Here is a 113,128-nt window from a genome sequence, read left to right on the forward strand (position 1 = left end):
CGTCCAGTGCCGATCGCCTGGGCGAAGTCGGCGACGTCCGTCCGTGTCACGGCGGCGAGGTCGTCCCGCTCACGCGTCTCGAGGAATCGCACGTAGCGGGTGAGGTCGCGGCGGTAGGCCGCGAGCGTGTTGGTGCTGAGCCCCCGCTCGACGGACACGTGCGCGAGGTAGGCCTCGCGTTCGCCGTCGAGCCCGGTCACGACGCCCAGACGGTCAGGGTCTCCGGGAGGAAGGGGTCCACCATGACGGCCGCGAAGACGATCGTGAGGTAGGTGATCGAGTCGTGGAACAGGCGCATCTCGCGCAGCTTCGCCTCGTCGCGCTGGGCGCGCAGGTACAGGCGGACGCAGCCGGTGAGGAACCAGGCGCCGGCGGCCGCAGCGACCCCCGCGTACACCCAGGTCATGCCGGCGACGGGAACCAGGACGAGGGTGGTGACCACCATCGCGGCGGCGTAGCCGATCATCTCGATGGCCACGCGGCGGCTGGAGGCCAGCACGGGAAGCATCGGTACCTCGGCGCGCGCGTAGTCGCGCTTGAACTTCATCGACAGCGGCCAGTAGTGCGGCGGCGTCCAGAAGAAGATGATGAGGAACAGCAGGACGGGAGTCCACGACAGTGACTGCGTGACCGCCGCCCAGCCGATCAGCACCGGCATGCAGCCGGCGGCGCCGCCCCAGACGATGTTCTGGGCAGTGCGGCGCTTGAGGATCATCGTGTAGAGCACCACGTAGCCCACGATGGCCGCCACGGACAGGACCGAGGCAAGCGGCGAGCCGACGACGAACCAGAACCAGGCGGTCGACACGACGGCGAGCACGGACGCGAAGGTGAGGGCCTCGGACGGCGTCACCTTGCCGGTGACGAGCGGGCGCCCCTTGGTGCGGTTCATCACCGCGTCGATGTCGCGGTCGAGGTACATGTTGTACGCGTTCGCGGCGCCCGCGGACAGGTAGCCGCCGACGACGGTGGTGAGCAACAGGTCCCAGCGCGGGAAGCCATCGGCGGCGAGGATCATCGCCGGGACGGTGGTGACGAGAAGCAGTTCGATGATGCGCGGCTTCGTGAGGGCGACGTACGCCTTCACCTTGTCACCGAGAGGAATCCGCGACGCCGCCGCTGCAGGCGTGGTCGTGGGCGCGGTGGGGACCTGGGACATGGCGTCCATGGTACCTGCGCGGTGAGCCCGCATCGGCCCCGGCGCGCGTACGGCGTGAGCGTCGCCGGGAAGGCTCCCGGGAGGCCGGACGTTACAACCTTGTACACACCCCCTCACCGCCGCATTTTCCTGTGCGTGAACTTGTGCCCGATGCGTGTCGGCACCCCTCACGCGCCGCTAGGCTGGCGGGGAACCATCTCACGATTCATGGGAGAAATCTGTGACCGTCACCTGGACCGATGCCGATCGCCGCGCCGTAGACACTCTGCGCGTGCTTGCCGCCGATGCTGTGGAGAAGGTGGGCAACGGCCACCCCGGTACCGCCATCTCGCTCGCCCCCGCGGCCTACCTGCTGTTCCAGAACGTCATGCGCCACGACCCGTCGGACTCGTCGTGGCTCGGCCGCGACCGCTTCGTGCTCTCCGCGGGCCACTCGTCGCTGACGCTCTACCTGCAGCTCTTTGCCTCCGGCTACGACCTCGACCTTGACGACCTGAAGGCGCTGCGCACCGAGGGGTCGCGCACCCCGGGTCACCCCGAGTACGGCCACACCGACGGCGTCGAGATCACGACCGGCCCGCTGGGCACCGGCATCGCCTCCTCCGTGGGCATGGCGATGGCCGCCCGCAAGGAGCGCGGCCTGCTCGACCCCGAGGCCGCCCCCGGCACCTCGCCGTTCGACCACCACATCTACGTGATCGCGGGCGACGGCTGCCTCCAGGAGGGAGTCTCCTCCGAGGCCTCGTCGCTCGCCGGCACGCAGGAGCTGGGCAACCTCATCGTCATCTGGGATGACAACCGCATCTCCATCGAGCACGAGACGGACATCTCGTTCACCGAGGACGTCATGGCGCGCTACGAGGCCTACGGCTGGCACACCCAGCACGTCTCGTGGATCAAGGACGGCGGCTACGAGGAGGACCCCTCGGCCCTTCACGACGCCCTCGAGGCGGCCAAGGCCGAGACCGGCAAGCCCTCGATCATCCGCCTGTCGACCATTATCGGCTGGCCCTCGCCCACCAAGCAGAACACCGGCGGCGTGCACGGCTCCGCACTCGGCGCCGACGAGGTTGCCGGCCTCAAGAAGGTCCTCGACTTCGACCCCGAGCAGTCGTTCGTGGTGGAGCCCGAGATCCTCGCGCACATGCAGCAGGTGAAGGAGCGCGGCCAGGCCGCGCACTCCGAGTGGAACGCCGACCTCGCCCGCTGGGAGGCCGAGAACCCCGAGCGCGCCGCGCTGCTGGCTCGCCTGTCGGCACGCGAGCTTCCCGAGGGCTGGGAGGACGCGCTTCCCACGTTCGAGGTTGGCAGCAAGATCGCCACCCGTGCGGCGTCCGGCAAGGTGCTGAGCGCCCTCGCCCCCGTGCTTCCCGAGCTGTGGGGCGGCTCCGCCGACCTCGCCGGCTCGAACAACACGACGATGGACGGCGAGCCGTCGTTCCTTCCGCCGCGTCGCGCCACCCACTCGTGGCCGAACGCCGACTGGTACGGCCGCACCATGCACTTCGGCATCCGCGAGTTCGGCATGGGCGCGATCCTCAACGGCATCACGCTGCACGGCCTCACCCGCACCTACGGCGGCACGTTCCTCGTGTTCTCCGACTACATGCGCGCCTCGGTCCGCCTCGCGGCCCTCATGCGCATCCCCACCACGTTCGTGTGGACGCACGACTCGGTGGGCCTCGGTGAGGACGGCCCCACGCACCAGCCGATCGAGCACCTCGCGACGCTGCGCGCCATCCCCGGCCTCGACGTCGTCCGCCCCGCGGACGCCAACGAGACCACCGCCGCGTGGAAGACCATCCTCGAGACCACCGACCGCCCCTCCGCGATCATCCTGTCGCGCCAGGGCCTGCCGGTGCTCGAGGGAACCTCGGCCGAGGGCGTCGCCAAGGGCGCCTACGTGCTCGCCGGTGCCGACGAGGAGGCCGACGTGCTCCTCATCGCCACGGGCTCCGAGGTCTCGGTCGCCCTGGGTGCGCGCGACGTGCTGGCCGCCGAGGGTGTGAAGGCGCGCGTCATCTCGATGCCGTCGCGTGAGCGCTTCGAGCGTCAGGACGCCGAGTACCGCGAGTCGGTCATCCCCGCCGCCCTCATGGCGCGCGTCACGGTCGAGGCTGGCTCGCGCCTGGGCTGGACCGAGATCGCCGGCGACGCGGGTCGCACCGTGTCGATCGACCACTTCGGTGAGTCGGCCGACGGCGGGCTGCTGCTGAAGAAGTACGGCTTCACCGCCGAGAACGTCGCCGCCCAGGCGCGCGAGTCGCTGGCCGCCGCCAAGTGATCCGCGGGCGGGCCGGGGAGGGCACCCACGTGGTGTCCTCCCCGGCCGCGCCTGGTCCCCACCCCTCCCCTGACCGCGACGGGTGCGCCCCGTCGCGAGTGAAGGACTGACATGGTCAACCCGCTGCGCGATCCGCGCGACCGACGACTCCCCCGCATCGCAGGCTCCTGTGGCCTCGTGATGTTCGGCGTGACCGGCGACCTGGCACGCAAGAAGCTGATGCCCGCCGTGTACGACCTGGCCAACCGTGGCCTCCTTCCCCCCGCGTTCGCGCTGACGGGATTCGCCCGCCGCGAGTGGGACCGCGAAGACTTCGAGAAGGTTGTCTACGACGCCGTCAAGGCGCACGCGCGAACGCCCTTCCGCGAGGAGACCTGGAAGCAGCTTGCCGAGGGCATCCGCTTCGTGCAGGGCACGTTCGACGACCCCGACGCCTTCCAGCGACTCAAGGAGACCGTGGAGGAGCTCGACGAGCGCCGCGGTACGGGAGGCAACCACGCCTTCTACCTCTCCATCCCCCCGTCGGCCTTCCCCCAGGTCCTCACGCAGCTGCGTGACTCCGGGCTGTCGGACGCCAAGGACGGCACGTGGCGCCGCGTCGTCATCGAAAAGCCCTTCGGCCAGGACCTCACCACGGCCAACGAGCTCGACGCCGTCGTGTCGGACGTCTTCCCGCCCGACTCGGTGTTCCGCATCGACCACTACCTGGGCAAGGAGACGGTGCAGAACCTGCTGGCGCTGCGCTTCGCCAACCAGCTGTTCGAGCCCATCTGGAACAACCAGTACGTGGACCACGTGCAGATCACGATGGCCGAGGACATTGGCATCGGATCCCGCGCCGGGTACTACGACGGCATCGGCCAGGCGCGCGACGTCATCCAGAACCACCTGCTGCAGCTCTTCGCGCTCACCGCGATGGAGGAGCCCGCCACCTTCGACGCCGACGACCTGCGCGGCGAGAAGGAGAAGGTGCTGCGCGCCGCCAAGCTCCCCACCGACCTCGACACCAACACCGCTCGCGGCCAGTACGCCGCCGGCTGGCGTGGCGGCGAGCAGGTGGGCGGCTACCTCGATGAGGACGACATCCCGTCGGACTCCATCACCGAGACCTTCGCCGCGATCCGCCTCGACGTGCCGAACCGCCGGTGGGCGGGTACGCCGTTCTACCTTCGCGCGGGCAAGCGCCTTGGCCGCCGCGTGACCGAGATTGCGCTCGTGTTCAAGAAGGCCCCGAGCCCCTACTTCCAGGACGTGGAGGGCACCGAGGCCGGCAACAACGCCCTGGTCATCCGCGTCCAGCCCGACGAGGGCGTCACCCTGCGTTTCGGCTCCAAGGTGCCCGGCACCCAGATGGAGGTCCGCGACGTCACCATGGACTTCGGCTACGGCAACGCCTTCACCGAGTCCTCCCCCGAGGCCTACGAGCGCCTCATCCTCGACGTCCTGCTGGGCGACCCGCCGCTGTTCCCGCGGCACGAGGAGGTGGCGCTCTCGTGGAAGCTGCTTGACCCCGTCATCGCGCACTGGGAGGGCTCGGGCGAGCAGCCCGAGCAGTACCGCTCCGGGACCTGGGGTCCCGCCAGCGCCGACGCGATGATGGCCAAGGACGGACGCGTCTGGAGGCGCCCATGATCATCGACCTGCCCCGCACCACGATCTCGCAGATCAACAAGCGACTCGTGCAGTCCCGCAAGGACTTCGGCGTCATCACGCTCGGTCGCGTCCTCACGCTCGTGATCGACGCCACCGATGCCGACGTCGAGGACGCCATCGAGACGGCCAACGTCGCCTCGCGCGAGCACCCCTGCCGCATCATCGTCATCGCTCCCCACGAGGGTGACGAGGACGAGCTTCACGCGGAGCTACGCGTGGGCGGCGACGCTGGCGCGTCCGAGGTGGTCGTCCTGCGTCCCTCGCGCGTCCAGGCCGACCACGGCGACACGCTCGTCATGCCGCTGCTGCTCCCCGACGTCCCGATCGTCGCCTGGTGGCCCGCCACCGTGCCGGCCGACCCGGGCGGCTCGAGCATCGGCCGGATGGCGGCGCGCCGCATCACCGACTCGAAGGGCGAGGGCGACCCTGCCGCGGTGCTGCGGTCGCTCGCCGAGCACTACCAGGCCGGCGACACCGACCTCGCGTGGACCCGCGTCACCCGGTGGCGTGCGCTACTCGCCGCTGCGCTCGAGCAGGTGAGCGACCAGCAGGTCACGAAGGCACGCCTCCACGGCGACACCGGCAGCCCCTCGATCCTGCTGTTGGGCGCGTGGCTCCAGGGCACGCTCGGCTGCGAGTTCGAGGCCACCTACGCCGACGACGTGCGCGGCCTGCAGTCCATCGTCCTCGAGACCGCCTCGGGCGAGATCGGCATCGCGCGCCCCGACGGGCAGAACGCGACGCTGACCCAGCCGGGCCAGCCCGAGCACACGATCGCGCTGCCGGCGCGCTCGCTGGGCGATTGCCTCGCCGAGGAGCTGCGTCGCCTCGACGACGACCCTGTCTACGGCAACGCGCTGCGTCGCTGGGCGGGCGCCGCCTCGGAGGCGACGGCATGAGGCAGGTCATCGTCCACGCCGACGCGGACGCCGTGGCCCAGGCCACCGGCGCCCGCCTGCTGATCGCGCTCGGCGACGCCGTCGCCCTGCGTGGAAGGGCCGACGCGGTCCTCACCGGCGGCACCGTCGGCATCGCGCTGCTCGAGGCCGCCGCCGCGTCGCCCCTCGCCGCCACCGTCGACTGGACAAGCGTTCACGTCTGGTGGGGCGACGAGCGATTCGTCCCCGCAGGCGACGCCGACCGCAACGAGGGGCAGGCGCAGGCCGCGCTCCTCGCCCACCTGCCGCTTCCCGAGGACAATATCCACCGGATGGGCTCCTCGGACGTCTTCGCCACGGCAGAGGACGCCGCCGCGGACTACGCGACGCAGATCGCCGCGGCGGGCACTCCCGCGTGGGACGTGCTGCTGCTGGGCCTCGGCCCCGACGCGCACGTCGCGTCGCTGTTCCCCGGCCACCCCGTCTTCACGGGGCCCGACGCGGAGACGCACGCCGTCCACGACTCCCCCAAGCCGCCGCCCACGCGCGTCTCCCTTGGCCTGGGCTCGATCCACCGCGCACGCGAGGTGTGGGTCGTCGCAGCCGGCGAGGGCAAGGCCGATGCCGTGCGCGACTCCCTGCGCCGCACCGGGGTCCCCGGCGGTGCCGTCGACGGCACCGAGCGCACGCTGTGGCTGCTGGACGCGGCCGCCGCGACCAAGGTCTAGGCAACCGACGCATCGGCCACACCACAGCCGAGACACGACGACGAAGGGGCGGGGCCATACGGCCCCGCCCCTTCGTCGTACCGGTCGGGCTACGCGGTGAGGCGAGCCTTGACGGACTCGACGATCTGCGTGATGTCGAACTCGTCGGGCTTCGAGTAGATGGTGTCCGCGTCCGCGCGGAACGTGAACACTCCCTTCTCCCCCGTCACGAGCGCGACGGACTCGAGCTGGCCGCCGAAGGTGCTCAGCAGCGTGCGCTGGGCGTCGAGCGCCCGGTCGAGGTAGCCGCACGGCACGCAGTACTCGATCTCGATCTTCACAGGTCCTCCAGTGTCGATGGGGTCGTACCCCGCCATCCTTCCATTCCCCGCCCACCCACCGTCAAATGGATCCACTTGGTTCTTTTACACGCGTAGACGCACCAAAGGGATCCATTTGACCGGTCAGGAGGGGGGGGAACGCCGAGGGGCCCGGCGCCGCTCCCCTGGCGGGGAGGGCGACGGGCCCCTCGGTGAAACAGCGACTAGTCGGCGACGACCGGCGTGCCGCGGCGGGCGCGCAGGGTGCCGAGAGCCTCGTCGAGCAGGGCCTCGCCCTCCTCGTCAGTGCGACGCTCCTTCACATATGCGAGGTGCGTCTTGTACGGCTCGTTGCGCAGTGGCTCCGGCGGGTTCTCGGGATCGAGGCCACCGGGAAGGCCGCAGCGGGGGCAGTCCCACTCGACCGGAACCTCGGGGGCGTCGTTCTCATCCCCGATCGCGAAGCTGGGCGACGTGACGTGGCCCTTCGCGCAGTAGTAGTTGACGACCTGACGCGGCGCGGACTCGCCGCGCTCGTCCTCGCCCATGGGTCCCGCGCCGACGCGCGACCCTCGAATGGCGTTACCGCCTGCCATGATTCTTTCCCCTCAGGTGCTGCTAGAGCGAGAACCGCGAGATCAGCCCGAGCAGCACGATGATCGCGCCCCACAGGGTGGCCGTGATCCACGTGATACGGGTCAGGTTGCGCTCACCGACGGCGGACGACTGCACGCCGGAGGCGAAGCCACCGCCAAACATGTCGGTGATGCCGCCGCCACGGCCGCGGTGGATGAGCACCAGGCCGATGATCACGAACGACGTGATCACGAGCAGCACCCACAGGCTGATCTCCAGAATGTGCACAGTTCTCCTCAGACGTGTTCGGATCGCCTACCAGGATACGCGACGATTCGCGCATCCTGGTAGGCGCCACGCACGGTGGGGTCAGCCGATCTGGTGCGAACGGAAACGCGCGATCTTGGCGAACTCCTCGGGGTCGAGGCTGGCGCCTCCCACGAGTCCACCGTCCACGTCGGGCTCCGCCATGAGCTGGGCGATCGAGCCCGACTTCACGGAGCCGCCGTAGAGCACGCGCACGCCGTCGGCGAGCTCGGCGTCGTACAGCTCGGCGAGGCGGCCGCGGATCGCACCGCAGACCTCCTGAGCGTCGGCGGGCGTCGCGACCTCACCGGTGCCGATGGCCCACACGGGCTCGTAGGCGATGACGACGTCCTTCGCCTTGTCAGCGGGCAGGTCCTTCAGCGCGCCGTCGACCTGGGCGAGCGTGTACTCCACCTGGTTGCCGGCCTTGCGCACGTCGAGGCCCTCGCCCACGCACACGATGGGGACGATGCCGTTCTCGAACGCCGCCTTGGTCTTGGCGGCGACGACCTCGTCGGACTCGCCGTGGTACTCGCGACGCTCCGAGTGGCCCACCGCGACGTACGAGACGCCGAGCTTGGCCAGCTGCGTGCCAGACACCTCACCGGTGTAGGCGCCGGAGGTGTGCTGCGAGATGTCCTGGGCGCCGTACTTCAGCTCCAGCTTGTCGGCGTCCACGAGGGTCTGCACGGAACGGATCGAGGTGAAGGACGCGAGCACCGCGACCTCCACGTCCTCGAAGTCGTGCTTCGCGTCGCGCAGGAGCCACGCGAGCTTCTGCACGGTGTGGGTGGCCTCGAGGTGGTCGAGGTTCAGCTTCCAGTTACCCGCGATCAGGGGGGTACGTGCCATGGGTATCAGTCCTCCAGTACGGCGAGGCCCGGCAGGACCTTGCCCTCAAGCAGCTCGAGCGACGCGCCGCCGCCCGTCGAGATGTGCGAAAAGCCGGCCTCGTCGTAGCCGAGGCGGCGCACGGCCGCGGCCGAGTCGCCGCCGCCCACGACGGAGAAGCCGTCGGCGTCGATCATCGCCTGCGCGACGGCACGGGTGCCGCCCTCGAAGGCCTCGAACTCGAACACGCCCATGGGGCCGTTCCACACGATGGTCTTGGCGTCCGCGATCTTGAAGGCGAACAGCGCTGCCGACTCGGGGCCGATGTCGAGGCCCATCCATCCCTCGGGGATCACGTCGGCGGCGACGGTCTTGTGCTCGGCGTCCGCGGCGAAGGCGGCGGCGACCTCAATGTCGGTCGGGAGCACGATCTCGACGCCGTTGGCCTCGGCGGTCTCGAGGTAGCCCTTGACCGTGTCGATCTGGTCCTCCTCGAGCAGCGACGAGCCGACGTCGTAGCCCTTGGCCTTCAGGAAGGTGAAGACCATGCCGCCGCCGATGAGCAGACGGTCGGCCTTGGTCAGCAGGTTGCCGATGACGCCGAGCTTGTCGGAGACCTTCGAGCCGCCGAGCACGACAGCGTAGGGGCGCTCGGGGTCGGTGGTCGCGCGCGACAGCGAGACGACCTCCTTCTCGACGAGCGTGCCGGCGGCCGCGGGAAGCAGCTGCGCGACGTCGTAGACCGACGCCTGCTTGCGGTGGACGACGCCGAAGCCGTCGGAGACGAACGCGTCGGCGAACGCGGCGAGCTCCTTGGCGAGCTCCTGCCGCTCCTCGTCAACCTTGGAGGTCTCGCGCTTGTCGTAGCGGACGTTCTCGAGCATGGCGACCTGGCCGGACTCGAGCGCGGCGACGGTGGCCTTGGCCGAGTCGCCTACGAGGTCCTCGGCGAGCGTCACGGGGCGGCCCAGCAGCTCCGCGAGGCGGGCGGCCGCGGGCGCGAGCGAGTACTCGGGCTTGGGCTCGCCGCCGGGGCGGCCGAGGTGGGCGGTGACGATGACCGCGGCGCCCGCGTCGAGCAGCGCCTGAATGGTGGGCACGGAGGCGCGCACGCGGCCGTCGTCCGTGATGGTGGTGCCGTCGAGGGGCACGTTGAGGTCGGAGCGAACCAGCACCTTCTTGCCGGTCAGGTCTCCCAGTCCTGCGATGGTCTTCATTTCAGTCCTCACATTCCTGACATAGCAACGCCCGCACACGCGGCGCGTGCGCGGGCGTTGCCACGATCAGATCCGGATGGGGTGGATCAGAGCTTGTCGCCGACGTAGGTGGTCAGCTTGACGAGGGAGGTCGAGTAGCCCCACTCGTTGTCGTACCAGGCCACGATCTTGACCATGTTGCCCGACACCTTGGTGAGCTTGGCGTCGAAGATCGACTGGTGCGGGTCACCGACGATGTCCGAGGAGACGATGTCGTCCTCGACGTAGGACAGCGTGCCGGCCATGGCACCCTCGGCGGCGGCCTTGACGGCGGCGTTGACCTCGTCAACGGTCACCTCACGGCCGGCCTCGAAGGTGAGGTCGGTGGCGGAACCGGTGATGGTGGGAACGCGCATCGCGAAGCCGTCCAGCTTGCCCTTGAGCTCGGGCAGCACGAGCGCGACGGCCTTGGCGGCGCCGGTCGAGGTGGGAACGATGTTCTGCGCGGCGGCGCGGGCGCGGCGGAGGTCCTTGTGGGGGCCGTCCTGCAGGTTCTGGTCGCCGGTGTAGGCGTGAACCGTGGTCATGAGGCCCTTCTCGATGCCGATGGCGTCGTTGAGGGCCTTCGCGACGGGCGCGAGGCAGTTGGTGGTGCACGACGCGTTCGAGATCACGTGGTGGTTGGCCGGGTCGTAGTCCGTGTGGTTCACGTTGACGACGAACGTGGCGTCCTCGTTCTTGGCGGGCGCGGAGATGATGACCTTCTTGGCACCGGCGTCGATGTGCGCCTTGGCCTTGGTCGCGTCCGTGAAGAAGCCGGTCGACTCGATGACGATGTCGGCGCCGAGCTCGGCCCAGGGGAGGTTCGCGGGGTCGCGCTCAGCAAGGGCGCGGATCGCGACGCCGTCGACGTAGATGTTGTCGTCGTCGTACGTGACCTCCTTGGGGAACTTGCCCAGGACGGTGTCGTACTTGAGCAGGTGCGCAAGGGTGTGGTTGTCGGTGAGGTCGTTCACACCGACGATCTCGAAGTCAGCGCCCTCGGCGAGCGCTGCGCGGAAGAAGTTACGTCCGATACGGCCGAAGCCGTTGATGCCGACCTTGATGGTCACAGTAAATCTCCTCGGCTTGCGCCGACCATCGCCGGCGCGGTTGTGTGTGGATTCTTCGCGCACCTCGACGTGCGCTGTGCGTCCCCGGAACCCCGGGGCTCTTCCGTCAGCCTACACCGATGCGTGGATCGACGAGACGCGACGAAAGTCCTGGTGCGCGGTCAGTCGAGATCCAGGATCTCCTGGCTGATGCCGGCCTCGGTGTCGGGAATCCCGAGCTCCTCCGCGCGCTTGTCGGCGGTGGCGAGCAGGCGCCTGATGCGGCCCGCGACGGCGTCCTTGGTCAGCGGCGGCGTGGCAAGTTTGCCGAGCTCCTCGAGCGACGCGTCGCGGTTGGCAAGGCGCAGCTCGCCGGCCTCGCGCAGGTGCTCGGGGACGTCCTCGCCGAGGATGTCGAAGGCCCGCGCCACGCGTGCCCCCGCTGCCACGGCTGCCTGGGCGGAGCGGCGCAGGTTCGCGTCGTCGAAGTTGGCGAGGCGGTTGGCGGTGCCGCGCACCTCGCGCCTGGTGCGCTTGTCCTCCCACTCGAGCACCGAGTCGTGGGCGCCAAGACGGGTGAGCAGCTGGGCGATGGCCTCGCCGTCGCGGATGACGACGCGGTCCACTCCCCTGACCTCGCGGGACTTCGCGGAGATGCCGAGGCGGCGCGCGGCGCCGACGAGGGCCAGCGCGGCCTCGGGGCCGGGCGACGTCACCTCGAGCGCCGACGAGCGGCCCGGCTCCGTGAGCGAGCCGTGCGCGAGGAAGGCGCCGCGCCAGGCGGCGACGGTGTCGTCCAGCGAGCCGCCGACGACCTGCGGCGGCAGCCCGCGCACGGGTCGTCCGCGCTGGTCAAGCAGGCCAGTCTGGCGGGCGAGCGACTCGCCCTCCTTGACGACCCTCACCACGTAACGGTTGCCCTTCTTGAGGGCGCCGCCGGAGACGACGATGATCTCGCCGACGAGACCGTAGACCTCGTGGATGAACGCGCGCAGTCGGCGCGCGCCCGCGGCGGTGTCCAGCTCCGCCTCGATTACGATCCTGCCGCTGACGATGTGAAGGCCCCCCGCGAAGCGGAGCATCGTCGCGACCTCCGCCTTGCGCGCCGAGGTCTTATCGACCGCGACCCGAGCCAGTTCGTCCTTCACCTGTGCCGTCAGAGCCATGCGCCGATTCTGCCATTCATCGGGACGCCGCGAGTCCGCCGAGGTCCCGGTCGGTCAGCAGGTCGGCGAGCGCCGCGCGCAGCGCGACAGGGTCATGAGCGTGCGCGTGGTCGACGGCGCGCACCGGGGCGACGACCATCCGCGCTCCCCACGCGGCGATCTCCTCCCGCAGGCCGGGCTCGTCGGCGTGGCCGGCATCGACGAGCACCGCGCGCGGCACGAAGCCGGGAGCGGCGGAGCGGAGCGCACGGACGTCGTCGAGGCGTGACATGCCGGCCGTCTCGACGTCGGCGTCACCGACATTGAGGATCACGGTCGCACGCGGACCGGCCTCGACGAGCGCCGCCGCCACGGGCGCCACCGCGAAGTGGGTGAGCACGGAGGTGTACCAGCTTCCCGGGCCGAGCACCACGGCATCGGCGCCGCGCAGCGCGTCGAGCGTCTGCTCGGGCACGTGAGGCGACGGCGGGTCGAGGGCAAGGTCGAGCACGCGACCCGACGCGAGCGCGACGGCCACCTGACCGCGGACCTCGCTCACGCCATCGGCCGTCTCCACTGTCGCCCGCACCGTGAGCGGCTCGTCGGACAGCGGCAGCACCCTGCCGTGCGCCTGCAGCAGTCGGCCCACCCACTCGAGCCCCTCGACAACGTCGCCGCAGCGGTCCCACAGCGCGGCGATGAGCAGGTTGCCCAGCGCGTGGCCGTCGAGCGCGCCGTCGGTGCTGAAGCGCCACTGGAGCACGTCGCGCCACGTGGTGCCCCACTCGGAGTCGCCGCACAGTGCCGACAGGGCCATGCGCAGGTCCCCTGGCGGGACGATGCCCATCTCCTCGCGCAGGCGGCCGGAGGATCCGCCGTCGTCGGCGACGGTGACGACGGCGGCGAGGTCCTCGGCAAGGCCGCGCAGCGCGGTCAGCGAGTGATAGAGACCGTGCCCTCCCCCGAGGGCGACGACGCTCGTCGTCATCCGAGCGTCCGGTCCCGGTGCGACACGCGCACGGCGTAGCCGCGCTCCTGGAGGCGACGCCCCAGCTCCTCGGCGATGGCGACGGACCGGTGCTTGCCGCCCGTGCAGCCGACGCCCACCGTCACGGAGGGCTTGTCGTGCGCGCGGTAGCGTTGCAGGACCCCGTCGAGGACCTCGGTGTAGCCGTCGATGAACTCCTGCGCGCCGAGCCCCGTGAGGACGTGTTCGCGCACCGGCGCGTCGAGCCCCGTGAGCGGCCGCAGCGCGGGGTCCCAGTGAGGGTTGGCGAGGAAGCGCACGTCGGCGACGAAGTCGGCGTCGACGGGCAGGCCGTTCTTGAACCCGAACGACTGCACGTTGACGTGCAGCTGCGGCACCTGCGACGCGATCTCGGCCGTGATGACCTCACGCAGCTGGTGAACGTTGAGGCGCGACGTGTCGATGACGTGGTCGGCGCCGCGCCGAATCGCGGAGACCAGCTCGCGCTCGCGCCGAATCCCCTCGAGGAGGGTGCCGTCGGCCTGCAGCGGGTGCGGCCGGCGCGCCTCCTCGAAGCGCCTCACGAGGGTGTCGTCCGACGCGTCGAGGAACGCCGTCCGCACTGCCACGCCACGCAACTGAAGGTCCTCGACCACCGGGCCGAGGTCCTCGAGGAACGCGCCGCCGCGCGCGTCCACGACGACGGCGAGCTTGCGCGTCGAGCCGCGCCCGAGCAGCGAGTCGACGAGGTCACCCATGAGATGGGGCGGCAGGTTGTCGACGACATACCAGCCGAGGTCCGCAAGGACGGCGGCGGCGCGGGTGCGGCCGGCTCCCGACATTCCGGTGAGAACGAGCACCTCGGCACCGTCGCCTCTCAGCAGCGACGTGGGGCGCGGGATACCCGACGGGTACGTGGGCGGATGGGGGTCGTCCGTCATGACTCCAGCATGCCATCGTCGCCGTGCAGGGCGGAGTAGACCGACCGCGCGAGCCCGTCTCCGATGCCGGGGACCAGGGCGATCTGCTCGGCCGAGGCCTCCTTGAGGCGCGCTGGCGAGCCGAAGTGCCTGATCAGCGCCTTGGCGCGCGACGGGCCGATGCCGGGGAGGCTGTCGAGGGCCGATGCGGTGACAGTCTTGCCGCGCTTGGCACGGTGATGGCGGATCGCGAAGCGGTGCGCCTCGTCGCGCACGCGCTGCATGAGGTACAGCGCCTCGGAGCCGCGCGGAAGAATCACGGGGAACGGCTCCCCCGGGATCCAGATCTCCTCGAGGCGCTTCGCGAGCCCGCACAGGAACACGTCGGTGATCCCGAGCCTGTCGAGCACCTCCCGCGCCGCGTTCACCTGGGGAAGGCCGCCATCGACCACCACGAGCTGGGGCGGGTAGGCGAACTTGGCGCTCTCGCGCTGGTCGGGCGGCAGCTGCGACTCCTCGAGGTAGCGAGAGAAGCGCCGCGTCAGCACCTCGTCCATCGCCGCCGTGTCATCCACCGCATCGGCGATCGAGAACTGCCGGTACTCCTTCTTACGCGGCAACGCGTCCTCGAACACCACCATCGAGCCCACCTGGTTGGTGCCCTGCGTATGCGAGATGTCGTAGCACTCGATCCGCAGCGGGGCGTCGGTCATGCCGAGCGCCTCCTGCAGTTCCTGGAGCGCCGCCGACCGGGTGGTGAGGTCGCTCGCGCGCTTGAGCCGATGCTGGTCGAGCACCTGCCGCGCGTTCTGGTGGCCGGTCTGTGCGAGTTCGGCCTTCTTGCCTCGCTGGGGCACGCGGATGGCGACCTTCGCTCCGCGCAGGCCTCCGAGAACCTCGGCGAGCGGGGCGGCGTCCTCGGGCAGCGCCGGCACGAGCACCTCCGGCGGGATCTCCTCCGGTTCGGCTGCGCCGTACGCCTCCTGCACCAGCTCGAGCACCATGGCCTCGGGGCCCAGCGGCTCGGGCTTGTCGACGACCCAGCCGCGCTCGCCGGTGATGCGGCCGTCGCGCACGTGGAAGACGTGCGCCGCCGCCTCCATCTCGTCGTCGACGAGGCTGAAGATGTCGACGTCCACCCCCGCGTCGAGCACCACGGCGTTGCGGTCGAGCACCGCAGTGAGCGCCTGCAGTCGGTCGCGAGCCCGGGCCGCCGCCTCAAAGTCCTCCCGCTCGGCGGCGTCGTTCATCGAGCGCGTGAGGTCGCGCATGATGCCCTTGGCGTCGCCGCCGAGCACCGCGCACACGCGCTCGGCGAGGGCCCGATGGTCCTCCTCGGAGATGCGTCCCACGCACGGGGCCGAGCACTTGTCGATGTACCCCAGCAGGCACGGTCGGCCCTGCCGCTCCGCCTTCCTGAAAACGCCGGGCGCGCAGGTGCGCACCGGCAGCGCCGCGAGCAGTGTGTCGACCGTCTCCCTGATGGCCCAGGCACGGGCGTAGGGGCCGAAGTAGCGCACGCCCTTCTTGCGCTCGCCGCGCATCACCTGGATGCGCGGAAACTTCTCGTTAAGCGTGACGGCGAGGTATGGGTAGGACTTGTCGTCCTTGAAGACGACGTTGAAGCGCGGGTCGTACTCCTTGATCCACGTGTGCTCGAGGATGAGCGACTCGACCTCGTTGCGCACCACGGTCCACTCGACCGAGGCGGCGGTCGTCACCATCATCTGGGTGCGCGGGTGAAGGTTGGCGAGCGGCTGGAAGTAGTTGGCCAGCCGCGCGCGCAGGTTCTTCGCCTTGCCGACGTACACCACGCGGCCGTGGGGGTCGCGGAAGCGGTAGACGCCCGGCCGCGTCGGGATGGTGCCCGGCGCGGGCCGGTAGCTTGCTGGATCTGCCACGGAAGGACTCTACGCGGGGGTCCCCACGCCGAGCATCGGCGCGAGGAAGCGGCCGGTGTGGCTCGCCTCGACCGCCGCGACATCCTCCGGCGTGCCCTCGGCCACCACGATGCCGCCGCCCGAGCCACCCTCGGGGCCCATGTCGATGAGCCAGTCGGCGCTCTTGATGACATCGAGGTTGTGCTCGATGACGATGACGGTGTTGCCCTTGTCGACGAGGCCCTGCAGCACGGCGAGGAGCTTGCGCACGTCCTCGAAGTGCAGGCCGGTGGTGGGCTCGTCCAGCACGTAGATGGTGCGGCCCGTCGAGCGGCGTTGCAGTTCGGCCGCGAGCTTCACACGCTGGGCCTCGCCTCCAGACAGCGTCGGAGCGCTCTGGCCCAGGCGCACGTAGCCGAGGCCGACGTCAACGAGGGTGCGCAGGTGGCGCGAGATCGTGGGGATCGCCTCGAAGAAGTCGGCGGCCTCCTCGATGGGCATGTCCAGGACATCCGCGACCGTCTTGCCCTTGAAGTGGACCTCGAGGGTCTCGCGGTTGTACCGCGCCCCCTTGCACACCTCGCACGGCACGTAGACGTCCGGCAGGAAGTTCATCTCGATCTTGAGCGTGCCGTCGCCCGAGCAGGACTCACAGCGGCCGCCCTTGACGTTGAAGGAGAAGCGGCCGGGGCCGTAGCCACGGACCTTCGCCTCCTGGGTGTCGGCGAAGAGCTTGCGCACCTTGTCCCACACGCCCGTGTAGGTCGCCGGGTTGGACCGCGGCGTGCGGCCGATGGGCCCCTGGTCGACGTGCACGATCTTGTCGAGCTGGTCCACTCCCGTGATGCGGGTGTGGCGGCCGGGGACCTGGCGGGCGCGGTTGAGCGTGTTGGCGAGCGACGTGTAGAGGATGGAGTTGACGAGAGTCGACTTGCCGGAGCCCGAGACCCCGGTCACGGCGGTCAGCACGCCCAGCGGGAAGGTCACGTCCACGTTGCGCAGGTTGTTCTCGCGAGCACCCACGACGGTGATCTCGCGTCCCTTCTCGAGGGCGCGACGCTCCTCGGGAACGGCGATGGAGCGGGTGCCCGCCACGTAGGCGCCGGTGAGGGAGCGCTCGTTGACGAGGAGCTCCTCGACGGTGCCGGTGTGCACCACCTCTCCCCCGTGCTCGCCGGCGCCGGGGCCGATATCGACCACCCAGTCGGCGGCGCGGATGGTGTCCTCGTCGTGCTCGACGACGATGAGGGTGTTGCCCAGGTCGCGCAGCCGCGTGAGGGTCTCGATGAGGCGGTGGTTGTCGCGTTGGTGGAGGCCGATGCTGGGCTCGTCGAGGACGTAGAGGACGCCCACGAGGCCCGAGCCGATCTGGGTGGCCAGGCGAATGCGCTGGGCCTCGCCGCCGGACAGCGTGCCGGCGGCGCGCGACAGGGTCAGGTAGTCGAGGCCCACGTCGAGCAGGAAGCCCAGGCGGGCGTCGATCTCCTTGAGGACCTGCACGGCGATCTGGCGGCCGCGCTCGTCGAGTTCGGCCGTCAGCAGGAAGTCGCGCGCGTCGGCGATCGACAGGTCGGAGACCTCCGCGATGGATCGGCCGCCGATCGTGACGGCGAGCACCTCGGGCTTCAGCCTGGTGCCCTTGCACACCGGGCACGGCACCTCACGCATGTAGGCCTCGTACTTCTCGCGCGAGAAGTCGGACTCGGTCTGCTCATGCAGGCGCTGGATCCAGGAGATCACTCCCTCGAAGCCGGTCGTGTAGGCGCGCTCACGCCCGAACCGGTTCTTGAACTTCACGTGAACCTGGTAGTCCTTGCCGATCAGCACGGCCTCCTTGACCGCGTCGGGAAGGTCCCGCCAGGGGGTGTCCATCGAGAAGCCAAGGTCGTCCGACAGTGCGTTCAGCATGCGGCCGAAGTACTCCGACGAGGAGGCGTTCCAGGGGGCGACGGCGCCGCCGGCGAGGCTCAGGTCCTCGTCCGGCACCACCAGGCCGGGGTCCACCTCGAGGCGCACGCCGATTCCCGTGCACTCGGGGCATGCGCCGTACGGGGCGTTGAACGAGAACGTGCGCGGCTCGATCTCCTCGAGCGCGAGCACGTGATCGTTGGGGCACGCGCGCTTCTCCGAGTAGCGGCGCGCGGGGACGTCGTCGTCCACGGGGTCGATCAGGACGAGTCCGTCGGCGAGGCGAAGCGCCGTCTCGACCGAGTCGGTCAGGCGGCGCTGGACGCCGTCGCGCGCCACCAGGCGGTCGACGACCACCTCGATGTCGTGCTTGAGCTTCTTCTCGAGCTGCGGCGGGTCGGTGAGCTGCACCACCTCGCCGTCCACGCGGGCGCGGGCGAAGCCCTGCTGCTGGAGCTCCTCGAACAGGTCGGCGTACTCGCCCTTGCGGCCGCGCACCACGGGTGCCAGCACCTGATAGCGCGTGCCCTCGGGAAGGGTCAGCACGGAGTCGACGATCTGCTGCGGGGTCTGCGCCTGAATGCGCTCGCCGCACACGGGACAGTGCGGCGTGCCGACGCGCGCGTAGAGAAGGCGGAGGTAGTCGTGGACCTCCGTGATGGTGCCCACCGTCGACCGCGGGTTGCGGTTGGTGGACTTCTGGTCAATCGACACCGCGGGCGACAGCCCCTCGATGAAGTCGACGTCGGGCTTGTCCATCTGCCCCAGGAACTGACGGGCGTAGGCGCTGAGCGACTCCACGTAGCGTCGCTGACCCTCCGCGAAGATGGTGTCGAAAGCGAGCGACGACTTACCCGAGCCCGAGAGCCCGCTGAAGACGATCAGCGCGTCGCGGGGAAGGTCGAGATCGACACCCTTGAGGTTGTGCTCGCGCGCGCCACGGACCAGAAGTCGTTCATTCACCCGCTCATCGTACGTGCCCACGCGTTCGAACGCACGTTCGAATAGGCGTGTCGTCCCGATGAGACGTCCCCCGCGGCTGGGAGCATGGGACTCATGACCGACTGGATGATCGAATACGTCTACGACGACCGCGCCGACGAGCGCGACCGCCTCCGCCCCGAGCACCGCGCGCACCTCGCTGAGCTCGCCGCCGCCGGCCGCATGCCCGCGTACGGCAGGTTCGACGACGAGGGCCCGGCGGGCGCCCTCCTGATCGGCCGGGCCGAGACCCGTGAGGAGGTCGAGGCGATGCTCGACGGCGACCCCTTCATGGTCGCGGGCCTCATCGCCGAGCGCCGCATCCGCAGGTGGCCCGCCGTCTGGGCCTAAGCCCCGCCGAGACGAACACGGCGGCCTCGCCTCCCCGCGTGGGGAGGCGAGGCCGCCGTCGTCGTGTGTGAGGTGCGGCTATCGGCGCTCGTCCGGCGACGACGCGTGGCCGGATCCGGCATCGGGCGCCGCGACGCCCTGGTCCGCTGCGGCACCATCGCCGGTGCCCTGTGTCGCCTCCAGCGCCTCACCGCCGTGCTCGAGCTTGACCTCCGCCGCGAGCTCGCGCTTGCCGCGCGTCGCCAGGAGGCTCGCGACGGTCGCCACAGCGAGGATGCCGATGATGACGGTCAGCGACAGCCCGGTCGAGATCTCGGGGACGTGGATGGGCTGGCCGCCGTTGATGAACGAGAGGTTGTTCTCGTGCAGGGCGTGCAGCACCAGCTTCACGCCGATGAAGGCGAGGATGGCCGCGAGGCCGTAGTGGAGGTACACCAGGCGCTGCAGGAGCCCCTGCACGAGGAAGTAGAGCTGACGCAGGCCGAGCAGCGCGAAGGCGTTCGCGGTGAAGACGATGAACGGGTCCTGGGTGAGCCCGAAGATCGCGGGGATCGAGTCGAGCGCGAAGAGCACGTCGGTCGAGCCGATCGCGACCATCACCAGGAGCATCGGCGTCACCATGCGACGCCCGGCCTCCTTCACGAAGACCTTGCCCTCGCGGTAGCCGTCGGTGACCGGGTACATGCGGCGCACCATGCGGACCAGGCGGCCCTCCTCGTACTCCTCGTCGCCGGCCTCGTCCTTGTTCTCCCTGGCCAGGCCCCACGCGGTGTAGATGAGGAACGCGCCGAAGACGTAGAACAGCACCGAGAACGCGTCGAGCGCGGCGGCGCCTGCGGCGATGAAGATACCGCGCAGCACGAGCGCGACGGCGATGCCGACGAGGAGGACGCGGGAGCGGTACTTGGGCGGCACGGCGAAGCGCGTCATGATCACGAGGAAGACGAACAGGTTGTCCACCGACAACGCCTTCTCGGTGATGTAGCCGGCGAAGAACTCCCCCGTCACGAACTCGTGGTGCCAAATGTGCAGCACCAACCCGAACACCACCGCGACGGCGATGTAGAACAGGGACCACGCCACCGACTCCTTAAAGCTCGGCTCGTGGGGCTTACGGATGACGACGGCGAAGTCGAACACGAAGAGTCCGACGATCAGCGCGATCGTCACTGTCCAGACAAGGGGATCGGTCACCGGGCAATCCTAAGGGAGCACCGCGGGGAAGGCGCCTCGTCCGTGAGGACGATGCTGCGGGTCATGACGACCCCGCGTCCAGCATCTGGCGCAGCTCCTTCTTGAGCTCGCCGATCTCGTCCCTGAGGCGCGCGGCGATCTCGAACTGCAGCTCGGCCGCGGCCTCCCGCATCTGGGCGCTGAGGTCCTCGATCAGCTGGGTGAGCTCGTCGGCAGGGCGTCCCGCCATCGGCGACGGGTCCTTGCGCTTGCCCTTGCCTGCGGCACCAGCGCCCACGCCCTTGGCACGCTCGAGGGCCTCGGCGGTGTCCGCCTCCTCGCGCGCGAGCATCTCCGTGATGTCGCCAATGCGCTTGCGCAGCGGCGTCGGGTCGATGCCGCTGTCAGTGTTGTAGGCGATCTGGATCTCTCGGCGGCGGTTCGTCTCCTCGATCGCCGTGCCCATCGAGTCCGTGATGGTGTCCGCGTACATGTGCACCTGGCCCGAGACGTTTCGCGCCGCACGGCCGATGGTCTGGATCAGCGACGTGCCGGAGCGCAGGAAGCCTTCCTTGTCGGCGTCGAGGATCGACACGAGCGATACCTCGGGAAGGTCGAGTCCCTCGCGCAGGAGGTTGATGCCCACGAGCACGTCGTAGCGGCCCATGCGCAGTTCGCGCAGGAGTTCGACGCGTCGCAGGGTGTCGACGTCGGAGTGCAGGTACTCGACGCGCACGTCGCGGTCGGAAAGGAACTCTGTGAGGTCCTCCGCCATCTTCTTCGTCAGGGTCGTCACGAGCACTCGCTCGTCCTTCTCGACGCGCTGGCGGATCTGCTCGAGCAGGTCGTCGATCTGGCCCTCGGTGGGCTTGACGACGATCTCGGGGTCCACCAGGCCCGTGGGACGGATGATCTGCTCGACCACGCCATCGGCCGCATCCAGCTCGTAGCGCCCGGGCGTGGCCGACAGGTACACGGTCTGGCCGGTGCGGTGCAGGAACTCCCCCCAGGTGAGGGGCCTGTTGTCGAGCGCCGACGGCAGGCGGAACCCGTGCTCCACGAGGGTGCGCTTGCGCGAGCGGTCGCCCTCGAACATGGCCCCGATCTGCGGAACCGTCACGTGCGACTCGTCGAGCACCAGCAGGAAGTCGTCCGGGAAGTAGTCGAGCAGCGTGTGGGGAGGCGTGCCCTCGGCGCGCTGCTCGATGTGGCGCGAATAGTTCTCGATGCCGGAGCAGGTGCCCACCGAGCGCATCATCTCGAGGTCGAAGGTGGTGCGCATCTTGAGCCGCTGCGCCTCAAGAAGCTTGTTCTGCCGCTCCAGTTCCTCGAGCCTCTCCCCCAGCTCGATCTCGATGGTCTTGATGGCGGCGTTCATCCGCTGCTCGCTCGCGACGTAGTGCGAGGCGGGAAAGACGTGGACTTGCTGGCGCTGCTCCACGACCTGGCCGGTCAGCGGATGCAGCGTGTACAGCGCGTCGATCTCGTCGCCGAAGAACTCGATCCTGATGGCGAGCTCCTCGTACACCGGGATGATCTCGACGGTGTCGCCGCGCACGCGAAACGTGCCGCGGGTGAACGCGAGGTCGTTCCGGGAGTACTGCATCTGCACAAACTCGCGCAGCAGCATGTCCCTGTCGACCGAGTCGCCCACCGCAAGCGACACCATCCCCTGGATGTACTCCTCCGGGGTGCCGAGCCCGTAGATGCAGGACACCGACGACACGACCACCACATCGCGCCGTGTGAGGAGCGAATTAGTCGCGGAGTACCTCAGCCGCTCCACCTCCTCGTTGATCGAGGAGTCCTTCTCGATGAAGGTGTCCGTCTGCGGCACGTACGCCTCGGGCTGGTAGTAGTCGTAATAGCTGACGAAGTACTCGACGGCGTTGTTCGGTAGAAGCTCGCGGAACTCGTTCGCGAGCTGCGCGGCAAGAGTCTTGTTGTGCGCCATCACCAGCGTGGGGCGCTGCAGGCGCTCCACCAGCCACGCGGTGGTCGCCGACTTACCCGTACCGGTAGCACCCAGCAGGACCACGTCCTGTTCTCCCGCGCGCAGGCGGCGCTCGAGGTCGTCGATGGCCTTCGGCTGGTCGCCGGACGGCTGGTACTCGGAGATCACCTGGAACGGTGCCTCGCTGCGGCGGAGGTCGGGACTCATGGTTCTACGGTACGCGCCGCCTCCGACATCGCGGACGGCCGATGCGAGGGCCAGCCCACCCGGTCACGGCACGTGGGTGCGCCACACCTCGTCCACCTGGGCGCGCAAGGCGTCCTCGGAGCCCGCGCCGTCGAGCACCACGTCGGCAATCGCGGCCCGTGCCTCATCCGTGGCCTGCGCCGCGATCCGTGACCGCGCCGCGGTCTCGGTCATGCCACGCCGTTCCACCATGCGCGCCACGCGCACGTCGATCGGCGCCGCCACCGTGACCACCAGGTCGAAGTCGCCGCCCTGAGCGCTCTCCACGAGGAGCGGGATGTCGTGCACCACGACCCCCACCCCGTCGACCCGCGCTTGACGGTCGGCCGCGCGCCCCATCGCGAAGACCGAGGGGTGCACGATCGCGTTGAGCCTGGCGCGCGCCGCGGCATCGTCGAACACCAGCGCCGCCAGCGCGGGGCGGTCGAGCGCGCCGTCCTTGATGACGCGGTCCCCGAACTCGCGCACGATGTCCACGAGCCCTGCCGACCCTGGCGCGACCGCGCGCCGTGCCAGCTCGTCGTGGTCCACGACGAGCGCCCCCAGCTCGCCGAAGCGTGCCGAGGCAGTGGACTTGCCGGCGGCGATTCCCCCCGTGAGGCCGATGCGAAGCATGCGCCGAGTCTCCCAGGCACCAGCGCCTGCCGCCAACCTCCTCCCGACGCACATGGCCACATTTGCGGCACATCGTCGCCGCTCGAGCCGCAAATGTGGCCATGTGCGGCCGAGGTGCGGGGGCTCGGGAGGTGTGGGGCGGAGTGAGGAGACGCGAACCGAGACGCGGAAACGACGAAGGCCGCCACCCCCAGGGGTGACGGCCTTCGCGACTGCGGCAGGTATTAGTTGCCGGTCAGCTTCTCGCGCAGAGCGGCGAGGCGCTCGTCCGAGGCGAGCGTGCCCGCGTCCGACGACTCGTCGTGCGACGAGTACGACGCACCGGCGTCACGCTTGCCACCACGGCGGGCGCCACCGGCAGCGGCGGCGGGCTCGGTGGCCTCCGCCTCAGCGGCCTGCTCGTCCTGCTTGGCGACGAACTGCTTGTGGGCCTCCCAGCGCTCGTGGGCCTTGGCGTAGTCCGCCTCCCAGGCCTCACGCTGCTCGTCGAAGCCCTCGCGCCACTCCTGCGTCTCGGGGTCGAAGCCCTCGGGGTACTTGTAGTTCCCCTGGTCGTCGTACTCCGCGGTCATGCCGTACAGGGCGGGGTCGAAGTCCTCGCCGGCCGGGTCGACACCCTCGTTGGCCTGCTTGATGGACAGCGAGATGCGGCGACGCTCGAGGTCGATGTCGATGATCTTGACGAAGACCTCCTCGTCCGCCTGCACGACCTGCTCGGGCAGGTCGACGTGGCGAACGGCGAGCTCGGAGATGTGGACCAGGCCCTCGATGCCGTCGAAGACGCGCACGAACGCGCCGAACGGGACGAGCTTGGTGACCTTACCCGGGACAATCTGACCGATCGCGTGGGTGCGGGCGTACACGGCCCACGGGTCCTCCTGCGTCGCCTTGAGCGACAGCGAGACACGCTCGCGGTCCATGTCGATGTCGAGAACCTCGACCTCGACCTCCTGGCCCACCGACACAACCTCGTTGGGGTGGTCGATGTGCTTCCAGGAGAGCTCCGAGACGTGCACGAGTCCGTCCACTCCACCGAGGTCGACGAACGCACCGAAGTTGACGATCGACGAGACGGTGCCCTTGCGGACCTGGCCCGGCTGCAGCGCGGTGAGGAACGACGAACGCACCTCCGACTGGGTCTGCTCGAGGAAGGCACGGCGCGACAGGACCACGTTGTTGCGGTTCTTGTCGAGCTCGATGATCTTCGCCTCGATCTGCTGACCGATGTAGGGGGCGAGGTCGCGCACGCGGCGCATCTCGACGAGCGAGGCGGGGAGGAAGCCGCGCAGACCGATGTCCACGATCAGGCCGCCCTTGACGACCTCGATCACGGAGCCGGTCACGACGCCGTCCTCGTCCTTGATCTTCTCGATCGAGCCCCAGGCACGCTCGTACTGGGCACGCTTCTTCGAGAGGATCAGGCGACCCTCCTTGTCCTCCTTCTGGAGGACGAGCGCCTCGACGGTGTCGCCGACGTTGACAACCTCGTCGGGGTTCGCGTCGTGACGGATCGACAGCTCACGCGAGGGGATGACGCCCTCGGTCTTGTAACCGATGTCGAGGAGAACCTCGTCACGGTCGACCTTGACGATGGTGCCCTCGACGAGGTCGCCGTCGTCAAAGTTCTTGATGGTCGCGTCGACGGCTGCGAGGAAGTCCTCAGCGGAGCCGATGTCGTTGACGGCGATAGGGGTGGACTCGGGGGTGGATACGGACATTAAGGAGTGACTCCGATGGACAATGGATGAGTAGTGGAATTGTTGCTAGCACCGCGCGCGCAGGCGCACGACGCCAACGGACATCTTAGCCCCATTCCCCTGATGAGCACAAAGGGACGCGCCCTCCCAATCCTGGGAAGGCGCGCCCGCAACGATGGGTGGTGGGAGTCAGAGGCCCCAGGCCGCCTGCAGGAGCTCGTCCGGCACGTACTTGGTCTTGCCAGCCATGTCCTCGAACGGGAGCATTTCCACCTTCTCGCCACGCAGTGCGGTGAAGGTGCCGAAGTTGCCCTCGACCGCCGCATCGATGGCCGCGATGCCGAAGCGGGTAGCGAGCAGGCGGTCGGCGGCCGTCGGCACGCCGCCACGCTGGACGTATCCCAGGGTGGTCAGGCGGGCCTCGAAGCCGGTGAGGCGCTCGATCGCACGGGTGACCTGCGCGCCGACCTGGCCGGCGATCGGGTTGCCCTTCGCGTCGAGGGTGTCGTTCGAGTCCCAGCCGGAACCCTCCGCGGGCACGGCGCCCTCGGCGACGGCGACGATCGAGAAATTCTTGTAACGGTGGCGGTGCTTGATCTTCTTCGCGATCCGCTCGATGTCAAACGGGGACTCGGGCGCGAGGATGATGTCCGCGCCGCCCGCGATGCCCGCCGTCACGGCGATCCAGCCGCAGTGGCGGCCCATGAGTTCCACGACCATGACGCGGTTGTGAGACTCAGCGGTCGAGTGAAGGCGGTCGATCGCCTCGGTGGCGATCGTCACGGCGGTGTCGAAGCCGATCGACGAGTCGGTGCCGACCACGTCGTTATCGATGGTCTTGGGGATGCCGATGACGGGCACTCCCGCCTTTGACTGCACCTTGGACGCCGCGCGCAGGGTGCCGTCGCCGCCGATGCAGATGAGGGCGTCGATCTTTTCGTCCTCCACCGTCTGCGCGACGGCCTCGAGGCCGCCCTCCACCTTGTGGGGGTGGCAGCGGGCGGTGCCGAGCATGGTGCCGCCGTGGACAAGGATGCCCGAGACGTCGTCCCTGGTGAGCGGGACGGCGTCGCCGTCAATGACGCCCTGCCAGCCGTTGTGAAAGCCCACGATGGAGCAGCCGTGCTGCGACGTGCCGCGCTTGACGATCGCACGAATAGCAGCGTTGAGTCCGGGGCAGTCTCCCCCGCCGGTCAGGATTCCGATCCGCATGGCATCACCCTATCTAGTGCCCGGCCGTCCGCCAGTCCGACCCACGTCCTACGTTGACATCGAGCGGCACTGATAGATCGGCCGCGCCGTGCATCTGGTCGACCAGGATCGCCTCGACGGCGTCCTCCTCGCCGGGGGCCACCTCGATCACGAGTTCGTCATGCACCTGCAGGAGTTGGCGCGAGGCCAGGCCCTGGGCTGCGAGGTCGGCGTCGACGCCGAGCATCGCGCGCTTGATAATGTCCGCTGCCGACCCCTGGATGGGAGCGTTGAGCGCGACGCGCTCGGCGATGTCGCGGCGCTGGCGGTTGGTCGAGGTGAGGTCGGGGATGTAGCGGCGTCGACCCATGATGGTCTCGGTATAGCCCACCTGCCTGGCCTGCTCGACAACCGAGTGAAGGTAGTCGCGCACCCCGCCGAACCGCGCGAAGTAGTCGTCCATGAGCTTCTGAGCCTCACCCACGGACAGCGACAGCTGCCGTGCCAGCCCGAACGACGACAACCCATACGCGAGGCCGTAGCTCATCGCCTTGACCTTGGAGCGCATCTCCGGCGACACGTCCGCCGGCTCCACCCCAAACACCCGCGCTCCGACGAAGCAGTGCAGGTCCTCCCCCGCCTTGAAGGCCTCGATGAGGCCCTCGTCGCCGGACAGGTGCGCCATGATGCGCATCTCGATCTGGCTGTAGTCGGCGGTCAGCAGCGTCGCATAGCCCTCGCCGACCACGAAGGCCTCGCGAATGCGGTGCCCCTCCTCGGTACGGATGGGGATGTTCTGCAGGTTCGGGTCCTTCGAGCTGAGGCGCCCTGTCGAGGCGACGACCTGCGAGAAGGTGGTGTGGATCCTGCCGTCGGCGCGGACCGCCTGCGCGAGCGTGTCGATGATCTGCCCCAGCTTCGCGGCGTCGCGGTGAGCGAGCAGCGCCTCGAGGAACGGGTGCGGGTTCTTTTCCTGGAGGTCCGCGAGCGACGCCGCGTCGGTCGTATACCCGGTCTTGATCTTCTTGGTCTTGGGCATGCCCAGGCGCTCGAACAGCACCTCCTGGAGCTGCTTGGGGCTTCCCAGGTTGACCTGGTCCCCGCCGATGGACTCATACGCGGCGGCGGCCGCCGCATCGGCCCGCGACTGCGCGGCCTCGCGGCGCTCCCCCATCGTCTGCGAGTCCACGGCCATGCCCGCGTGCTCCATGCGCGCGAGCACCGCCACCAGCGGGATCTCGAGGGTCCGGTACAGCTCCGTCATGCCGCGGCGCTCGACCTCGGCGTGGAGTTCACCCGCCAGGGTCGCCACGTGAGCGGCGGTGCGTCCGGCGGCCTCGGCCGCGCTGTCGCCGAGACCGAGGTCGAGCTCGCCGGCATCGGAACCGCCCGAGGGAGCGATGCCGAGGTAGCGCTGGAGCACGGCATCCAGATCGAAGCCGCGCTGGTCGGCGTTCACCAGGAAGGCGGCAATCTGCGTGTCGCCCTCGATACCGCCGAGGTCGAAACCGCGTGCCTGAAGCGCATGCCAGGCGTCCTTCGCCGCGTGCGCGGTCACGGTCACCGCGGGATCCGCGAGCCACGCCCCGAGCGCCCGCTCGTCGTCGGCTGACAGCGAGCTGAGGTCGATGCCCCAGGCCGCGTCCTCCTGGGACACCCCGAGCGCCCATGCGTCGGCATCGGCGCCGATGCGCCCCTCGACGTGCACCGTGACGGCGCCCGTGAGCGCCGTCACCGCGGCGACGGCGCCGGCGGTCACGACCTCCACCTCCGCGGGGGCGTCGGGCACGGACTCCGTCGAGTCGCCCGCCACGAACGGCATCAGGCGGTCGCGCAGGGTGCGGAACTGCAGGGCGTCGCACACCTGGTGGATCGCGGCGGCATCGGCCCCCTCGTACTCGAGCGACTCGAGCGTCGCCTCGACATCGAGGTCGTCGAGCAAGCGGTTGAGCCTGCGGTTGGTGCGCACCTGGTCCAGGTGGTCGCGCAGGCTCTGGCCGGCCTTGCCCGGGACGTCGTCTGCTTGGGCGAGGATCTGCTCGAGCCCGCCATAGGCGCCGATCCACTTGGCGGCCGTCTTGGGCCCCACGCCCGGCACCCCGGGAAGGTTGTCGCTCGTCTCGCCCACGAGTGCCGCGAGCTCGGGGTACTGATGGGGGTCGACCCCGTACTTCTCGCGCACGGCCTCGGGGGTGAAGTGCACGAGGTCTGACACTCCCTTGCGCGGGTACAGCAGGGTGACGTCCTCCGTCACCAGCTGAATGGTGTCGCGGTCGCCCGAGACCACGAGGACCCGCATGCCCGCCTCGCGTCCCTTGCGCGCATAGGTGGCGAGCAGGTCATCGGCCTCGTAACGCTCCTTGTCGACCGCCGACACGCCGAGAGCGTCCAACATCTCGCGAATCAGCGGCACCTGTGGCTCGAACTCCGGCGGCGTGGCGTCTCGAGTGCCCTTGTACGACGGGAGTTCCTCGGTCCTGAAGGTGCCGCCGGGCAGGTCGAACGCCACCGCCACGTGCGTGGGAGCGTGATCCTTCATGAGGGTCGCGAGCATGGTCGTGAAGCCGTACACCGCGTTGGTCGGCACCCCGGTGGAGGTCGCAAAATTCTCGACGGGCAGGCCGAAGAATGCCCGAAATGCCATGGAAAGGCCGTCGACTAGCAGCAGGGTTGGTCGGTTCTTCTCGCTCACTGTGCAAACCTATACGCCATGACCGACAACGACGCGGCCAGCGCTCGGCAGTTTGCCGACGACACGCTCATGCACCACATGGGCATGTCACTCACGTCAGCCTCCGCCGCCCGCGTCGAGGGGACGATGCCCGTCGAGGGCAACCGCCAGCCGTATGGCCTGCTGCATGGGGGCGCCTCCGCGGCGCTCGCCGAGACCTTGGGCTCCATCGCGGCAAACATCCATGCGGGACCGGACCACGTCGCCGTCGGCATCGAGCTCAGCATTTCCCACCACCGCTCCGCCACGGCGGGAACGGTGACGGGGATCGCCGAGGCGGTCCATCTGGGCCGCACCGTCGCGACCTACGCGGTGCGCGTCGAGGACGAGACCGGTCGCCTGCTGGCGACCGCCCGCCTCACGTGCGCCATTCGAAAGGCGCCTGCTACGTAGGCGAAACATTCGAGGCGTACGTTGTGGCGCAATCCAACCTGGGAGGGGACCCCTTGACGAACAGAGTCGATCGTCGCGTGATTCATCGCGCGCTCGTCGTCCTCGTCGTGGCGGCCGCCGCATTCTTCCTGCTCACCGCGATGGGCTCACCAGCCCTCGCGGACACGGCGATCGCGTCATCACACGCGTCCGCCGCCGCAGGAGACGCATCGGCCACGGCGACGCAGACCATATCCATTCATGCGGAAGCGGCCGACGCGACAACCGCGCCCGGCGACAACCGCGTCATTCAGCAACTGGTCAACGGCCTCGTGTTCGGGCTGCTGCTCGCGCTCGCCTCCGTGGGCCTGTCGCTGATCTACGGCACCACCGGGCTGAGCAACTTCGCCCACGGCGAGCAGGTCTCGCTCGGCGCGCTGCTGTGCTTCTTCTTCACCACGCAGCAGCCCGTTTCGCTGCCCCTGATCCCTGTGGAGTTCACGATCGGTTGGCCGCTGGTTCCTTCCGCGATCGCGGCCGTCGCCGTCGCGGCGGGCACCGGATGGCTCCAGGACCGCTTCCTGTGGTCTCCGCTGCGCCGCCGGCGCGTGTCGATCGTGCAGCAGATGATCGTGTCCATCGGCCTGTCGCTTGCTCTCGTCAACTTCATCCAGTGGTGGTTCGGCGCCGAGCGTCAGCGCCTCACGACCAGCATCGACACGCGTCTTGACCTCGGGATGTTCTCGATCGGACAGTCCACGCTGTGGTCGCTGCTGATCTCCCTCCTGTGCCTCGGCGGCGTCGCCTTCTTCCTGATGCGCACGCGTACCGGTCGCGCGACGCGTGCCGTGTCCGACAACCCCTCGCTCGCATCCGCCTCCGGTATCCGTGTCGACAAGGTGGTGCGGCTCGTCTGGGTCCTCGCCACGGGGCTTGCCGCCGTTGGCGGCATCCTGCTCGCGCTCTACGACAACGCCGCGGCGTTCGATGTCGGCGCCCGCCTCCTGCTGCTGATGTTCGCCGCCGTCACCCTTGGTGGGCTCGGGCATCCGTTTGGCGCGCTCGTCGGATCGCTGGTCATCGGCGTCGCCGTCGAGATGTCGACCCTGTGGGTCGGCACCGACCTGAAGTATGCCGTCGCGCTCGGCATCCTCATCCTGGTCCTGCTGGTGCGACCGCAAGGAATCCTCGGTCGCGCGGAAAGGGTGGGCTGATCCATGGATATCCTGCTCGACTCCATCAACGAGATGATCGCGCCGGCGACCGCGGCTTTCGCGCTCGCAGCGATCGGCCTTAACTTCCACTTCGGGCTCACGGGCTTGCTCAACATGGGCCACGCCGGATTCATGCTCCTCGGCATGTACGGCTACGCGATCTCGACATCGCGCGGCGCGCCGATCTGGCTCGCGCTCATCATCGCGATTGTTGTCGCAGCGCTGTTTGGCCTCCTCCTCGGCTGGCCGACGCTCAAACTGCGCGGCGACTATCTCGCCATCGCCACCATCTCGGCGGCGGAACTCATCCGTTATCTGGGTCGATCGAACTCGCTCCAGTCACTCACGGGCGGCTCGACCGGCATCCGCGGAAACGACTTCAAGTTCACGTTCGAGGAACTCAGCCCCCTTCCCGACGAGAACATCACGTTCCTGTTCTGGACCAGGCACGGTTCGCTGTCCTCGTCGTGGTGGCTGGTCATCGTGTCCTGGGCCGCCGTCGCCCTGTTCGCTCTCCTCTACTGGCAGCTCGCGCGCAGCCCCTGGGGACGCGTCCTCAAGGGAATCCGCGAGGACGAGGACGCCGTCCGTGCGCTCGGCAAGAACGTCTACTCGTACAAGATGCAGGCCCTCGTCCTGGGAGGCGTCATCGGGGCCCTGGGTGGCGTCTTGTGGGCGCTCGGCAACTCCGTGCAACCGGACTCCATGGGGCGTCCGACGACGTTCTGGATCTGGACGCTCCTCCTCCTCGGAGGCGCAGCCACCGTGTTCGGACCCATCATCGGGTCAATGGTGTTCTGGATGGCACTCGTGGCCGTCAAGGGCATCGCCGGCGCCTTGATCCCGACCTCTGTCCTCTCCCCCGTCGAGATCGAGCCGTTCTCGCTCGTCCTCGTCGGTATCACGCTCATGTGCCTCGTGGTGTTCAGGCCACAGGGCATCCTCGGCAACAAGAGGGAGTTGGCCTTCAATGACTGACATGTTTGAGGGAGTCCCGCAGGAGCCGGGCGCACCCAAGCCGGACCCGATCGTCACCGCCGACAAGGTGCACCGTCACTTCGGCGGCCTCACCGCGGTGGACGTCGCACATTTCGAGGTGCAGCGCCACGCGATCACGGCCCTCATCGGCCCCAACGGCGCCGGAAAGTCGACGTTCTTCAACCTGCTGACGGGCTTTGACGAGCCGCAGACGGGCGAGTGGATGTTCAACGGACACTCCCTGGTGGGCACCTCCCCGGCGAAGATCGCGCGTGCGGGCAAGGTACGGACGTTCCAGCTCACCAAGGCGCTCAACCGCATGACGGTGATCGAGAACATGCGCCTGGGCGCCGCGCAGCAGAGCGGGGAGAACTTCTTCCGCGCCTTGGTCCCTGGCACCTGGAAGGCGCAAGAGACAGAGATCACTGACAAGGCCGAGGTGCTTCTCAAGCGCTTCAAGCTGTGGGAGAAGCGAGACGACTATGCCGGTTCCCTGTCCGGCGGACAGCGCAAGTTGCTGGAGATGGCACGCGCTCTCATGTCGGACCCCGAGATGATCATGCTCGACGAGCCCATGGCCGGCGTGAACCCCGCCCTCACCGAGTCGCTCCTCGACCACATTGTCGAGCTGAAGGACGAGGGCAAGACCATCCTGTTCGTGGAGCACGACATGCACATGGTGCGTCGGATCTCCGACTGGGTGGTCGTCATGGCCGAGGGCAAGATCATTGCCGAGGGTCCGCCTCAGACCGTGATGTCCAACCCCGCTGTGCAGGACGCGTACCTCGGCGCCCATCACGACACCGACCTCTCGGAGGACGCCTCATGAACGACGCCCCCGTCATCGTCCACGCCGACGACCTCTTCGCCGGGTATCTCCCGGGGATCGACATCCTCAACGGGTGCTCGATGGAGGTCAGGCAGGGCGAACTGATCGGCATCATCGGCCCTAACGGCGCCGGAAAGTCAACGTTCCTCAAGTCGCTGTTCGGTCTCGTGCCCATCCGCAAGGGCACGGTGAAACTCGGCACCGAGGACATCACCAACATGCGCGCGGACGAGCTCGTCAAGCGCGGCATCGGGTTTGTCCCCCAGAACAACAACGTGTTCCCGTCCCTCACCGTGATGGAGAACATGGAGATGGGGACCTATCAGAACCCCAAGTCATTCAAGGCCGCCTGGGAGCGCATCGGGGACCTGTTCCCGAAGCTCGTCGACCGCAAGAATCAGCGGGCAGGCTCCCTTTCGGGCGGCGAGCGTCAGATGGTCGCGATGGGCCGCGCGCTCATGATGGATCCCCAGGTGCTGCTGCTGGACGAGCCCTCCGCTGGCCTGTCCCCCGATCGCCAGGACGAGACCTTCGTGCGCACGCGCGAGATCAATAAGACCGGCGTGACGGTGATCATGGTCGAGCAGAACGCTCGTCGCTGCCTGCAGATCTGCCACCGCGGCTACGTGCTCGACCAGGGCACCACCGCGTACACGGCATCGGGCCAGGAGCTGCTCAAGGACCCCAAGGTCATCGAGTTGTACCTCGGCACGCTGGGGGCCTGACTCCTCACTGCTCCCCCTGCTCCCTGCGCCCCCGTCGGCTTCTCGCCGGCGGGGGCGCAGTGCTGTCCCCTGGCGATGCCGCTCCCCGCTCTCGCGCTCCCGGCCACCTGCGCGGCGACCGCCGGGCGCTACCGTCACCTTTCGCGCCCACGCCCCGCCACGCGCTGATCACCGGGCGCTGCGGCGCGCGGCGCGAGTGCGAGGACGGCCGATGACGTGGCAAGGCTTCTCGACACGGCCTGCCGTGGGCGCGGGTGCGGCCGGTACAGACGCTCCCCTGGATTGCCGGGTCCCGGGGCACACGAAAAGGGCCCCGGCCGAAGCCGGGGCCCTCTCGTCTAGCAGGCGGTGATCAACCGATCACGAGGCGGGAACCTCTCCGAAGACCTCGGACTGCCACACCGGCACGTTCTCGGCGTCGTACTTGTACACGCCCACGTACGCGGCGGACGGGTCGTTCGCGTCGTTGAACGCCTCGACACCCGACACGGCCTTGTAGTCGATCTCCTCACCCGCATCGAGCAGCTCGACACACTCGGCAAACGTCGAGCACTCGGTGCCACCGGTCGAGCCGGACACCGCAGCCATCGACGACTGGATCGAGGGACCGTCGGTACCACCCGAGTGAACCGCGGCAAGCGCGACGAGCATGGTGGCGTCGTAGGACTCGGGGCCGTACGCGAGGGAGTCGAGCGGCTCGCCGTACGCCTCCTCGAGGCGCTGAGCGAAGTCGTCCGACGCCTGGGCACCGGGGATGGTGCCCTGGGCGCCCTCGAGGGCGGCGGGGTCGAAGTCGGCAGAGAAGTCCGCCGTGTTGCCGTCCACCATGTACAGCGTGGTGGGGTCGAGGTCGGCCGCGAGCAGCTCGGGGATGATCTGCTTGGTCTGGTCGAAGGCGATCAGCACCAGGGCGTCGGGGTTGGTTCCCATCACTGCCTCCACCTCGGCGGTGAAGTTCGTGGCGGCGGGGTCGAATTCCTCGCCGGGGTTACCGTAGGTGATCGTGCCGCCACCCTCTTCGATGGTCGACTTGATCACGTCGCGCAGGCCGGTGCCGTAGTCATCGTTGAACACCAGGATGCCCACGTTCGTGTGGCCATCCTCGAGGATGAGGTTGGCGAGCGCGTTGCCCTGGACGGAGTCCGGCGGCGCGGTACGGAAGAAGAAGTCGGAGTAGCCCGACAGCGCCGTCGCGGTGTTGGCCGGCGACACCTGAACCACCTCGGACGCCACGACGTCGTCGACAAAGTTCAACGTCACGGACGAGGAAGCGGCGCCGATGATCGCGGACACGCCGTCCGAGATCAGCTTGGAGGCCGACTGCGGCGCGATGTTGGCCTGGGTAGTGTCGGACGAGTCCTCGTGCTCCACGGTGACATCGTTACCGAGCACGCCGCCCGCCTCGTTGATCTCCTGGATCGCGAGGTCGACACCGGCAACCTCGGGCGGGCCGAGGAAGGCCAGCGAGCCGGTCAGGGGCAGCACCGTGCCGATCTTCAGGGCGTCGGTCGAACCGGAACCCTCGGAGCCACCCTCCGAACCGGACGCCTCAGGGTCCGAGTCCGTCGAGCAGGCCGCAAGGGCCAGCGAGGCGGCGGCCGCAAAGGCCGCGCCGCGCGCGATGGTGTTCCATCGTGCCATGTTGTGTTCCCTCCACACTGACTGGGGAGTCAGCCTCCCGCCCCAGGGACGGTCCCTGGCGGCGTTGGGGCCACGTTACCGACCATTCATTTCTTGTGGGGGTCCTGATCATCACGATTCTGTGACCTGGTAGAAACGCAAAAGGCGCGCATCGGGCGAACCGATACGCGCCTTGCGTAAGGCAGCGGCTACTTGCCGCCCATCTGCTCGATGACGGCCTCCGCGACCTCCTTCATCGTGAGGCGGCGGTCCATCGACGTCTTCTGGATCCAGCGGAACGACTCGGGCTCGTTGAGCTTCATCTTTTCCATCAGCAGGCCCTTGGCGCGCTCGACTTTCTTGCGGGTCTCCATGCGCTCGGTGATGTCGGCAATCTCCGACTCCAGCGCACGGATCTCGGTGAAGCGCGACGCGGCGATCTCCACGGCGGGAAGCAGGTCGGCGGGGGTGAAGGGCTTCACGACGTACGCCATCGCGCCGGCGTCGCGCGCGCGCTCGACGAGTTCGGTCTGAGAGAACGCGGTCAGCAGAACCACGGGCGCGAGGCGCTCACGAGCGATGAGTTCGGCGGCGGTGATGCCATCCATCACGGGCATCTTGATGTCCATCACGACCACGTCAGGCTTGTGCTCCTGCGCGAGGGCAAAGCCCTCCTCGCCGTTCGCGCCTTCGCCGACCACGTCGTAGCCACCCTCGCGGAGCGTCTCCACGATGTCCATGCGGATCAGGGCCTCGTCCTCGGCGACGACGGCACGGCGCTTCTTGCTCGCGGCGGGGGTGGTCGGCTCGGGGGTGCTATTCGTCTCGGTCACAGGCGCTAGCCTAGTCTCCGCAGGCCCCGATAGCCCAACTGGCAGAGGCATACGGCTCAAACCCGTACCAGTGTGGGTTCGAATCCCACTCGGGGCACCCGGCCGCCGCATCGGCCCTGGTCAGCCAGGGCCGATGCGGCACGGCAGCCCCGTACGGCGCTCGCCTCCTGGGATACTCGTGTGAACGAATTCTGGAGGTTCACCGATGGCACGGATCGCCGCCCGCCACATCGCTCTCGTGGCACACGACAACAAGAAGGTCGAGCTGCTCGAGTGGGCGAGTTTCAACAAGGGCTCGCTCGCCCCTCACCACCTCTACGCGACCGGCACCACCGGTACCTTGCTCGAGCACGAGCTCGGCCTGCCGGTGCACCGCTTCCTCTCAGGGCCCGTCGGCGGTGACCAGCAGATCGGCGCGAAGATCGCCGAGGGCGGCATCGACCTGCTGGTGTTCCTGTGGGACCCGCTGGAGGCCCAGCCCCACGATCCCGATGTCAAGGCGCTGCTGCGTCTGGGCGCGGTATGGAACATCCCTATGGCGTCCAATATCGCGACCGCCGACTTCCTGATCTCGTCTCCCCTGTTCAGGGAGGACTACCAGCGCGCCACGCCGACGCTTCCCGACAGGGACGCGAGGCTCTTCGCCCCCAAGAAGGACTGAGCCGCCGCATCGGCCACCGCAACAGCCACACCAACACGAGGGGCCCCGCACCAGACGGTGCGGGGCCCCTCGTGGTGGGCGCGAACTGTTAGCCGCGCACCTGACCGATCTTGTGCACGAACACCGAGTTGGTGGTGCCGGGCATGCCCACGGGCGTGCCGGACACGACCACCACGTAGTCGCCGTCCTCGACAAGGCCGTCGGCCTTGAGCGCGGCGTCGACCATGTTGACCATGTCGTCGGCCGTCTCGGCGCGGTCCACCACGCGAGCGTCGACACCCCACGACAGCGCGAGACGCTTCTGCGTCTTGGGCTCGGGGGTGAAGGCCAGCATCGGCACATTCGGGCGCAGGCGCGCCATGCGCACCGCCGAGTCACCCGACTGCGTGAAGGTCACGATGTACTTGATGTCGAGGACCTCGGCGATCTCCGCCGCCGCGTGGGTCACAGCGCCACCGCGCGTCTTGGGAGTGGTGAGGAACGGCGCGATGCGCGAGTATCCCTTTTCCTCCGTGTTGCGCACGATGCGGGCCATCGTCTCGACCGTGATGATCGGGAAGTCACCCACCGAGGTCTCGCCCGACAGCATGACCGCGTCAGTGCCATCGAGGATCGCGTTCGCGCAGTCCGAGGTCTCGGCGCGGGTCGGCACCGGCGAGTGCGTCATCGACTCAAGCACCTGGGTCGCCACGATCACGGGCTTGGCGTAGGCGCGGCAGAGCTCGATGGCGCGCTTCTGGACGAGCGGCACCTCCTCAAGGGGCAGCTCGACACCGAGGTCACCTCGGGCCACCATGATGCCGTCGAAGGCGTCGACGATCTCCTCGAGGTTGTCGACAGCCTGGGGCTTCTCCACCTTGGCGACGACGGGCACAGTGATGCCCTCCTCCGCCATGATGCGAGCGACGTCCTCGTAGTCCTTCGCGGACCGCACGAACGACAGCGCGATGAAGTCCGCGCCAATGTTGAGGCCCCAACGCAGGTCATCCTCGTCCTTCTCGGACAGCGCAGGCACGGAGACCGCGACGCCCGGAAGGTTGATGCCCTTGTTGTTGGACACGGGGCCGGGAACGACCACCTTCGTCACGACGTCGGTCCCGTCGACGATGTCGGTGACCTCAAGGCGCACCTTGCCGTCGTCGATCAGGAGCGTGTCGCCGGGCGAGCAGTCGCCCGGGAGGCCCTTGAACGTGGTGCCGCAGATGTCCTTGGTGCCCTCGACGTCGCGCGTCGTGATGGTGAACACGTCCCCCACGGCAAGGTCGTGCGGACCGTTGGCGAACTTCTCGAGACGGATCTTGGGGCCCTGCAGGTCGACGAGGACGGCGACGTTACGGCCGGCCTCCTGCGCAGCCTGACGGACGTTGTTGTACACCGCCTCGTGCTCCTCGGTCGAGCCGTGCGAGCGGTTGATGCGGGCGACGTCCATGCCCGCGTTCACCAGCTCGCGCATCCGCTCGATCGGCGCGGTGGCCGGCCCGATGGTGCAGACGATCTTTGCTTTACGCATGTTCTCCAACCTCAGTCGTATGTCAGGCGCGCATCGCTACGGTGCGCGCCGTCACAGGTGCCGGCAGCTCCGTGCCACCGGTCAGGTACTCGTCGATGGCTGCGGCGGCCGCGCGGCCCTCCGCAATGGCCCACACCACGAGGGAGGCGCCGCGTCCCGCGTCGCCCGCGACGAACACGCCGTCGCTCGAGGTGTGGAAGTCGTCCGTGCGCTCGATGCGCCCCCGGTCCGTGACGGCCACGCCGCCCTGTGCGTGCAGCTCATCCGTCTCAGGGCCCGTGAAGCCCATCGCGATGAGCACGAGGTCGGCGGGGATCTCCCGCTCCGTCCCCGGAGTGGGGGTGCGGGAGCCGTCCTCGTTGTACTGCGTGACGGCGACCTTGAGCGAGCGCACGTGGCCCGCCTCGTCGCCGACAAACTCGACGGTCGACGCGAGGTACTCGCGCTCGCCGCCCTCCTCGTGGCTCGACGACACCTCGAACACGCGAGGGTCGGTGGGCCACGGCTCGTTCTCGGGCCGGTCCACCGGCGGCTGCTGGCCGATGGCGAGGGTCGTCACCGACGCCGCCTTCTGGCGCAGGGCAGTGCCGATGCAGTCCGAGCCGGTGTCACCGCCACCGATGACGATGACGTGCTTGCCCTCGGCGGTGATCTGGTTCTCGACCACGTCGCCGGCGGCCGCCATGTTTCCCTGGTGCAGGTACGGCATGGCGTAGTGAATGCCGCCCAGCTCACGGCCGGGAAGCGGCAGGTCGCGCGGCTTGGGCGCGCCGGTCGCGACGAGCACGGCGTCGTAGCGCGCGCGCAGCTCATCCCACGTGATGTCCTCGCCGATGGTGACCGACGTGCGGAAGCGGGTGCCCTCGGCCTCCATCTGCTCGATGCGGCGGTCGATGACGACCTTCTCGAGCTTGAAGTCCGGAACCCCATAACGCAGGAGGCCGCCGAGGCGGTCGTCCTTCTCGTACACGCGCACCGTGTGCCCCGCGCGGGTGAGCTGCTGAGCCGCCGCAAGGCCGCCGGGGCCCGAGCCGACCACTGCCACCGTCTTGCCGGTCAGGCGCTGAGGCACGAACGGCTTGACGTTCCCGTCCTTGAACGCGTGGTCGATGATCTCGGCCTCGATGTTCTTGATCGTGACCGCGGGCTGGTTGATGCCGAGCACACAAGAAGTCTCGCACGGAGCAGGGCAAATGCGCCCGGTGAAGTCCGGGAAGTTGTTGGTCGCGTGCAGTCGCTCGATCGCGTCGGCCCAGTGCCCCTCGCGCACCAGGTCGTTCCACTCGGGGATGATGTTGCCCAGCGGGCAGCCCTGGTGGCAGAACGGGATGCCGCAGTCCATGCAGCGGCCGGCCTGGCGACGCAGAGTCGGCTCATCCTTGGTGAGCTCGTCCTTGACGTCCTTCCAGTCGAGCAGGCGCACCGCCACGGGGCGCGAGCTGGGAAGCTCGCGCTCGCGGTGCTTAAGGAATCCGCGCGGGTCAGCCACGGCTCGTCACCTCCAGGAACTCGGCCCATGCACCCGGGGCGTTCAGGTCGCCCCCGGTCGCGTCGAGGTCCGCGAGCACCTCGCGGACGCGTGCGTACTGGGCGGGCAGGACGCGGGTGAAGCGTCCCTTGATCTCTTCCCATCGCGCGAGCAGGTCGCGACCGCGCGGGGACTCGGTCTCGTCGACGTGGCGGGCGAGCAGCGAGTGCACGATCACCTCGTCCTCGGCGTCGAGCGGCGACAGGGTGAGCTCGCCGCTCGCGATCGCCTGAGCGTTGACGCGCTCCGGGCGCAGGTCGAGCACGTAGGCCGTGCCACCGGACATGCCTGCGCCAAGGTTGCGTCCGGTGCGGCCAAGGATGACGGCCGTGCCACCGGTCATGTACTCGAGGGCGTGGTCACCCACGCCGGCCACGACGGCGGTCGCGCCCGAGTTGCGCACCAGGAAGCGCTCGCCCACCTGGCCCCGCAGGAACAGCTCGCCGCCCGTGGCGCCGTAGCCGATCACGTTGCCGGCGATGACGTCCTTGGAGTCGTCCATCATCGATTCCCGGGCGGGGCGCACCACGATGCGTCCGCCGGAGAGGCCCTTGCCCACGTAGTCGTTGGCGTCGCCCAGGAGGCGCAGCGTGATGCCGCGCGGCACGAAGGCGCCGAAGGACTGGCCGGCCGAGCCGTGGAACGTCACGTCGATGGTGTCGTCCGGCAGCCCGGCGCCGCGGTGACGCTTCGTCACCTCGTGCCCCAGCATCGTGCCGACCGTGCGGTTGACGTTGGTGATCGGCAGGTCGATGGTGACGCTCTCGCCACGCTCGAGGGCGGGCTGCGCCTGCTCGATGAGAGTGTTGTCGAGGGCGTGCTCCAGGCCGTGGTCCTGCGTGGTCGCGCTCGTGATGGCGCGGCCGGGCTCGGGACGGGCCAGGACGGGCGCGAGGTCGAGTCCCGCGGCCTTCCAGTGGTCGATCGCCTTGCGCGCGTCGAGCGCCTCGACGTGACCCACGGCCTCCTCGATGGAGCGGAAGCCCAGCGCCGCGAGGTGCTCACGCACCTGCTGGGCGATGAACTCGAAGAAGGTGACGACGAACTCGGGCTTGCCGGTGAAGCGGCTGCGCAGCTCGGGGTTCTGGGTCGCGACGCCCACGGGGCACGTGTCCAGGTGGCACACGCGCATCATGATGCAGCCCTCGACCACCAGCGGCGCGGTGGCGAAGCCGAACTCCTCCGCGCCCAGCAGCGCGGCCACGACAACGTCGCGGCCGGTCTTCATCTGGCCGTCGACCTGGACGACGATGCGGTCGCGCAGGTCGTTCAGCACGAGTGTCTGCTGGGTGTCGGCAAGGCCGATCTCCCACGGGACGCCGGCGTGCTTGAGCGAGTTGAGCGGGCTCGCGCCGGTGCCGCCGTCCTGGCCCGAGATGAGGACCACGTCGGACTTGCACTTGGCGACGCCAGCCGCGATGGTGCCCACGCCGACCTCCGACACCAGCTTGGTGTGGATGCGCGCCGCGGGGTTCGCGTTCTTCAGGTCGTGGATCAGCTGCTTGAGATCCTCGATCGAGTAGATGTCGTGGTGCGGCGGCGGGGAGATGAGTCCCACGCCAGGGGTCGAGTGACGGGTCTCGGCCACCCAGGGGTACACCTTGTTGCCCGGCAGCTGACCACCCTCGCCGGGCTTGGCGCCCTGAGCGAGCTTGATCTGGATGTCGTCGGCGTTCACGAGGTACTCGCTCGTCACACCGAAGCGACCGGAGGCGACCTGCTTGATGGAGCTGCGACGCTCGGGGTCGTACAGGCGCTCGGGGCTCTCGCCGCCCTCGCCGGTGTTCGAGCGTCCGCCCAGGCGGTTCATCGCGATCGCGAGGGTCTCGTGAGCCTCGGCCGAGATGGAGCCGTACGACATCGCGCCGGTGTTGAAGCGCTTGACGATCTCGCTGACGGGCTCGACCTCGTCGATCGCCACGGGCTCACGCTCCGAGGAGAACTCGAGCAGGCCGCGCAGCGTCATGAGGCGCTGGGACTGGTCGTCGACGCGGTCGGTGTACTCGCGGAACACGTCGTACTGGCGCGTGCGGGTCGCGTGCTGGAGCTTGAAGACCGTGTGAGGGTCGAACAGGTGCTCCTCGCCGTCGCGGCGCCACTGGTACTCGCCACCGGTGTTGAGACGCTGGTGAGGAGGCAGGTCGCCCGAGGCGGGGTACGCATCGGCGTGCCGGCGTGCGACCTCCTCGGCGATGACGTCGAGGCCGGCGCCGTCCACCTGGCTGGGGGTTCCCGTGAAGTGACGGTTCACCAGCTCGCGCGAGAGCCCGAGGGCCTCGAACACCTGTGCACCGCGGTACGACTGGATGGTCGAGATGCCCATCTTGGACATGATCTTGAGGACGCCCTTGCCGAGCGCCTTGATGTAGTTCTTGACGGCCTTGGAGGGCTCGATGTCCCCCAGGTAGCCGCGCTCCCCCAGGTCCTCGATGGTCTCCATTGCGAGGTAGGGGTTGACCGCCGCGCAGCCGTAGCCGACGAGCAGCGCCACGTGGTGCACCTCGCGCACGTCACCGGCCTCCACGAGCAGCGAGGCCCGGGTGCGGGTGTGATTGCGCACGAGGTGGTGGTGCACGGCCGAGGTCAGCAGCAGCGACGGGATCGGCGCGAAGTCCTGGTTGGAGTCGCGGTCCGACAGCACGATGAAGGACACGCCCTCGCGGATCGCCTGGTCCACCTCGTCGAAGATGTCGGCGAGGCGGCGCTCGAGGCCGTCCTTGCCGTCGTTGACGCGGTACAGGCCACGGATCTTGCGCGCCGAGAACACACCCTTGAGACGCGGGTCGGCGTCGATGTGCAGCACCTTGGCCAGCTCATCGTTGTCGATCACCGGGAAGTCGAGCATGATCTTGCGGGCGTGCTCGGGCGTCGCAGCGAGCAGGTTCGGCTCGGGGCCGATCGCGCCCGAGATCGCCGTGACGATCTCCTCGCGGATCGCGTCGAGCGGCGGGTTCGTCACCTGCGCGAACATCTGCGTGAAGTAGTCGAAGAGCAGGCGCGGGCGGTCGGACAGCACCGCGATCGGCGTGTCGGAGCCCATGGCACCCAGCGGCTCGGCGCCCTCCTTCGCCATCGGCGCGAGGATCTTCTTCAGCTCCTCCTCCGTGTAGCCGAAGGCGCGCTGGCGGCGCTTGACCGAGGCGCGGGAGTGCACGATGTGCTCGCGCTCCGGGGCCTCGGACAGCCGCACTGCGTTGTCGGCCACCCACTGCTCGTACGGGTGCTCCGCGGCGAGGTGAGACTTGATCTCCTCGTCCTCGATGATGCGGCCGGCGGCTGTGTCGACAAGCAGCATGCGGCCCGGCTGCAGGCGGCCCTTGCGGACCACCTTCGCGGGGTCGATGTCCAGCAGGCCGGCCTCGGAACCGGCGACCACGAGGCCGTCGTCCGTGAGCCAGAAGCGTCCGGGACGCAGGCCGTTGCGGTCCAGCGTGGCGCCAATGACGGTGCCGTCGGTGAAGTGCAGTGCGGCGGGTCCGTCCCACGGCTCCATGAGGGCCGAGTGGTACTCGTAGAAGGCCCGACGGGCGGGGTCCATCTCGTCGTTGTTCTGCCACGCCTCGGGCATCATCATCAGCACGGCGTGGGGCAGCGAGCGGCCGCCCAGGTGCAGCAGCTCCAGCACCTCGTCGAAGGACGCGGTGTCGGAGGCCGATGCCGAGCACACCGGCATGAGGCCGCCGAGGTCGCCCAGGAGGTCGGACTGCAGGGTGCCCTCGCGCGCCGCCATCCAGTTGCGGTTGCCCTGGACGGTGTTGATCTCGCCGTTGTGGGCGATGCCGCGCAGGGGCTGCGCGAGCGGCCACGACGGGAACGTGTTGGTGGAGAAGCGCGAGTGCACGAGCGCGAGCTCGGAGGCGAACAGCTCGTGGGTGACGTCGGGGAACACCTGCTCCAGCTGGTACGTCGTGAGCATTCCCTTGTACGTCAGGGTGCGGCTCGACAGCGAGGCGAAGAAGGGTCCGCCGTCGCGCTCGGCGCGCTTGCGCACGCGGTAGACGCGGCGGTCGAGCTCGATGCCCGCGAGGTCGTCGGCCGCCACAAACACCTGGCGGAACACGGGCATCGCGGCGCGAGCCGACGGACCGAGCGGCTCGGGGTTGACGGGCACGTCGCGCCAGCCCAGCACGCGCACGTTCTCCGTGGCGGCGGCGCTCTCGAAGGCCTGCACCTCGGTGGCCTCGGTGCCCGGGGTGAGGAAGGCGATGCCGACGGCGTACCGCCCCGCCTCGGGAAGGTCGAAGTCGACGACGGAGCGCAGGAACGCATCGGGCACCTGCGTGAGGATGCCGGCGCCGTCGCCGGTCTCCGTCTCGGCGCCCACGGCGCCACGGTGCTCCAGGTTCTTCAGCGCCGTCAGACCAGCGTCGACGATGTCGCGGCCCGCGGTGCCGCGCAGGGTCGCCACGAAGGCGACGCCACACGCGTCATGCTCGTACGCGGGGTTGTAGAGCCCATAAGCGGGCTGCGAGGCGCCAAGAAGCGCTGCCATCACACCGTCCTTAATCGCCCACGGGGACACGTGGGCTTGCTGGTAGCGGGGCGCCGTCGGCCCGGTGAACACACGGGTGTTCAGCGTACCGCCTTGACGCCCCAGGTAAAGAATCGTCTATGAGTTGTTCTGGTCTTCGGGACGATCGTCCCCGCTCGCGGCCTCCGCAGCGGCCTCGGCCGTCTCGTCGGTGGCCTCGGCGGCGTCGGGAGCGACGCGCACGGCGAGCTGCTCACGCGGGACGTGGACCCCGCTCGCGCGCTGGCGCATGCCGAGCAGCACGAAGGCCGCGATGGCCAGCACGAGCACGCCGATCGACACCCACACGTTGATGCGGACGCCGAGGATGTGCACGGCGGTGTCGATGCGGACCATCTCGATCCACAGGCGACCTGACACGTACACGATCACGTAGAGCCAGAACACTCGCCCGCCGCGCAGGTCACGCTTGCGGTCGAGCCAGATGATGAGGAACGCCCCCACGAGGTTCCAGACCAACTCGTACAGGAAGGTCGGGTGGAACGTCGTGAACTGCTCGTAGCCCTCCGGTCGGAAGGCAGGGTCGATCTCGAGGCCCCACGGCAGGTCGGTCGGACCGCCGAAGAGCTCTTGGTTGAAGTAGTTTCCCAGACGGCCGATGGCCTGGGCGATCAGCACGCCGGGAGCGGCGGCATCGGCGAAGGCGGTGAAGCTCGCGCCGTGGCGGCGCGCGCCGATCCAGGCGCCCAGCGCTCCGAGCGCGATCGCGCCCCAGATGCCGAGGCCGCCCTCCCAGATCTTGAAGGCATCCCATGGGTTGCCGCCCTCGCCGAAGTACGGGCCGGGCGTCGATATCACGTGGTAGAGGCGTCCGCCGATGATGCCGAACGGGATGGCCCACAGCGCGATCTCGCCGACCACGTCGGGGTCGCCGCCGCGCTCGACCCACCGGCGGGTGGTGAGCCACAGGGCCACGAAGATGCCGATGATGATGCAGATCGCGTACGTGTGGATCGTGAGCGGCCCGAGCGAAAACGAGGACCACTCCACGGGAGGGCTCGGGATGGAGGCAGGGATCACGCCTCGCCCCTCACGCCGGCCGCGAGCTCGGCCACCTTGACGCGCAGCCGCTCGAGGTCGCCCTCGTCGCCGAGCGCGCGCACGAAGGCGGTGCCGACGATGACGGCGTCGGCGTAGCTGGCGATGTCCTTGGCCTGGGCGCCGGTCGAGACCCCCACGCCGATGCCGACGCGCTGGGCGCCTGCCTCGCGAGCCGCGCCGACGACGCGCTCGGCGGCGTCGCCCACCGCGGCACGCTCCCCCGTCACGCCCATGAGGGGCGTGGCGTACACGAAGCCGCGCGAGGCATCGCACGTGAGCTGCATGCGCTCACGGGTGGTGGATGGGGCGACAAGGAAGATCGTGTCGACGTCACGCTCGCGCGCGGCGGCAATCCACTCGGGAGCAGCATCAGGCGTGAGGTCGGGCGTGATGACGCCGGCTCCGCCCGCGGCGACGAGGTCGTCGGCGAAGCGGGCCCAGCCGCGGCTGAGCATGAGATTGGAGTAGGCCATGATGACCGGCACGGCGCCGGCATCGGCCACCTCAGCGACGGCGCGGAACGCGTCGTCGACGCGCACCCCACCCTCGAGGGCAACCGCGGCGGCGTGCTGGATCACGGGGCCGTCGAGCACGGGGTCCGAGTAGGGCGGGCCCACCTCGACAATGTCGCAGCCGGCCTCGACGAGGACGCGCATGGCGGCGATCGACGTGTCGACGTCGGGGTATCCCACGGGGAGGTAGCCCACGAGCGCGACCCGCCCCTCGGCCTTTGCCGCGTCGATCCGATCGGTGACGGCGCTCATGCGTCCTCCCCTGGCATCATCTCGAACCAGCGCGCGGCCTGTTCGACATCCTTGTCGCCGCGGCCCGAGAGCGTGACAAGCAGGGTGGCGTCGGGCCCCAGCTCGCGGCCCAGGCGGATCGCTCCGGCGAGGGCGTGGCTGGACTCGATGGCCGGCAGGATTCCCTCGGTACGGGTGAGGAGGCGGAACGCCTCCATCGCCTCGGCGTCGGTGACCGGCCAATACTCGGCGCGGCCGATGCTCGCGAGCCACGTGTGCTCGGGGCCAACACCGGGATAGTCCAGTCCGGCGGAGATGGAGTGGGACGGCTGAGTCTGGCCGTCCTCGTCCTGAAGGATGTACGACATCGAGCCGTGCAGGATGCCGGGCCGGCCTCCGGTCAGGGTCGCGGCGTGGCGGCCCGTCTCGACACCGTCGCCGGCGGCCTCGCAGCCGATGAGCCGCACCGACTCGTCGTCGAGGAAGGCGTCGAACGAGCCGATCGCGTTGGAGCCGCCGCCCACGCAGGCGAGCACTGCATCGGGAAGCCCGCCGAGGGCGAGCATCTGCTCGCGCGACTCCACGGAGATGACGCGCTGGAAGTCGCGCACCATCGCGGGAAACGGGTGGGGGCCGGCCGCGGTACCGAAGACGTAGTTGGTGGTCTCCACGTTGGCGACCCAGTCGCGGAACGCCTCGTTGATCGCGTCGCGCAGGGTACGGGTGCCGGTGGCCACGGGGATCACCTCGGCACCGAGCAGGCGCATGCGGGCGACGTTGAGGGCCTGGCGCTCCGTGTCCTCCTCGCCCATGTAGATCACGCACTCGAGATCCATGAGGGCGGCGGCGGTCGCCGTCGCGACGCCGTGCTGGCCCGCGCCGGTCTCGGCGATGACCCGCTTCTTGCCGATGCGCTTGGTCAGCAGCGCCTGGCCGAGCACGTTGTTGATCTTGTGCGACCCGGAGTGGTTGAGGTCCTCGCGCTTGAGGAACACGCGCGCTCCCCCGGCGTGCGCCGCGAACCGCGGCACCTCCGTGACGATCGACGGGCGTCCCGTGTAGTCGCGGGCGAGCCTGTCCAGTTCCTCCTGGAACGCGGGGTCGATGCGCGCCTTGGCGTACGCGTCCGTGAGCTCGTCGAGCGCCGCCATCAGCGCCTCGGGGACGAACCGACCTCCAAACTCGCCGAAGAACGGCCCGGGGGCCGACTGCAGCGAGCCCGTCACGGGCGAACCGCCCGCAGGGCGGGGTGCGCGCCGGCGGCGACCATGTCGGCCACGGCCTGACGCGGGTCCTTGTTCTTCACGAGGGCCTCGCCCACGAGGACGGCGTCGGCGCCCATGCGCGCGTACTCGACCACGTCGTGGCCGTCGCGAATGCCGGACTCGGCGACGCGGACGATGCCCGCGGGGATGATCGGCGCGAGTCGGGCGAAGGTGTGGCGGTCGACCTCAAGGGTCTTGAGGTTGCGGGCGTTGACGCCGATCACGCGGGCACCGGCGTCCGAGGCGCGCTGCACCTCCTCGGCGTCGTGCACCTCGACGAGGGCGGTCATGCCCAGCGAGTGCACGCGCTCCACGAGGGACTCGAGCGCCATCTGGTCGAGCGCCGCGACGATGAGGAGGACCACGTCAGCGCCGTGCGCGCGTGCCTCCCACACCTGGTACGGGGTGACGATGAAGTCCTTGCGCAGGATCGGGATGTCGACCTTCGCGCGCACCGCGTCGAGGTCCTCGAGGGAGCCGCCGAAGCGGCGCTGCTCGGTGAGCACCGAGATCACGGTCGCGCCGCCGGCCTCGTACTCCGTGGCGAGCAGCGCGGGGTCCGAGATCGAGGCAAGGTCGCCCTTGGACGGGCTCGACCGCTTCACCTCCGCGATCACCGACACCTCGGACGTCGCGAGCATGGCGCGCGCGTCGAGCGCGCCCGGCTGACGCGAGGCGCGTTCCTTCAGCTGATCCATGGTGGTCACGCCCTCGCGCACCGCGAGATCCTCGCGCACCCCCGCCACGATGCTGTCCAGCACAGTCGTCATCGCTCTCCCCTTGCCATGCGGCCCATCGTACCGGCGCGTGCCGACCCGGCTGACCCGTTCTCAGACGCGAGAGCGCTGGCAGATGTTGAGAGCGCGCACAGACTCCTCGGCTACGGAGCGAGGAAGGGCTCGAGTGCGGGAATATTGCGCAGGACCCAGAAAGCGACCGCCAGAGCGACCACCACGTTCGCGGCCCACAGGGGTACGGCGGGGGCGGCCCGCCCCTTCCAGCCTGCCCGCCACCACGCCCCGAGCAGGACGAGGCACACGGGGATGACGATCAGCACCGCGAAGGGGTTGAGGGCGAGCGCGGCCGCGACGTCGCCGTGCGCCAGCTCGTGGACCGCACGCAGCCCGCCGCAGCCGGGGCACCACAGGCCCGTCAGGTGCAGCCACGGGCACGCGGGGAAGAAGCCCGAGCGGTAGGGGTCTGCGACCGCCGTGTAGACGGTGGCAGCGGCGAGGACGGCCGATGCGGCGAGCGGCGCGCCCAGGCGCCGCCCCGGCGAGGGCGGCGCCTCGGCGCTCACGGCATCGGCCATGGTGACTCAGTCGGCTCAGAGGCCGTAGGTGTCGGAGAGCTCCTCGGCGGTGACGGTGCCCGTGCCGAGCAGGACGACGAGCAGGACCACCGACAGGGCGGTCAGGATGACCTGCACCCAGCCGAGGATGCGGCCGGCCTTGCCGAGCCCGCCGTTGGTCGCGAGGCCCTGGGCGGCGGCGTTCTCCGATGCCTTGCCGACGAAGATCGCGGGAATGGCAGTGAAGATGGAGCAGCACAGGAAGCCAAGGATGCCGAGCACGAGGGCCCAGACGCCGAGGGCGTTCTTCTCCTCGCTCGCGCCGCCAAAGCCGCCGGGGGGCGGGGGTGCTCCGTAGCCGCCGGGGGGCGGCGGGGTCATGCCGCCCTGGTAGGGAGGCTGGCCGCCGGGGGGCGGGGGAAGATCAGTCACGCGGTTCTCCGTTGCATCGCGCGGTGGCCCGGGGACGGGACCGCTAGTTGAGGGGTTGGCCGTGGCCGAGGGCGCGCAGCGTCGCTCCCGCGGCGAGCGAGACGACGGCGATGCCGACGCCCACCCACACGAGGGGCCAGGTGGGGATCGCGATGCCGAACGCGATCACGAGCGAGGCGATGACAAGCCCGGCGTTCGTGACCCACGCCGCGGTGGTGCGGCCGTGGTTGGAGTGAGCGACCTCGGGAAGGTCCTCAGGGGCGATCTCAATGCTCGACATGGTGTTTCTCCTTAACGCTGTCGCGGGCCAGTTTAGCCAGCGCTGATGGTGCGAAGACGGGCCGCCATGCCGATGGCACGGACCATCGCGGCGGCCTTGTCCTTCGTCTCTTGGTCCTCGGTCGCGGGAACGGAGTCCGCCACGATGCCGGCGCCGGCCTGGACGTGCGCGATGCCGTTTTCGATCAGGGCGGTACGGATGGCGATCGCCATGTCCATGTTTCCCGCGAAGTCGAAGTAGCCGACCGCGCCGCCGTACAGTGCGCGGCGGGCGGGCTCGATCTCGTCGATGAGCGCGATGGCCCTGGGCTTGGGAGCGCCCGACAGGGTGCCAGCCGGGAATGTCGCCGTGAGCACGTCCACGGGGCCGTGCTGCGGCTCCAACTCCCCCACCACCGTCGAGCAGATGTGCATGATGTGGCTGTAGCGGTTGACCTTCATGAACTCGAGCACCTCCACCGAGGTGGGCTCACAGACCTTCACGAGGTCGTTGCGCGCGAGGTCGACGAGCATGACGTGCTCGGCGATCTCCTTCGGGTCGGCCAGCAGGTCGGCTTCGAGCCTCGCGTCCTCCTCGACCGTCGCGCCGCGCGGTCGGGAGCCGGCGATGGGGAACGTGGACACGCGCCCGTCCTTCACCGCGGCGAGCGACTCGGGGCTCGCGCCCACCACCGCGAACTCGCGTCCCGCGTCGTCCGCGAGGTGGAAGCAATACATGTACGGCGACGGGTTGAGGGTGCGCAGGACGCGGTACACGTCGAGCGGGCTCGCGGGGCAGTCGACGTCGAACCGCTGCGAGGGCACCATCTGGAACACCTCGCCGTCCCGGATCGCCTCCTTCGCGAACCGCACTGCCTCCTCGAACTCCCCCGGCGCGCTGCGCTGGGTGAGCGCGGGCTCGAGGGCCTCGGGGTCGAGCGCCGAGACCTCACCGGCGTCGGCATCGGCCAGTCGTCGTTCCATACGGTCCAGGCGCGAGACGGCGTCCGCGTAGGCCCGCTCGATGCCGTCGTGGCGCGCATCGGCGTTGACGGCGTTGGCGATAAGCCAGACGGAACCGTCGTGATGGTCGATCGCCGCGATGTCCGTCGCGAGCAGCAGCGTCACGTCGGGCACGTCGATCTCGCGCGGCGCCTTGAAGGGAAGCGTCGGCTCCCACTGGCGGATGATGTCCCACCCGAGGGCACCCACGAGGCCGCCGGTCAGCGGCGGCAGGCCGGGGATAGGCTCGGACTGCAGCTCGCGCAGGGCGTGGCGGATGGTCTCCAGCGGGGCCCCGTCGGTGAGCCCCACGGGGACGTCGCCAGCCCAGCGCGCGTCGTCGCCCTGGATGGTCAACGTGGCGCGCGAGTCGGCGCCCACGAAGGAGAACCTGCCACGGGTGCCGTCGGGCTCGGCCGACTCGAGGATGAAGGTGCCGGCACGCTCCTGGCCGAGCGCGCGGTAGACCGCCACGGGCGTGAGTCCATCCGCGAGGACGCGTCGCACCACGGGGACCACGCGCCGCGAGGCGCCGATCTCGATGAACCTGTCGAGCGTGGGCCAGGTCTCGCCCCACGCGGGACGCACGGCAGCGGGGGTGGCGCCGCTCACGCGTCGACTCCGGGGGCCGACACGGGGAGCGCTCCCCCGGCCTGGAAGCACGTGGTGGTGCCGGTGTGGCACGCGGGGCCGTGCTGGGTGACAGTCAGGAGCAGGGCGTCGCCGTCGCAGTCGATGTCGACGGAGTGCACCTCCTGGATGTGACCCGACGTGTCGCCCTTGCGCCAGAGCTCCTGGCGCGAGCGGCTCCAGTACACGGCGCGACCGGTGGTGAGGGTCTGGTGGAGGGCCTCGTCGTCCATCCACGCGACCATCAGCACGTCGCGGGTGTCGCGCTCCTGCACGACGGCACACACGAGGCCATCGGCGTTGCGCTTGAGGCGGTCAGCGATGCTGGCGTCCAGGGGCATGCGCACATCCTTCCAGATCCCTCACCCCGCCCGGCGCAGATGGCCGCATCTGCGTCATCTCACGCGCCGAGGAGCCGCACATGCGGCCATCTGCGCCGGGCGGGGGGCGGGTTAGTCGCGGGTTTGCGAGACCCAGGCCGCGTGAAGCGACGCGTAGGTGCCGCCGGCGGCGACAAGGTCGCGGTGCGGGCCCACCTCGATGAGCTCGCCAAGTTCCATGACGGCCACCAGGTCGGCGCGCTCGGCGGTCGACAGGCGGTGCGCGATGACCACCGACGTGCGCCCCTGCATGAGCGTCTCGAGGGCGCGCGAGATGCGCACCTCCGTCGCGGGGTCCACCGCGCTGGTGGCCTCGTCGAGGATGAGCAGATCCGGGTCACGCAGGTAGGCGCGCGCGATGGCGACAAGCTGGCGCTCGCCCGCGCTCAGCAGCTCGCCGCGCGGCCCCACCGCGGAGTCGAGTCCCGCGGGCAGGGCGTCGATCCAGCCCTCGAGCCCGAGCGACTCGAACGCCGCGAGCGAGCGAGCGCGGAGCTCCTCAGCGGGGGCGTCGGGAAGGGCGTACGCGAGGTTGCTCAGCACCGTGCCGTCGAACAGGAAGCCCTCCTGCGGGACCACGGCAACCGAGCGTCGCAGCGAGTCCATCGGCACGTCCCTGAGGTCGACGCCGCCCACGCGCACGGCGCCCTCGGTCGGGTCGAAGAAGCGCGACATGAGGCGCGCCAGCGACGTCTTACCGGAGCCGGTGGTGCCGACGAGCGCGATCCGCTTGCCCGCCGGAACGGTGAGGTCGATGCCCTTGAGCACCTCGGGCCCGCCCGGGTAGGTCAGACGGATGCCCTCCATGGCGAGCTCGCCGTGTCCGTGAGGGATGCGGGTGCCGCTCTCGCCGGGGTCGGCGACCGTCACCTCCTCGTCGACGAGCTCGAGGACGCGCTTCCAGCCGACGAGCGCACGCTGCATCTCGGCGAGCATCTCGATGATCCACATGACGGGTCCGGCGAACTGGTAGACGAGGAACGCCATGGCGACCACGGTGCCGACGGACATCTGCCCGTTGACGGCCATGATGGTGCCGCCGACGAGCGCCATGCCGGTCGCGAGGGACTGGCCGATGACGGTCGACGAGAAGTTGACCGAGGCGAGGATCGAGGCCTTCTTCTCGGCCGCGAGGATGTCGTCGTTCTCGGCGTTGAGCTCGTCGCGCATGCGCTGCTGCACGCCGTAGGAGCGGATGGTCGACACTCCCACGATCTGCTCGCTCGTGCGGGCAAGGAGGTCCGCCATCTGCTCGCGCACGTGCTGGAAGGCGCGGCTCACGCGCGGCTGAATCCACAGCAGCGACAGCACCATCGGGACGAACGCCACCAGGACGATCAGCGACAGCTGCCACGAGTACGCGACCATGACGACGTAGACCACCAGCGACTCGAGAGCCGAGATGATCATGGCGGCGCCGGTCCACTGCATGAGGTCACGAATGGTCTCGACGTCGCCGGTCACGCGGGACACGTAGCGGCCGCGCTGCTCCTCGTTCTGCGTCAGCACACTGAGCTCGTGAACCTTGCGGAACGCGCGGATGCGCAGCGTGGCGAGGCCGGTCTCGGCGGCGGCCACGATGCGGCGCCGCACGCGCCACGCGAGGAGCGCGGCGATGATCAGCACCACGGCACCGAGCGTCGCGTACTGGACGACCACCTGGATATCGACGCCGCCGGGCGCCATGAGGCCAAGGTCGGTCACTCGCTGGGTCACGAACGGCACGGCGGCGCGGCCGCACGCCGCCAGGGCGGCGAGCGTCAGGGTGACTCCCAAGCCCACCTTGAACTCGGGACTCACGGCGAAGCCGCGGCGGAACATCTCGCGCGTCGTCATCGGCTGGCTCATCAGATCCGTCCCGCCTCTTCCTCGGCCTGACGGCGCGAGTCCTCCTCGTAGGCGAGCACCAGCTCGCGGTAGCCCGCATCGCGGCTCACCAGGTCGGCGTGCACGCCGGCGTCGACGACGCGCCCGGAGTCCACGTGGACGATGGCATCGGCCAGCATGATCGACGCCAGGCGGTAGGCGATGATGAGGACCGTGGGGCCCTCGCCGTCGGCCGCCAGCCCGCGCAGGATGTCCTGCTCCACGCGCGGGTCGACGGCGCTCGTCGCGTCGTCGAGCACCAGTACGCGGGGGCGGCGCACCAGCGCGCGGGCGAGCGCGAGGCGCTGACGCTGTCCGCCGGACAGGTTCATGCCGCGCTCGGCGAGGATCCCGTCGAGGCCCGTGCGCCCGTCGCGCGAGAGCTTCTCGACGACGTCCACCACGTTGGCGCGGCGCAGCGCGTCCCACACCTCGTCGTCGCTGAAGTCGCCGCCGAGCGTGACGTTCTCGCGCACGCTGCCGGCGAAGACGAAGGCTGTCTGGGGCACCAGGGCGACGTGTTCGCCCAGGCCGGCGATCTCCTCCAGGGGAACGCCGTCGAGCGTGATCTGACCGCCCACGGGCCGGGCCAGGCGCGAGGCCGCGAGGGCGACCGTCGACTTGCCCGCCCCGGTGGGGCCCACGAGCGCGGTCACGGTGCCGGGCTCGAGCGTCAGCGACACGTCCTGCAGGATCATCGCGAGGTTGCCGTCGCCGTCGTCAGCGCCGATGTCGGCTCCGACGAACGCGAGGGCACCGGCGCCGTCCTTGGCAAGGGTGCGGTGCCCTGGCTCGTCGACCTCGGTGGCGGCCTGAGCGATCTCGCCGATGCGGCGGAAGGCCACGAGCGCCTGGGGCATCTGCCCCAGCACCCAGCCGATGCCGCGGATCGGGACGGCCATGAGCGTCACCAGGTAGATCGACGAGACGACCTCGCCGACCGACACGTAGCCGGCATCGGCCCTGATGGCGCCCACGATCATGAGCGCGACGGCACCCAGCGGCACGATGAGGTCCATGAGCGGCTCGAACCAGGCTGAGGTGCGCCCCACGCGGATGTCCGCGTGCTGAAGCCCTCGCGAGGCCTCGGAGAATCGCGCCGTCTCGCGCGCCTCGGCCCCGAGCGCCTTCACGACGGTGCCGCCCTCGAAGCTCTCGTGCGCGATGGTCGACACGTCGGCGCGACGCGACTGCCCGAGGTCCCACTGAGGCGTGATGATCTTCTCGAACGCGTAGTTGATGGCGAAGATGACCGGCACCACGGCGAGGCCGGTGACGGCCAGCCACGGGTCCATCTGCCACATCGTCCAGCCCGCGGCGAACATCATGACGAACGAGCCGACGGTGAACGCGAAGGGGTGAAGAGTGTTCGTGGCGCTCTCGGAGTCCGAGGACATCGCGGACAGCATGCGGCCGGACGGGTTGGCGCGGTGCCACCCGAGCGGCAGGCTCGCGAGGGCATCGGCCACCACCCTGCGGTGCTGTGCCGCCACGCCCGCCACGCCGATCCCCTGGACGCCGCGGCGCAGGCCCACGAGCACGGCGTTGACGAGGCCGATGCCGAGGAAGATGGCGCCTGCGATCCAGATCGCAGTGATGGGGTCCTGCGTGAGCTCGCCCCAGAAGCCGAGGATGGGGTCGCCGGCGACGCCGGGGATCACCACATCGTCGGTGATGTCGCCCACGAGCGTGCCGAACAGCACGGTGAGCAGGGAGAACACGGCGGCGGAGCCGATCGCGATGCCGAAGCGCCACGGCTCGGTCTTGAGCGCGTGCCACAGGAGCTGGACGGCCTTGCGGTTAAACGATCCCGTGAGTCGATAGTCCGCGGCCGAGGGGCGGCGGCTCATCGGACCTCGATCCCTGCAGCGCGCATGTGGTCTTTGACCTGGCCGATGGTGAGCGTGCCGAAGTGGAACACGCTCGCGGCAAGCACAGCATCGGCGCCCGCGCGGGCGGCCTCGACAAAGTGCTCGGGCGTGCCCGCGCCCCCGGAGGCGATCAGCGGGATGCTCACGTGCGCGCGCACGGCTCGCAGCATCTCGAGGTCGAAGCCGCCGGTGGTGCCGTCGGCGTCCATCGAGTTCAGGAGGATCTCGCCCGCGCCGAGGTCCTGGCCGCGGCGGGCCCAGGCCACAGCGTCGATGCCCGTGCCCTTCTTGCCCCCGTGGGTGGTCACCTCGTAGCCCGACTCCGTGACGGTGTCGGGGCCGCAGCGGCGCGCGTCGACGGACAGCACGAGGACCTGCGAGCCGAAGCGCGCGGCGATCTCCGAGATCAGCTCGGGGCGCTCGATGGCGGCGGTGTTGACCCCCACCTTGTCGGCGCCGGCGCGCAGCAGCCTGTCCACGTCCTCGGGGCTGCGTACGCCGCCCCCCACGGTGAGCGGCACGAAGACGGTGTCGGCGGTGCGTCCCACCACGTCGTAGGTGGTGTCGCGGCCGTCGACGGACGCGGTGACGTCGAGGAACGTCACCTCGTCGGCACCCGCGGCGCCGTAGGCGGCGGCGAGCTCGACGGGGTCGCCCGCGTCACGCAGTTCGACGAAGTTCACGCCCTTGACGACGCGTCCCGCGTCGACGTCCAGGCACGGGATCACCCTGACGGCAGTTCCCACTATTCCTCCGAGTTCCACACGTCGAGGATGTCCACGACGACAACCATGGTGCCACGGGACGGGTAGCCCATCGTGGCGGGGATGACCAGTTCCACACGGGAGCCCTCGGTCTGGTCGAGGATGCCCTGGGTGAGGCCCGTGACGGTCTTGCCGGCGTCCATGTCGATGGTGAGCGGCTCGACGTCGGCCGGCCACGAGGTGCGGAACACGTCGCCGGCCGACCACGCACCGTCCTCGTCGTTCTCGCCGTCCGCGTAGTAGAAGGCCGAGTAGTTGACGAGCACCCGCGACACCGTGCTCACCTGCGGCCCGGTGCCCTTGATCAGGGTCGCGACCTGGAGGTCGTCGACCGTCGGCGCGTCCTCGGCGACCGTCACCTGTGGCGCTCCGTCGACGTCGAAGGTCACCTTCGGCATCGAGTCCGGCGCCGCGACCTCGTCGCCGACAGCGGACTCCGAGCGCACATCCATGACCACGGCCACCGGCGGCTGGTCCTCTGTACCGTCGCCCGGGGACACCGTCAGCACGCGTGCCCCGACGTTGAGGTCCACGAGCGTGTCGTAAAGAGCCTCGCCGAGCGACTCCTCTGTCAAGACGAAGGACTGCGGTAGGCCGTCGAACGTGTTGACGACGGGCGTGGCGTCGGTGAGGGACTCGCCGTACAGGTCCAGCAGCAGCGGCTGCCCGTCCTCAAGCGCCGCGCCCTCGCCGTTCCACACCACCTGGGTCTGCTCCCCTGTGTACGTCATGCCTGGCTCGAACGTCAGCGAGGGCGCCAGGGTCTCCGACTGCCCCACGGTGATCTGGCCGATGTCCCCCGTCAGCGACGCGGTGGCGCTCGGTTCCGGCGCGGAGTCGGAGCACGCGGCGAGGGTGAGGGCGGCCGCGATGACGGGCACGATGAATCGGCGCATGGGTCGTCCTCTCGGGCGCGGGGGTGGGGGCGGTTCAGTCTAGCGGCGCGGCAGCGGTGCTCAGGCGCCGTCGTGACCGGCGCCGAGCGCCTCGAGAAGCGTGTCGACGCGGTCGTCGACGCTCCTGAACGGGTCCTTCAGGAGCACAGTGCGGCTCGCTCCCGTGAGCTTGAGGTGGACCCAGTCGACCGTATAGTCCTGGCCCGATGCGGCGGCCGCCTCGACGAAGGCGCCGCGCAGGCGGGCGCGCGTGGTCTGAGGTGCCACGGTGCGGGCCGCCTCGATGGCGGCGTCCTCGACCACGGTGCGGATGAGGCCCTGGGCCACCAGCCGGTGGTAGAGACCGCGCTCGGGAGAGACGTCGTGAAAGGCAAGCTCGAGGCGGGCCAGGCGCGGGTCCCCGAGCGGGCACGCGAGGCGCTCCTGGTAGCGCGTGAGGAGGCGGTGCTTGATCGCCCAGTCGAGCTCGGTGTCGACAAGCGAGAAGTCCTGCTCGCTCACCGCGCGGATGCCGCGCTCCCACAGGTCGAGGATGCGCGCCACCTCGTCCGTGGGCTCGATGATGCCGCCCACGTGCGAGCGCACCACCTCGAGGTACGCCGACTGGATGGCGACGGCGGTGAGGTGACGGCCGTCGGCGAGCTCGACGGTCGCCGTCCCGGTGAGGTCGTGCGCGACGGTCCGGATGGCCTGCATCTCGTTGGCGAGCGTGAGGTCGGGAAGGCGCACGTGCGCCTCCATGAGCCTCAGCATGAGGTCGGTGGCGCCGACCTTGAGCAGCGTCGTGGGCTCCGCCATGGTCGAGTCGCCGACGATCACGTGCATGCGGCGGTACAGCTCCGCGTTGGCGTGGGGCTCGTCGCGGGTGTTGATCATGGGGCGCGACCGTGTGGTGGCGGAGCTGAGGCCCTCCCACATGTGGTCGGCCCGGGGGCTGAACGAGTAGTGAGCGCCCTCGGGGGTGCGGGTGATGGTGCCCGCCCCCGTCACGATCTGGCGGGAGATCAGGAACGGCAGCAGCGCCGAGGCGAACGCGCGGAAGTCGGCGCGGCGGCGTACCAGGTAGTTCTCGTGGCAGCCGTAGCTGTTTCCCGCCGAGTCGGTGTTGTTCTTGTACAGGTGAATCTGGCCCTGGACCCCGGCATCGGCAAGCCGCGATTCCCCCTCGGCCACCAACGCCTGGACGATGCGCTCCCCCGCCTTATCGGAGGCGATGAGGTCGGTGAGCGAGTCGCATTCGGCCGTCGCGTACTCGGGGTGCGCGCCCACGTCGATGTACAGGCGCGAGGCGTTGGTCAGGAAGACGTTCGACGAGCGGCCCCAGCGCACCACGGAGTGGAACAGGTGGCCGGCCACCTCCTCGGGCGTGACGGCGCGCGCGTTGGGCGCGTCGAGGTGCAGCCCGAACTCGGTCTCCAGCCCGAAGATGCGGCGGGCGGCGGGAACCTCGAGGGGGGCGGGGACGTCTGTCGCGAAGCCGGTGGCGGTCGAGGCTACTGCCCGCCCTTCTGGACGAAGGAACGCACGAACTGCTCGGCGTTGACCTGCAGCGAGTCGTCGATCTCGTCGAGCAGCGAGTCGAGGGCGTCGGTGCTCTCGGCTTTCGCAGGCGCGGGCGCCGGCTCGGGCGCATCGTCCTCGTAGGGCTGTCCGGAGGAGAAGGTCTGTGCCATACCGGCGAGTCTATCCCCCGGCATCGGGCGCCTGCTCAGGCCCCGGCGATGAGCGGGTCGAGCAGGGGGTGGGAGGCCTGGTGAGGATCGTCGAGGTGGACCACCTCGAGGTGGTCTCCCTCCCGGTCCAGCACGACGCTCGACCAGCCTGCCGCGTCCACGAGGTCGGGCCTGGCGGCAACGATGCCTCCGCGCAGGCGGGCGCGGGTGTCCGCGGGCGCGTGGGTCACGGCGCGCTCCACCTCGTGGGGATCCACGAGGACGGTCGCCTGGCCGGCGGCCTCGAGGCGCGCCGCCCAGCCGTCGCCAAGCCGGCTCCACTGCACGTCGAGAGCGGCGAGCATCGGCGCGTCCCAGGGAAGCGGCGTCACGACGCCGTCGGCGTCGACCGTCGCGTTCTTGTCGCGCAGGCGAGTCAACAGGCGCAGCTTGGCCACCCACTCCACGTCGGCGGCGGCCTCCATGGGGTCGCGCGCGAGCACGGCGAGCACGGACTCCCAGCGGGCCAGCACGAGCGCGTCGTCGGCGTCGTGCGCGTACGTCCGGCAGATCTCGAGAAGCGCGCGCTGGATCTCAAGGGCGGTCGCGGCCTCGCCGGAGGCCAGCGGCAGGCGCGAACGCAGGGACAGGTCGTGGGAGACGGCCTGCACGGCGGCGACGGGGTCGGCGAGCGTGAGGGCGTCGAGGCGGTCGTCGTCGGCCTCAATCGCGCTCAGCACCAGGGCCGTCGTGCCCACCTTGAGGTACGTCGGTACCTGCAGGCAGTTCGCGTCGCCGATGATGACGTGGAGCCGGCGCCAGCGCGAGCGCTCCGCATGCGGCTCGTCGCGGGTGTTGACGATGGGCCTGCGCAGCGTCGTCTCGAGGCCCAACTCGGCCTCCATGTAGTCGGCGCGCTGCGACAGCTGGAACCCGGCGCGCTCGCTGCGCTGGCCGAGCCCCACGCGTCCCGCGCCGGTGTACACCTGGCGGGTCACCAGGTGGGCGGTGAGGCGCGTGGCGAGGTCGCCGAAGTCGGTGGCGCGCTCCACGAGGTAGTTCTCGTGAGTGCCGTAGCTCGAGCCCTTACCGTCGACGTTGTTCTTGTACAGCGCGACGGAGCCGTCCTCGTCCCGCTCGTACCTTGCCGCGGCCGCGAGCGCGATCGCGTCGCCGGCGCGGTCCCACAGGACGGCGTCCCTTGCCGAGCGCACCTCGGGACCCGAGTATTCGGGGTGGGCGTGGTCCACGTAGAACCTAGCCCCGTTGGACAGCACGGCGTTGAGGTGGGCGGGGTCCTCCCACGAGCCGCGCCTGCGCCTCAGGCTCACTCCCCCGGCGGCGGAGTCATACTCGCTCGCGTCGGTCAGCAGGTCGGCGTGGGCCGATGCCCGGTCGCGGCGGGAACCGCGCTGGTCCTGCAGCGGGTCCTCGCCACCGTAGTCCCAGCGGCTCGTGCGGCCGGCTGCCCATCCCCGGCACGCCTCCACGAGGCGCGAGGACATGAGGATCGGGTTCGCCTGCGGACGGGCGGGGTCCGCGATGCCGTACTCCGTCTCGATGCCGACGACCCTCACGCTCAGCCCTCCCGCAGCGTGGACGCCGCGACGGCGCGCGCCTCAGCGAGCTCTTGCTCGCACGCCCGCTCGAGGTGTCCGGCGGTGAGGCCGCGCTCCCCTCCACGGATGACGTCCTTGATCGCGAGCGTCTTGGCGCGGTCGACGACGTTGCGTACGAGTGCTCCCGACATGTGCGCCTTGTTCGACGGGTCGGCGTAGAGCCGGTCGACGGCGTGCTCGGCAAGGTCTTTGACGGCCGCGGCAGCGTCGCCGCCGGTGGCCGCGAGCGCGTCCGCCGACAGCGGCAGGTCGGCGGTGAGGTACTTGGAGAAGATGTCGCGCGCGCTCGCCGCGTCGGGCCGCGAGATCTCGATCTTCACGTCCAGGCGCCCGGGGCGCAGGATGGCCGGATCAATCATGTCCTCGCGGTTGGAGGCGCCGATGACGATGACGTTGCCCAGCTGCTCCACGCCGTCGAGCTCGGTGAGCAGCTGCGGGACGATCGTGGTCTCCATGTCGGAGCTCACTCCCGTGCCGCGCGATCGGAACAGCGCCTCCATCTCGTCGAAGAACACGACGACGGGGGCACCCGAGTGAGCCTTGGCCCGCGCGCGCTCGAAGATGGTGCGGATGTACCGCTCGGTCTCACCCACGTACTTGTTCAGCAGCTCGGGGCCCTTGACCGACAGGAAGTAGGAGCGGTCGGCGCCCACCGCATCGGCCAAGGAGTGTGCCACTGCCTTGGCGATGAGGGTCTTGCCGCAGCCAGGGGGGCCGTACAGCAGGAGGCCACGCGGCGGGTTGAGGCGGTGCTCGCGGTACAGGTCGGGGTGGCGCAGCGGGAGCTCGATAGCGTCGCGGATGCGCTCGATCTGCGCGGTGAGGCCGCCGATCGCGGCGAAGTCCACGTCCGGCACCTCCTCGAGCAGCAGCGCCTCCACGCCGGAGCGGTCCACGCGCTCGGTCGCGAAGCCCGTGCGGGCGTCGATGATGACGGTGTCGCCCTCGGTCAGGCGAGCGCGGGCCTTGCCGCCGGTGAGCATGACGACGCGCTCGTCCTCGCCGCGGGCGACCACGAGGACGCGGTCGTCGTCGAGCACCTCGCGCACGAGCGCGCTCTGGCCCACCTTCTCGGCCTCCGCGACACCCACGATGACGCTCATCGCGTTCATGAGGACCTCGGCGCCGGGCTCGAGGTCGCGCGGGACGCCGGGGAGGACGGCGACGCGCAGGCGGCGACCGCCGCTGACCACGTCGGCGTGCTCCCCCGCCCACTGGACGAAGGTGGCGAAGGTCTGGGGCGGGGCCGATGCCTCGGCGAGTTTCTCGCGCATCTCGCCCAACGACTGGCGGGCGGTCTCGAGCAGCCGCTGCAGCTCGGCGTTGCGCGCCTGCAGCGCGGCGATGCGGTCCTGGCCGTCGGCGACCATCAACCCTCCTCGGTCTCGTTCTCGGCCACGGGCCGGGTCGCGTCCCGGCGCACGCGGCGAATCTTCTTGTCCGACACGGCGCGCTCGCCGAGGTCCTCCGCGCTCCACTCGTCCTCGCCGTAGGCGCCCTTGGCGGGGCGACGCTTGCGCAGCGGCGCGTCGACGCCGGGCGCCATGCGACGGGTAGTGAGCAGGAAGCCCGTGTGGCCGATCATGCGGTGGTCGGGGCGCACGGCGAGTCCCTCGAGGTGCCACGTGCGCACCATCGACTCCCAGGCCTGCGGCTCGGTGTAGCCGCCGTGGTCCTTGAGCGCCTCGGCAAGGCGCGACAGCTGCGTGGTGGTCGCCACGTAGGCGAGCAGCACGCCGCCGGGGGCCAGCGCATCGGCCGCCGCGTCGAGGTTCTCCCACGGCGCGAGCATGTCGAGGACGATCCTGTCCACCTCGCCGATCTCGCCCACGCGGTCGGCGAAGTCGCCGATGCGCAGGTCCCACGCGGGGTGCGGCCCGCCGAAGTGGAACTCGACGTTGCCGCGGGCGATGTCGGCGAAGTCCTCGCGGCGCTCGATCGACGTCAGCGAGCCGCCGTCGCCGACCGCGCGCAGCAGCGACATGGTGAGCGCGCCGGAGCCCACGCCCGCCTCGACCACGCGGGCGCCGGGGTAGATGTCGGCCATCTGGATGATCTGTCCCGAGTCCTTGGGGTAGATCACCGCTGCACCGCGCGGCATGGACAGCACGTAGTCGCTCAGCAGCGGGCGCAGCACCAGGTACTCGAAGCCGGCGGTGTTGGTCACCACGGTGCCCTCGGGCCGGCCGATGATCTCGTCGTGCGTGAACTGGCCGCGGTGCGTGTGGAACACCTTGCCGGCCTCGAGAATGATCGTGTGGTGGCGTCCCTTGGCGTCGGTCAGCTGCACGCGGTCGCCCGCACGCAGCGGACCGCGGCGCTCGGCGGCGCCCGTGGGGAGGGTGGGAGAGGTCATGGCCCCCAGTCTAGGGTCGCGCTATTGCAGGGCCTTCATCGCCTCCGCGAGGCGCACCACGCCGACGATGGCGCCGCGGTCGACCGCCACCCACACGTCGGTCTTGCCCCACCATTCCTGCAGCGCCTCGACCAGCGCGTCGCCGTCGGCCTCGACGTCGATGGCGGCGCCGCGCGGCAGCGGCATCGTCACGGACTGGAGGCCGGTCGTGGGGCGGTCGGCCTCCTCCACGGCGTCGGTGAGGGCCACGGGGAAGTGCCCGGCGGCGGCGCCATCTACTCCCAACACCACCACCTCCACCGCGCCGTCGCGTGCGGCGGCGGCACGGGCATCGGCCACCGACACGTGGAAGGCGAGCGCGACCGCTGGCACCGCGAGGGCGCCTGCGGTCACCGTGCTGCGCTTGTCGAGGGCCTGGGCGACGCGCAGCGCCTGAGATGCCGCTGGCCACAGGATCGCGACGACGAGCAGCGACCAGCCGATGTCGAACAGGTCGGGGGTGCGCCCCTGCAGGTATGGGATGGCGAGGCCCACGACGAGCACCCCCACGGCCACGACGCGGCCTCCCCAGGCGGCTACCTTCATCCCGGTGAAGCGGTTGCCGGTGGCTCCCCACACGATCGCCTCGAGCACCCGGCCGCCGTCCATCGGGATGCCCGGCAGCGCGTTGAACGCGGCGAGTACCACATTGGCCCACGCGAGCCAGGCGACGATGCCGTACACCGTGATGTCTCCCCGCAGCCAGTCGACGAGGCTCGGCGAGATGAGGCCGGTCGCGAGCGGCAGCCAGGCGAGGCCCGCCAGCACCAGGTTCGCGACGGGGCCGGCGGCCGACGTGACGCCTGCCACCACGGGGGTGAGGCCGCGCGCGTCGTAGCTGGTGTGCCCGCCCCATAGAGTGAGGACGATCTCGCTGACGTCGCGCTTGAAGGCGCGCGCCGTCGCGGCGTGGGCGAGCTCGTGGAGGAATACCGAGACGAACAGCAGGATCGCGAGGATCAGGCCGATGGTGAAGGTGCGCCTGTCGAGCTCGACGCCCCCGCTCGTCGCGAACAGCAGCGCGAGCAGGACGAGCATGAGGAGGGTGGAGGGCTGCACCACGATGCGGGCGCCGAAGACCCGACCGAGCGTCAGGCCACGGGTGGGGCGCGGGGACGGCGTCATGGCGTCCACGGTAGACGGTCGCGGGGTGTGGACACGCCGCCTCGGTGTCGGCGCCCGGCCCTACCCTTGTCGCATGTCCCGCCGTGCCCCCGCCCTGTCGCCCTCGCGCGCTGGCGACTTCCGCCAGTGCCCGCTCATGTACCGCCTGCGGGTGGTCGACAAGATCCCGGAGGAGCCGTCGGCGGCGGCGACGCTCGGCACGCTCGTGCACTCTGTCCTGGAGCACCTCTACGACCGTCCCGCGGGCGAGCGCACGGAGGCGACAGCGTGGGCCATGCTCGAGCCCGAGTGGCGCGCGATGCTCGCCAAGGACCCCGGCCTCGCGGCGCTGCACGAGGACGCCACCGCCGAGTCGGCGTGGCTCGCCGAGGGCCGTGGCCGCCTCGCCACCTACTTCACCATGGAGAACCCGCAGCGCCTCGAGCCCGCCGGCCGCGAGGAGTTCGTCGAGCTCCAGCTCGAGGACGGCCCCTTGCTGCGCGGCTTCATCGACCGTGTCGACGTGGCCCCCGACGGCTCGATTCGGATCATCGACTACAAGACGGGAAAGACTCCCCTGCCGCAGTACGGGCACAAGGAGAAGTTCCAGATGCGGTTCTACGCGCTGCTCGTCGAGCGCCTGCGCGGCCGCCGGCCCGCGCTGCTTCAACTGCTGTTCCTCAAGGACGGCGGCACTCTCGTGCTGCGGCCCAGCGACGACGACCTCGCCCAGATCGAGTTCGAGGTGCGCGAGCTGTGGGACGAGATCCTGGGCGCCGCCCGCGCCGGAGCCTTCAGGACGCGCAAGTCCAAGCTGTGCGGCTGGTGCTCGTTCCAGGCGATGTGCCCCGAGTTCGGCGGGGTCACTCCCCCGCTCGATCCCGACGCGGTGGAGCGTTCGCTCGGTGTGAGGCCCGTCGGCGCCTGAGCCTGGTCCCGAACCGGAGCGTCAGCCGAAGACCGGGAGGCCCTCGGCCGTTACGCGATAGACGGCGAGGGCCACGCACGCGAGCCCCACGCTTCCCGTCGCCACCGCCGTCACCAGGCACGCGACCCTGGCGCGCGGAGCCTTCACTGCAAGACGCCGTGCCGCCGTCACCACCAGCGTCGCGAGCGCGGCGAGCGCGACCCCGACCACGACGTTGCGCGCCACCTGATCGCCCATGACCGCGGCGCTCGCCGCGGTGACGACGGCGAGTAGCGCCCAGGGCGCGATGCCGTACGCCAGGAGCGCCCTAGGCATCCTCGCCCAGCTCGTCGATCACCCGGCCGGCGGCGACCTCGCTCAAGGTGTCCACCGTCCAGCCGGCGAGCGAGCGCACGCGGGTGAGGCCCGCGCGCGCCTCGAGCGGGACAAGGCGACGCACGCCGACGGTCTTCGCCCCGGAGCTCCACGCGGAGCCGACGCCCGACGGCGAGTCCTCGACCGCGACGCACTCCTCGATCGCGACGCCGAGCTCGCTCGCGGCGGTGAGGTAGGCCTCGGGGTCCGGCTTGCCGCGGCTCACCCTGTCCCCCGTCACCACCACGGCGAACGCGTCGGGAACCGAGGCGAGGAAAGCATCGGCCAGGCGCGTGTAGGACATCGTCACGAGTGCACACGGGATGCCGGCGGCGACCGTCTCCGCGAGCAGTCGCTGAGCGTCCTCCTGCCATGGCACGTGCGCGCGCACCTGCTCGCTCACGCGGGCGAGCAGGAAGTCCGTGATGTCCTCGAGCGGCAGGTCGACGCCGCGATCGCGAAGCACCTGCGCCGACACCGTCAGCGGGTTGCCCACGAGCCCCAGCCCGTCCTCGTGCGTCCACTCGACGCCGAAGCGCCGTGCGAGCTCGGTCTCGGCGCCGATCCAGTACGGCTCGGAGTCGATCAGTGTGCCGTCCATATCCCACAGGACGGCGGCGGGCGAGGCTGCGTGCGTAGTCACGGGGCCCGAGTCTAGGCTGGGCGGATGGACACGGAGGATCAGGAGCCCACGCTCGGTGCCGACGAGACGGTCATGCTCGCGGCGTTCGAGGGCTGGAACGACGCGGGCTCGTCCGCGTCCGCGGCGCTCGACCACCTGGCGACGTGGTGGCAGGCGCGCGAGCACGCCGCCCTCGACCCCGAGGACTATCACGACTTCCAAGTGAGCAGGCCGACCATCTCGCGGATGCCCTCGGGCGATCGCGTGGTGTCGTGGCCGGGCACCGTGCTGTCGACGGCGGACCCCGAGGGTGGCCCGCGCATCGTGGTGGCCCGCGGCATCGAGCCGTCCATGCGGTGGCGGTCGTTCTGCGCGGAGGTGCTCGACCACGCCGAGGACCTTGGCGTCACCACTCTCGTCACCGTAGGTGCGCTGCTCGTCGACGTCCCGCATACCCGCCCGCTGCCCACGTTCGTCACGAGCGAGGACGACGACGCGCGCGAGGAGTTCGGCCTGGAGCGCTCCGACTACGAGGGCCCCACGGGCATCGTCGGCGTCCTCGGGCATGAGGCGCAACTGCGCGGCATCCGCGTGCTCAGCGTGTGGGTGGGGGTCCCCCACTACATCGCCCACCCGCCGAGCCCCAAGGCCACGGCGGCGCTGCTGACCCAGCTGGAGCGCCTCATCGGCGTGTCGATCGACCTTGGCGACCTTCCCGAGGAGGTCGACGCGTGGCAGCGCGGCGCCGACGAGCTGGCGTCCGAGGACGACGAGATCGCGGAGCACGTCCGCCAGCTCGAGGCGCTCATGGACGAGACGAGCCTGCCGGAGGCGTCGGGCGACGCGATCGCCGCGGAGTTCGAGCGCTTCCTGCGCCGACGCGACGGCGGCACCTCGAAGTAGGCGCCGCGCGTCTGCCCCGCTAGATAGCGGGGATCACCCCGGCGCCCAGCAGGATGAGGATGAGCGCCGCGAAGCCGATGCGGTACCAGACGAACGGCCAGAACGTGTGGTGCGTGATCAGCTTCAGGAACCACACGATCACCACGTAGCCCACCGCGAAGGACACGAGGGTCGCGATCACGGTGTTGGCCATGCCTGGTCCGCCTGCCGCGGTGAGTTCGTCGGTGTTGGTGACGAGCTCGAGTCCCGCGGAGCCGATCACCGCGGGGATCGCGAGCAGGAACGAGTAGCGCGCCGCCGCCTCACGGGTGAGGCCGAGGAACAGGCCCATCGAGATGGTGCCGCCGGAGCGGGACACGCCGGGGATCAGCGCCATCGCCTGGGCGAGGCCCAGCAGCCATGCGTCCTTGCCGCGCAGGGACTCGAGTTCGCGCGTGCGCCTGCCGACCTTGTCTGCCCAGCCGAGGACCAGGCCGAAGATCACGAGCACGGCCGCGGTGATGTAGAGGTTGCGCAGGTGCCCCTCGATGGCGTCCTTGAAGATGAGGCCGAGCACCACGATGGGGATCGAGCCGAGGATGACCCACCAGCCCATCAGCGCATCGGGGCTGCCCTTGCCGAAGCGGTGGGCGCGGTCGGCGCCGTTGCGGCCGAACAGGGCGCCGAACCACGCCGAGATGATGCGGGCGATGTCCTTGCGGAAGTACAGCAGTACCGCCGCCTCGGTGCCCAGCTGGATGATCGCGGTGAACGCGGCTCCGGGGTCGGCACCGTGGGGCAGCAGCGGCCCCACCACGCGAATGTGGGCGCTCGACGAGATCGGAAGGAACTCCGTCAGCGCCTGCACCAGCCCGAGGATGACTGCTTCCCACCAACCCATGGCCGCAAGGCTAGCGCCCGCGCGTCGCATCCCAGAGCACGCGCCCAGATTCGATAGGTTCGCCTGCATGGAACGGGCACGTGTCGGAAGTAGCGGTCTCGAGGTGTCGCGACTCGCGCTCGGCACGATGACGTGGTCGCGCGATACCGGCGCGGACGAGGCGGGCCAGCAGCTCGACGCGTTCCTCGACGCCGGCGGCACCCTTCTCGACACCGCCGCGTCATACGCGGATGGCGGCTCGGAGGCCCTCATCGGGTCGATGCTGGGCGGCACCATCGCCCGCGGCGAGGTGCAGATCTGCACCAAGGCCGGCATCCGGCGCACGGAGCGCGGCGGCGTGGTCGACGCGTCGCGGGACACCCTGCTGAGCACGCTCGACGCGTCGCTGACGAGGCTCGGGACTGACCACGTGGACCTGTGGCTCGTGCACGCCTTCGACCCCGCCACGCCTCTCGAGGAGACGCTTCACGCCCTCGAGATTGCCGCCAACACCGGCCGCGCAAGGTACGTCGGCGTTTCGAACTTCCCCGGGTGGGCGATGGCGCGCATCGCGACGCTCGCGACGGGACGCCCGTCCATCGCGGCGACGCAGGTGGAGTACTCGCTACTCGAGCGCGGCATCGAGCGCGAGGTGCTGCCCGCCGCGCAGGCGCTCGGCATGGGAGTCCTCGGCTGGTCGCCTCTGGGACGCGGGGTCCTCACCGGCAAGTACCGTGACGCGGTCCCCGCCGACTCCCGCGCCGCCTCCGACCACCTCTCCGGCTTCGTCGCGCCGTACCTCGACCAGCGCTCGGGCATCGTGGTGGGGGCGCTCGAGACTGCGGCCGAGGGGTTGGGGTGGACGCCGCTCGAGACCGCCCTCGCGTGGGCGCTGCATCGGCCGGGGCTGACGAGCGCCATTGTGGGAGCCCGCACCGCGAAGCAGCTCGCGCCGGCGCTGGCCGCCGCAGCGCTCGACCTTCCCGACGCGATCGCGCAGGCCCTCGACGAGGTGTCGGCGCCCCCGGCCGGTTACCCCGAGCGGCGGTGACGCGGTGACGACGACGCCCTACTCCTGCCTGAGGTCGAAGTCGTCCAAGTCGTCGTCGAGCTGCTCGTCGTCCTCCTCGGCGTGGCCGTCGATGGCCTCCTCGTCGAAGTCCTCGTCCAGCAGGACGGGCAGCGTCTCGGCGTACTCGAGGTCGAGAGCCTCCTCGTACCGCACGAACGCCTCCGCGAGCGACTCGTACGCGTCGTCGACCGCGGCATCGTCCTCGCCTCGGCGCGAGGCGACCGCCCCGAGGTGTTCCTCGAAGGCGGCGGTCAGACGGCGAAGGGCCTCGCGGGCGTCAGCGCTCATGGTCACGACGATAACCGCGAACGCGGTTGAATGGGAGGTGTGATGAGCAAGCACTCGAACCCGGCGGCGGCGCATGTGGTGAACCCACGCAGGCGCCGCGAGACCGCGGCGAGCCGCTTCGAGTGGCGCGTCGTGGACATCCCCAGCGCGATCACCCGCGCCGAGGCCCGCTCGATCCTCACCGAGCAGGCCGAGTACGGCAGGTGGGAGCTCGCGCGCTCGCAGAAGTTCATCGGCGGTGCCCGGCGCGTGTGGCTCAAACGCCGTGTGATGCGCGTCGAGCGCACCGACGTCTTCTAGCCGAGGCGCGTCAACACGACGCGAGGAATCGCCGCAGCACCGCGGTGCCGAAGTGCAGCGAGTCCACGGGGATGCGCTCGTCGATGCCGTGGAACAGGCTCGGGAAGTCGAGGTCCTGCGGCAGCAGCAGCGGCGCAAACCCGTAGCCGGCGATGCCGAGCTGGGCGAGGTGCTTGTTGTCCGTGCCGCCCATCATGTTGTACGGCAGCACCGTCGCTCCGGGGTCCTCGGCGCCGAGCGCCGCGACCATCTTGTCCACGAGAGGCACGTCGAAGGGCGCCTCGAGGCTGCGTTCGGTGATGTACGGCTCCACCTTGACGTGGGTGCCGGCAAGCTCCTCGATCTGGCGCAGCACCTGCTCCTGCTGGCCGGGAAGGAAGCGGCTGTCGACGTAGCCGATCGCCGTGTCGGGCACCACGTTGGTCTTGTAGCCGGCCTGCATCATGGTCGGGTTGGCGGTGTTGCGGATCGACGCGTCGATCATCGGCCCCACGGCACCGAGCCCCTGGATCAGGCGGCCGATGCCGTCGGCGGTGGGCTCGTACTCCACGCCCTCGAGGTCGGCGACGCCGCGCAGGAGCGTCTCGACGGTGGGGGTCACGTCGATCTCCCAGCCGTGCGCGGCGATGCGCTGCAGGGCTCCCGCGAGGTGCGCCACGGCGTTGTCGGTGTGCACCAGCGAGCCGTGCCCCTGCTTGCCGTGCGCGATGAGGCGCAGCCACTGGATGCCCTTCTCCGCCGTCTGGAGCAGGTACGCGCGCTTGCCGTTGACGTAGGCGGAGAAGCCGCCCACCTCGCTCACCGCCTCGGTGCAGCCCGCGAAGTCGTCGGGGTGGTTCTCGACCATCCAGCCCGCTCCCCGGCGGCCGCCGTGCTCCTCGTCGGCGAAGAACGCGATGACGATGTCGCGCTCGGGGCGCACTCCCGCCTCGATCATCTGCGCCACCGACGCGAGGATCATGGCGTCCATGTTCTTCATGTCGACGGCGCCGCGGCCGTAGAGCAGGCCGTCCCTGATCTCCGCGCCGAACGGGTCGACGGACCAGTCCTCGGCGAAGGCGGGCACCACGTCGAGGTGACCGTGGAGCACCATCCCGTCACGGCTCGGGTCGGTGCCCTCCCAGCGGGCGGTCAGGCTCGCCCGGCCGGGCTCGGACTCGCGGATCGTGGGCTCGAGCCCCAGGTCGCTGAGGATCCCGGCCACGTACTCGGCGGCCTCGCGCTCGCCCGGGCCGGGCTCGTCGCCGTAGTTCGAGGTGTCGATGCGGATGAGGTCCTGGCAGGTGCGGACGACGTCGAGGCTCATGCGTTCAGGCTAACGTCGTCAGTGCGCCGCGCCGAACCTCGCGCGCGCCGACGGGAGGCGAGCGTGGCTCACAAGGTCGACCTGAAGCGAGAGCTCGATTCGTACGCTGCACGCGCCGGCGAGTTCCGCGTGGTCGACGTCGCCCCCGCCTCGTTCCTCATGGTGGACGGCTCCGGCGATCCGAACGTCTCCCCCGCGTACGCCGACGCCCTCGCGGCGATCTACCCGGTCGCGTACGCGCTGAAGTTCCTCAGCAAGCGGGAGCGCGACAGGGACTACGTCGTTCCGCCGCTCGAGGCCCTGTGGTGGGCCGATGACATGCGCGCCTTTACGGCGGCGCGCGACAAGACGCGCTGGCACTGGACAGTAATGGTGAGGGTTCCCGACTGGCTCGGGCCTGCCGAGGTCAAGGAGGCGGTGCGGCGCACCACCGCGAAGTCCTCCCCGCGCTTGCTCGACGCCGTGCGCCTGGAGGTCCTCGACGAGGGCCGATGCGTGCAGACGCTTCACGTGGGCCCGTACGACGACGAGGGGCCGGTGCTTGAGCGGATGCACGGCGAGGTCATCCCCGGCCTCGGACTCGCGATGACGGGGCGTCACCACGAGATCTACCTGAGCGATCCGCGCCGCGTCGCTCCCGAGCGGCTGCGGACCATCCTGCGTCAGCCGGTGGCGGACGCAGCGACGCCCGCGCTGCCTGCCTGCTGAGGGGGATGGCGGCGGCGCGGGCGTCGAGGGCACGCAGCGGGTCCGCGAGGACGCGCGTACCCGGCCTAGGGGTTGAAGATGCTCACGCCTCCGGGGCCGATGAGGAACGCCGCGACGATGAGGACGGCTCCCCAGACGAAGTCTCGCTGGATGAGGCGGATGATCCCGATGATGCCGACGATGACGGCGATGATCCACAGGATGGTGGCCATGAGTATCTCCTTGTGCTGCGAAGAATGCTTGGTGCCAGTACTGCTTCGGACGCCTGCATCAACCGCCACGTCACCCCTGTTATTCCCGGGGGTGGCGCCAAGAAGTGTGGGGATGGCGGGAAACGACGAAGGGCCGGAGCGTCTGCTCCGGCCCTTCGTCTTGTGGTGTCCGAGGGGGGACTTGAACCCCCACGCCCTAAAACGGGCACTAGCACCTCAAGCTAGCGCGTCTGCCAATTCCGCCACCCGGACAGGGTGTCTGTTCTGCTCTTGCGAGCGGCTCAGCGAGAAGAAACTCTAGCACGGGTTTTCCGGCCCTCTTCACCACTTCGACGAATTCTCCTACCTAAAGTCGCGGCTCTTCGATGGCACCTTGAGCGACAGCGCGGACAGATGCTCGGCGACGAGGTTGGTGGCGCCGTCTGCGCGTTCGATGCGCCCGCGGATGACGAGCGCGGGAGAGCGCCTGGCGACGGCCTGGAATCGCTTCCACAGCCCGCGCGAGCAGATCACGTTGAGGAAGCCCGTCTCGTCCTCGAGCGACAGGAACGTCACGCCCTTCGCCGTCCCGGGCCGCTGGCGATGCGTCACCACGCCGGCCACGCTCACGCGCCGTTCCGCCTCGTGGCCCAGCACCCCCGCCACGGTGAGGACACCCTGGGCGTCGAGGCCGTCGCGCACGAACACCGTCGGGTAGGTGTCGGCCGAGACTCCGGAGGCCCACACGTCGGCGATGGCCTCCTCGACCACGCTCATGCCCGGCAGCGTGGGCGCGTCGACGCCCGGCGCGGTGCCCGGCAGGGTGTCGGGTCCCTCGAGCGACAGCGCCCCCGAGGCCCACAGCCCCTCGCGGCGCGTCACCCCGAAGGACTCGAGCGCGCCCGCGGTGGCGAGGGCCTCCCACTGCGCGGTGGTAAGCCCCTTCTCGGGGGCCAGCCCCGCCTTGCCGGAGACCCCTGCGGGCCGCACGCGCACGCGCCTGGCCATGTCGCGCAGGTCGCGGAAGGCCCCCTCGGCTCGCGCGTCGACGATGGCCTGGGCGGCATCGGCCCCGAGCCCCCGCACCGAGGCGAGCCCCATGCGCACCGCGAGCGCGCGGTCGACACGGGTGAGCCGCGCCATGTCCGCTCGGGTCTCCCCCGGCGCCGCGAACGGCGAGTCGAGCCGCTCGACACTGGCGAGGGCATCGGACCTCGCCACGCACGGGCGGAGGATGACCTGGCCGTGACGCCTGGCATCGGCCGCGAGCGACTGCGGGCTGTAGAAGCCCATGGGCTGGGCGGCGAGCAGTCCGGCGTAGAAGGCCGCGGGACGGTGGACCTTGAGCCAGCTGGACGCGTAGACGAGGTAGGCGAACGAGTACGAGTGCGACTCGGGGAAGCCGAAGTCGCTGAACGCCTTGAGCTTGTCGAAGATCTGCGCGGCGACGTCCGCGGTGATGCCCCGCTCGTTCGCGCCGACCATGAAGCGTGCACGCAGCGCCTCCATGCGTTCGGGACTGCGCTTGGAGCCCATCGCGCGGCGGAGCTGGTCGGCCAGCGCCCCATCGAATCCCGCGCAGTCCATCGCCATCTGCATCAGCTGCTCCTGGAACAGCGGCACGCCCAGGGTCTTTCCCAGCGACTTCTCAAGCAACGGGTGAAGGTAGGTGACCTCCTCGCGGCCCCGTGCGCGGTTGATGTAGGGGTGGACCGATCCGCCCTGGATGGGCCCGGGCCGAATGAGGGCGACCTCGATGACGATGTCGTAGAAGCGCCGCGGGCGCAGGCGCGGCAGGGTCGCCATCTGGGCGCGGGACTCGACCTGGAACACGCCGACGGTGTCCGCGGCGCACAGCAGGTCGTAGACCTCCGGGTCCTCCTGGGGAAGCGAGTGAAGGCCCAGGTTCTCGCCGGCGACGTCGCGCATGTAGCCGAAGGCGTAGCGCAGCGCCGAGAGCATGCCGAGGCCGAGGAGGTCGAACTTCACGAGCCCCGCGTCCGCGCAGTCGTCCTTGTCCCACTGCAGGACGGTGCGCCCTGGCATGCGCGCCCACTCGACGGGGCAGACGTCGATGACGGGCCTGTCGCACAGCACCATGCCGCCCGGGTGGATGCCCAGGTGACGCGGCAGGCGCATGAAGCGGTCCGCGAGGTCGAGGACGGGTCCGGGGATGTGGTCGAGGTCCTGACTGGGCGGCGGCTCGGGCCACATGGCGTCGCGCTGCTTGGCGGCCCATTCCTCCTGCTTCTCCTGCGGGACGCGCAGGGATCCCCACCTGTCGATACTGGTGGACCACGCGTCCTGCTGACCGGCGTCGTAGCCGAGCGCCTTCGCGGCGTCGCGCACCGCGGAGCGGGGCCGGTACTGGATGACGTTCGCGACCATCGCGGCGTTGATGCGGCCGAACCGACGAAAGACGTACTGGATGACCTCCTCGCGGCGGTCGGACTCGATGTCCACGTCGATGTCGGGAGGCCCGTCGCGCTCGGGCGCGAGGAAACGCTCGAACAGCAGCCCGTGGGTGACGGCGTCCACGGCCGTCACCCCGAGCGCGAAGCACACGGCGGAGTTGGCCGCCGACCCCCTTCCCTGGCACAGGATGTCGGACTCCCGGCAGAAGTTCACGATGTCGTGGACGATGAGGAAGTAGCCGGGGAAGTCGAGCGCCTCGATGACGTTCATCTCGTGCTCGATCTGCGCCCACGCACCGGGGACCCGCTCGGCATGCGGGGGCCCGTAGCGCTCGTGGGCGCCGCGGCGCACGAGCTCTCGCAGCCACGACGCCTCCGTGTGCCCGTCGGGCACGGGGTAGGGCGGCAGGCGAGGCGCGACCAGCTGAAGGTCGAAGGCGCACTCGTCTGCCAGCGCCGCCGCGGTCGCCACCGCCTGCGGATGGCGGCGATGGCGCACGAGCATCTCGGCGGCCGAGCGCAGGTGCCCCGCCGCGCCGGCCGGTAGCCACCCGTCCATGTCGTCCAGCGAGGAGCGGGCACGCACCGACGCCACGGCGGCGGCGAGGTCGGCGTCGCGCGGGGACGCGTAGTGGGCGTTGGTGGTCGCCACGAGCGGCAGGCGGGCGTCGAAGGCGAGGTCGGCCAGGGCATCGGCGATCTCGGAGTCGAAGGGGTCGCCGCTGTCGGTGATCTCGACGGCGACGTTGTCGCGGCCGAACAGGCCGGTCAGGCGGTCGAGTTCCGCGCGTGCCGCCGCCACGCCGGCGCGTGTCACCGCGCCGTCGAGCGCGCTCGCGCCTGGCACCCCGATGCCCGCGAGGGCCCGGCGCACCGTCCCCTTGCGGCAGCCCGTGAGGACCAGGAACTCGCCGTCGCCCGTGGCCGCGAGGTCCTCGAGCGTGTAGCGGGCGAGCCCCTTCTCGCCCGTCGCGAGGTGCGCCATGCCGATCGCATGCGACAGACGCCCGTAGCCGCTTGCCCCCCGCGCGAGCACCAACAGATGGGAGCCGCGCGGGTCGGGCCGTCCCGTGGGTGGGTCCAGCACCGGCGGGCCGCCCGGCGTGTCGGGGGCGGCGAGATGGAGCTCGGCGCCGAAGACCGTCGGCAGGTCGATCGCGCGCGCGGCGTTGGCGAACCGGACCGCGCCGTACAGGCCGTCGTGGTCGGTGATGGCGAGGGCGGACAGCCCCAGCCGGCCGGCCTCGGCCGCCATCTCCTCCGGATGGCTCGCGCCGTCGAGGAAGCTGAAGGCGCTGTGGGCGTGCAGTTCCGCGTAGCGGGGCTCAGTCATAGAGGGCCTCGAGCCACCACTGGCCGCCGGAGAAGGCGGCGAGAAGGGCGGGACCGCCGTCGGCGCGGTGCAGGGCCACCTGCAGGTAGGCGCGACGGGAGGCGTCTGCCGACCACCAGCGCTCGGCGATGGGCCACGGCCCCGCCCACGCCTCGACCGGCTGCGCCTCGCCCCAGGTGGGCTCGTCGCCCACATGCCCGGCAGCCGGATGACGCCTGGCCGCGGCGGCGCGCGCCTTCCCGGGGTCCGCCTGGAGGCGCACCCACGTGGGGGGCGCACTCAGCGCGAGGCGACGGTCGACCATCACGGGGCTTCCCCCCGCGTCCAGCACCTGCATCGGCTCCGGCAGCGGCAACACCGTCGCCGGCGCGGGGTCGGGGATGCGCCCCGGCCAGGGGTGAGCGACGTTGCGCGCGGGAACGGCCTCCTGTCCCCACGGCGCGGCGAGCACGCGGTCGCGCGGCGACCGCCCTCCCTGTTCACGGACGGCCAGCACAGCATCGGGGCCGAGGAGGGACTGCATCCGCTCGACGGTGCGCTGCGCCCGCGCGTCGGCACCGGACACCCCTCCCCATAGGTAGGCCTGCTCGTCGCCGAGGGCGATGACCTCCTGCGCGGTGAGGGTGAGCGAGGTCAGCGGGGCGGGCTCGGGCCCGCTTCCCGTGCCGGACAGCCACCCCTCAAGCTGCCACCGCACGCGATCCGCCATGTGGCGCGCGAAGGCGCCCGCGCGTGAGCCGACGTCGGTGCGCCACACCCGCTCCAGTACGTCCCCACGCTCGGTACGCGCGGAGATCCTCACGCGCGAGCACCGCACCCCCGCCTCCAGGAGCGCCTCGTCGAGACGCCGCGAGGACTCGGCCGCCACGAGCGTGAGCTGTTCCACCCGCTCGGCAGGTTCCTCGAACTCGTAGCCGACCTCGATGTCCTCCTCCGAGCGGCGCAGCACGGGAGGGCGCACGTCCTCGCCGTGGCCGATGCGGTGAGCCCAGCGCCCCACGGGACCGAACCGGGCGAGCACGTCACCGGCGGGCAGCGCCGTGAACTGGGACAGGGTCGCGATGCCGAGGCGACCGAGCACGCTCACGAGATCCTCGACCCCCTCGCGCTGACGGCGCTCCATGGCCGCGAGCGCCAGGGATTCCACGGGGGCATCCGCCAGGAACTCGGCCGACCTCCCCTCAGGCACCAGCATCGAGGCGCGTGCGGCCATGATGGCGGCGAGCAGGCCGTCGGCTGCGCCCACCGCGCACTCATGCCCCGAGGCCTCGGCGACGGCACTCACCAGGGCCTCGGCCAGCGCCTCCTCCGACCCGTGAAAACGCGCCGCTCCCCCGGCGGGGATCATGAGGAGACCGGGACGGGAGATCTCGACCCCCGCGACGACCTCCTCCGCGGCAGCCGCGACCGCCTCGAACTCGCGCGCGTCCCTTCCCTCGTCGTAGGGCAGGATCGCGAGATCGGGGCAGGCCCGCTGCGCCTGCCTTTTGCCGTGACCGCGCCGCACCCCCGAGGCCCGCGCCGCGGCCGAGACGGCGACCATGCCGCGCCCGTGCAGCACGGCGGCGGGGGCATCGGCTCCCCATCCGCCCTCACGCATGGCGGCGGCGACGGGCCAGTCCGGCACCCACAACACCGCCCGACGGGTGGCCGTTGCCGGCCCGCCGCGCGCGTGCACTGGCGCGCTCATGCGACCTCCTCCGCCACGCGCGACCCCGTCGCCACGCGCATCCCTGTCGCATCCGCGTCGAGGGTCACGCGCACGCGCCTCACGGCGCCCGAGCGACGCCCCGTGACGGCGACGGTGAGGTCACGCTCGCGCAGGCGTCCGTCGCCAGCGCCGAGCCCGCGCCACGCCGAGCGCTCGACGGCGAGGGTGAGGTGAGCGCCCGCCCAGGGCCCGGAGGCAAGGATGACCGACCCGCGCTCACGGGCGCGGGCAGCGAGGCGGCGGCGGTCCTGGTCGGACAGCGCCAGTCGCGGCCCCAGCAGGGTGACGTCCATGCCGTCGACGCACGCGCCGGCCGCCTCGACCGCCTGAGTGCCGGGGTGGGGAACCAGGACGAGCCTCGCGAGGTCGATGCCTCGCCGCGCCGCCGCGACGATCCCCACTGCCGGCATCCCGACGATCGCCGCCCATGAGCCCTCCCGCGACGCCCCTGCCGCGAGCGCGAGCATGAGCGAGGTGGAGCCCTCGACCGAGACCACCGTGCCGCGCTGGAGCCCCTCGGGCAACAGTGGCTCGAGCGTCTCGGTGAGGGGAAGCCGGGGCCTGTCCCCCGCCTCGCGGGTGGTGCCGACGCGCGTCTCCACGGCCGCGAGCGCCAGGCGTGCGGCGGCGAGCCGCTCGGCCCGGCTGCCGCCCACGACATCATGCTGGGGCTTCAGCATGCGCGCCTCCGATCCTCCTGCGGACGGACCCACAGGCCCGTGTTCGAACATATGTTCGATTATCGCAGGAGGCTCCGACATCGTCCATCCGGCCGCCAAATGCAAGCGCTGTCAGTGCCCACGGCACGTTCAGACGCCCGCGCAACCCCACATCGGCGCATCTCTTGCGGCGCGCCATGCAAGCGTATACATTCGTCGCCAACGCCCGCCCTGCAATGAAGGAGGACACCGTGGCGACCACCCTCACCCGGATGACAGCGCTCACCGCGGCATCGGCCATCGCCCTCGCCGGATGCGCCGCGGGAGGCCGCGGGCACGACCGCGACCATCACTCCGATTCCGCGACCACCCCTCACGCCGTCTCTCCCCTGCGCGAGGCGCTCACGGGGGAACAGTTCTACTTCGTCATGGCGGACCGCTTCGCCGACGGCGATCCCTCCAACAACACCGGGGGCTACGAAGACGACCCCCTGGTCTCGGGCTACGACCCCAGCAATGCGGGCTTCTACCAGGGCGGCGACCTCGCGGGCATCATGGATCGCCTCGACTACATCGAGGGGCTCGGCACCACCGCCATCTGGCTCACCCCCTCCTTCACCAACAAACCCGTCCAGGTCGAAGACGACTCGGCCGGCTATCACGGCTACTGGGTCACGGACTTCACCAGCATCGACCCCCACCTGGGCACCAACGAGGAGTTTGCGCAGCTCGTGGACGCCGCCCACGAGCGGGGAATGAAGGTCTTCCTCGACATCATCACCAACCACACCGCGGACGTCATCGGCTACGAGGAGGGAGACCGCGTCGCATACGTGAGCAAGGACGACTCCCCCTATGTCGACGCCGACGGCAACGAGTTCGACGACCGAGCCGTCGCGGGCACGGACGCCTTCCCCGAGCTCGACGCCGCCTCGTCGTTCCCCTACACCCCCGTGCTCGAGCCGGGCGAGGAGGACGCCAAGACGCCGTCGTGGCTCAACGACCTCACCCTGTACCACCACCGCGGCGACACCACGTTTGCCGGCGAGGACTCGCAGTACGGCGACTTCTATGGCCTGGATGACCTCTTCACCGAGAACCCCGCGGTGGTGGGCGGCATGGTCGACATCTACTCGGCATGGATCGAGGACTTTGGCGTCGACGGCTTCCGCATCGACACCATGAAGCACGTGGACGACGCGTTCTGGCAGCGCTTTGGGCCCGAGGTCCTCGAGGCCGCCCACGAGGCGGGCAAGGACGAGTTCATGATGTTCGGCGAGGTCTACGACACCTCCCGCGCCGTCACGTCGCACTACACGACGGCGGCGTCGATGCAGTCGGTGCTCGACTTCTCGTTCCAGGAGGCGGCGCGCCAGTACGTGTCGCAGTCGGGGTCCGCGAGCTCCCTCGCGGACTTCTTCGCGGCGGACGACTGGTACACCGATGCCGACTCGAACGCCTACCAACTGCCCACCTTCCTGGGCAATCACGATATGGGTCGCTTCGGTTCGTTCCTCGAGCAAGACAACCCGGACGCGAGCGACGACGAGCTTCTGCAGCGCGACGTCCTGGCGCACGCGCTCATGCTGTTGTCTCGCGGCAACCCGGTGGTCTATTACGGCGACGAGCAGGGCTTCACGGGCGACGGGGGCGATAAGGAGGCGCGCCAGACCATGTTCGCCTCCCAGGTCGACGCCTATCTCGAGGACGACCTCATCGGCACCGACGCCACCGTCGCGACCGACTCCTATGACACGACTCACCCGCTGTACGAGGCGATCGCCGACCTGTCGGCGCTTGTCGAGAAGCACCCCGCCCTGCGTGACGGCGTCCACCAGAACCGCTTCGCGTCCGACGGCCCGGGCGTCTACGCCTTTAGCAGGATGGACCGAGACGACCAGCGCGAATACGTGGTCGCCGTGAACAACTCGACCGAGCCGGTGACGGCCGAGATCCCCACCTGGGCGTCGAAGCGTCAGTACAAGGCGATCTACGGCGCCACCGGCGCGGAGCGCACCGACCGCGACGCCGTCCTCACCGTGACCGTGCCCGCCCTGTCCGCGGTGGTGTACGAGTCCGCCGGCCGCGTGTCCCCCGCTACGGGCAAGCCCACAGTGACCCTCACGACGGCCGAGCCCGCGTCCGAGGACCTCGGGCGCATGCACGTGGCGGCATCGGTCGCCGGCGATCGGTACACGGAGGTGACCTTCTGGTCGCGCACGGGCGGCGACGACTGGCAGCTACTCGGCACTGACGACAGCGCCCCGTATCAGGTGTTCGATGTGGTCACCGACCTGGACGCCGGCACCGAGGTCGAGTATCGCGCCGTGGCGGCCAACGCGAAGGGGCGGTCGAGCACGTCGGCGTCGGCCACCGGCGTCGTGGCCTCGCCGCAGGTGACCCTCACGTCCCCGACCTCGGGCACCACGCTCGGCGAGAATCCCCTGATCAGCGCCACGGTGACACCTGCGCGCGCGGACACCTCCGTGACGTTCGAACGTCGCCTCAGCGGCGGGGACTGGGAGGAGATCGGCACCGACACCTCCGCCCCCGCGTGGAGCACGCGCGACGATGTCTCGGACCTCGAGGACGGCACCGAGGTGCAGTACCGCGCGGTGGCGACCTCGGCGGGCACCACCGTGGAGTCGTCGATCGTTCCGGCTCTCACCGGCGCTGCCGCCCAGCCGGCCGCGGTGTCCATCCCCGGGTCCTTTAACTCGGCGGTGGGCTGCGCCTCCGACTGGCAGCCCGACTGTGAGGCCATCCAGATGACGCTCGACGAGGACCTGTCGCTCTGGATGCTGACCCTCGAGCTTCCCGCGGGCTCTCACCAGTTCAAGATCGCTATCGACGGGTCGTGGACCGAGAACTACGGCGACGGAGGTGCCTTCGACGGCCCCAACATCGCGCTTGAGCTCGCCGAGGCTGCGGCGGTCACCTTCACTTACGACCACTCCACCCACCTCGTGGAGGTCAGCGGCGGTACGGTCGGCGGCGGCACGGGCGACGACTCCCCCGAGTCGGTGACCCTCGCCGGATCGCTCCAGACGGCGCTGGGATGCGCCGCGGACTGGGATCCCACGTGCGCAGCCACGTCGATGACGAGCGAGGGCGACGGCGTCTGGTCGCTGACCGGGTCGCTCGCCGCGGGCACCTACGAGTACAAGGTGGTCTACGACGGCTCATGGGCCGTCAACTTCGGCGCGGACGGCGTGCCCGACGGAGGAAACATCCTCCTCGAGCTGGCGGCCGATGCCGACGTCACCTTCCGCTACGACGAGTCCACCCACCTCGTGGAGGTCGAGGGGACGTAACAGGGTTGGCGCGGCCGACGTGCGAAGGCGGCCGCGCCCTCGCCACGGGCCTCGCGCCTAGCGCAGGGCCCACAGCGCGACGGCCGATGCGGCAGCGACGTTGAGTGAGTCGACGTCACCCCTCATGGGGATCGTGACCACCGCATCGGCCGCGTGCTGGGCGGCGCGCGTGAGGCCGTCGCCCTCGGCTCCCATCACCACGGCAATGCGCTCGTGACCGGCGGCGGCGAAGTCGTCGAGCGAGACGGCATCGTCCGCCAGCGCCAGCGCGGCCACCGTAAAACCCGCCTCCTTGAGCTCCGTCAGCGCCCCGGGCCACTGCTCGGCGCGCGTCCACGGCACCTGGAAGACCGTCCCCATCGACACCTTCACGCTGCGGCGGTACAGCGGGTCGGCACACGTCGGCGCGCACACGATGGCGTCGGCGCCGATTCCCGCGGCGGAGCGGAAGATGGCCCCCACATTGGTGTGATCGACGATCCCCTCGAGGACCACCACGCGGCGCGCGTCCCTCGCCAGATCCGCGAGGGAGGGAAGCTGCGGCCGCTCCATGGCGGCGAGCGCCCCGCGGTGCACCTGGAAACCGGTGACGCGCTCGAGCTCCTCCTCGGTCCGGACGAGGACGGGCGCATCGACACCGGCGCTCGCGAGGGCGGCGCGAGCGCTGTCCTCCCACCGGGGGCTCACCAGGATCGAGCGGGGCCGATGCCCGGCGGCCAGGGCGCGCTCGATCACCTTGGCACCCTCGGCCATGTACAGGCCCCGCTCGGGCTCGAGGCGGCGGCGCAGTGCCACGTCGGTGAGGTCGCGATAGTCGTCGAGGAGGTCCACGCCGCCATTGTCTCAGGCGGAGTTCGCCGAATTTCGACCGCGAGGACCCGCAGACGCACCGATCCCCGCCGTGTATCTACCGCCACGCGTGAGGTGGGGTGATACGCGACGGGGATCGAGTTCCGCGCGGTGGTGTGCGGGGCGTTACTGCTGGCCGCGCTCCGCGTCGGGATCGAAGGGACGGCCGGAGCGGGTGCCGGAGTCGGTGGCGTCGGACGTGGCGTCCTCGACCTCCTGCTTGGCCTGGCGCAGCGCCTCGGCGGGATCGGTCAGCGCGGACGTGATGCGCGACTTGCGACCCTCGCCCCGCTCCGGGTTGCGCTCGAGAGGCTCCAGCTCCTCCTCCTGCCCGAAGGCCGCGGAGATGGACTTGAGCGCGCCGGTGAACTCTGTCGGCACGAACCACACCTTGTTCGAGTCCGTCCTGGCGATCTCGGGAAGCACCTGGAGGTACTGGTACGCCAGCAGCTTCGAGTCGGCGTCACCCTCGTGGATGGCGTCGAACACCTGAAGGATGGCCCGCGCCTCGCCCTCGGCGGTGAGGATAGCCGCCTGTGCGTCACCCTCCGCCTTGAGGATCGCGGACTGCTTCTGGCCCTCGGCCTCGAGGATCTGCGACTGCTTCACACCCTCGGCCGTGAGGATCGCGGCGCGGCGGTCACGCTCGGCGCGCATCTGCTTCTCCATGGAGTCCTTGACGGACAGGGGCGGGTCGATCGCCTTGAGCTCGACGCGCCCGACGCGGATTCCCCACTTGCCCGTGGCCTCGTCGAGCACGGTGCGCAGCTGGCCGTTGATCTGATCGCGGCTGGTCAGCGTCTGCTCGAGGTCCATGGTGCCGATGACGTTACGGATGGTCGTCACGGTGAGCTGCTGCATACCGACGATGTAGTTGGCGATCTCGTAGACCGCGGCGCGCGCATCGGTCACCTGGAAGTAGATGACGGTGTCGATCTCCACCACGAGGTTGTCCGACGTGATGACCGACTGCGGCGGGAAGGACACGACCTGCTCGCGCATGTCGACCTTCTGACGCACCTTGTCGATGAAGGGCACCAGCAGGTGCATGCCGGCCTCCATGGTCCGGCTGTACCGGCCAAGGCGCTCGACCACGCGGGTCTCCGCCTGCGGCACGATCTGGATGGCACGCGCGATCGCGACGATGATGAACAGCGCGAACGCCGCCGCGAGCACAATGATCACAATCTGGGTGACGTCGTCCATGTCACTCCCCCTTTTCCGGCGCGACGATCGCCGTCGCGCCCCTGATGGCCACCACGGTGACCTCCGATCCCTCCGGGATGGCGGGGGCGTCGTCCTGCGTCCTGGCGCTCCACACCTCCCCGCTGAGCTTGACTCGTCCGCGTGTCTCGGTCACCTCGTCGAGGGTGCGCGCGCCGGCGCCGATGAGCGCCACCGCGTTGGTCTCGATGAGCTCGCCGCGCGCCCGTAGCGACTTCAGCAGGTAGGGCCGCAGCGTGAACAGCAGCAGCGCCGCGACCAGGCATGCGATGACGATGCACAGCCATAGGGGGGCGCCGAGCAGCGACGCCGCTCCCCCGGCGAGGGCTCCGCCTGCCAGCATCGCGAATGTGAGATCGAGGGTAAACACCTCGACGATGCCGAGCGCCATGGCCCCGATGAACCACCACATGGAATCCACGCGGATCACCTCCTGCCAGGCAACCTAGCAGGGGTGTCCGTCGCCATGAATCGGCCGCGCGAATGACGCGAGGCATCGGCCGTCGGGAGGGACGGCCGATGCCTCGCGTCCGCACCGGCGTCGCTCGACCGGGGGGGGAGCGGGAGCGTCGCCGGTGGGCCTGGCAGTCATTCCGCGGCGAGCGCGGGTGCTGCCGGTGTCGCCTCCTTGGCGGCGACGGCGTCGCGGCGGTAGGCGCGCCACGACCATGCGATGGCGCCGATCCAGATCGCGACGATCGCGACGTACACCGCGGTCTGGGCCGCACCCGTGACCGGGATGAACTCGGCGCGGATGAGCGAGCGGGTGTTGGTGAGGATGATCAGGCCACCGACGGCTGCGCCCAGCAGGCGCGGCGGGATGACCCGCACGAGCCACGCGGCGATGGGTGCGGCGAGCAGTCCGCCCGCGAGCAACGCGAGGACCCATCCGGCGTCGATGCCCGCGGTGCCGATGCCGATGAGGAAGCCCAGCGAGGCAGCGAGGGCGACAAGGAACTCGCTCGTGTCGATCGAGCCGATGACCTTGCGCGGCTCCATGCGACCGGAAGCGAGCAGCGCGGGGGTGCCGACGGGACCCCAGCCGCCACCACCGGTGGCGTCGACGAATCCGGCGACCAATCCGAGCGGGGCCAGGAAGCGCTTGCCCAGCGGGCGACGGTCGGGGGCGGTCCGCACTCCCCAGATGGTGAAGCGCAGCAGCACGTACACGCCGAGCGTGAGGAGCACGATCGCCATGATGGGCGCGGCCACCTCGGTCGACAGGTTCGACAGGACGGTCGCGCCGAGGAAGGCTCCGGCGGCGCCGGGGATGCCCACACGGCGCACGACGGCCCAGTCCACGTTGCCGAGCTTCCAGTGTGCGGCGCCGCTCGCCAGGGTGGTGCCCATCTCCGCGAGGTGGACGGTGGCCGATGCCGCGGCCGGGCTGATACCCGCCGCCAGCAGCAGCGTTGTCGAGGTCACGCCATAGGCCATGCCGAGCGAGCCGTCGACGAGCTGGGCTCCGAAGCCGATGATGGCGAGGACGATGAGGGAGCGCACGGCGACCTCCGCGGATGAGTCGGCGCGTCGGCGCCGGCGACGAGAACCCTCGCCGCGCCAGTGATATTACCTACTTCCCTAGTAGGAAACAATACCTACTGACCGCGTAGGGATTCGGGGCTCTCCCAGGCCGCCTCGTGCGCCAGCAGGTTCTGCACCTCCGCCGGCAGATTGTTCCCTGCAAGATCGGCGAGCGTGACCGACTCCAGCACATGGCGCACGTTCGCGCGCAGCGCCACCCAGACGTGAAGGAGTGGGGCCGCCGCACCCTGGTAGTCGAGCTCGGACGGGCGCTCTCCCCTGACGAAGACGAGCGGGCCGTCTACTGCGCGGACGACATCGGCCACCGACACCTCATCGGCCGGTCGGGCGAGCCGGTAGCCACCGCCGAGGCCGCGCTGGCTCACCACAAGGCCTGCGCCGCGCAGGGCGGTCAGGATGGCCTCGAGGAACTTGCGCGGCACCTGCTGCGTCGCGGCCAGGTCCTCCGCCGTGCGCGGGGCACCGTCGGGCGAGGCAGCAAGCTCGGCGGCGGCCCGCACCGCGTAGTCAGCCTTGGCGGAAATCCTCATGCGGTCAGGCGCGGCGCGCGGTCCAGCGACCCTCGTGGGCGTGGAGCGACACGGGCATGCCGTAGGTCTCGCTGAGGTTCGCCGAAGTGAGGGTGTCGTGTAGCGGTCCCGCCGCGACGATGCGGCCCTCGCGCAGCAGCAGCGCGTGCGTGAAGTCGACGGGGATCTCCTCGACGTGGTGCGTCACAAGCACCATCGCGGGTGAGCGACGGTCGCCGGCGAGCTCCGTGAGCGCCGCGAGCAGCTCCTCACGGCCGCCCAGATCGAGTCCCGCGGCGGGTTCGTCGAGGAGCAGCAGCTCGGGGTCCGCCATGAGCGCGCGCCCGATCTGGACGCGCTTGCGCTCGCCCTCGGACAGGGTCCAGAAGCGACGGTCGGCGAAGCCCTGCATGCCGAAGGCGGCGAGCAGCGCCTCCGCGCGCTCCAGGTCGACGTCCTCGTACTCCTCGCGCCAACGTCCGGTCACGCCATGGGCAGCGGTCATGACCACGTTGAGGACGGTCTCGTCCGCGGGCAGACGATCCGCGAGCGCGGCCGAGGCGAGGCCGACCCGGATGCGCAGCTCCTGCACATCGGAGTAGCCGAGCCTCAGGCCCAGCACGGTGGCGTCGCCCGCACTCGGGTGGAGGCGTGCGGATGCGATCGAGATGAGCGAGGTCTTGCCGGCGCCATTGGGGCCAAGGATGACCCAGCGGTCGGCGGAGTCCACGCTCCAGTCGATGTCGGACAGGATGGCGTTGTCGGAGCGACGCAGCCCCACGCCCTGGAAGCTCAGCACCTCGGTCATGATGTCGCCAGCCTAGTCCGTCAGGCTGCGGTAGAGGTCAAGGGTGCGGTCGCCGATCGTGTGCCACGAGAAGTGCTCCGTGGCGCGCTCGCGGCCCGCCGCTCCCCACGCTCGCGCGCGCTCCAGGTCTGACACGGCGTCCGCGAGCGCGGCACCAAGGTCGGCGACGAACGCGTCGGGGTCGGTCGGGGTGCCGGTGCCGTCCGTGACCTGGTCGATGGGCACCAGGATGCCGGTCTCGCCGTCGACGACCACCTCGGGGATGCCGCCGGTGGCGGTGGCGACCACGGGAAGCCCCACGGCCATCGCCTCAAGGTTGACGATGCCGAGCGGCTCGTACACGGAGGGGCACACGAATGCGGTGCACGCGTCGAGCACCGCGACAAGCTGGGGCCGCGGCAGGTGCCTCTCGATCCACACCACGCCGTCGCGCTTGGCGCGCAGGTCCTCCACGAGGCCCGTGACCTCGGCCATGATCTCCTTGGTGTCGGGGGCGCCGGCGCACAGCACGATCTGCACCTCGGGCGGCAGCGACTCGCAGGCCCTCAGGAAGTACGGAAGCCCCTTCTGGCGCGTGATGCGGCCCACGAACACGATCGCGGGACGCGAGCGGTCGATCCCCCACTCCTCGACCACTGCATCGGCCGCCGTGCGCTCCTCGTCGGTCGCCGGCGCCGCCCACGCGTCCACATCGATGCCGTTGTGGATGACGTGGACCTTGTCCGGGTCCACGTTCGGGTAGGAGCGCAGCACGTCGTCACGCATGCCGCCGGAGACGGCGATGATCGCGTCGGCGTTCTCGTACGAGGTGCGCTCGATCCACGACGACACCTGATAGCCGCCGCCGAGCTGCTCGGCCTTCCAAGGCCGCAGCGGCTCGAGCGAGTGCGCCGAGATGACGTGCGGGATGCCGTGCAGGCGCGAGGCGAGGTGCCCGGCGAGATTGGCGTACCAGGTGTGCGAGTGGACAAGGTCGGCGCCCTCGCAGTCCTTCGCCATGGGCAGGTTGTGCGCGATGACGTCGAGCGAGGAGTCACCCACTCCCCCTCCCAGCGGGTCGTAGCCGTCGACGCCGTCCTCGTCGCGTTCGCCGTCGAAGGCGCGCACGCGCACCTCGATCTGCTCGCGTAGGACGGCCGCCAGCTCGGTCACGTGGACGCCCGCGCCGCCGTAGACGTGGGGCGGGTACTCGCGGGTGAGGATGTCTGCTCGCATATCACCCACGCTAGTGGCCCTCCAGGGCGTGTGACCTGTTCACTCGCCGGTATGCCCGCCTATGCTGGGGCCATGCCAGCGCCGAAAGTTCTCGCCATCGTCCTGGCCGGAGGTGAGGGCAAGCGCCTGATGCCCCTCACCGCGGCCCGAGCCAAGCCCGCCGTCCCGTTCGGGGGCACCTACCGGCTGGTCGACTTCGCCCTGTCCAACCTGGTGAACTCGCGTTACCTGCACGTCGTGGTGCTGACGCAGTACAAGTCGCACTCGATGGACCGTCACATCGCCCGCACCTGGCGCATGTCGCCGCTGCTGGGCAACTATGTGGCCCCGGTGCCCGCGCAGCAGCGCCGCGGCAAGCACTGGTACCTCGGCAGCGCCGACGCGATTTACCAGACTGTCAACATCATCGAGGATGAGCAGCCGGACATCGTCGTCATCGTGGGTGCCGACCACGTCTACCGCATGGACTTCTCGCAGATGGTGGACAGCCACATCGCGACGGGGGCCGACTTCACCGTCGCCGGCATCCGACAGCCCATCGAGCTCGCCGACCAGTTCGGCGTCATCGAGGTCGACAAGGACCGCCCCGGCTTCATCAAGCAGTTCCTGGAGAAGCCCACCGAGCCCGAGGGCCTTCCCGACTCGCCGCAGGAGGTGCTCGCCTCCATGGGCAACTACGTCGCCTCCGTGGGGCCCCTGCTCGAGGCGCTCAAGGCCGATGCCGAGTCGGCGACGTCGAAGCACGACATGGGCGGCGACATCGTCCCCCACTTCGTCGACAAGGGCTCGTGCGGCTTCTACGACTTCGTCGACAACGACGTGCCCGGTTCCACCGACCGCGACCGCAACTACTGGCGCGACGTCGGCACCATCGACTCGTACTACGAGGCGCACATGGACCTCATCGCGGTCCAGCCCGTCTTCAACGTCTACAACCACCAGTGGCCGCTTCACCAGGGGCTCATCACCGAGCCTCCCGCGAAGTTCATCCACTCGGAGGAGGGCCGCCTGGGCCACGCCGCCGACTCGATCGTCTCCCCGGGCGTCATCGTCTCCGGCGCGACGGTCACCGGGTCGGTGCTGTCCCCCGGCGTGCGCCTGCACTCGTGGTCGACCGTCTCCGACTCGGTGCTGCTGGACGACGTGGTGATCAACCGTCACGCCCAGGTGCACCGCGCGATCCTCGACAAGAACGTGCGCGTCGAGGAGGGCGCCCGCGTGGGCATCGACCGCGTAAGCGACCTCGAGCGCGGCTTCACCGTCACCGAGTCGGGTATCACCGTCGTCCCGAAGGGCACGGTCGTCACCGCATGAGTGGACGCCTGATCGTCCTCGACGTCGACTCCACGCTGATTACGTCCGAGGTCATCGAACTCATCGCCGCGCGCGCGGGAACCCAGGAGGAGGTCGCGCGCGTCACCGAGGCGGCGATGCGCGGCGAGATCGACTTCGGCGAGTCGCTGCGTCAGCGCGTCGCGACGCTCGAGGGCGTCGAGGACTCGGTCTTCGCCGAGGTCCTGGACGAGGTGCGCTTCACCCCCGGCGCCGAGGAGCTGGTCTCCACGCTTCAGGGCGAGGGCTGGACAGCGGCGCTCGTGTCCGGCGGCTTCGAGGAGATCGTCGCGCCGCTCGCCGCCCGCATCGGCATCACCCACTTCCGCGCCAACCGCCTCGAGGTGGCCGATGGCCGCCTCACCGGCCGCACTGTCGGTCCCGTCATCGACAGGGCCGCGAAGGCCGAGGCGCTGCGCGCGTACGCGGACGAGTTGGGCATCTCCCCCGCCGACTGCGTCGCCGTGGGCGACGGCGCGAACGACCTGGACATGATGGCCGCCGCCGGCCTCGGCGTGGCGTTCAACGCGAAGCCGGTGGTGCAGACGCAGGCGGACGTGGCAGTGAACTCTCCCAGCCTCGCCGACGTGCTCGACGTCATCGAGCGCTAGCAGCCCCACGACGACGAAGGGCCGATGCGGTGGTCACCACCGCATCGGCCCTTCGCGTGCGTCTGGGGTCAGACGTCGCGGCCGGAGATCACCTTCACGAGGCGCGCGGAGCGCGACCCGAGGTCGGACCAGGCGCCGTCGTACTCGAGGACGGCGGCGCAGCCCGTGTTGAGTCCCAGCGCGATGTTCTTGAGCGCGGCGGTGTCGGAGCCGTCGCCGGCGAGGAAGGCCGTCGCCGCGGACGAGGTGGGCTCGTGGCCCACCATCACCACGACGTCGGCGTCACCCGAGGCGCGCGCGACGTCCACGAGGCCCTCGACGTCTGTCTCGTACAGGTCGTCGACCACTCGGGTCTCGACGTCGCCGAGGGCGGAGGCCATGAGCTTCCACGTCTGCTGGGTGCGCACGGCGGGCGACACCAGCGCGAGGGCCGGCGTGAGGCCCGCCGCGGCGAGCTCCTGCCCCAGCTTGGTGGACGCCTGGCGCCCGATCAGCTCGAGCGGACGGTCGAGGTCGTTCGCGTAGTCGGCGGGAGACTCGGTCTTCGCGTGGCGGGCGATGATGAGGGTCGGCATGGTCACTGTCCCATCGCGTGGACGCCACCGTCCACGTGGATCATCTCTCCCGTGGTGGCCGGGAACCAGTCGGACAGCAATGCGGTGACGGTGCGGGCGGTGGGCTCCGTCGCGGACGAGTCCCAGCCGAGCGGCGCGCGGTCGGCCCACACGCCCTCCATCTGCTCGAACCCGGGAATGTGCTTGGCGGCAGTGGTCTTGATGGGGCCGGCCGAGACGAGGTTCGCGCGGATGCCGTGCTCGCCGAGGTCGCGCGCGAGGTAGCGGTTGACCGCCTCCATCGCCGCCTTGGCCACACCCATCCAGTCGTAGACGGGCCAGGCGAAGCGCCCGTCGAACGTGAGCCCCACGATCGAGGAGCCCTTGACCATCAGCGGCAGCGCGGCCTGCGCGAGCGCCTTGAGGGAGTACGAGGAGATCTGGACCGCTGTCGACACGTCCTCCCACTCGCCCGACATGAAGTTGCCGCCCATGACGGACTGCGGGGCGAAGCCGATCGAGTGGACCACGCCGTCGAGGTGCGGAACGTGCTCGCGCACCTTGTCCGCGAGCGCCGCGAGGTGCTCCGGGTCGGTGACGTCGAGCTCGACGACCTGCGCCTCGACGGGCAGGCGGCGACCCATGGCCTGGGTGATCTTGAGGGAACGGCCGACGCCGGTCAGCACGACCGTGGCGCCCTGCTCCTGGCACAGGCGCGCGACCTCGAAGGCGATCGAGCCCTCGGTCAGCACCCCGGTCACCAGGATGTTCTTGCCATCAAGCATTCCCATGAAGTCTCTCCTTGTCGAAAACGAGCCTAGCGCCGTCGGCGCGACCAGGCCCGAGCCTAACGGCCCATGGTGGTGAACCCAGTAGATTGTCGCCCGGCGCGTGCGATCCACGCGCGGTCACGAATCGAGGAGACGCACGATGGCACTGATGAGTTGGACACTTCACGGGGACGGTCGCACCATCGCGGCCGATGCTGTGGTGAAGCCCAAGGAGCGCCTCACCTGGCCGCGCACGATTGGCCTGGGGGCGCAGCACGTCCTTGCCATGTTCGGCTCCACCTTTGTGGTGCCGCTGCTGACGGGCTTCCCGCCCAGCACCACCATCTTCTTCTCCGCGGTCGGCACCATCCTGTTCCTCATCATCACGGGCAACCGACTTCCCTCGTACGTGGGATCGTCGTTCGCGTTCATCGCGCCGATCACCGCGGCCGTCGCCTCGGGCGGCGAGGGCGCGGCGCTCGGCGGCCTGGTGGCCACCGGGCTCCTGCTCGCCGCGGTGGGCGTCATCGTCCACGTCGCCGGCACCCGCTGGATCGAGGTGACGATGCCCCCCGTCGTCACGGGAGCGATCGTCATGCTGATCGGCCTCAACCTCGCGCCGGCCGCGTGGGACATGGTCAAGGTGTCGATGGGCACGGCACTGGTGTCGGCCCTCGCGGTCATCCTCATCACCGTGCTGTTCCGCGGCATCCTCGGTCGCCTGTCGATCCTGCTGGGCACCGTCGTCGGCTGCCTCGTGGCGGCGCTCAACGGCGAGTACGACCTCACCGACTTCCACGACGCCGCGTGGTTCGGCCTTCCCGACTTCGCGACGCCCACCTTCGACCCGTCGGTGATGCTGATGTTCCTGCCGGTGATCTTCGTGCTCATCGCCGAGAACATCGGCCACGTGAAGTCCGTGTCCGCCATGACCGGCGAGGACCTCGACCCGATCACCGGGCGCGCGCTGCTCGCCGATGGCGTGGCCACCACCGTCGCCGGCCTCGGCGGCGGCTCGGGAACCACCACCTACGCCGAGAACATCGGCGTCATGGCCGCCACCCGTGTGTACTCGACGGCCGCGTACTGGTGCGCCGGCGGCTTCGCCCTGCTGCTGAGCCTGTCCCCCAAGGTGGGCGAGCTCATCGCCGCCACCCCCGCGGGCGTGCTCGGCGGTCTGTCCACGGTGCTGTTCGGCATGATCGCCGTCCTCGGTGCCCGCATCTGGGGCCAGGGCAAGGTCGACTTCGGCAACCCCGTCAACCTCATCCCCGCGGGCGTGGCCCTCGTCATCGGCGCCGCCAACTACACGTGGCAGGTGGGCGAGCTGAAGTTCGAGGGCATCATCCTCGGCACCGCCGCCGCGCTCATCTCCTACCACCTGATGGCCGTCATCACGCGCTGGCGCGACGCCTCCAACCCGGTCGCCTCCCCGGCGTATCGGGACGGCGACGAGCCGACGCCCCAGGCGTAAGTCTCCGCGCAGACGACGAGGGCCCCCGGCGGATCGCCGGGGGCCCTCGTCGTCTCTCGAGTGGCTTAGTGCCCCATACCGAGGCCGCCGTCGACGGGAAGCACCGCGCCCGAGACGTACCCGGCCGCGTCCGAGGCGAGGTAGACGGCCGCGGCGGCCACCTCATCGGCCGCACCGAAGCGCTTGGCGGGAATGGTCGCCTCGTACTGCTTCTTCGTGTCCTCGGGAAGCTCGTCCGTCATGTCCGTGGTGATGAAGCCCGGAGCAATGACGTTGGCCGTGATGCCGCGTGAGCCCACCTCGCGGGTGATCGAGCGCGCCATGCCCACCAGGGCGGACTTCGACGAGGAGTAGTTGACCTGGCCGGGGTTGCCCATGAGGCCCACGACCGAGCCGACGAGGATGATGCGGCCGAAGCGCTGGCGCAGCATCGAGTTCGTGGCGCGGCGCACGCACTTGAAGGTGCCCGCGAGGTTGACGCTCAGGACCGACTCGAAGTCCTCGTCGGACATGCGCATGAGCAGCCCGTCCTTAGTGATGCCGGCGTTGGCCACCAGGATCTCGACGCGACCGTGCTCGGCCTCGAGGGCGTCGAACGCGGCGTTCACGGCATCCGTGTCGGTGATGTCGGCGATGGCGCCGTGGACGCCGTCCGGCAGGTCGCCGCTGCGGTGGATCGAGCTGACGGTGTAGCCGGCGTCGACGAACGCTGCGGCGATGGAGCGGCCGATGCCGCGGTTGGCTCCGGTGACGAGGACGTGTCGAGTCATGGGTGCCACGGTAGTGGACGGAGGCTGCCTCACCGCGCGGCTAGCATCGTGGGGTGCACCGCCGTCCCCCGATCGTCCGCATCGCGCTCACGATGCTCATCGCCCTGACCGTCTCCGTGGTCGCGATCGAGCTCGGGTTCTGGCAGTACCACCGCCACGAGGCCAAGGCGGCGGCGATCGCCGCCTACGATGCCGCCCAGGTCTCGGGTCCGGCGCCGCTCGATGACGTGATCCCGGCGGGCAGCTCCGAGCTCCCCGGTGACGCCGAGTGGCGCGAGGTGACCGTCACCGGCACCTTCGAGACGGGCACTGCCACGGTGCTGCGCGGGCGCCCGATCGACTCCACAGCGGCGTGGCAGTACCTCGCGTGGCTCGACACCGACGACGGCCGCTCGGTGCTCGTGTCCGTGGGGTGGATACCGCAGCCCGGCCCCGACGAGGATCCGGCGGTTCCCGAGTACCCCACGGGCGAGGTCACCGTCACCGGCGTCGTGCGCGCGTGGGAGGAGGACGACGGCAAGACCGCGACCGACTCGGTGACGCGCATCACCCCTGACCAGCTCGACACCCCCGCGGGCGAGGAGGTGCCCGGCTACCTCATGATCCGCGAGGCGTGCGAGGGGGCCTCCTGCTCCCCCACTCTCGTGGGCGAGCAGGTCCCGCTTCCCGAACTCTCGCTCGGCCCGCACTTCGCGTACGCCGTGCAGTGGTGGGCCTTCGCCGCCCTCGCGCCCATCGGCGCCGTACTGCTCCTGCGGCGCGACGCGCAGATGGCCCGCGAGGAGGACGAGCCGGCCCCCGCATCGGCCGCCGCATCGGTCGCCAAGGAGCCGCGCAAGCGGCGCCGCGCCGAGCCCTCGGACGAGGAGATCGAGGACGCCCTCTAACGCGGTTTAGGCGAGGGTGATGAGGTCCCTGTACGAGTCGTTCCAGAGGTCCTCGTCCGCGTCGGGAAGCAGCAGCACCCGCTCGGGCTCGAGCGCGTCGACCGCGCCCTCGTCGTGGGTGACGAGCACCACCGCCCCCTCGTAGGTCTTCAGCGCGTTCAGGATCTCCGCGCGAGAGGCCGGGTCGAGGTTGTTGGTCGGCTCGTCAAGCAGCAGCACGTTGGCCTGGCTCACCACGAGCGTGGCGAGGGCGAGACGCGTCTTCTCGCCTCCGGACAGGACTCTCGTGGGCTTGTCGGCGTCGTCGCCGGAGAACAGGAACGAGCCCAGCACCTTGCGCACCTCGGTGTCGCCGAGGTCGGGGGCCGAGTGGCGCATGTTCTCCGCGACTGTGGCGTCCATGTCGAGGGTGTCGTGCTCCTGGGCGTAGTAGCCCAGCTTGAGCCCGTGGCCGGCCTCGATCACTCCCGTGTCAGGCCTCTCGACGCCGCCGAGCAGCTTCAGCAGGGTCGTCTTGCCGGCGCCGTTGAAGCCCAGCACCACCACCCGCGAACCGCGGTCGATGGCGAGGTCGACGTCCATGAAGACCTCGAGCGAGCCGTAGCTCTTGGACAGCCCGTGCCCGCGCAGCGGCGTCTTGCCGCACGGCGCCGGCGTGGGGAAGCGCAGCGAGGCGACCTTGTCGCTCACGCGCTCGGTCTCGGTGCCCTCCAGGAGCTTCTCGGCCCGCTTGAGCATCTGCTGCGCGGCGACAGCCTTGGACGCCTTCGCGCGCATCTTTTCGGCCTGCGCCACCAGGGCACCCGCCTTCTTCTCGGCGATGCGGCGCTCGGTGTGGCGGCGCTTCTCGTCGTCCTCGCGCTGGCGCAGGTACAGGTCCCAGCCCATGGCGTACTGGTCGAGCTCGCCGCGGTTGGCGTCGAGGTAGAACACCTTGGTGACGACGGTGCGGACAAGGTCCACGTCGTGGGAGATGACGATGAGGCCGCCCGAGTACTGGCGCAGGAACTCGCGCAGCCACACGATCGAGTCGGCGTCGAGGTGGTTGGTCGGCTCGTCGAGCAGCAGCGTCTCGGCGTCGGAGAACAGGATGCGGGCCAGCTCGACGCGGCGGCGCTGGCCGCCGGACAGGGTGTGCAGCGGCTGGGCGAGGATACGGTCGTCGAGGCCCAGGTTCGAGGCGATGCGGTGCGCCTCCGACTCGGCCGCGTAGCCGCCGGCGGCGCGGAAGCGCTCCTCGAGCGCCGGGTAGCGGTCCATGGCCTTCGCCGCGGCCTTCTCGTCCGCGCCTCCCATGGCCTCCTCCGCGTCGCGCATCTTGGCGATGATGCCGGCGAGGTCGCGCGCTGCGAGGATGCGGTCCATGGCGATCTGGTTCAGGTCGCCGGAGCGCGGGTCCTGGGGAAGGTAGCCGACCGTGCCCTTGTGGTGGACGGAGCCGCCCGAGGGCTGCCCCTCGCCCGCGAGGATGCGCGTCATCGTGGTCTTGCCGGCGCCGTTGCGGCCCACCAGGCCGATGCGGTCGCCTGCGTTGACGTGGAACGACGTCGGGCGCAGCAGGACGCGCGCGCCGATGCGCATCTCGAGATTCTGTGCGGAGATCACGAAGGATCCAGCCTCCAGGTAGGGACTTCTGTGGGATTTCTACAACACTCGCGCATGCCGGGCCGCGGCGGTACCTATCGAGCGACCGAGGTGGGTAGCGTGAGCGCCGAACCATTATCCAGCAAGGAGAGCCATGTCCCCACGTGAGGCCCTGTCCGGCCAGAACATCGCCCTCATCGCCGTGTTCGCGGCATTCATCGCCGCCTCGACGCTCGTGCCAGAGGTGACGCTCGCCTTCGGCGTGCCCTTCTCCCTGCAGACGCTCGCCGTCGTGGTCGCCGGGCTGTGCCTGGGGCCGTGGCGCGGCATGGCGGCCGTCGCCCTGTACATCCTTGTCGGGTTCGCCGGCGCCCCCATCTTCGCCAACATGTCGGCCGGCCTCGCCGTGCTGGCCGGCCCCACGGGCGGCTTCCTCGTCGCCTTCCTTCCCGCCGCCGCCGTCAGCGGCGCGATCGCCGTCGCGTTCCGCAGGCGCGGCCGGCTGAACTACCCCGCGCTCGTCATCGCCGGCCTCGCCTCGATCCCCGTCGTCTACTCCATCGGCATCCCCTGGCTGTCCGTCCGCACCGGACTGAGCCTGGCCGATGCGACCACGGCCATGGCGCCGTTCATGGTCGGGGACGTCATTAAGGTGGCCATCGCCGCCGGAATCGCGTCGGTGGTCCACCGCGCCTACCCGCGCCTGCTGACCTCGGCCCGGCCCGCGGCATCGGCCCCCCGGGACCGGAAGGCGCCCGCGACCGCATAGCCTTGACCCCATGATCGAGTTCAAGGACGCGGGCGTCACCGCGCCCGATACGGGTGTGACGATCCTCAAGCCCACCTCGCTGACCCTCACCGAGCGTCGCGTCTCCGTCATCGGAGCCAACGGCGGCGGCAAGTCCACCCTGGTCCGCCTCATCAACGGGCTCATCCCCGCGACGACCGGCAGCGTCGAGGTCGACGGCCTCGACGTGGCCCGCAAGGGCCCCGAGGTGCGCCGCAAGGTGGGCTTCCTCTTCACCGACCCCTCGGCTCAGCTCATCATGCCCACCGCCATCGAGGACGTGATGCTGTCCCTCAGGCGCACCATCAAGGACCGCGACGAGCGCACGCGCGCCGCCCTCGACGCGCTTGAGGAGATGGGTCTCGGGGACCGGGCCGATGTCGCGGTCGGGTCGCTGTCCGGCGGCCAGCGCCAGCTGCTCGCCCTCGCGGGGGTGCTCGCCGTGACGCCGTCGATCCTCGTCGCTGACGAGCCCACCACGCTGCTCGACCTGCGCTGGCGCGCCCACGTGGGCGCCCTGCTGCGCTCGCTTCCCGTGCAGCTCATCGAGGTCACTCACGACCTCGACTCGGCAGCACGCGCGGAGCGCACCATCGTCATCGACGACGGCGCCGTCGCGTTCGACGGCGACCCCGCCGAGGCAGTGCGCTTCTACCGCGACCTGATGTTCGGCCGCACCACCAGGACCGCCGCGCCGTGATCACCCCAACCGGGCTGTTCCGTGCCCGCGAGACGCCCCTGCACCACGCCCCCGCGTGGTTCAAGGTGCTGTTGCTGCTCGCGACCACTGTCGCGGTCATCATGCTCGACGACCCGGTCAGCTCGCTGGGGATCATGGCAGCGTGCCTGCTCCTGCTGGTGTCGACCCAGCCGCCCGCACGCACCACCACGGTCGCGATGGTCGGCACCCTCGTGGTCGCCGCGCTGACGTCCGCCATCCATCTGTGGCGGGGCGACTGGGCCCGCGCCGTCGACGTGAGCGCCGACCTCATCGCCGTCGTGGCCCTCGCGCTCGCCGTCGCGGCCTCCACCGCCATGACGGCAATGCTCGATCTCGTCTCGACGCTCGCGCGTCCCATCCGGGTCATCCTCCCGCCCGAGACGCTCGGCCTGATGTTCGCGCTGCTGCTGCGCGCGCTGCCCGAGGTCGCGCAGATCTACCTCGAATCGCGCCAGGCGGCACGCGCCCGCGGCTTCGACCGCAACCTCCGCGCGCTGCTCTACCCCACCACCACCCGCACCGTCGGATTCGCGCTCGAGCTGGGCCAGGCGATCCACGCGCGCGGGATCGGCGAGGAGGGCGACCAAATCGAGTCGGGCAAGCGGCGCGCGCGTCGCTCCCGCCGGTCCTCCGCCGGCCGCGACGCCACCGTCTCGGCGTCTCACACTCCCGGTGCCGGCACGGGCATCGGCTCCGACGAGGCCTGACCCCTCCCCTCGACCGGCCGGTGACCTACGCTGGCACCAGGCACGACGCGTCGGGAAGGACACGCATGAGCGACACCGCACCTGCACCCGCGCGCCGCCTCGGCCTCCCCATGCTCATCGCCATGGTCATCGGATCGATGGTCGGGGCCGGGGTCTTCTCCCTTCCCTCGACCTTCGCCGAGGCCACCGGGGTTTACGGTGCCCTCATCGCGTGGACGCTCGCGGGCGGGGGCATGCTGCTGATGGCGATCGTGTTCCAGCGCCTCACGCGCGACCGCCCCGACCTCGACGCGGGAATCTTCGCCTACGCGAAGGCGGGGTTCGGCCCCTACATCGGCTTCTTCTCCGCCTTCGGCTACTGGGCTGGCGCGTGCATCGCGAACGTCACCTACTGGGTGCTCATCTGCTCGACCCTGGGCGCGTGGATCCCCGCTCTCGGCGAGGGCGACACCGTCGCCGCCGTGGTGCTCGGTTCCGCGGGCATCTGGGCCTTTCACGCGGTCATCGCGCGCGGCATCGACACCGCCGCCGTCATCAACACCATCACGACCATCGCCAAGCTCATCCCGTTGGCCCTGTTCGTCATCGTGATCGCGTTCTCCGGGTTCTCGTGGGAGACGTTCATCGACAACCTGTGGGGAGCGCAGCCGCACTCGGCCGGCGAGCTCGCGGACCAGGTGCGCGCCACCATGCTCGTCACCGTGTTCGTGTTCCTCGGCGTCGAGGGTGCCAACGTCTTCTCCCGCTACGCGAGGCGCCGCGAGGACGTGGGCAGGGCCACAGTCATCGGCTTCCTCAGCGTGCTGGCGCTGTTCGTCGTCGTGACGATGCTGTCCTACGGGGTGCTGCCGCGCGAGGAGCTCGTCGCCCTGCGCCAGCCCTCGGCCGCCGGTGTCATGGAGGCCGCCGTGGGGCCATGGGGCGCGTGGCTGGTGAGCATCGGCCTGCTCGTCTCCGTCCTCGGTGCGTACCTCGCGTGGACGCTGCTCGGCGCCGAGGTGCTGTTCGCGGCGGCCAAGGGCGAGGACGCCCCGCGGTCGCTGGCCCGCGTCACCCCGCGCGGCGTTCCCTTACGGGCGCTCACGGCCACCTCCGCGCTCAGCCAGGTCTTCCTGGTCATCGCCTTCTTCTCCGAGAGCGCCTTCGACTTCTCTCTCGAGCTCACGAGCGCGGTGACGATCCTGCCGTACCTGCTGACCGCCGGCTTCGCACTCAAGCTCGCGCTCGGCGGCACCCGCAGGGCAGGCACCCTCGCCCTCACCGGGACCGCGCTGCTGTACACCTGTTACCTCGTCTACGCGATGGGCCTGCAGTACGTCCTCATCGCGCTCATCGTGTACGCGCCCGCGACCCTCATGTACGTGCGCGCGCGCCGCCAGCGGGGCCTGCGCGTCTTCACGCACTGGGAGGCGGCGCTGTGCGTCGCCGTCACTGCGGGCGCGCTCGTGGGCGCGTGGGCGCTCGCCGCGGGCCGCATCGGCTTCTAGCCCACCCGTCCACCGTCCTGGTGGCCCGATATGCGGCACTCCGGCGCCTTTCAAGACGCAAATGCGGCCATTTGCGCCAGGTCGGGGGCGGGCGGCGGGGCATCAGAGGCAAGCGAGAGGGCCGATGCCGGGGTCACCCCTGGCATCGGCCCTCCGTGGTCTCGCTGTGGCGACCTAGACGTTGAAGCCGAGCGCGCGCAGCTGCTCGCGGCCGTCGTCCGTGATCTTGTCCGGGCCCCACGGCGGCATCCACACCCAGTTGATGCGGAAACCGTCGACGATGCCGTCGAGGACCTGGCCGGCCTGGTCCTCGAGGACGTCGGTCAGCGGGCACGCCGCCGAGGTGAGGGTCATGTCGATGACGGCGTGCTGGTTCTCGTCCAGCGACACCCCGTACACGAGGCCCAGGTCGACGACGTTGATCCCCAGCTCGGGGTCGATGACGTCGCGCAGCGCCTCCTCGACATCCGCGGCATTCGCGGGGGTCTTGGTGTCAGTCATGCCTGATCCTTTCGTGCATGGATGAGGGCGTCCTTGAACGCCGACCATCCCAGCATGGCGCACTTGATGCGCGCCGGGTACTTTCCCACTCCGACGAAGGCCGTCGCGTCGCCCAGGAGGTCCTCCCGGTCGTCGTCGAGGGGCTCGCCCTTGGACTGCATGAGGGCGCGGAACGCCTCCATGGTCTCCTCGGCCTGCTCCAGGCTCTGGCCCTCGACAAGCTCGGTGAGGACCGAGACCGAGGCCTGGGAGATGGAGCAGCCCTGGCCCTCCCACGACACCGACCCGACGGTGACGCCGTCGAGGCCCACCCTGAGGGTGATCTCGTCGCCGCAGGTGGTGTTGATCTGGTGGGACTCGCCCACCTGGATGAGACCGGGGTCCTTTAGGCCACGGCCATGGCCCTCGCGGGCGTGGTCCATGATGACCTGCTGGTACATCTGCTCAAGGCTGCTCATACGCTCACTCCGAAGAAGGCGGGGACCTCGGCGAGCGCCGCGAGGAGGGCGTTCGCGTCGTCCGTGGACGTGTAGACGTGGGCGCTGGCACGGGTCGAGCCCGTCACGCCGAAGCGTCGATGCAGGGGCTGGGCGCAGTGATGGCCCACCCTGACAGCGATGCCACGGTCGTCGAGGAGCTGGCCCACGTCGTGGGGGTGGACGCCGTCGACGACGAAGGCCGCGAGGCCGATGACGTCGCGCTCAGTTTCGCTGCCCACGGGGCCCAGCAGGCGCACGCCGGGAATCGCCGACACTCCTTCGCGCAGCAGGTGGCCGATCTCGCGCTCGTGCGCCTCGACCCGCTCCATGCCGAGCTCCATGAGGTAGTTCGCCGCGGCGCCCATTCCCACCGCCTGCGCGACGGGCTGCGTGCCCGCCTCGAAGCGGGTAGGTGCGGGGTGCCAGGCGGTGGACTCCATCGACACGATCGTCACCGCTCCCCCGCCGAAGACGGACGGCGGCAGCGTGTCGAGCAGCTCCTTGCGGCCGTACAGCGCGCCGATGCCGGTGGGGCCGAGCATCTTGTGACCGCTGAAGGCGGCGAAGTCGACGTCAAGGTCCTTCACGTCGACGGGCAGGTGCGGCACCGACTGGCAGGCGTCGAGCACGGTGAGGGCACCCACCGCCTTGGCGCGTGCCACGAGCGTGGCGACGGGCGAGATCACTCCGGTGACGTTCGACACGTGAGTGAACGCGAGCACCTTGGTGCGGTCGTTCACGAGCGAGTCGAGGTCGTCGAGGATGAGCCGCCCGAGGTCGTCGACGGGGATCCACCGCAGGGTGGCGCCGGTGCGGACCGCGAGCTGCTGCCACGGCACCAGGTTGGCGTGGTGCTCCGTCTCGGTGACGCAGATCTCGTCGCCGGGGCCGATGCGGTACCGCGCGGACTCCTCGCCGCCGATCCCGCTCGTGGCGTTGCCGATGCCCGAGGCGACGAGGTTCATCGCCGCCGTCGCGTTCTCGGTCCACACGATCTCGTCGTGCGAGGCGCCCACGAGCGTCGCGACGGAGGCGCGGGCGGACTCGAACAGTCCGGTCGCCTCCTCGGCAAGCAGGTGGGCGCCGCGCGCGACGGCACCGTTGTGACGCTCCTCGAAGTCCCTCACCGCGTCGAGCACCGCTGTCGGCCTCTGCGAGGTCGCGCCGGAGTCGAGGTACACGAGGTCCTTCCCGTTCCTGACCGTGCGGGTCAGGAGCGGGAAGTCCGCGCGCAGATCGGGAAGGTGCATCGTGGATTCCTTACGCGGAGGCCAGGAAGCGGTCGTAGCCCTCGGCCTCGAGGCGGTCGGCGAGCTCGCGGCCGCCCTGCTCGGCGATCTGACCGTTCACGAAGACGTGGACGAAGTCGGGCTGGATGTACTTGAGGATGCGCGTGTAGTGCGTGATGAGCATGATGCCGAGGCCCGTGTTGTCCTTCACGCGGTTCACGCCCTCCGAGACGATGCGCAGCGCGTCGACGTCGAGGCCGGAGTCGGTCTCGTCGAGCACGGCGATCTTCGGGGCGAGGAGCTCCATCTGGAGGATCTCGTGGCGCTTCTTCTCACCGCCCGAGAAGCCCTCGTTGACGTTGCGCTCGGCGAACGACGAGTCCATGCGCAGGTCGTCCATCGACTTCTTGACGTCCTTGACCCACGTGCGCAGCTTGGGAGCCTCGCCGTCGATCGCGGTCTTCGCGGTGCGCAGGAAGTTCGACACCGACACGCCGGGGACCTCGACGGGGTACTGCATGGCGAGGAACATTCCCGCCTTCGCGCGCTCGTCGACGCTCATCGCGAGGACGTCCTCGCCGTCGAGAGTCACGGAGCCCTCGGTGATCTCGTACTTGGGGTGGCCGGCGAGCGAGTACGCAAGGGTCGACTTGCCCGAGCCGTTGGGGCCCATGATCGCGTGGGTCTCGCCGGAGTTGATGGTCAGGTCGACGCCCTTGAGGATCTGCTTGGTGCCCTCGGGGGTCTCCACGGAGGCGTGGAGGTTCTTGATTTCCAGGGTGCTCATGATGCTCCTTGATTCACTTCTTAACGCTTGGGGTTATCGACGTCGACGAGCACGCGCTCGCCGTCGATGCGGACGGGGTAGGTGGCCACGGGGGTGACGGCTGGCAGCTCGTCGGGCTCGCCGGTGCGCACGTCGAAGCGGGACCCGTGGGCCCAGCACTCGACGAAGCAGCCCTCGACGTCGCCCTCGCCGAGCGGCACCTCGCCGTGGGTGCACATGCCGCCGATGGCGTAGAAGTCGCCATCGTCGGTGCGCACCACGGCCACGGGGGTGTCCGCGCCGGACTCGAGGGTGAGGTCAACGTCCATCGCGCTTCCCGGCGCGAGATCGGTGACCATGCACGCGAGCTGCTCGCTCACGCCTGCTCCTCCGCGAGTTCCTCGTTGACGTGCTCGAGCTCGAGGTCGATCGCCTTCATGAGCGACTCCTCGACGGTGGGCACGCCGATCTCCTGGATGAGGTCGGCGAAGAAGCCACGGACCACGAGCTTGCGGGCCTCGTCCTCGGAGATGCCGCGCGAGCGCAGGTAGAACATCTGCTCGTCGTCGAAGCGACCCGTCGCGGAGGCGTGACCGGCGCCGGCGATCTCGCCGGTCTCGATCTCGAGGTTGGGCACCGAGTCCGCGCGCGCGCCGTCCGTGAGGACAAGGTTGCGGTTGAGCTCGTAGGTGTCGGTCTCCTCGGCCTCCTTGCGGATCAGCACGTCGCCGATCCACACGGTGCGGGCGGTCTTCCCGGCGAGGGCACCCTTGTAGGTCACGCGCGACGTGCAGCGCGGCACGGCGTGGTCGACGAAGAGCTGGTGCTCCTGGTGCTGACCGGAGTCGGCGAAGTACAGGCCGAACAGGTCGACCGACGCGCCCTCGCCCGCAAAGGCCGCGGACGTGTTGAGGCGCACGGCCTTGCCGCCGAGGGTGACGACCGAACCGCGCAGGCGCGAGTCGCGGCCCAGGCGGGCGACGACCTCACCGGCGTGGACGGCGTCCTCGTCCCACAACTGCAGGAGCACGAGGTTCAAGCCGGAGTTCTCCGCCAGGTCCACCGAGACGAACTCGGAGTACGTGGCGGTGCCGCGGCGCTCGATGATGACGGTTGCCTCCGACGAGGCACCCGCCTCGACGAGGAGGTGGCCGCGCACGTCCGCACCGGTACCGGTGAGCGTGATCTGGATCGGCTCGTCCACGACGGTGTTCGGGGCGATGGTCAGCGCCATCGCGCCGCCCGCACGTGCCGCAGCGACGGCCGCCGCGCGGTCGCCGGGCGCACGCACCGAGCGCTCACGCGCATCGGCCGTCGACACCTCGGTCAGCGTGACGCCGGCCGGAAGCTCCGGGACGTCCCACTCGAGGTGGCCGTCCGCGGCGGCGTCGACGAACACCGGCGCGAGGGCCTTCGTGGGAGAGAACCGCCACTCCTCCTCGCGGCCCGTGGGCACCGTGAACGCGTCCACCTCGAACGAGGTGGGACGGTCCGCGCGCGAGGCGTCGGGGGTGGGGGTGCCGAGTCCGTGCGTGTGCGCGGCGTCGGCGGTGGCTCGGGAGTGGTCAGTGACGGTCAACCGACGGATCCTTCCATCTGCAGTTCGATGAGGCGGTTCAGCTCGAGCGCGTACTCCATGGGGAGCTCGCGCGCGATGGGCTCGACGAAGCCGCGCACGATCATCGCCATGGCCTCCGTCTCGTCCATGCCTCGGGACATCAGGTAGAACAGCTGGTCCTCGGACACCTTCGAGACCGAGGCCTCGTGACCCATGTGGACGTCGTCCTCGCGGACGTCGACGTAGGGGTACGTGTCGGAGCGGCTGATCTGGTCGACGAGCAGCGCATCGCACAGCACGTTCGACTTGGAGTTCTTCGCGCCCTCGAGGACCTGCACGAGGCCGCGGTACGAGGTGCGGCCGCCGCCGCGGGCGACGGACTTCGACACGATCGAGCTCGAGGTGTTCGGGGCGGCGTGCACCATCTTGGCGCCGGCGTCCTGGTGCTGGCCCTCGCCCGCGAAGGCGATGGACAGCGTCTCGCCGCGCGCGTGCTCGCCGAGCATGTAGATGGCCGGGTACTTCATGGTGACCTTGGAGCCGATGTTGCCGTCGACCCACTCCATGGTGGCGCCCTCGGCGGCCGTGGCACGCTTCGTGACGAGGTTGTACACGTTGTTCGACCAGTTCTGGATGGTCGTGTAGCGCACGCGGGCGTTCTTCTTCACGACGATCTCGACGACGGCCGAGTGCAGCGAGTCCGACGAGTAGATCGGCGCCGTGCAGCCCTCGACGTAGTGCACGTACGAGCCCTCGTCGGCGATGATGAGCGTGCGCTCGAACTGGCCCATGTTCTCCGTGTTGATGCGGAAGTAGGCCTGCAGCGGGATCTCGACGTGGACGCCCGGCGGGACGTAGACGAACGAGCCACCCGACCACACCGAGGTGTTCAGCGCAGCGAACTTGTTGTCACCGACGGGGATGACGGTGCCGAAGTACTGCTCGAACAGCTCGGGGTACTCACGCAGGCCGGTGTCGGTGTCGACGAAGATGACGCCCTGGGCCTCGAGGTCCTCACGAATCTGGTGGTAGACCACCTCGGACTCGTACTGGGCGGCGACGCCAGCGACGAGGCGCTGCTTCTCGGCCTCGGGGATACCGAGCTTGTCGTAGGTCGCCTTGATGTCCTCGGGGAGCTCGTCCCAGGAGGTGGCCTGCTTCTCCGTGGAACGCACGAAGTACTTGATGTTGTCGAAGTTGATGCCCGAGAGGTCGGAACCCCAGTGCGGCATCGGCTTCTTCTCGAACATCTTCAGGCCCTTGAGGCGCAGGTTCAGCATCCACTCGGGCTCGTTCTTCAGCGCCGAGATGTTGCGCACGACGCTCTCGTCGAGGCCGCGTCGCGCAAGCGAACCGGCCACGTCGGAGTCGTGCCATCCGTACTCGTAGCCACCGATCGACGCGATGATCTCCTCATCGGTCGCCTGGGCGGCGTTGTCGGTAGGGGTGCTCATGGTCATCCTTCCTTGGGCGCCGCGATAGCGACGGGGATGGTCGTGGTGCACACGTGTGCTCCGCCTGCCAGGGTCGACAGGCGCTGGACGTGGACGTCGAGGAGGCGGGAGAAGACGCGGGTCTCTGCCTCGCACCACTCGGGTGCCTCCTCGGCGATGGACTGGACGGGGCAATGCCCCTGGCACAGCTGGACCGTGTAGCCGCCGGGCCCGGGCCGGACCGACGTGGCGTAGCCCTGGTCGGCAAGTGCCGCCGCAAGCGCGTCGACCTTGTCCTTCATGGGCGCCTCGTCGGGGACGGCGTCGCGCACGGAGGCCTCGAGTTCGCCGAGCTTGGCCTCGACGAACTCGTCGAGCTGCCCGTGGTCGCGCATGAACGAGACGGCGTCCACCGCCACCGCCGAGTAGGCGGTGGTGAGGGAACGCTGGCCGTCCGTCGTGGCGACGTACGACTTGGCGGGCCTGCCCCGTCCCCTGATGTGGGTACCGGGCTGGTCCTGCTCCGCGATCAGGCCCTCGTCGACCAGGGCACCGAGGTGGCGCCTCACGCCGGCGGGCGTCACGCCGAGCTCCTCGGCGAGCCAGGCGGCGGTGATGGGACCGGCCGAGGCGATGAGCCCCATGACGCGGTCGCGCGTGGTGTCTGAAGCCACGTCTCACTCCTTCCGCTGCGGGGCCCACTGGCCCGGTTTCAGGAAACATTCTTGTTGCCCAAATGCTTCCTCGCAAGCAAGGGAAGCCTTACCTGAGGCGTTGCGTAAATGGCCGATGCCATCCTCACCTGGGCGGACGGCCGCGGCCGCCGGACGTTGGTCCCGCCGGCACCGACGCGAAACTACTATGGACGCGTGCTCACCCGCCTCATGACCTCCCTGCGGCGCGCCCTGATCTGGGTGCTCGACTGGATCACCCGCCACGCGCGGGGCTTCACGATCGCCAACATCCTGACGCAGGCGGGCATCATCGTCACGGGTGGCGTGGTCCGCCTCACGGGCTCCGGTCTTGGCTGCTCGTCGTGGCCTCAGTGCGAGCCCGGGCGATTCACCCCCGAGTTCCACCCCGAGACGTGGTTCCACCCCGCCGTCGAGTTCGGCAACCGCATGCTGACCTTCGTGCTCGCGATCGTCGCGCTCGGCGTCGCGATCGGCATCTGGCGTTCACGCTCCGCCCTCAAGTGGTGGGGCCTCGTGCCGGGCATCGGCGTCATCCTGCAGGCCGTCGTGGGCGGCATCACCGTGCTGGTCGAGCTCCACCCCCTGCTGGTGGCGCCTCACCTCCTGCTGTCCACCGCGCTCGTGTGGTATTCCGTGTGGCTTGCGCTCACGTACCGCCGCGCCCCGCGGCGCGCGGGCACCTCGATCATCTGGCACCAGCGGGCGCTCGCGCTCAATGTCGCCGTGATCCTGTTCCTCGGCGCCCTCACGACTGGCGCCGGCCCGCACTCGGGCGACGCCGAGGCCACCGAGCGTCTCGCGCTCGACCCCGAGCTCATCGCCCGCGCCCACGCCGCCTCGGTGTGGCTGTTCCTCGCCCTGTTTGCGCTGCTCGTGTGGAGGGTCCGTCGTGACGCCTCCGAGGGCGCACGCGACGAGGTGCGGCGCGCCTGGGTCGTCCTGGCCGTGGTCACGCTGGCGCAGGGCGTCATCGGCTACATCCAGTACTTCACCGGGCTTCCCGAGTGGCTGGTGGCCCTGCACCTGGTGGGCCTCGGAGCGTTCGCCGCGGCTCACTCGGCGAGCCACTTCCTGCTGAAGACCTCGCGCACGGCCTAGGCGCTGCATCGGCCGCTCCTAGACTGGACGGCGTGAGTAGCAGCGCCGACGACACCGTCACCCTTGCCCGCGTCGAGTCCGCGGCGGCCACGCTGCGGGGCATCGCGCAGCGCACCCCCATCGATCACGCCACCCACCTGAGCGACCTCATGGGCGTGCCGGTGACGATGAAGCTCGAGAACCTTCAGCGCACGGGCTCGTTCAAGTTGCGCGGCGCCACGTACCGCCTGTCGCGGCTGAGCGACGAGGAGCGCGCCCGCGGCGTCGTCGCCGCGTCGGCAGGCAACCACGCGCAGGGCGTGGCCTTCGCGGCCCAGCAGCTCGGCATCGAGGCCACCATCTTCATGCCGCTGGGTGCCCCCGTGCCCAAGCTCCTCGCGACCAAGGGCTACGGCGCGACCGTCGTCACCGAGGGCGCGACAGTCGAGGACTGCCTCGCCCTCGCGGCGGAGCATGCCCACCGCACCGGCGCAGTCATGATCCACCCCTTCGATCACGCCGACGTCATCGCCGGCCAGGGCACGGTGGGGCTCGAGATCGTCGAGGACGTTTCCGACGTCGAGACCATCGTCGTGCCCGTCGGCGGCGGCGGCCTCATCGCCGGCGTCGCCGTCGCCGCGAAGGAGGCGGCGGCTCGGGCCGGCCGCGAGGTGCGCATCATCGGAGTGCAGGCGGGAGCATCGGCCGCCTATCCCCCGTCACTTGACGCAGGCCACCCGGTCACGATCGAGCGCGACGCGACCATCGCGGACGGCATCGCCGTCGCGCGCCCGGGCGAACTCACGTACCCCCTCATCGCGTCCCAGGTGGACGGCATCGTCACGGTGGACGAGGACTCGCTCGCGCGCGCGGTGCTGCTCCTGCTGGAACGCACCAAGCTCGTCGTAGAACCCGCGGGCGCCGCGGGAGTCGCCGCGATCCTTGACGGCCTCATCGAGGCGACCGGCCCCACCACGGTGGTGCTGTCGGGCGGCAACATCGACCCGCTCCTGCTGCAGCGGATCATCGGCCACGGGCTCGTCGCCTCGGGCAGGTACATGACGATGCGGATCCCCTTGCCCGACCGCCCCGGTCAGCTCGCGCGGGTGTCCGAGATCCTGGCTGCCACCCGGGCGAACGTCATCGAGGTGCTGCACACCCGGCACGACACCGGGCTCACGGTGAGCGACGTGGTGCTGCAGGTCAGCGTCGAGACGCGCGGCCCCAACCACCAGCAGGAGGTCCTGGGAGCGTTGGCCGATGCCGGCTTCCTGCCGTCCGTCGCGGACGCGGGGCGCGAGGGCTAGGTCCGCTCAGCGGATCAGACGCGTGGCCTCCGGTCGCTGCCACGGGGCATCGGCCGCGCGCAGGGACGCGAAGCCCGCATCGCGCGAGCGCGCCGCCGCAAGCAGGCCCACGGCCGCCGACGACGCGTGGATGCGCCCGTCGAGGACGGCGGCGACGGCCGCGTCGAGGTCGACCCACTCTCCGAGCATGTCGGCCTCCTCGTCCTCGCGGACGTGACGCCGATCCTCCGGCACCGCGGCGATCCCGCGCGCGAGGAACACGCGCACGGCCTCCGAGGTGCCCCCGCCAGACGGGTAGTAGTCCGCGAGCGTGTGCCACACGCTCGCGGTGAGGTCAGCCTCCTCGAAGAGCTCGCGCCTGGCGGCGTCGACCGGGGCCTCGCCGGCCATGTCGAGCAGGCCGGCGGGCGGCTCCCAGCACTCCGCCCCCACGGGATGGCGGTACTGACGCACCAGGTAGACGCGGCCGTCATCGTCGAGGGCGACGATGACGACGGCTCCGGTGTGGCGCAGGTAGTCACGGGTGACGACGCGGTCGTCGCCAAGGTCTACCTCGTCGCTCGCGACGTCCCAGACCTTGCCGGTGAAGCGCTCATGAGTCGCGATCACACGGCGAGGTCCGGGGACGTCGGCGAGGAACATGGGGGAACCCGTCAGACGGCGGCAGGCTGAGCGGCCTGCTCCGCCCCGCGCTGACGCTCGAGCGCCGCGCCGATGAGGCCGGCGAACAGCGGGTGCGCGTTGGTGGGGCGGGACAGGAACTCGGGGTGCGCCTGCGTGGAGATGTAGTACGGGTGCACCTCGCGCGGCAGCTCGACGAACTCGACGAGCTCACGGTCGGGCGACTCACCTGAGACGACCAGGCCGGCCTCCTCGAGCTGGGCACGGTACTTGTTGTTGACCTCGTAGCGGTGGCGGTGACGCTCCCCCACGGTCGTGGAGCCGTACGTGGTCGCGGCGACCGAGCCCTCCTTGAGGACGGCCTGGTACTCGCCGAGGCGCATGGTGCCGCCCAGGTCTCCCTGGCCGTCGACGATGGTGAGCTGCTCCTCCATCGTGGCGACCACGGGGTGAGCGGTGTCGGGGTCGAACTCGGAGGACGAGGCGCCCTCGAGGCCCACGACGTTGCGCGCGTACTCCATGACCATGGTCTGGAGGCCCAGGCAGATGCCGAGCGTGGGCACCAGGTTCTCGCGGGCCCAGCGCAGGGCGCCGATCTTGCCGTCCACGCCACGCACGCCGAAGCCGCCGGGGACGAGGACAGCGTCCACACCGCCGAGCGCGCGCTCGGCGTCCTCGGGCGTCTGGCAGGTGTCGGAGGCCACCCAACGCAGCTTGACGCGCGTCTTGTGGTGGAAGCCTCCGGCGCGCAGCGCCTCGGAGACCGACAGGTAGGCGTCGGGAAGGTCGATGTACTTGCCGACAAGCGCGACCTCGACCTCGTCCTTGGGCTTGTGCACACGGGTCAGCAGGTCATCCCACGCGCCCCACTGGACGTCGTGGAACGGCAGGTTGAGGCGGCGCACCACGTAGGCGTCGAGGCCCTCGGAGTGCAGCACCTTCGGGATGTCGTAGATCGACGGGGCGTCGACGGCGTTCACGACGGCGTCGGGCTCCACGTCGCACATGAGCGCGACCTTGGCCTTCACGGAGGCGGGAACCTCACGGTCCGAGCGCAGCACAAGCGCGTCGGGCTGGATGCCGATCGAGCGCAGCGCGGCGACAGAGTGCTGGGTGGGCTTGGTCTTCTGCTCCCCCGACGGCCCGATGTACGGCACCAGGGAGATGTGGAGGAAGAACACGTGGTCGCGGCCCACGTCGTGGCGGACCTGGCGCGCCGCCTCGAGGAACGGCTGCGACTCGATGTCGCCCACCGTGCCGCCGACCTCGGTGATGATGACGTCGCAGTCGGGCCCGGCCTGATCGCGCATGCGGCGCTTGATCTCGTCGGTGATGTGCGGGATGACCTGGACGGTGTCGCCCAGGTACTCGCCGCGGCGCTCCTTGGCGATGACCTGCGAGTACACCTGGCCGGTGGTGACGTTCGAGGAGGCACCGAGCTTGACGTCCAGGAAGCGCTCGTAGTGGCCGATGTCGAGGTCGGTCTCAGCGCCGTCGTCGGTCACGAAAACCTCGCCGTGCTGGAAGGGGTTCATGGTGCCGGGATCCACATTCAGATAGGGATCCAGCTTCTGCATGGTGACGCGCAGGCCGCGCGAGCGCAGAAGGCGGCCAAGCGACGATGCGCTGAGGCCCTTACCGAGAGACGAGACGACGCCTCCGGTGACGAAGATGTGCCGTGTGACGTGGTCCGTGCCGGACGAGATTCGAGTTCGCTCCACGGGCTTCAATGCTAACACCGACGCGGCGCCCGCGGGTGCGGGGCCACGCCGGTGGCCGCGATCAGGGCAGCATCGAGCGGCCGTCACCCGGTCCGTAGGCGGCGACCTCGCCGCCGATGTTCTGGGCAAGTGCCAGGGGCGTCGTGATCCTGCCGTAGTAGTCGAGGCCCGTCACGACGGTGGTGACGAGTTCGGCAGAGGCGGAGGCATTGGCCACGGCGCTCGGCACGTCGCCGGTCCTGTCGACTCCCGAGGCGACGGCGACGCCGTCGGCGTACTGCGCGAGCACGCCGGCCAGGTCGGCATAGGCGGCCGATGCCGTGGCGCGCTGGTCGTCGTCGTCCGCACCGGCGCCGGCGGTCATCACGACGGCGCTGACGTCGCCGGAGACGGTGCCCGAGACCATGTCGGCCTCGACGAGCAGCTCCATCAGCAGGTTGGCGCGCTCCTGCGGGTCGCCGTCGGCTCCCGCGGCGGGGCCCGCCTCGGGCATGAGCGCCTGTGCCAGCGCGTGGGCGAGGACGGTCGTCGGGGCGGCGTCGGTGTCGACACCCACGAGGTCGGGCGCGAGCGTCGAGGCAAGCGAATTACGGAACGCTGCCTGGTCGGGGTCGGTCCAGGCGGCGCCGATCTCGATCTGGCCGCTCACGGACGCTCCGGCCTGCACCAGGCGGTCCGATAGCGCCGCCGTGTCGTCGTCGGAGGTGTCGGCGACGGCGATCGTGGCCACGGACGCTCCATCGAGTGTGCCGGGCAGCAGCGCCGCAGCGCTCTCGTCGGCGAACTGCTCGCCGGCGACGGCCTCGTCGCGCTGGTGCGCGAGGTCGGACTCGGCGTCGTCGACGTCCTGCTCCAGCTGGGCGATGCGCTCGTCCTGCTCGCCGACAAGCGCGGTCCGCATGGGACCCGAGCCCATAACGATACCGATCGCGAGGGCGAGGAACACGGCGGTGAGCGACACCACGTGATAGCGGAAGTCCTTCATCAGCTGCCTCCGATCCACGAGGTAAGGGCCTGCCACACGTCCTCGACCCAGGCGCGTCCGCCCGGCGTCACCCAGATCGCGGCGCCGAGCGCGAGCAGGCCGGCGACGAGCATACTGACGAGTGTCCAGGCGCTGTAACGATGCCGGTAGACGAGCGCGAGGGTGGTGGCGTCCACGAGCGCTCCGCCCGCGGTCAGGCGGGCCAGGAAGGTGCCGGCGGCATCGGCCTGCGGCGATTCCAGGTAGTCCATGAGTCGCGACTCGACGCCGACGGTGACAATCACCTCGGCGCCGCCGGCGTGAGCGATGAGGATCGCGAGGTCCACCGAGGACAGCGCGGTGTCGGCGCTCGAGTGATCAAGTCCCAGCGCCTCGGCGCGAGCGAGTCCTGCCTCGCCCCCGCGGGGCGCGTGCACCACCGCATGCGAGGCGGCGCGCAGCGCCGGCTCGCCCATGGTCTCGAGGTCACCCACGACCACGGAGGCCGCGGGGCCAAGGTCGAGCGCGGCATCGGCCGCCTTGTCGATCGCGATGACGACCGGGCGCACGTCGCGAAGGTAGCGCCGGATCTCCCGCAGCTGCTCGCGGTGGCGGTAGCCGGGCGCGACGACGACGACATGGCGGCCGGCGAGCGGCACGCTCGTCGTGGGAAGGCCTTGACCCTCAAGCAGCACGTCGCCCTCGTGCATCACGGTTTCCATCGCGTTGGCCGTGAACATCTGCAGCTGGACGCGCATGCCATCGGCGGCACCGCGCATGGCGTCGAGGATCGCCTCGGCGTCGAGCACGGTCCCGGTGGCGACGACGGCGCCCTTGGCGCTGATCTCTCCCCCGGCGATCGACACCGTGGTGCCGTCCTTCAGATCGAGGACGGCCTCGCCGGCGGCGTCGATCAACGGAATGCCGGCGTCGAGCAGGATGCGGGGACCGCCGGCGGGATAGCGGCCGGAGATCGAGGGGCGGGCGTTGACGACGGCGGCCGGGCGGTGCGACGCAAGTTCCTCCGCCGAACGCTGATCGAGGTCCATCACGTCGATGACCGCCACGTCGCCCGCGCGCAGGCGACGCGCGAGGGCGGTGACGGTGGGCTCGACGCGCACGGGACCGACGATGGTGCCGTCGCCCGCGACCGTGGATTGCGCGGTGCGACTCATGGCCTCATCGTGCCACGCGAGAGGACTCCAGCAGTTCAAGCGCGTGGGCGCGTGCGGCACTCGAGTCCTCATTGCCCGACAGGAGGCGGGCAATCTCCTCGATACGGGCGTCGCCGTCCACCGGCCCCACCTGGGCCCGGGTAATCGACCCGTCGGTCGTCTTGGCGACCACTACGTGTGCGTCGGCGAACGCCGCGACCTGCGCGAGGTGCGTGACGACGATGACCTGGTGCGTGCGGGCGAGTTCGGCGAGCCTGTTGCCCACCGCGATCGCGGCCTTGCCGCCCACGCCGGCGTCGACCTCGTCGAAGACGAAGGTGCGCGACTCGTGGTCGCCCTCGGCGGCGAGCGACACCTCGATGGCGAGCATGATGCGCGACAACTCGCCGCCGGACGCGCCCTCGCCGAGCGGCCGATGCGGCGCGCCGGGGTGGGAGGCGAGGGTAAACGTGACGCGGTCCGCGCCGTGAGCGGCGGGATCGGTCGCCTCGACGGCGACGGCGAGCGTCGCATCGGGCATCGCGAGACGGTCGAGCTCGCCACCTACCGCCGCCGCGAGCCTGTCCGCGGCGTCCAGCCGCGACGTGTGCAGGGACGCCGCCGCGGCATCGAGCTCCTCGCGCGTCCTCGCCTCGTCCTCGCGGCGCGCGCCGAGGGTCGCGTCCCAGTCGTCGTCGGCGGCGACGCGCGGGCGCGAGGCCTGTGCGAACGCGAGCACGGCGGCGAGGTCGGGGACGCCGATGCGGCGGGTGAGCCCCGCGAGGTCCGAGCGGCGCTGGTGAATCTGGTCGAGCCTGGCCGGGTCTGCGTCGAGGTCCTCGAGATAGGAGGCGAGTTCGGTGACGATGTCCGAGGCGCCGTAGGAGAAGTCGGCGAGCCGCTGCTCGTACTGCGCCAGCCTGTCGTCGTGTCGGGCGGCGTCGGCGAGGGCGCGCCTGGCGGCCTCGATCGCCGCGATGACCGTGAACTCGTCGTCGCCGCCGATGAGGTCGTGCGCGCTCGCGGCTCCGGTGCGGACGGCCTCGGCGTTCTCGAGCACGCGGGCCTCGGCTTCCAGGGACGCGTCCTCGCCGTCCTCGGGGGCCAGGGCATCGATGGCGGCAAGGTCGTCGCGCAGGCGCGCCACCTCGGCACGCTCGGCCTCGGCGCCCTGCTCCATCGCCGCCAGGGCGTCGCGGGCGGCCGTCCATCGCTGCCACGCCTCGCGGTACGTCTCGAGAGTGCGCGCGTGGGCGGCTCCCGCGTAGGCGTCGAGCGTCTCGCGCTGGCGCGACGCGGAGCGCAGCCGCACCTGGTCCGACTGGCCGTGCACGGTGACGAGCTCGCCCGCCACGTCGGCGAGCAGCGCCTGCGGCACGGTGCGGCCCCCGATGACGGTGCGCGAGCGGGTGGTCGCGCCTACCGTGCGGGCGACGATCACGGTGCCGTCGTCATCGAGCGTCACGCCCGCATCCTCGAGGCGCAGCGCCGGCTCCCCCGTCGCCGGGATGTCGAGCACGGCCTCGGCGAGCGCCTCAGCGGCGCCGGCACGCACCGTGGCGGGCACGGTCCTCGCCCCGAGGATGAGGCCGAGCCCGGTGAGCACCATCGTCTTTCCCGCACCGGTCTCGCCCGTCACGCAGGTGAGTCCCGGCCCGAGGGTGATGCGCGCGGTTTCGATCACGCCGAGGTCGGCGATGCTGAGTTCGTGGAGCACGTCAGTTGGCCTCCGGCGTGGTGCCGAACGGCGGGACCAGATCGCGCAACGCGTGACCCGCGTGCGCTCCCCTGTCGCCGATCTCGCGCCCGATGGGCGTGATCTGCCCGCGCTCGCCCCGCCACCCATTGGTGGGGAGGTTGAACTTCTGCACCAGGCGCTCGGTGAACGGCGCGTCGGACATGCGCGCGAGGCGCACGATCTCGTCGCCACGCGACACCTCGAGCCTGCTACCTGGCGGCATCTCGATGGCCCGGGCGCCGTCGAGCACCACCTGGCCATCCGCCTCGGAGCTGCGCACCACCTCGACGGTGAAGATCGAGTCGGGGCCCACGACGAG

104 protein-coding genes and 2 tRNA genes (2 of these 106 running past the window's edge) are annotated in these 113,128 nt (G+C 70.2%); 28 read left to right on the top strand and 78 right to left on the bottom strand.

Annotation, left to right across the window (positions count from 1 at the left end; genetic code table 11):
* Window positions 1–200 carry the start of a site-specific tyrosine recombinase XerD gene (locus B7K26_RS07870; protein WP_084078378.1) on the bottom strand. 727 nt of this gene lie to the left of the window's left edge, so only the first 200 of its 927 coding nucleotides appear in the window; the start codon lies at window positions 198–200; the stop codon falls past the left edge of the window.
* Window positions 197–1,168 carry a heme o synthase gene (locus B7K26_RS07875; RefSeq protein WP_084078379.1) on the bottom strand — a complete coding sequence of 324 codons (972 nt, stop codon included), beginning with the start codon at window positions 1,166–1,168 and terminating at the stop codon, window positions 197–199. The genes B7K26_RS07870 and B7K26_RS07875 overlap by 4 nt, the downstream gene beginning before the upstream one ends.
* 211 nt (window positions 1,169–1,379) lie before the next feature.
* Between B7K26_RS07875 and tkt the strand changes: the two genes are divergently transcribed.
* The 4 genes from tkt to pgl all read left to right on the top strand — a co-directional run bounded on the left by tkt (window position 1,380) and on the right by pgl (window position 6,702).
* Window positions 1,380–3,443, top strand: coding sequence for a transketolase (gene tkt, locus B7K26_RS07880; RefSeq protein WP_084078380.1), 2,064 nt, complete (start codon window positions 1,380–1,382; stop codon window positions 3,441–3,443).
* Window positions 3,444–3,554: 111 nt separating this feature from the next.
* The gene (gene zwf / locus B7K26_RS07885; protein ID WP_084078381.1) at window positions 3,555–5,075 is read left to right on the top strand and encodes a glucose-6-phosphate dehydrogenase; all 1,521 of its coding nucleotides are present in this window, start codon (window positions 3,555–3,557) and stop codon (window positions 5,073–5,075) included.
* Window positions 5,072–5,995: a glucose-6-phosphate dehydrogenase assembly protein OpcA gene (locus tag B7K26_RS07890; RefSeq protein WP_084078382.1), complete on the top strand. Its 924-nt coding sequence runs from the start codon at window positions 5,072–5,074 to the stop codon at window positions 5,993–5,995. Before zwf ends, B7K26_RS07890 begins: the two co-directional genes overlap by 4 nt.
* Window positions 5,992–6,702 (top strand): 6-phosphogluconolactonase, encoded by a 711-nt coding sequence (pgl, locus tag B7K26_RS07895; RefSeq protein WP_084078383.1) that lies wholly within the window; start codon window positions 5,992–5,994, stop codon window positions 6,700–6,702. Before B7K26_RS07890 ends, pgl begins: the two co-directional genes overlap by 4 nt.
* A gap of 89 nt (window positions 6,703–6,791) precedes the next feature.
* On the opposite strand, the gene B7K26_RS07900 is transcribed toward pgl, so the two are convergent.
* The 11 genes from B7K26_RS07900 to uvrA form a co-directional block, all read right to left on the bottom strand.
* Window positions 6,792–7,022 (bottom strand): Rdx family protein, encoded by a 231-nt coding sequence (locus B7K26_RS07900; RefSeq protein ID WP_200811017.1) that lies wholly within the window; start codon window positions 7,020–7,022, stop codon window positions 6,792–6,794.
* 203 nt (window positions 7,023–7,225) lie between these two features.
* On the bottom strand, window positions 7,226–7,597 hold the full coding sequence (locus B7K26_RS07905; RefSeq protein WP_084078385.1) for an RNA polymerase-binding protein RbpA: 372 nt from the start codon (window positions 7,595–7,597) through the stop codon (window positions 7,226–7,228).
* Window positions 7,598–7,619: 22 nt separating this feature from the next.
* The gene (gene secG, locus B7K26_RS07910) at window positions 7,620–7,865 is read right to left on the bottom strand and encodes a preprotein translocase subunit SecG (RefSeq protein WP_084078386.1); all 246 of its coding nucleotides are present in this window, start codon (window positions 7,863–7,865) and stop codon (window positions 7,620–7,622) included.
* An 81-nt stretch (window positions 7,866–7,946) separates the two neighbouring features.
* Window positions 7,947–8,735, bottom strand: a complete 789-nt coding sequence (gene tpiA / locus B7K26_RS07915) for a triose-phosphate isomerase (protein WP_084078387.1) — start codon at window positions 8,733–8,735, stop codon at window positions 7,947–7,949.
* Window positions 8,736–8,740: 5 nt separating this feature from the next.
* Entirely contained in the window at window positions 8,741–9,931 is a 1,191-nt protein-coding gene (locus tag B7K26_RS07920) for a phosphoglycerate kinase (protein WP_084078388.1), read from the bottom strand.
* 86 nt (window positions 9,932–10,017) lie between these two features.
* Window positions 10,018–11,022: a type I glyceraldehyde-3-phosphate dehydrogenase gene (gap, locus tag B7K26_RS07925; RefSeq protein ID WP_084078389.1), complete on the bottom strand. Its 1,005-nt coding sequence runs from the start codon at window positions 11,020–11,022 to the stop codon at window positions 10,018–10,020.
* A gap of 161 nt (window positions 11,023–11,183) precedes the next feature.
* Window positions 11,184–12,167: a DNA-binding protein WhiA gene (gene whiA / locus B7K26_RS07930; protein ID WP_084078390.1), complete on the bottom strand. Its 984-nt coding sequence runs from the start codon at window positions 12,165–12,167 to the stop codon at window positions 11,184–11,186.
* Window positions 12,168–12,183: 16 nt separating this feature from the next.
* Window positions 12,184–13,134, bottom strand: a complete 951-nt coding sequence (yvcK, locus tag B7K26_RS07935; RefSeq protein WP_084078392.1) for a uridine diphosphate-N-acetylglucosamine-binding protein YvcK — start codon at window positions 13,132–13,134, stop codon at window positions 12,184–12,186.
* Complete coding sequence (gene rapZ, locus B7K26_RS07940; protein WP_084078394.1) at window positions 13,131–14,054, bottom strand: RNase adapter RapZ; 924 nt, start codon at window positions 14,052–14,054, stop codon at window positions 13,131–13,133. Before rapZ ends, yvcK begins: the two co-directional genes overlap by 4 nt.
* Window positions 14,051–15,934 (bottom strand): excinuclease ABC subunit UvrC, encoded by a 1,884-nt coding sequence (gene uvrC, locus B7K26_RS07945; protein ID WP_084078396.1) that lies wholly within the window; start codon window positions 15,932–15,934, stop codon window positions 14,051–14,053. Before uvrC ends, rapZ begins: the two co-directional genes overlap by 4 nt.
* Before the next feature lie 9 nt (window positions 15,935–15,943).
* Window positions 15,944–18,784 carry an excinuclease ABC subunit UvrA gene (gene uvrA, locus B7K26_RS07950; RefSeq protein ID WP_084078640.1) on the bottom strand — a complete coding sequence of 947 codons (2,841 nt, stop codon included), beginning with the start codon at window positions 18,782–18,784 and terminating at the stop codon, window positions 15,944–15,946.
* 93 nt (window positions 18,785–18,877) lie between these two features.
* Here uvrA and B7K26_RS07955 point away from each other — a divergent pair, with 93 nt between their 5' ends.
* On the top strand, window positions 18,878–19,153 hold the full coding sequence (locus B7K26_RS07955) for a YciI family protein (protein WP_159449649.1): 276 nt from the start codon (window positions 18,878–18,880) through the stop codon (window positions 19,151–19,153).
* 78 nt (window positions 19,154–19,231) lie between these two features.
* Here the strand turns inward: B7K26_RS07955 and B7K26_RS07960 are convergent, their stop codons facing one another.
* The 6 genes from B7K26_RS07960 to polA form a co-directional block, all read right to left on the bottom strand.
* The gene (locus B7K26_RS07960) at window positions 19,232–20,347 is read right to left on the bottom strand and encodes a TerC family protein (protein ID WP_084078400.1); all 1,116 of its coding nucleotides are present in this window, start codon (window positions 20,345–20,347) and stop codon (window positions 19,232–19,234) included.
* A gap of 61 nt (window positions 20,348–20,408) precedes the next feature.
* Complete coding sequence (gene uvrB / locus B7K26_RS07965; RefSeq protein ID WP_084078402.1) at window positions 20,409–22,487, bottom strand: excinuclease ABC subunit UvrB; 2,079 nt, start codon at window positions 22,485–22,487, stop codon at window positions 20,409–20,411.
* A gap of 63 nt (window positions 22,488–22,550) precedes the next feature.
* On the bottom strand, window positions 22,551–23,141 hold the full coding sequence (gene coaE / locus B7K26_RS07970) for a dephospho-CoA kinase (RefSeq protein ID WP_084078404.1): 591 nt from the start codon (window positions 23,139–23,141) through the stop codon (window positions 22,551–22,553).
* Window positions 23,142–23,365: 224 nt separating this feature from the next.
* On the bottom strand, window positions 23,366–24,859 hold the full coding sequence (gene rpsA, locus B7K26_RS07975; protein WP_084078406.1) for a 30S ribosomal protein S1: 1,494 nt from the start codon (window positions 24,857–24,859) through the stop codon (window positions 23,366–23,368).
* A 168-nt stretch (window positions 24,860–25,027) separates the two neighbouring features.
* A complete protein-coding gene (locus B7K26_RS07980) occupies window positions 25,028–26,050 on the bottom strand; it encodes a 6-phosphofructokinase (protein WP_084078408.1) in 1,023 nt (340 codons plus the stop codon).
* 13 nt (window positions 26,051–26,063) lie between these two features.
* Window positions 26,064–28,721 (bottom strand): DNA polymerase I, encoded by a 2,658-nt coding sequence (polA, locus tag B7K26_RS07985; protein ID WP_084078410.1) that lies wholly within the window; start codon window positions 28,719–28,721, stop codon window positions 26,064–26,066.
* 18 nt (window positions 28,722–28,739) lie between these two features.
* Here polA and B7K26_RS07990 point away from each other — a divergent pair, with 18 nt between their 5' ends.
* The 5 genes from B7K26_RS07990 to B7K26_RS08010 all read left to right on the top strand — a co-directional run bounded on the left by B7K26_RS07990 (window position 28,740) and on the right by B7K26_RS08010 (window position 32,878).
* Window positions 28,740–29,153 carry a PaaI family thioesterase gene (locus B7K26_RS07990; protein ID WP_084078412.1) on the top strand — a complete coding sequence of 138 codons (414 nt, stop codon included), beginning with the start codon at window positions 28,740–28,742 and terminating at the stop codon, window positions 29,151–29,153.
* Between the two features lie 77 nt (window positions 29,154–29,230).
* Window positions 29,231–30,346 (top strand): branched-chain amino acid ABC transporter permease, encoded by a 1,116-nt coding sequence (locus tag B7K26_RS07995; protein WP_234998744.1) that lies wholly within the window; start codon window positions 29,231–29,233, stop codon window positions 30,344–30,346.
* A gap of 3 nt (window positions 30,347–30,349) precedes the next feature.
* On the top strand, window positions 30,350–31,324 hold the full coding sequence (locus tag B7K26_RS08000; RefSeq protein WP_084078414.1) for a branched-chain amino acid ABC transporter permease: 975 nt from the start codon (window positions 30,350–30,352) through the stop codon (window positions 31,322–31,324).
* Window positions 31,317–32,153, top strand: coding sequence for an ABC transporter ATP-binding protein (locus B7K26_RS08005; RefSeq protein WP_084078416.1), 837 nt, complete (start codon window positions 31,317–31,319; stop codon window positions 32,151–32,153). The genes B7K26_RS08000 and B7K26_RS08005 overlap by 8 nt, the downstream gene beginning before the upstream one ends.
* Window positions 32,150–32,878, top strand: coding sequence for an ABC transporter ATP-binding protein (locus B7K26_RS08010; RefSeq protein WP_084078418.1), 729 nt, complete (start codon window positions 32,150–32,152; stop codon window positions 32,876–32,878). The genes B7K26_RS08005 and B7K26_RS08010 overlap by 4 nt, the downstream gene beginning before the upstream one ends.
* A 360-nt stretch (window positions 32,879–33,238) precedes the next feature.
* Here the strand turns inward: B7K26_RS08010 and B7K26_RS08015 are convergent, their stop codons facing one another.
* Together B7K26_RS08015 and B7K26_RS08020 are read right to left on the bottom strand one after the other, a co-directional pair.
* Complete coding sequence (locus B7K26_RS08015; protein ID WP_084078420.1) at window positions 33,239–34,519, bottom strand: ABC transporter substrate-binding protein; 1,281 nt, start codon at window positions 34,517–34,519, stop codon at window positions 33,239–33,241.
* A gap of 188 nt (window positions 34,520–34,707) precedes the next feature.
* Entirely contained in the window at window positions 34,708–35,382 is a 675-nt protein-coding gene (locus B7K26_RS08020; protein WP_084078421.1) for a response regulator, read from the bottom strand.
* Between B7K26_RS08020 and B7K26_RS08025 the strand changes: the two genes are divergently transcribed.
* Window positions 35,355–35,428 (top strand) — tRNA-Leu (locus B7K26_RS08025). The two genes, B7K26_RS08020 and B7K26_RS08025, sit on opposite strands and share 28 nt — an antisense overlap.
* A gap of 108 nt (window positions 35,429–35,536) precedes the next feature.
* Window positions 35,537–35,992, top strand: a complete 456-nt coding sequence (locus B7K26_RS08030; protein ID WP_084078423.1) for a methylglyoxal synthase — start codon at window positions 35,537–35,539, stop codon at window positions 35,990–35,992.
* 88 nt (window positions 35,993–36,080) lie between these two features.
* Here B7K26_RS08030 and pyk read toward each other — a convergent pair whose 3' ends face one another.
* From pyk to B7K26_RS08140, 22 genes are all read right to left on the bottom strand, one after another.
* Complete coding sequence (gene pyk, locus B7K26_RS08035; RefSeq protein ID WP_084078425.1) at window positions 36,081–37,502, bottom strand: pyruvate kinase; 1,422 nt, start codon at window positions 37,500–37,502, stop codon at window positions 36,081–36,083.
* A 22-nt stretch (window positions 37,503–37,524) separates the two neighbouring features.
* Window positions 37,525–38,991: a glutamate synthase subunit beta gene (locus B7K26_RS08040; protein ID WP_084078427.1), complete on the bottom strand. Its 1,467-nt coding sequence runs from the start codon at window positions 38,989–38,991 to the stop codon at window positions 37,525–37,527.
* The gene (gene gltB / locus B7K26_RS08045; RefSeq protein WP_084078429.1) at window positions 38,984–43,522 is read right to left on the bottom strand and encodes a glutamate synthase large subunit; all 4,539 of its coding nucleotides are present in this window, start codon (window positions 43,520–43,522) and stop codon (window positions 38,984–38,986) included. Before gltB ends, B7K26_RS08040 begins: the two co-directional genes overlap by 8 nt.
* 117 nt (window positions 43,523–43,639) lie before the next feature.
* Complete coding sequence (gene lgt, locus B7K26_RS08050) at window positions 43,640–44,581, bottom strand: prolipoprotein diacylglyceryl transferase (protein WP_084078431.1); 942 nt, start codon at window positions 44,579–44,581, stop codon at window positions 43,640–43,642.
* Complete coding sequence (trpA, locus tag B7K26_RS08055; RefSeq protein ID WP_084078433.1) at window positions 44,578–45,366, bottom strand: tryptophan synthase subunit alpha; 789 nt, start codon at window positions 45,364–45,366, stop codon at window positions 44,578–44,580. Before trpA ends, lgt begins: the two co-directional genes overlap by 4 nt.
* A complete protein-coding gene (trpB, locus tag B7K26_RS08060) occupies window positions 45,363–46,571 on the bottom strand; it encodes a tryptophan synthase subunit beta (protein ID WP_143340569.1) in 1,209 nt (402 codons plus the stop codon). Before trpB ends, trpA begins: the two co-directional genes overlap by 4 nt.
* Window positions 46,568–47,380 carry an indole-3-glycerol phosphate synthase TrpC gene (gene trpC / locus B7K26_RS08065; RefSeq protein WP_084078435.1) on the bottom strand — a complete coding sequence of 271 codons (813 nt, stop codon included), beginning with the start codon at window positions 47,378–47,380 and terminating at the stop codon, window positions 46,568–46,570. The genes trpB and trpC overlap by 4 nt, the downstream gene beginning before the upstream one ends.
* A 110-nt stretch (window positions 47,381–47,490) precedes the next feature.
* A complete protein-coding gene (locus tag B7K26_RS08070) occupies window positions 47,491–47,922 on the bottom strand; it encodes a DUF2752 domain-containing protein (RefSeq protein WP_084078437.1) in 432 nt (143 codons plus the stop codon).
* A 15-nt stretch (window positions 47,923–47,937) separates the two neighbouring features.
* Window positions 47,938–48,333, bottom strand: coding sequence for a DUF4190 domain-containing protein (locus B7K26_RS08075; protein ID WP_200811022.1), 396 nt, complete (start codon window positions 48,331–48,333; stop codon window positions 47,938–47,940).
* A 43-nt stretch (window positions 48,334–48,376) separates the two neighbouring features.
* Entirely contained in the window at window positions 48,377–48,613 is a 237-nt protein-coding gene (locus B7K26_RS08080) for an HGxxPAAW family protein (protein ID WP_084078441.1), read from the bottom strand.
* Between the two features lie 32 nt (window positions 48,614–48,645).
* Entirely contained in the window at window positions 48,646–50,205 is a 1,560-nt protein-coding gene (locus B7K26_RS08085) for an anthranilate synthase component I (protein WP_143340571.1), read from the bottom strand.
* Entirely contained in the window at window positions 50,202–50,564 is a 363-nt protein-coding gene (hisI, locus tag B7K26_RS08090; protein ID WP_084078445.1) for a phosphoribosyl-AMP cyclohydrolase, read from the bottom strand. Before hisI ends, B7K26_RS08085 begins: the two co-directional genes overlap by 4 nt.
* Window positions 50,565–50,675: 111 nt before the next feature.
* Complete coding sequence (locus tag B7K26_RS08095) at window positions 50,676–52,439, bottom strand: ABC transporter ATP-binding protein (RefSeq protein ID WP_234998746.1); 1,764 nt, start codon at window positions 52,437–52,439, stop codon at window positions 50,676–50,678.
* Window positions 52,440–52,450: 11 nt separating this feature from the next.
* Window positions 52,451–54,319, bottom strand: a complete 1,869-nt coding sequence (locus B7K26_RS08100; protein ID WP_084078449.1) for an ABC transporter ATP-binding protein — start codon at window positions 54,317–54,319, stop codon at window positions 52,451–52,453.
* Window positions 54,316–55,086: an imidazole glycerol phosphate synthase subunit HisF gene (gene hisF / locus B7K26_RS08105; RefSeq protein WP_084078452.1), complete on the bottom strand. Its 771-nt coding sequence runs from the start codon at window positions 55,084–55,086 to the stop codon at window positions 54,316–54,318. Before hisF ends, B7K26_RS08100 begins: the two co-directional genes overlap by 4 nt.
* Complete coding sequence (locus B7K26_RS08110) at window positions 55,086–56,000, bottom strand: FKBP-type peptidyl-prolyl cis-trans isomerase (RefSeq protein WP_084078454.1); 915 nt, start codon at window positions 55,998–56,000, stop codon at window positions 55,086–55,088. The genes hisF and B7K26_RS08110 overlap by 1 nt, the downstream gene beginning before the upstream one ends.
* Before the next feature lie 60 nt (window positions 56,001–56,060).
* On the bottom strand, window positions 56,061–57,428 hold the full coding sequence (gene pafA / locus B7K26_RS08115; protein ID WP_084078456.1) for a Pup--protein ligase: 1,368 nt from the start codon (window positions 57,426–57,428) through the stop codon (window positions 56,061–56,063).
* A gap of 65 nt (window positions 57,429–57,493) precedes the next feature.
* A complete protein-coding gene (locus B7K26_RS08120) occupies window positions 57,494–57,673 on the bottom strand; it encodes a ubiquitin-like protein Pup (RefSeq protein ID WP_084078458.1) in 180 nt (59 codons plus the stop codon).
* A gap of 35 nt (window positions 57,674–57,708) precedes the next feature.
* Complete coding sequence (gene dop, locus B7K26_RS08125) at window positions 57,709–59,229, bottom strand: depupylase/deamidase Dop (RefSeq protein WP_234998747.1); 1,521 nt, start codon at window positions 59,227–59,229, stop codon at window positions 57,709–57,711.
* A 2-nt stretch (window positions 59,230–59,231) separates the two neighbouring features.
* Window positions 59,232–60,641, bottom strand: coding sequence for a proteasome ATPase (gene arc, locus B7K26_RS08130; protein ID WP_084078462.1), 1,410 nt, complete (start codon window positions 60,639–60,641; stop codon window positions 59,232–59,234).
* Window positions 60,641–61,627 (bottom strand): tRNA (adenine-N1)-methyltransferase, encoded by a 987-nt coding sequence (locus B7K26_RS08135; protein ID WP_084078464.1) that lies wholly within the window; start codon window positions 61,625–61,627, stop codon window positions 60,641–60,643. Before B7K26_RS08135 ends, arc begins: the two co-directional genes overlap by 1 nt.
* Window positions 61,628–61,648: 21 nt before the next feature.
* Window positions 61,649–62,791 (bottom strand): site-2 protease family protein, encoded by a 1,143-nt coding sequence (locus tag B7K26_RS08140; RefSeq protein WP_084078466.1) that lies wholly within the window; start codon window positions 62,789–62,791, stop codon window positions 61,649–61,651.
* Window positions 62,792–62,864: 73 nt separating this feature from the next.
* Between B7K26_RS08140 and B7K26_RS08145 the strand changes: the two genes are divergently transcribed.
* On the top strand, window positions 62,865–63,698 hold the full coding sequence (locus B7K26_RS08145) for a PD-(D/E)XK nuclease family protein (RefSeq protein ID WP_200811024.1): 834 nt from the start codon (window positions 62,865–62,867) through the stop codon (window positions 63,696–63,698).
* Window positions 63,699–63,719: 21 nt separating this feature from the next.
* On the opposite strand, the gene B7K26_RS08150 is transcribed toward B7K26_RS08145, so the two are convergent.
* Complete coding sequence (locus tag B7K26_RS08150; RefSeq protein ID WP_084078468.1) at window positions 63,720–64,013, bottom strand: hypothetical protein; 294 nt, start codon at window positions 64,011–64,013, stop codon at window positions 63,720–63,722.
* Window positions 64,006–64,695, bottom strand: coding sequence for an HAD family phosphatase (locus B7K26_RS08155; RefSeq protein ID WP_234998748.1), 690 nt, complete (start codon window positions 64,693–64,695; stop codon window positions 64,006–64,008). The genes B7K26_RS08150 and B7K26_RS08155 overlap by 8 nt, the downstream gene beginning before the upstream one ends.
* Before the next feature lie 24 nt (window positions 64,696–64,719).
* On the opposite strand from B7K26_RS08155, the gene B7K26_RS08160 reads away from it, so the two are divergent.
* A complete protein-coding gene (locus B7K26_RS08160) occupies window positions 64,720–65,577 on the top strand; it encodes a PAC2 family protein (RefSeq protein WP_084078470.1) in 858 nt (285 codons plus the stop codon).
* Window positions 65,578–65,596: 19 nt separating this feature from the next.
* Here the strand turns inward: B7K26_RS08160 and B7K26_RS08165 are convergent, their stop codons facing one another.
* Window positions 65,597–66,457, bottom strand: coding sequence for an undecaprenyl-diphosphate phosphatase (locus B7K26_RS08165; RefSeq protein WP_084078472.1), 861 nt, complete (start codon window positions 66,455–66,457; stop codon window positions 65,597–65,599).
* A gap of 67 nt (window positions 66,458–66,524) precedes the next feature.
* Between B7K26_RS08165 and B7K26_RS08170 the strand changes: the two genes are divergently transcribed.
* The gene (locus B7K26_RS08170; protein WP_084078473.1) at window positions 66,525–67,487 is read left to right on the top strand and encodes an aldo/keto reductase; all 963 of its coding nucleotides are present in this window, start codon (window positions 66,525–66,527) and stop codon (window positions 67,485–67,487) included.
* Window positions 67,488–67,505: 18 nt separating this feature from the next.
* On the opposite strand, the gene B7K26_RS08175 is transcribed toward B7K26_RS08170, so the two are convergent.
* Entirely contained in the window at window positions 67,506–67,796 is a 291-nt protein-coding gene (locus B7K26_RS08175; RefSeq protein ID WP_084078475.1) for a hypothetical protein, read from the bottom strand.
* 42 nt (window positions 67,797–67,838) lie between these two features.
* On the opposite strand from B7K26_RS08175, the gene B7K26_RS08180 reads away from it, so the two are divergent.
* The gene (locus tag B7K26_RS08180; RefSeq protein WP_234998749.1) at window positions 67,839–68,096 is read left to right on the top strand and encodes a DUF5703 family protein; all 258 of its coding nucleotides are present in this window, start codon (window positions 67,839–67,841) and stop codon (window positions 68,094–68,096) included.
* 10 nt (window positions 68,097–68,106) lie between these two features.
* On the opposite strand, the gene B7K26_RS08185 is transcribed toward B7K26_RS08180, so the two are convergent.
* The gene (locus B7K26_RS08185; protein WP_084078477.1) at window positions 68,107–69,402 is read right to left on the bottom strand and encodes a M20/M25/M40 family metallo-hydrolase; all 1,296 of its coding nucleotides are present in this window, start codon (window positions 69,400–69,402) and stop codon (window positions 68,107–68,109) included.
* Between the two features lie 63 nt (window positions 69,403–69,465).
* Here B7K26_RS08185 and B7K26_RS08190 point away from each other — a divergent pair, with 63 nt between their 5' ends.
* On the top strand, window positions 69,466–70,110 hold the full coding sequence (locus B7K26_RS08190) for a GyrI-like domain-containing protein (RefSeq protein WP_084078479.1): 645 nt from the start codon (window positions 69,466–69,468) through the stop codon (window positions 70,108–70,110).
* A gap of 65 nt (window positions 70,111–70,175) precedes the next feature.
* Here the strand turns inward: B7K26_RS08190 and B7K26_RS13035 are convergent, their stop codons facing one another.
* The 5 genes from B7K26_RS13035 to B7K26_RS08210 form a co-directional block, all read right to left on the bottom strand.
* Window positions 70,176–70,322, bottom strand: a complete 147-nt coding sequence (locus B7K26_RS13035) for a GPGG-motif small membrane protein (RefSeq protein WP_200811026.1) — start codon at window positions 70,320–70,322, stop codon at window positions 70,176–70,178.
* A gap of 163 nt (window positions 70,323–70,485) precedes the next feature.
* A tRNA-Leu gene (locus B7K26_RS08195) sits at window positions 70,486–70,574 on the bottom strand.
* A 90-nt stretch (window positions 70,575–70,664) separates the two neighbouring features.
* On the bottom strand, window positions 70,665–74,048 hold the full coding sequence (locus B7K26_RS08200) for an error-prone DNA polymerase (RefSeq protein ID WP_084078481.1): 3,384 nt from the start codon (window positions 74,046–74,048) through the stop codon (window positions 70,665–70,667).
* Window positions 74,041–75,738 (bottom strand): DNA polymerase Y family protein, encoded by a 1,698-nt coding sequence (locus tag B7K26_RS08205; protein WP_084078483.1) that lies wholly within the window; start codon window positions 75,736–75,738, stop codon window positions 74,041–74,043. The genes B7K26_RS08200 and B7K26_RS08205 overlap by 8 nt, the downstream gene beginning before the upstream one ends.
* Window positions 75,735–76,439: a hypothetical protein gene (locus B7K26_RS08210; protein ID WP_084078485.1), complete on the bottom strand. Its 705-nt coding sequence runs from the start codon at window positions 76,437–76,439 to the stop codon at window positions 75,735–75,737. Before B7K26_RS08210 ends, B7K26_RS08205 begins: the two co-directional genes overlap by 4 nt.
* Before the next feature lie 230 nt (window positions 76,440–76,669).
* On the opposite strand from B7K26_RS08210, the gene B7K26_RS08215 reads away from it, so the two are divergent.
* Window positions 76,670–79,732, top strand: a complete 3,063-nt coding sequence (locus B7K26_RS08215; RefSeq protein WP_234998750.1) for an alpha-amylase family glycosyl hydrolase — start codon at window positions 76,670–76,672, stop codon at window positions 79,730–79,732.
* Window positions 79,733–79,789: 57 nt separating this feature from the next.
* On the opposite strand, the gene B7K26_RS08220 is transcribed toward B7K26_RS08215, so the two are convergent.
* The 7 genes from B7K26_RS08220 to glgA all read right to left on the bottom strand — a co-directional run bounded on the left by B7K26_RS08220 (window position 79,790) and on the right by glgA (window position 85,882).
* On the bottom strand, window positions 79,790–80,563 hold the full coding sequence (locus B7K26_RS08220) for an RNA methyltransferase (protein ID WP_234998751.1): 774 nt from the start codon (window positions 80,561–80,563) through the stop codon (window positions 79,790–79,792).
* Window positions 80,564–80,707: 144 nt separating this feature from the next.
* Complete coding sequence (locus B7K26_RS08225; protein ID WP_084078488.1) at window positions 80,708–81,787, bottom strand: SPFH domain-containing protein; 1,080 nt, start codon at window positions 81,785–81,787, stop codon at window positions 80,708–80,710.
* Window position 81,788: 1 nt separating this feature from the next.
* A complete protein-coding gene (locus B7K26_RS08230) occupies window positions 81,789–82,217 on the bottom strand; it encodes an NfeD family protein (RefSeq protein WP_084078652.1) in 429 nt (142 codons plus the stop codon).
* Window positions 82,218–82,393: 176 nt separating this feature from the next.
* Window positions 82,394–83,308, bottom strand: a complete 915-nt coding sequence (locus tag B7K26_RS08235) for a sulfite exporter TauE/SafE family protein (protein WP_084078490.1) — start codon at window positions 83,306–83,308, stop codon at window positions 82,394–82,396.
* 95 nt (window positions 83,309–83,403) lie between these two features.
* Window positions 83,404–83,880: an Rrf2 family transcriptional regulator gene (locus B7K26_RS08240; RefSeq protein ID WP_084078492.1), complete on the bottom strand. Its 477-nt coding sequence runs from the start codon at window positions 83,878–83,880 to the stop codon at window positions 83,404–83,406.
* Between the two features lie 4 nt (window positions 83,881–83,884).
* The gene (locus B7K26_RS08245) at window positions 83,885–84,667 is read right to left on the bottom strand and encodes an ABC transporter ATP-binding protein (RefSeq protein ID WP_084078494.1); all 783 of its coding nucleotides are present in this window, start codon (window positions 84,665–84,667) and stop codon (window positions 83,885–83,887) included.
* Between the two features lie 12 nt (window positions 84,668–84,679).
* Window positions 84,680–85,882, bottom strand: coding sequence for a glycogen synthase (glgA, locus tag B7K26_RS08250; RefSeq protein WP_084078496.1), 1,203 nt, complete (start codon window positions 85,880–85,882; stop codon window positions 84,680–84,682).
* 72 nt (window positions 85,883–85,954) lie between these two features.
* Between glgA and glgC the strand changes: the two genes are divergently transcribed.
* On the top strand, window positions 85,955–87,196 hold the full coding sequence (glgC, locus tag B7K26_RS08255) for a glucose-1-phosphate adenylyltransferase (protein ID WP_084078497.1): 1,242 nt from the start codon (window positions 85,955–85,957) through the stop codon (window positions 87,194–87,196).
* On the top strand, window positions 87,193–87,825 hold the full coding sequence (gene serB, locus B7K26_RS08260) for a phosphoserine phosphatase SerB (RefSeq protein WP_084078498.1): 633 nt from the start codon (window positions 87,193–87,195) through the stop codon (window positions 87,823–87,825). The genes glgC and serB overlap by 4 nt, the downstream gene beginning before the upstream one ends.
* A 68-nt stretch (window positions 87,826–87,893) precedes the next feature.
* Here the strand turns inward: serB and B7K26_RS08265 are convergent, their stop codons facing one another.
* Together B7K26_RS08265 and fabI are read right to left on the bottom strand one after the other, a co-directional pair.
* Window positions 87,894–88,400 carry a histidine phosphatase family protein gene (locus tag B7K26_RS08265; RefSeq protein ID WP_143340579.1) on the bottom strand — a complete coding sequence of 169 codons (507 nt, stop codon included), beginning with the start codon at window positions 88,398–88,400 and terminating at the stop codon, window positions 87,894–87,896.
* 2 nt (window positions 88,401–88,402) lie between these two features.
* Window positions 88,403–89,170: an enoyl-ACP reductase FabI gene (fabI, locus tag B7K26_RS08270; RefSeq protein WP_084078500.1), complete on the bottom strand. Its 768-nt coding sequence runs from the start codon at window positions 89,168–89,170 to the stop codon at window positions 88,403–88,405.
* Window positions 89,171–89,309: 139 nt separating this feature from the next.
* Between fabI and B7K26_RS08275 the strand changes: the two genes are divergently transcribed.
* Window positions 89,310–90,623, top strand: a complete 1,314-nt coding sequence (locus tag B7K26_RS08275; protein WP_084078501.1) for a uracil-xanthine permease family protein — start codon at window positions 89,310–89,312, stop codon at window positions 90,621–90,623.
* A 65-nt stretch (window positions 90,624–90,688) separates the two neighbouring features.
* Here B7K26_RS08275 and fabG read toward each other — a convergent pair whose 3' ends face one another.
* Window positions 90,689–91,393: a 3-oxoacyl-ACP reductase FabG gene (gene fabG, locus B7K26_RS08280; protein WP_084078502.1), complete on the bottom strand. Its 705-nt coding sequence runs from the start codon at window positions 91,391–91,393 to the stop codon at window positions 90,689–90,691.
* A 53-nt stretch (window positions 91,394–91,446) separates the two neighbouring features.
* Here fabG and B7K26_RS08285 point away from each other — a divergent pair, with 53 nt between their 5' ends.
* Window positions 91,447–92,280 carry an SURF1 family protein gene (locus B7K26_RS08285; protein ID WP_084078503.1) on the top strand — a complete coding sequence of 278 codons (834 nt, stop codon included), beginning with the start codon at window positions 91,447–91,449 and terminating at the stop codon, window positions 92,278–92,280.
* Between the two features lie 6 nt (window positions 92,281–92,286).
* Here the strand turns inward: B7K26_RS08285 and B7K26_RS08290 are convergent, their stop codons facing one another.
* A complete protein-coding gene (locus B7K26_RS08290) occupies window positions 92,287–93,861 on the bottom strand; it encodes an ABC-F family ATP-binding cassette domain-containing protein (RefSeq protein ID WP_375537579.1) in 1,575 nt (524 codons plus the stop codon).
* Between the two features lie 157 nt (window positions 93,862–94,018).
* Here B7K26_RS08290 and B7K26_RS08295 point away from each other — a divergent pair, with 157 nt between their 5' ends.
* From B7K26_RS08295 to B7K26_RS08310, 4 genes are all read left to right on the top strand, one after another.
* A complete protein-coding gene (locus tag B7K26_RS08295; protein WP_084078505.1) occupies window positions 94,019–94,633 on the top strand; it encodes a biotin transporter BioY in 615 nt (204 codons plus the stop codon).
* 10 nt (window positions 94,634–94,643) lie between these two features.
* A complete protein-coding gene (locus B7K26_RS08300) occupies window positions 94,644–95,351 on the top strand; it encodes an energy-coupling factor ABC transporter ATP-binding protein (protein WP_084078506.1) in 708 nt (235 codons plus the stop codon).
* Complete coding sequence (locus tag B7K26_RS08305) at window positions 95,348–96,079, top strand: energy-coupling factor transporter transmembrane component T (protein ID WP_084078507.1); 732 nt, start codon at window positions 95,348–95,350, stop codon at window positions 96,077–96,079. The genes B7K26_RS08300 and B7K26_RS08305 overlap by 4 nt, the downstream gene beginning before the upstream one ends.
* Before the next feature lie 65 nt (window positions 96,080–96,144).
* On the top strand, window positions 96,145–97,566 hold the full coding sequence (locus B7K26_RS08310; RefSeq protein ID WP_084078509.1) for a basic amino acid/polyamine antiporter: 1,422 nt from the start codon (window positions 96,145–96,147) through the stop codon (window positions 97,564–97,566).
* Window positions 97,567–97,740: 174 nt separating this feature from the next.
* Here B7K26_RS08310 and B7K26_RS08315 read toward each other — a convergent pair whose 3' ends face one another.
* From B7K26_RS08315 to B7K26_RS08350, 8 genes are read right to left on the bottom strand one after another with little or no spacing between them, the layout of a single operon-like run.
* On the bottom strand, window positions 97,741–98,067 hold the full coding sequence (locus B7K26_RS08315) for a metal-sulfur cluster assembly factor (RefSeq protein WP_084078511.1): 327 nt from the start codon (window positions 98,065–98,067) through the stop codon (window positions 97,741–97,743).
* Window positions 98,064–98,525, bottom strand: a complete 462-nt coding sequence (sufU, locus tag B7K26_RS08320) for a Fe-S cluster assembly sulfur transfer protein SufU (protein ID WP_084078513.1) — start codon at window positions 98,523–98,525, stop codon at window positions 98,064–98,066. Before sufU ends, B7K26_RS08315 begins: the two co-directional genes overlap by 4 nt.
* The gene (locus B7K26_RS08325) at window positions 98,522–99,796 is read right to left on the bottom strand and encodes an aminotransferase class V-fold PLP-dependent enzyme (RefSeq protein WP_084078515.1); all 1,275 of its coding nucleotides are present in this window, start codon (window positions 99,794–99,796) and stop codon (window positions 98,522–98,524) included. The genes sufU and B7K26_RS08325 overlap by 4 nt, the downstream gene beginning before the upstream one ends.
* Before the next feature lie 10 nt (window positions 99,797–99,806).
* Window positions 99,807–100,562 (bottom strand): Fe-S cluster assembly ATPase SufC, encoded by a 756-nt coding sequence (gene sufC / locus B7K26_RS08330; RefSeq protein WP_084078517.1) that lies wholly within the window; start codon window positions 100,560–100,562, stop codon window positions 99,807–99,809.
* Between the two features lie 20 nt (window positions 100,563–100,582).
* Complete coding sequence (locus tag B7K26_RS08335) at window positions 100,583–100,921, bottom strand: non-heme iron oxygenase ferredoxin subunit (protein ID WP_084078518.1); 339 nt, start codon at window positions 100,919–100,921, stop codon at window positions 100,583–100,585.
* The gene (gene sufD / locus B7K26_RS08340) at window positions 100,918–102,120 is read right to left on the bottom strand and encodes a Fe-S cluster assembly protein SufD (RefSeq protein WP_234998752.1); all 1,203 of its coding nucleotides are present in this window, start codon (window positions 102,118–102,120) and stop codon (window positions 100,918–100,920) included. The genes B7K26_RS08335 and sufD overlap by 4 nt, the downstream gene beginning before the upstream one ends.
* Window positions 102,117–103,559, bottom strand: coding sequence for a Fe-S cluster assembly protein SufB (gene sufB, locus B7K26_RS08345; protein ID WP_375537576.1), 1,443 nt, complete (start codon window positions 103,557–103,559; stop codon window positions 102,117–102,119). Before sufB ends, sufD begins: the two co-directional genes overlap by 4 nt.
* Window positions 103,556–104,206, bottom strand: coding sequence for a metalloregulator ArsR/SmtB family transcription factor (locus B7K26_RS08350; RefSeq protein WP_234998753.1), 651 nt, complete (start codon window positions 104,204–104,206; stop codon window positions 103,556–103,558). Before B7K26_RS08350 ends, sufB begins: the two co-directional genes overlap by 4 nt.
* A gap of 195 nt (window positions 104,207–104,401) precedes the next feature.
* Here B7K26_RS08350 and B7K26_RS08355 point away from each other — a divergent pair, with 195 nt between their 5' ends.
* Together B7K26_RS08355 and ilvA are read left to right on the top strand one after the other, a co-directional pair.
* On the top strand, window positions 104,402–105,325 hold the full coding sequence (locus B7K26_RS08355) for a heme A synthase (RefSeq protein WP_159449650.1): 924 nt from the start codon (window positions 104,402–104,404) through the stop codon (window positions 105,323–105,325).
* A 32-nt stretch (window positions 105,326–105,357) separates the two neighbouring features.
* Window positions 105,358–106,611 carry a threonine ammonia-lyase gene (gene ilvA, locus B7K26_RS08360; protein WP_084078520.1) on the top strand — a complete coding sequence of 418 codons (1,254 nt, stop codon included), beginning with the start codon at window positions 105,358–105,360 and terminating at the stop codon, window positions 106,609–106,611.
* Between the two features lie 6 nt (window positions 106,612–106,617).
* Here ilvA and B7K26_RS08365 read toward each other — a convergent pair whose 3' ends face one another.
* The 6 genes from B7K26_RS08365 to B7K26_RS08390 all read right to left on the bottom strand — a co-directional run.
* Window positions 106,618–107,253, bottom strand: a complete 636-nt coding sequence (locus B7K26_RS08365) for an NUDIX hydrolase (RefSeq protein WP_084078521.1) — start codon at window positions 107,251–107,253, stop codon at window positions 106,618–106,620.
* Window positions 107,254–107,264: 11 nt separating this feature from the next.
* Window positions 107,265–108,953 (bottom strand): CTP synthase, encoded by a 1,689-nt coding sequence (locus B7K26_RS08370; protein ID WP_084078523.1) that lies wholly within the window; start codon window positions 108,951–108,953, stop codon window positions 107,265–107,267.
* A 61-nt stretch (window positions 108,954–109,014) separates the two neighbouring features.
* A complete protein-coding gene (locus B7K26_RS08375; protein WP_084078525.1) occupies window positions 109,015–109,938 on the bottom strand; it encodes a copper transporter in 924 nt (307 codons plus the stop codon).
* Window positions 109,938–111,092, bottom strand: coding sequence for a putative cytokinetic ring protein SteA (gene steA, locus B7K26_RS08380; RefSeq protein ID WP_084078527.1), 1,155 nt, complete (start codon window positions 111,090–111,092; stop codon window positions 109,938–109,940). The genes B7K26_RS08375 and steA overlap by 1 nt, the downstream gene beginning before the upstream one ends.
* A 4-nt stretch (window positions 111,093–111,096) precedes the next feature.
* Window positions 111,097–112,788: a DNA repair protein RecN gene (recN, locus tag B7K26_RS08385; protein WP_084078529.1), complete on the bottom strand. Its 1,692-nt coding sequence runs from the start codon at window positions 112,786–112,788 to the stop codon at window positions 111,097–111,099.
* A gap of 1 nt (window position 112,789) precedes the next feature.
* Window positions 112,790–113,128 carry the 3' end of an NAD kinase gene (locus B7K26_RS08390; RefSeq protein WP_084078531.1) on the bottom strand. The gene runs 606 nt beyond the window's last position, so the window shows 339 of its 945 coding nt (coding positions 607–945); the start codon falls outside the window, past its right edge — the gene reads right to left on this strand; the stop codon is at window positions 112,790–112,792.

This window comes from Demequina sp. NBRC 110057, from assembly GCF_002090175.1.
Classification (GTDB): Bacteria; Actinomycetota; Actinomycetes; order Actinomycetales; family Demequinaceae; genus Demequina.

What these genes read in the sequence shown, in the direction of transcription:
- B7K26_RS08300 (WP_084078506.1), top strand. Translation starts at nt 94,644, where the DNA reads ATGATCGAGTTCAAGGACGCGGGCGTCACCGCGCCCGATACGGGTGTG.
- trpC (WP_084078435.1), bottom strand. Translation starts at nt 47,380, where the DNA reads ATGACGACTGTGCTGGACAGCATCGTGGCGGGGGTGCGCGAGGATCTC.
- B7K26_RS08185 (WP_084078477.1), bottom strand. Translation starts at nt 69,402, where the DNA reads ATGAGCCTCGACGTCGTCCGCACCTGCCAGGACCTCATCCGCATCGAC.
- B7K26_RS08080 (WP_084078441.1), bottom strand. Translation starts at nt 48,613, where the DNA reads ATGTCGAGCATTGAGATCGCCCCTGAGGACCTTCCCGAGGTCGCTCAC.
- B7K26_RS13035 (WP_200811026.1), bottom strand. Translation starts at nt 70,322, where the DNA reads ATGGCCACCATCCTGTGGATCATCGCCGTCATCGTCGGCATCATCGGG.
- serB (WP_084078498.1), top strand. Translation starts at nt 87,193, where the DNA reads ATGAGTGGACGCCTGATCGTCCTCGACGTCGACTCCACGCTGATTACG.
- sufU (WP_084078513.1), bottom strand. Translation starts at nt 98,525, where the DNA reads ATGAGCAGCCTTGAGCAGATGTACCAGCAGGTCATCATGGACCACGCC.
- B7K26_RS07920 (WP_084078388.1), bottom strand. Translation starts at nt 9,931, where the DNA reads ATGAAGACCATCGCAGGACTGGGAGACCTGACCGGCAAGAAGGTGCTG.
- sufC (WP_084078517.1), bottom strand. Translation starts at nt 100,562, where the DNA reads ATGAGCACCCTGGAAATCAAGAACCTCCACGCCTCCGTGGAGACCCCC.
- B7K26_RS08000 (WP_084078414.1), top strand. Translation starts at nt 30,350, where the DNA reads ATGGATATCCTGCTCGACTCCATCAACGAGATGATCGCGCCGGCGACC.
- B7K26_RS08100 (WP_084078449.1), bottom strand. Translation starts at nt 54,319, where the DNA reads ATGAGCCGCCGCCCCTCGGCCGCGGACTATCGACTCACGGGATCGTTT.
- rapZ (WP_084078394.1), bottom strand. Translation starts at nt 14,054, where the DNA reads ATGACGGACGACCCCCATCCGCCCACGTACCCGTCGGGTATCCCGCGC.
- gltB (WP_084078429.1), bottom strand. Translation starts at nt 43,522, where the DNA reads ATGGCAGCGCTTCTTGGCGCCTCGCAGCCCGCTTATGGGCTCTACAAC.
- B7K26_RS08030 (WP_084078423.1), top strand. Translation starts at nt 35,537, where the DNA reads ATGGCACGGATCGCCGCCCGCCACATCGCTCTCGTGGCACACGACAAC.
- pgl (WP_084078383.1), top strand. Translation starts at nt 5,992, where the DNA reads ATGAGGCAGGTCATCGTCCACGCCGACGCGGACGCCGTGGCCCAGGCC.
- B7K26_RS08015 (WP_084078420.1), bottom strand. Translation starts at nt 34,519, where the DNA reads ATGGCACGATGGAACACCATCGCGCGCGGCGCGGCCTTTGCGGCCGCC.
- B7K26_RS08010 (WP_084078418.1), top strand. Translation starts at nt 32,150, where the DNA reads ATGAACGACGCCCCCGTCATCGTCCACGCCGACGACCTCTTCGCCGGG.
- tpiA (WP_084078387.1), bottom strand. Translation starts at nt 8,735, where the DNA reads ATGGCACGTACCCCCCTGATCGCGGGTAACTGGAAGCTGAACCTCGAC.
- B7K26_RS07990 (WP_084078412.1), top strand. Translation starts at nt 28,740, where the DNA reads ATGACCGACAACGACGCGGCCAGCGCTCGGCAGTTTGCCGACGACACG.
- hisI (WP_084078445.1), bottom strand. Translation starts at nt 50,564, where the DNA reads ATGCCCCTGGACGCCAGCATCGCTGACCGCCTCAAGCGCAACGCCGAT.
- B7K26_RS08245 (WP_084078494.1), bottom strand. Translation starts at nt 84,667, where the DNA reads ATGACCGAGGTGCTGAGCTTCCAGGGCGTGGGGCTGCGTCGCTCCGAC.
- glgC (WP_084078497.1), top strand. Translation starts at nt 85,955, where the DNA reads ATGCCAGCGCCGAAAGTTCTCGCCATCGTCCTGGCCGGAGGTGAGGGC.
- B7K26_RS08265 (WP_143340579.1), bottom strand. Translation starts at nt 88,400, where the DNA reads ATGCCGACCCTCATCATCGCCCGCCACGCGAAGACCGAGTCTCCCGCC.
- B7K26_RS08200 (WP_084078481.1), bottom strand. Translation starts at nt 74,048, where the DNA reads ATGACTGAGCCCCGCTACGCGGAACTGCACGCCCACAGCGCCTTCAGC.
- B7K26_RS08315 (WP_084078511.1), bottom strand. Translation starts at nt 98,067, where the DNA reads ATGACTGACACCAAGACCCCCGCGAATGCCGCGGATGTCGAGGAGGCG.
- fabG (WP_084078502.1), bottom strand. Translation starts at nt 91,393, where the DNA reads ATGACTCGACACGTCCTCGTCACCGGAGCCAACCGCGGCATCGGCCGC.
- B7K26_RS08160 (WP_084078470.1), top strand. Translation starts at nt 64,720, where the DNA reads ATGGACACGGAGGATCAGGAGCCCACGCTCGGTGCCGACGAGACGGTC.
- uvrB (WP_084078402.1), bottom strand. Translation starts at nt 22,487, where the DNA reads ATGAGTCCCGACCTCCGCCGCAGCGAGGCACCGTTCCAGGTGATCTCC.
- steA (WP_084078527.1), bottom strand. Translation starts at nt 111,092, where the DNA reads ATGAGTCGCACCGCGCAATCCACGGTCGCGGGCGACGGCACCATCGTC.
- B7K26_RS07980 (WP_084078408.1), bottom strand. Translation starts at nt 26,050, where the DNA reads ATGCGGATCGGAATCCTGACCGGCGGGGGAGACTGCCCCGGACTCAAC.
- yvcK (WP_084078392.1), bottom strand. Translation starts at nt 13,134, where the DNA reads ATGACGACGAGCGTCGTCGCCCTCGGGGGAGGGCACGGTCTCTATCAC.
- B7K26_RS08275 (WP_084078501.1), top strand. Translation starts at nt 89,310, where the DNA reads ATGGCACTGATGAGTTGGACACTTCACGGGGACGGTCGCACCATCGCG.
- B7K26_RS07955 (WP_159449649.1), top strand. Translation starts at nt 18,878, where the DNA reads ATGACCGACTGGATGATCGAATACGTCTACGACGACCGCGCCGACGAG.
- B7K26_RS08170 (WP_084078473.1), top strand. Translation starts at nt 66,525, where the DNA reads ATGGAACGGGCACGTGTCGGAAGTAGCGGTCTCGAGGTGTCGCGACTC.
- B7K26_RS08145 (WP_200811024.1), top strand. Translation starts at nt 62,865, where the DNA reads ATGTCCCGCCGTGCCCCCGCCCTGTCGCCCTCGCGCGCTGGCGACTTC.
- B7K26_RS08020 (WP_084078421.1), bottom strand. Translation starts at nt 35,382, where the DNA reads ATGCCTCTGCCAGTTGGGCTATCGGGGCCTGCGGAGACTAGGCTAGCG.
- fabI (WP_084078500.1), bottom strand. Translation starts at nt 89,170, where the DNA reads ATGGGAATGCTTGATGGCAAGAACATCCTGGTGACCGGGGTGCTGACC.
- B7K26_RS07875 (WP_084078379.1), bottom strand. Translation starts at nt 1,168, where the DNA reads ATGGACGCCATGTCCCAGGTCCCCACCGCGCCCACGACCACGCCTGCA.
- B7K26_RS08290 (WP_375537579.1), bottom strand. Translation starts at nt 93,861, where the DNA reads ATGCGCATCGGCGCGCGCGTCCTGCTGCGCCCGACGTCGTTCCACGTC.
- glgA (WP_084078496.1), bottom strand. Translation starts at nt 85,882, where the DNA reads ATGCGAGCAGACATCCTCACCCGCGAGTACCCGCCCCACGTCTACGGC.
- B7K26_RS08365 (WP_084078521.1), bottom strand. Translation starts at nt 107,253, where the DNA reads ATGTTCCTCGCCGACGTCCCCGGACCTCGCCGTGTGATCGCGACTCAT.
- B7K26_RS08295 (WP_084078505.1), top strand. Translation starts at nt 94,019, where the DNA reads ATGTCCCCACGTGAGGCCCTGTCCGGCCAGAACATCGCCCTCATCGCC.
- B7K26_RS08240 (WP_084078492.1), bottom strand. Translation starts at nt 83,880, where the DNA reads ATGAGGATTTCCGCCAAGGCTGACTACGCGGTGCGGGCCGCCGCCGAG.
- B7K26_RS08150 (WP_084078468.1), bottom strand. Translation starts at nt 64,013, where the DNA reads ATGCCTAGGGCGCTCCTGGCGTACGGCATCGCGCCCTGGGCGCTACTC.
- B7K26_RS08070 (WP_084078437.1), bottom strand. Translation starts at nt 47,922, where the DNA reads ATGGCCGATGCCGTGAGCGCCGAGGCGCCGCCCTCGCCGGGGCGGCGC.
- pyk (WP_084078425.1), bottom strand. Translation starts at nt 37,502, where the DNA reads ATGCGTAAAGCAAAGATCGTCTGCACCATCGGGCCGGCCACCGCGCCG.
- B7K26_RS08310 (WP_084078509.1), top strand. Translation starts at nt 96,145, where the DNA reads ATGAGCGACACCGCACCTGCACCCGCGCGCCGCCTCGGCCTCCCCATG.
- B7K26_RS08325 (WP_084078515.1), bottom strand. Translation starts at nt 99,796, where the DNA reads ATGCACCTTCCCGATCTGCGCGCGGACTTCCCGCTCCTGACCCGCACG.
- B7K26_RS08175 (WP_084078475.1), bottom strand. Translation starts at nt 67,796, where the DNA reads ATGAGCGCTGACGCCCGCGAGGCCCTTCGCCGTCTGACCGCCGCCTTC.
- B7K26_RS08210 (WP_084078485.1), bottom strand. Translation starts at nt 76,439, where the DNA reads ATGCTGAAGCCCCAGCATGATGTCGTGGGCGGCAGCCGGGCCGAGCGG.
- rpsA (WP_084078406.1), bottom strand. Translation starts at nt 24,859, where the DNA reads ATGTCCGTATCCACCCCCGAGTCCACCCCTATCGCCGTCAACGACATC.
- B7K26_RS08135 (WP_084078464.1), bottom strand. Translation starts at nt 61,627, where the DNA reads ATGACCTCTCCCACCCTCCCCACGGGCGCCGCCGAGCGCCGCGGTCCG.
- B7K26_RS08205 (WP_084078483.1), bottom strand. Translation starts at nt 75,738, where the DNA reads ATGAGCGCGCCAGTGCACGCGCGCGGCGGGCCGGCAACGGCCACCCGT.
- B7K26_RS08165 (WP_084078472.1), bottom strand. Translation starts at nt 66,457, where the DNA reads ATGGGTTGGTGGGAAGCAGTCATCCTCGGGCTGGTGCAGGCGCTGACG.
- B7K26_RS08095 (WP_234998746.1), bottom strand. Translation starts at nt 52,439, where the DNA reads ATGACGACGCGCGAGATGTTCCGCCGCGGCTTCGCCGTGAGTCCCGAG.
- B7K26_RS08120 (WP_084078458.1), bottom strand. Translation starts at nt 57,673, where the DNA reads ATGGCACAGACCTTCTCCTCCGGACAGCCCTACGAGGACGATGCGCCC.
- B7K26_RS08230 (WP_084078652.1), bottom strand. Translation starts at nt 82,217, where the DNA reads ATGTGGTGGTTCATCGGGGCCATGGCGCTCGGCATCGTCGAGGTGTTT.
- trpA (WP_084078433.1), bottom strand. Translation starts at nt 45,366, where the DNA reads ATGAGCGCCGTCACCGATCGGATCGACGCGGCAAAGGCCGAGGGGCGG.
- B7K26_RS08225 (WP_084078488.1), bottom strand. Translation starts at nt 81,787, where the DNA reads ATGGACGACGTCACCCAGATTGTGATCATTGTGCTCGCGGCGGCGTTC.
- coaE (WP_084078404.1), bottom strand. Translation starts at nt 23,141, where the DNA reads ATGCTTCGCATCGGCCTCACGGGGGGAATCGCCGCCGGCAAGTCCACT.
- B7K26_RS08180 (WP_234998749.1), top strand. Translation starts at nt 67,839, where the DNA reads ATGAGCAAGCACTCGAACCCGGCGGCGGCGCATGTGGTGAACCCACGC.
- B7K26_RS08005 (WP_084078416.1), top strand. Translation starts at nt 31,317, where the DNA reads ATGACTGACATGTTTGAGGGAGTCCCGCAGGAGCCGGGCGCACCCAAG.
- B7K26_RS07890 (WP_084078382.1), top strand. Translation starts at nt 5,072, where the DNA reads ATGATCATCGACCTGCCCCGCACCACGATCTCGCAGATCAACAAGCGA.
- whiA (WP_084078390.1), bottom strand. Translation starts at nt 12,167, where the DNA reads ATGGCTCTGACGGCACAGGTGAAGGACGAACTGGCTCGGGTCGCGGTC.
- zwf (WP_084078381.1), top strand. Translation starts at nt 3,555, where the DNA reads ATGGTCAACCCGCTGCGCGATCCGCGCGACCGACGACTCCCCCGCATC.
- B7K26_RS08375 (WP_084078525.1), bottom strand. Translation starts at nt 109,938, where the DNA reads ATGAAGGACTTCCGCTATCACGTGGTGTCGCTCACCGCCGTGTTCCTC.
- sufB (WP_375537576.1), bottom strand. Translation starts at nt 103,559, where the DNA reads ATGACCATGAGCACCCCTACCGACAACGCCGCCCAGGCGACCGATGAG.
- arc (WP_084078462.1), bottom strand. Translation starts at nt 60,641, where the DNA reads ATGGTCGCCGACGGCCAGGACCGCATCGCCGCGCTGCAGGCGCGCAAC.
- B7K26_RS08110 (WP_084078454.1), bottom strand. Translation starts at nt 56,000, where the DNA reads ATGCGCCGATTCATCGTGCCCGTCATCGCGGCCGCCCTCACCCTCGCC.
- B7K26_RS07905 (WP_084078385.1), bottom strand. Translation starts at nt 7,597, where the DNA reads ATGGCAGGCGGTAACGCCATTCGAGGGTCGCGCGTCGGCGCGGGACCC.
- B7K26_RS08140 (WP_084078466.1), bottom strand. Translation starts at nt 62,791, where the DNA reads ATGACGCCGTCCCCGCGCCCCACCCGTGGCCTGACGCTCGGTCGGGTC.